Genomic DNA, 115,343 nt, shown 5'->3' with positions numbered 1-115,343 from the left:
AAGCCGCCGGGCATAACCAGGCCATCCAGCTCATCGGATGTAATCGTGGCCAGATCACGGATGTCGCCCCGCGCAATCCGGGCCGATTCGACCAAAACATTGCGGCTCTCGGGCATTTCTTCGCCCGTTAGGTGGTTGACCACATGGTGTTGGGCAATGTTAGGTGCCAGGCAAATGGCTTCGGCTCCGAGCTCAGCTAAAGCCAAAAGAGTAAATACGGCTTCCTGAATTTCCGTGCCGTCATAAACCCCGTTTCCGTGTAGTAATACGCCAATTTTCATGAGCTAATCCGATGCTTTTAATATGGTAATGTCCGCCAAAAATCGTAATTTTAAGCATTCAAAGCGTACTCGAATAAAGATTTTTCGGGAAGTAAATAAAGACTAATACATAAGTTACTATGGCACTGGAAGTAATCGGTAAACTTTTAAAAGTTCTGCCCGAACAGACGGGACAAGGGAAAAATGGCGCTTGGGTCAAGCAAAACTTTGTGGTTGAGACCATCGATCAATTTCCTAAACAAGTCTGCTTTCTGGCTTGGGGCGAAAAAGCCAATGATCTGAAACAGTTTGCAACGGGCGATACCCTGCGGGTATTGTTTAGCTTGGAATCACGTGAATACAACGATCGCTGGTATACGGATGTGCGTGCCTGGCGAATTGAATTAGCCGAAGGAGAAACGGCGTCGGCACCGGCTGCATCGGCGCCCGCTGCTCGCCCGAGTGAGTCGAAAGCACCCGCTAAGCAACAACAACCGCTGACTAGCTTTTACGAAGAAGATGGCAACGAATTGCCATTCTAATCTGTTGAGCAATACCAATAAAACCGCTTGGAGCCAAATTGGCTCCAAGCGGTTTTATTTTAGTGTTTTAAATAACTTCACCATGCTTTCTTCAATGCGTTGCTGACGCTTTTCCGGGTTATCGGGCAAGACACCTTCTACCACACCTTGCCACACCATTTCGCTTCGGGCCCGGTCTACAAGGTGAATATCGACAGTTCCCTGCTTGTAACGCCCGACTTCAACGTCCTGGGCTCGCCATGAATAACGCCGCTGGCCAATGTAATTGGGAGGGTCAGTTAGCAGACTGGTTTGCCGGGTCTGTACTTTCTCATTAACGGCCAGACCAATATTAATCAGCAAATCAGGTTGGGGGGCTACTTGCTTCAGCCCACGTGCCTCCAGCTGCCGACTGATTGCGGCTTTCAGTTGGTCAACTTGGGGACGAATCAAGCCGGTGACCGTATCGCCGGTTGTTTCTACGGAATAGAAATTATAGGTTTTATACCGCGATAAATCAAACGAGTCGGCAGCTTCGGTTTTAACCACTCTGGACGTACTGCAACTTGTCAGTAAGGCAAAAGCGGCCAGCAAAAAAATAGTCTTCATACAGCATTTGTTCGTATGCTTCTACCAACCTAGATCAAGCCAGATTGTTATTTAATAAGAGGTTTCGAGAACAAGGACAAGCGCTTCTTTGTGGAGAAACTAGTAAAAGACTTTACGGGAATAGTTGAAAAAACGAAAATCAAAAGAGGGTTTGTATCTTTCGGACGTATAATTGAACCAGCCTGAAGCGCCAAGCTTCGAATCAGAAATGAACCAATCCAGAAACTTCTTCAAGAAACGCATTCTTCGGACCGTATTGATCGTCATTATGTTAGGTGGTGCGAGCTGGTATTTTCTGCAAAAAAAACTCAACCAGAGAGAGGAAATATACACAGTTCGGTATGTGGTCATTTGTACAAATTGTGACGTTCGCTACACCAACCAGGAAGGTGGCAACGACGAGGTAAAAGGAATAATCAGTAATTGGGAAAAAGCACTGTCCTTTCGGGGGGATGCCCAGGTTCGGCTTCGGGCGCAGAACAAAGGAGATTCAGCGACCATCATTACCCAGATATACGCCAACGATGTACTGTTGGCTTCAAACACAGCCAAAGGCGCTGGTGCCGTGGTCAGTACCGGTGGAAAACCCCAGCAAATTAATACCGATTAACGGAGCCGAAGGAGCCGGAGTTGGCAGCGCAGCATTCGTCAAGCAAGGCCTTAAAAGTAAGGGAGAGATAGAAACAAGGACGTTTTACGCTTGCATTCAGGATGCGTCGCTCTGCACTTATTCAACTTTTATTTACCTTGCGCAGTAAACGGAATAACTAAATGACGGGCGACCATCGGGTGTTAGCGGACGAATTAAAAGCGGCCAACGAACGATTTGAATTATTGGCTACCGTAACACGGGATGCTATTCGGGAATGGAATCTGGAAGAAAACACAATTTGGTGGAATGATCGTTTTGCTGAGTTATTTGGCTATCCGTCGAAAGAAACGACATCAGCAACCGATGCTTGGTACGACCGCATTCATCCGAACGATCAGGACCGGGTCTGGAAAAGTTGCCAGGCCGCATTAGAAGATCAGAAGGCTTCCTGGACAGAGAGCTATTCCATGCGCCGGGCCGATGGGACTTATGTTCAGGTGCATGATCAGGCCGTGATTCAATTTCAGGAGGCAAAGGCCATTCGGCTCGTAGCGTCCTTGGTAATTTTACCCACCCAAGCTAACGCGGAAAAAAGCGAAATTCCGCTGCTACGTACGCTGGTGGATGGAAGCGCCGATTTAATGTCCATACTGGAATTAGACGGAGTGAATTCGTACCTCAATCAGGCAGGTATGGAGCTGTTGGGTTTTGATACCAAAGAGCAGGTCCTGAAATTTCCCATTTCGCAACTGCATACACCCGAAGATTTTGAGTTTGTTCGTACCAAAGTTATTCCAATAGTTTTAGAAAAAGGGCGATGGGAGGGCCAGATGAACGTCCGGCACCTGAAATCAGGGGAGGTGTTTCCTGTTTACAACAACAGCATTCGTATCGATGATCCGGTAACCGGAGAACCCTGCGCGGTAGGGGCTGTTATGCGGGATTTGCGCCCGGAGCTGGCCGCCCGGAAAGCCCTTACGGAAAGTACCGAACTTTTCCGAAATATCACCACTGCTTCTTCCGCTGCATTGTGGATTACGGATGAAAACCAGGCGATAACCTACGTCAACCAGCGTTGGATTGACTGGACAGGGGCACCATTGGTGCAACATCTAGGGAGCGGGTGGCTTCACTTTGTGCTGGAAGAAGACCGTTCGAATGCGGCTCAACTATTTCTGGCGGATTTTCAGGCTCGGCGATACCACGAAAGCCAGTTCCGAATCCAGCACCTGAACGGGCCGGTACGGTGGGTAGTTTGTACCGGAAATCCGCAATACGGCCCCAATGGCGAGTTCAGTGGCTACATTGGTGCCATTCTCGACGTGACGGAGCGAGTTCGGGCAGAACAGGAACTCCGGGCCAGTGAGGCTCGCTTTCGCGATTTGATTGACAATGCGCCCTTGCCCATTGCCGTTTATACAGGACCGGAACTGACAATTCAGGTAGCCAACGAAGCACTGCTAACCGCTTGGGGCAGAGACGAATCTGTTCTCGGAAAAACCTACCGCCAAGCCCTGCCTGAATTGGAGAACTTGCCTTATTTTCAGATTGCGGAGGAGGTATTCGCTACCGGAAAGGCGGTGCAAAACGATGAGGGACGAGCCGACTTTGTTGTTGATGGGCAGGTACATACCGCCTATTTTAACTACAGTTACAAGGCCTTACACAATGCCGAAGGAGACGTGTACGGGGTGATCAATACCGCTGTCGATATTACCAAACAGGTGGTGACTCGCAAACAACTGGAAGAGGTCGAAGTGAGCCTGCGGGGAGCCATTGAACTGGCGCAGCTAGGCACCTGGGAACTGGATCCTCAAACCTGGACTCTTTCGTATTCTGATCGAATCAGAGATTGGTTTGGGTATTCCTCTAATTCGGTGAGATTGGCAACTCTGGATCAGGCGACTAACGCCATTATTGAGGAGGATCGGGAACGCATTGTTGCGTCTCTTCTCCGGGCCACCGCACCGGGTTCGGATGGGATTTACGAAGAAGAATACACCGTCAAAAATCAGAAAAACGGCCAGGAACGCATTCTCCACGCCCAGGCGAAAGCGTTCTTCAACGAAAACGGAGAAGCCTACCTGCTGCGGGGAACGGCGCAGGATATAACGGCCCGGAAAAAAATCGAATGGGAACTAGCCTGGCAAATACAGGAGCGTACGGAAGAATTGCAGGCAATTAACGAAGAGTTAAATGCCACGAACGAAGAGCTCTCAGAAGCAAACCTGCGGCTCCAGCAAAGCAACGAAAACTTACAGCAGTTTGCCTACGCAGCCAGCCATGATTTGCAGGAACCGCTGCGAAAAATTCAGTCTTTCGGTAGTCTGTTGCAAACGCATTACGCCCAAAATTTGAGCGATGGGGGGCTGGATTTGCTTCAGCGAAGCCGCGCCGCTGCCGAACGAATGTCGTTGTTGGTCCGGGATTTATTGACGTATTCGCGCTTAACCACGCAGCCCGGGGAATATACGTCAGTGAACTTATCGGCCTTAGTAAAAGACGTTCTTTCCGATTTGGAACTCGCGATTCAGGAAAAAGAGGCCCGCATTACGATTGATCCTCTGCCGCGCGTGTTGGGAAATGCCCGCCAGCTCACCCAACTGCTTCATAATCTGCTTTCGAACGGGATAAAATTTCATCAGCCTGGAGATGCACCCATTATTCACGTCAGCAGTCATGTCGCTTCCGTGGATGAAATCTACGCCATCGCGGAATTATCCACATTGCGTACTTACATTTGTCTGGAAGTGCAGGATTCGGGCATTGGTTTCGACGAAAAATACCTGGATCGCATCTTCAACATGTTTCAGCGGCTGCATGGGCGCGAACGCTATCCGGGCACGGGGGTCGGACTGGCACTTTGCCGGAAAGTAGTCGAAAACCACCAGGGGTATATTACTGCCAAGAGCCAACCCGGACACGGGGCTACATTTCAGGTGTATTTGCCCGGTCTATCGCCGGAAAGTAATTAATGGCTGTCTGGTAAATGCTGGATTTCCTGCTGCAAAAACTGCTGAAAACGTTCCTGAAGGCCGCGGTAGTAAGTGAGGTATTTCTGTCCTTCTTCGGTCACTACCGCTCCGCCACCGTGTTCGCCGCCGGTTTGGGTAATAACCAAAGGGGCCTGGGCTTGTTTATTCATCGAATGAACCAAATCCCAGGCCCGCTTATACGACATATTCATGGCTTTCGCCGCCTGGTTGATGGAACCGGTGCGTTGAATACCTTCCAGTAACTGCATGCGTCCAATACCAAAAAAGCGCTCTTGTCCTTCGAGCCAGATTCGTCCGTTAATTTGTAAGTTGGCCATTCGCTCGTTATTTTCAAATCACTGATTCACAAATGGTAAAAATCCGCTGAAATGATTAAGACTTAGGTAAAGACGCTTGTTTTTGATCCATTAAATAGCTTATTTCCGCCCTTCAAGTCCACACTTTTTATGATTCAGTTGATCCTATACGGCATTGTAGGTCTTATTGTACTTTATTCTCTAAGCGTTATGTACCTTCTTTTCTTCGCGAAGAGAACAAAAAGCTGCCCTAAATGCCATTCAAAAGTGCATATCGAACGGACACACCGCTCTGAATTAATAAAAAATTACTTCGGATTCTTGTCGCTTAAAGCTTATCGGTGCCGGTCGTGCCTGGTTCAGTTTTACGTGCGCAAACCCAAGAAATCAGGCCAGGTGGAGGTTGCCTAATTGCCGCGAATCAGGTTCCGTTAATTGCCTACCTGGTTGTTCCAACCCCTTCAAGCTGGGCGAGCGACGCGTCAACCTGGGCAATTACTTGCTGTAAATCATCGGGACGATTGGCGTAATCCAACTCATTAACATCGATGATTAATAAATTGCCGTCGGTATATTCCTGAATAAATTCTTCATAATACCGATTTAGATTCTGCAAATAAGTTTCGCTGATTGACTGTTCAAAATCGCGCCCCCGCTTATGAATCTGGGAAACCAGTTTCGGTAGATCAGCCCGCAGGTAAATCATCAGATCGGGCGGACGAACCAGCGCCAGCATGTTATCGAAAAGGCTCCGGTACGTTTGGTAGTCCCGGCTGGAAAGCAACTCGCTGTCATAGAGGTTTTTAGCAAAAATATAGGCGTCTTCATAGATCGTTCGGTCCTGAATGACGCTTTTCCCGCTTTCCCGAATCTGAATGACCTGCTCAAAGCGACTGTTCAAGAAGTAAATTTGCAGGTTGAAAGACCAACGCCCCATGTCGGCATAAAAATCTTTGAGGTAGGGATTGTCTTCCACGGCCTCAACCAGTACGTCCCATCCGTAATGACGAGCCAAAATTCCTGACAGCGTTGTTTTTCCGGCGCCGATATTTCCAGTAATAGCAATATGCATTTCGTTATATTTGTAATCGAATTCGAATTTAGTCATTGCCACGTATGAAACCATACCGCGTCTTACTTTACTACTGCTATACACCGATTGAAAATCCAGACCAGTTTCGGGAGGAGCATCACCTTTTGTGCCTGAATTTGAATCTGTTGGGGCGGATTATCGTAGCTGCCGAGGGGTTGAATGGAACTGTTTCGGGACTTGCCGCCGATTGTGAAAAATATATGGAGATCGTAAAAGCTGATCCACGCTTTGCGACTCTGGAGTTTAAAGTGGAAGAGCACGAGGCGCACACTTTTCAGAAATTACATGTGCGCGTGAAAGCGGAAATTGTGAATTCAGACCTGCCGGTCGATCCCCGAAAACAAACGGGTAAGCACCTGGAACCCGCTGAATTCAAGCAAATGCTGAACGATGAAGACGTGGTTTTGGTCGACATGCGTTCGAATTACGAACATTCGGTGGGAAAATTCAAAGGGGCCATCACCTTCGACATGGAGAACCTCCGGGAGTTGCCCGACCACATGGACGAAATTGCGCACCTGAAGTCGAAAAAAATCATTACGTACTGCACGGGAGGTATTAAATGCGAAAAAGCCAGCGCCTACCTGCTTCAGCAAGGTTTTGAAAATGTGTACCAGTTGCACGGCGGTATCATTAAATACGGTCTGGAAGAAGGCGGCGAAGATTTTGACGGTAAATGTTATGTTTTCGACAACCGCATTGCGGTGGATGTCAATCAGGTAAATCCAGAAGTGATTTCGGGCTGTTACCGCTGTGGTCAGAAAACCGACCGGATGATTAACTGTGCCAGTCCAGCCTGCAACAACCACGTGGCGCTCTGTGAAGCCTGCGGCTGGGACCACCAGGGAACCTGCGCCGATGCCTGCAAAGCGGATCCGCAAATTCGGGCTTACGACGGCACGGGTTATTACAGCAAGAAAACGGAAAGCTATACGCCTTTGCAGGGGTATCTGAGCCGACAATCGCTGGTCAGCAACCAGGACTAGAGAAACCAGCTGAAAAAGAGCGGTCGCCAACGGGGTAGCCGCTCTTTTTTCTTGGAGGGGAGTGACGACAAACGAAACCTACAGCTTCTGTAGCGGCAATTCCATCACAAAATCATTCATCCAGTAGGGGCCAATGGGAATATCTTCTTCCCGAACAATGGCAAATCCCTGCCGAATGTAAAACTGGAGGGCAGGATTGTGGCGATTGACGTTCAGGAGCAGCCGACTTCCCTCAAGGCGTTGGCACCGCCGCACAACTTCCTCCAGGAGTTGCCGCCCCCAGCCGCGCCCCTGCACCGTGGGCAGGACATAGAGCTTATGCAGTTTATAGCTTCCGGCTTCCGCATCCTCCGAAAAAGCGGCAAAGCCAATTAATGTACTTTCAGCATAAGCCAGAACGAACGTATGATTTTTGGGGCCCATTTGCTCGGCCAGCGCGTCTGGCGAATAAATGGTGTCAAACATATACTTAATCTGATCGGGTTCCAGAATGGGGCGGTAAGTAGGTTCCCAAATCTGCTGTTGAAGCGCAATCAGGGCGGGAATATCCCGGGTAGTTGCGGTATGAAATGCAAGCGACATAAGGATGGATGTGGGGTTTGCTGCCGGCAAAGTTACAAAGTGGGATAGTTTAAGATCTACGCTGACCCCATTTTGATGCCCATTTCGTAACTTTGCTCTTTACGAAAGACAAAAGAAAACCATGCCGCAACAGAAACCGTTGATTTTAGTATCGAATGATGATGGAATTACCGCCTATGGCATTCGTACGCTGGTGCATATAATGAAAGAATTGGGCGATGTGGTAGTAGTAGCCCCCAACAGCCCGCAATCTGGTATGGGCCATGCCATTACCATTGCTTCTCCACTTCGTTTGTACAAAACAGATATATTCGACGATATTCCGGCTTATGAATGCTCTGGAACACCCGCCGACTGCGTGAAACTGGCCAAGCATTACGTATTAAAAGACCGCGCGCCGGATCTGGTGGTGAGCGGCATTAATCACGGCAGCAATACGTCCATCAGCGTGTTGTATTCGGGTACCATGTCGGCGGCCATCGAAGCGGCCATCGAAGGGATTCCAGCCATCGGGTTTTCGCTCTGTGATTTTGCCCGCGATGCCGATTTTTCGCATACGCACGACCATATTAAACGCATCGTAACTCAAGTGCTGACGAATGGCCTGAAAAAAGGGGTGGCGCTGAACGTCAACTTCCCGGCCAAGTCGAACGAGCCACTTCGGGAAATCCGGGTTTGTCGGCAAGCAGATGCCAAGTGGCAGGAAGTTTTTGATCATCGGCAGGATCCGCACGGACGGGGGTATTTCTGGATGGCGGGTAACTTTGTGAATTACGACACCGGCAAGGATACCGACGAATTTGCGTTATCAGAGAACTGCACGTCGGTGGTTCCGTGTCAGTATGACCTGACGGCTTACGAAACCATTAAAAACATGCAACAGTGGGATTTTAACCAACAGGTAGGTTAAGTCTGATTGGTAGCGTGTTATCCAAAATTCACGAATCGGAAATTTGAAAACAACGTACTAATGGCATTATTAGGTAGCTTACTTAGACGAGGAATCCGGCTTTCGAACGTTGTTCGGCGCAAAAAGCTGAATGCCCAGAAACTTCAGAAAAAGACGTTTTCCAAACTCATTGCCAAAGCCCGGAACACGCATTTTGGTCGGAAATACGGCTTTGAGGATATTCTGAGTTCGGTTTTGTTCGAAGAGGGGAAAACGTATTACCAGAAGTACTCGGAAAATGTTCCCATCTACGATTATAATAAGATTTATCAGGAATGGTGGCACCGTACACTGGCGGGTGAAAAAAGCGTTACCTGGCCCGGTCGCGTGCGCTATTTTGCCCTAAGCTCGGGTACCTCGGAAGCTACGTCCAAGTATATTCCGGTATCCAAGTCCATGTCGAAGGCGATCCAGAAAACCAGCATCCGGCAAATTCTAACGCTTGGACGGTACCAGAACCTACCGTCTACGCTATACGAAAAAGGAATGCTCATGCTGGGGGGCAGCACCAACCTTAATTTCCGGGATAACCATTTTGAAGGAGACTTGAGCGGAATTACCGCCAGCAAGATTCCGTTCTGGTTTCAGCGTTTTTACAAACCGGGCCGTGAAATTGCCAGCGAGACCGATTGGGCCGTAAAACTAGACGAAATCACCGAGCAGGCTTCCCAGTGGGACATTGGCTTTATTGTGGGGGTTCCGGCCTGGCTGCAACTGCTGATGGAGAAAATCATCGCCCATTATAAAGTCAAAACCATTCACGATATCTGGCCAAACCTGGAGGTATTTTGTCATGGCGGCGTATCATTTGAGCCGTATAAACAAGGCTTTGAAAAACTGCTGGGGCGGCCAATAACCTACATCGAGACGTATTTAGCTTCGGAAGGATTTATTGCATTTCAGACCAATCCGAACGCGGAAGGCATGCAACTGGTGCTGGATAATGGGATTTTCTTTGAATTTATTCCGTTTACCGACGAAAACTTCAGCGCTGACGGGGAATTGATCAATAAGCCCAAAACGCTGTTGATTGAGGATGTAGAAGAAGGCAGGGAATATGCCCTGCTGATTTCGACCTGTTCGGGGGCGTGGCGCTATCTCATTGGCGATACGATTCGGTTTACGTCAAAGGCAAAATCGGAAATTGTCATTACGGGCCGGACGAAGCACTTTCTGAGTCTTTGTGGGGAACACCTTTCGGTGGACAACATGAACAAAGCGATTGAGCTGATTGCGCAGGAAGAAAAAATTAATGTCCGCGAGTTTACCGTGGCGGGCATCAAGCACGATAATTTGTTTGCGCACCACTGGTACATTGGCACCGACGATCCGGCTGATGCCGCCACCTTGAGCCAGAAAATTGACGCCAAGCTAAAGGAATTAAACGATGATTATGCCGTTGAACGGCGCCACGCCCTGAAAGACGTACTGGTGACAGTATTGCCGTCCGCCACGTTTTATAAATGGATGCAATCCAAGGGCAAAATGGGAGGGCAGCATAAATTCCCCCGCGTCCTTAAAAAAGGAATGGTCACCGACTGGGAAGATTTTTTACAGACGCAAGGGATTGCCCCTGAGCGCATTCGTTAAGCAATTCGGACGGAGAAGGAAGACCAGCTCGCTGATAGACTCCTTCCTTCTCCGTCCGAATCATTACTGAAAAAAGACCGACAGCTTCGTCCAGGCCAGGTGGCAGGCAATGCCGATAAAGACAATGCCCGTTATTTTATTAAACCAAAAGGCTACTTTGGGCGTAAAGAAACGCTTGAGCTTATGCGCTGAAACAGCAATGGCCGATTCGGTCAGAAAAATGCTCAACACGCTGGCCAGTAGAAAGATAATCCGTTCGCTCAGGGAATAATGCAGGGATTTGTCGAGCCAGGCTGCCAGGGCCACCCAGGTAATGAAGTTGATAGGATTCAGCCCATTAAGCAGAAAACCCGTTGAAAAATAATAAATAAAGTCACCAAACCGGGTTTTAGGGTAAGCCAGACGCGGGGTGCCTTTCAGCAGATTGGCCAGACCCAAGGCCAACAGGAAAATGACGCCAATGGCAGTAACGTAATACTCAAAACCCTTTATTTTGGGTAAAAAAGCGGTCCCAAATAAAGCGCAGATAATCAGCACTAAATCACAGACAATTACGCCAAAGGCGATCTTCATTCCGGCCCGATACCCATTGTCGACACTGTTCTGCAACAGCGAAAAGAAAACGGTTCCAAACGTCAGGCAAAGCGGAATGCCGGTCACTAAACCGTACAGGAAGGCTTCAATCATACGAATTTCAAAGCTGTTTTAACCGAGCAACCATCAGGAGCGCGCAGACACTCAGGGCATCCGTGATTTCGCCGTTCATTACCATATTTATCGCGTCAGTTAACAGAACTCGTTTGATTTGCAGTTGTTCAGTTTCTTCGGGGGCATGGTCGCCCTGCTGAAGTTCTTCGGCAATGTAGATAAACCCTTCTTCGTCGGTAGCCGAGTTAGACGTATGGATGCGGCCAATTTTTGTCCATTTAGTGGCAATCAGACCTGTTTCTTCGGCCAGTTCGCGTTTGGCCGAATCCAACACATCGGTGCCCAGCGGGGAGCCACCTTCCGGGACCTCCCACGAATATTCTTCTAATGGGTAGCGGTATTGGCCCACCAGATACGTATACCCGTCGGCATCGAGGGGAACAACGGCTACGGCTTTATTCTTAAAGCTGACAACCCCGTAAATACCGGGGGTATCTGAAGGGGTCAGGACTTCTTCGTGCCGAATTTTGATCCAGGGATTTTCGTAGGCAACGGTTGATGAGAGCGTTTTCCAGGGGTTTTCCGTCGAATTCATACCTACAAAGGTACGGATAAATCCTATTGAGTTTTGCGCCTTTAAGTGTCAATCCTGCGCGGAGTTCGGTTTAAAGAGCCAAAGCGCCCTATAAAAGACAAAAAATTAGTGTCCCTGAAGGTCTTGCGCTTAGCTTCTGCTACGGCAGATTTAGGCATCTATTCATAAAAAAGTAAGCTTGTTTCCAGGAAGTTTTTATTGGTCATCAAGTCTTTACCTGTAAGCTGCGATGACTTCCAAATGTCACCAGATGTCTTGGATAGGTGCAACTTTCTGGATGAATCAGCGCAGCGTACTGATAAATTTTAATGCAAATTATTTCCGCAATCAGTTGGCACAATGCCATTCATTTTGTAGTTTTCAGTGATTTTTTGGTGTTTGCATCAGAAAGCTACTTAATTCAGGTTGTATTCATAATACGGTCAAAAATGCCCCTTTCTTCAAGAATAAGGGGCATTTTTCTTTTTATGAGTTCGTAAACCAAGCAAAACAGCTTATTTATCACCCACTTTCGCCGATTCTCGTCTGCTTTTGCGGATAGGATCAGCGCGGCGATGGTTCGGCCCAGTCTTTCTCTTCCAGTTCGTTGATAAAGTAGTCGGTGACTTTGACCTCGATCTTTTGGGAGCCATTTATCTGCTTCTCCCGGAAGGGCAGAAGCACGCCTTTGACGGAACGGAAATCACTGTAAGTGACTTTCAAGGTTTTGCCATCCGACGGGACTTCTTCGCCGACCACCTGGTATTTACTGTTAAGAATCATCTTGAGTCGGGCACCGTCTTGCGTGTAGGAAAGTTCATACCCGCCGTTGTCCAAAGCTTCCACATCGGCTTTTTGCAACGTAGCGATGCGTTGGGCGTGCAGACCCGAAAAACCCGCGTACCGGTTGGCCTCTTTGTCGCGGATTCGCTCCTGGGGCAACGGGTTTTTCTTGCCCTGAACCCAGGCCCAGCCCTGTTGGCCGTCCCAATATTCCGTAAACACTAGTTTACCCGCCGCCCGGACTTCTGCCAACGTCCGGGGACGTTGATAATCGGACTGGTTAAGCAACAGAAGGCCCTTCGTCTGCGAAATAACTTTTAACGTACGAATGTCGTCTAGCGCCTTTCCGCCGTGTGCTGCTTTGGCTTTCGTGATCAACTCCGAGGCGGTAGGGACTTTAGCGGGTTTAGCGGTAGCCTTTTTGCTATCTTCATCTTTGTCCTTGGTGTAAATGGATCCGTTCAGAGCAGCAATTTCTTCCCCGTCTTTCGTGAAAAAAAAACTTTGGGTCTGGGATTTGCCCGTATTGTATTTCAATGTCAGTAGGCCATCCTGATAGGTATAGGTGCCAGCATCCTCTTTGTTTGAATTGGTACCGCCGCCAATATTGTCGCCGGTTATCGATACCGTACTATTTCGGGAGTGGCTAAAGTTTCCTTTTCCATCAATATAGAGCTTGTTTTGGCTAAAGGTTCCGATATAAGGGAGGTTAGTACCTATTCCACCAGAACTAGAACCACCGGTATATTTTAAACTCAATGCCGGTAGGGTACCTTTCATTTTCAACGGCAGCAAAATGTGATTTCCGCCCGAAAGGTACCCTTTGGACGTAATTTCGTAAGTCATTTTGTCACCTTTCGTTTCCGTAAAAATCACTTCCTTTCCTTTAACTGTGTATTTTCCCTTAACGGTGGTTTTCCAATTTGGATCACTTAAGTCATCGGTAAAGGTGCCATCGGGCCGGAGATAAAGAACCACGTCATCCCGTTCCATGCCACCGCCCACCCAGGAGCTCATCTTTAATTTAACACCCCCGTAAACGCCGCTGATGGGCGATGAGTCGCAGGAGAGAATAATGAAGCAAAACAAAAAGATCGATAAGAGTGCGTTCTGTCTTTGCATAAGCTTTCCTTTTAAGTTCAAGCCCTTGACGCCTTTCAGTTTAGGCCTTCAAAAGCCTCCAATAAATTGAGTTTATGTAAAAAGAACTGAAAATAGGCTGGATTGTCTAGAAAAGAAGCCAATTAAGGGAATCTTGGTGCGCAGAAACATACATTCTTAAGCCCTAAAAACCAATCGCCCCGGCCTGATTGACCGGGGCGATTGCGTGATGTGGTGTGGCTTGATTTTCGGAATTACAGCATGGCTATTGTGCGGGTGGCTTCTACCGTTTGCTCAGCTGTTTTTAAGGTTATTTCTTTTACTTCTTTGTTGGTGCCGTCCGTGATTTCTACCTGATAAGTGCCATCCGCTAAATTGCTTACGTCGAATTTGGTGTGGGCAATCTGTTCTTTTTTCGCCAGGTTCTGAACATAAAGCGTATGGCCCTTGGCGTTAATCAGGCGAATTTTTGCCGTATATCCCTGCGACTTGTCAACAATGACGTGCAACTTATCAGCGGTAGGATTTGAAAAAACGGCTGTTTTCAGGGAAGCCTTGGCAGGGCCATTGGGTTTGGTAGTGTTATCAGCAGCAACGGAAGCAGTAGTTACAGCGAAAGCAAGCAGGAGGGAAGTGATGAGCGATTTCATAGTCGTATGTTGTTTAAGGATGTTTTTTAAGATGTGTTGTTGTTTACTGTTCTAAAAGAGTCTGGTTTGACCCGGCCAGCCATTTAGCGGCTGTTTGATGAATCAAAAGTAGTAGCCTAAATAGTACCTTGCTATGCATAGTACTTTAGCGGTCGTAACAGCGGGTGAGTGGATACCCGGATGGATGAAATGAATTGAAGCTTAAGAAAGAAGCTGCGTAAAAAGGCAAATAGGAGGCTGAAGAGCTTGAAAAGCGTAAAATGAAAAAGGCAAGCTGTGTAAAAGCTTGCCTTTTTATATGAATAAGATCAGGAAAATTCCAGTGGCTGATCCATTGAGACCTGGAGTTGGGCGGCCAGGTCGGTTAATTTGTTTTGCATTAAATTTTTTAGAGCCTGCCAGCCCGTGTTCCACCGCTGGATCACGTTCGCTTCCCGTACTTCTTCGGGTTCTTTGGGTTGGTTAGACTGCTCGTAATATTCGGGCATCCGGGCCGTCATCTGACTAACGATGGCTTCGATGGAGCCATTCAGAATCAAATCGGCATCGGCCTTTACTAACTGAATCATAGCCCGACCAATCGAGGCCGTATAGAAGGCGCAGTCAATGTCCTGGTGGCGAACAGGCACACCATCGTGCAGGCGTTGAAGTTTTACGCCGCCATCTTCCAGCAGGTTGGAGGCCGGTTCATGACCCTCAGGCTGGGGGAAAACAGCGTCAATTTTATCCTTAAACTTGTCCCACCAGGGGGGCTGGGTACCTGGTCGAAGGGTATCACAAAATATAATGCGTTGGGGCAATGCTGGTTGCTGCGGATTCGTGATGAGCAGGGCCGTCCCCAGGTGACGGTCATCCACTGCGTGGCGCCGTTGAATGACAAAACACTGCGACTGCGTATGCTCTTGATCGCCCAGTTGCTCCGTGATGGCTTTGACCCGCCGCAGCGAATCTTCCATGTACCCTTCGGTAATGACGTGGATGGGCAACTCAGAGGGAGACATGGCTTCCCAACGGAGCTGGTGAGCCAGAATAGTCAGGGCGGTGTTATCAGCCCGTCGCGTGCCAAAGTACACACCGATATCTTCGCGTTGCTGCTCGCCCGCTAGGTCGGTTAACTGAAGCGTATCGCCGTAATCGCCTTGCCGACTAAGTGGGCTGTAGCGAAAAGGAACCGCCAGATGTTCCCGGTGGGCCGCTATGTTGTAAATACGTCTTTCAAACTGAGCGAGTAGAGGTTCGTAGGCATCACCTTGAAAATAAACCTCATCGATGGGGCGAAGCAGGTGGCGGGCAATAGTTTCCTGTTCGAGAAGCCGCTCAAGAGCATCTTCGCGGTATTTAAAGAAACTGCGCAGGGCACCGTGGTTAATGAATTCTTCCGTGTCTTCGGAGCCTTCCAGGCTTTTGGTTACTGTGCTTTGCTGAATCCAAGCAAACAGAAACTGTTTTACGGCTAGATCGAAGGCATGATTGGCGGCTTCGGCCTGTTCTAAAGAATAGGTCTTACGAATTTTGTGAATGTGTACCGGGCTGTTCTGATAGAAGTACGCCCCAGTTGCCATAGTCATTTAACGGATTTCTTGGAAAAGTTTGTTAGATGGGTTTAGTTTAACAGGCAATCGTCGTATAAGTACTAGAAAAATAGTTGTTACTCATTATTTATAGCATCAATAGGCTAACAATGGATTGTGCCTTATAAGTTTCAGATTTTAAGCACCAAGATGCTGAATTTTTAAAGAAAAAACTACGAACTAGGGCTTCTGAAGGCACTTTTGAGCCTTATTTCATCTTTTTTTAATCTCCCTCTAATTTCAGACCAGAAGCAGCGCGATTTTAAGCTCGCTTTGAGCGAACTCGAAGCCTGAAAAGAACCTAGAAAAACAAGGAGTCTGCCTGAATGCAGCATCATAATTGGACCCTTAGGAAGAAGGCTTTTGACTACGCAGGACAAAGAATAAGGACAAACTGACCAGACCGCCGGCTACCAACCCAATGGTAGGAGCATTGACATACCCGAGCGCATGGCCGGTCAGGTACGACCCGGCGATGTCAGACAAATTAATGAAGGCCATGTAGGTGGTAAACTGGGAGCCTTCAACCCCCGGGCGGCAGACGGCCATGAGCAGCGGGATGGCCGCTACGCTAATCAGCGGATCCATGAAGTAGAGAGCGATTAGGCCGGTTTGGGCAATGGCGGGTTGCTGCCAGAGCGAATCAATCAAATTAAATCCAAGCAAATACGTGGCAACCAAAGCCAGGCCAATGGTGAAAAAGCGGCGGTTGCCAGTCCAGTCGGCGAGGTAACCACCCAACAAGGCCACGACGGTGGCAACCAGCATTCCGTACGTACCCGTCAAAATAGAAACGGAAGTGTCAGCCCAGCCCAGCTTTTGAATCAGGTGGTAGTTATAGGCTCGCATAAACAGGCTTACGCTCAGGTAGCCTAGCACCACAGAACCAAACAAAGCCAGGCTTCGTCTGGCAAGAATGCCTTTCGCCAAATCAAGCAGCAGCCGTCGAAAACCAGGGCTATCGGGTATGTCTAGTGGCGTATTGGTGGTGGGCGTTGCGCCAGCAGCGCGTTTAGTGAAAGGCAAGAGGCGATCTTCGGGGCGTTCCCGAACAACGAAGGTGATCAGCATAAAAACCAGCAGGCAAAGCGACTGCACCAGCGCAGCCGTGAAAAAAGTATAATGCCGAAGCAGGTAAGCGAAGACAGTTGCTCCCAGACCCGTACCCACCAGAAAGCCGCAGCGCATAAATGCGTTGACGCGCCCCCGCTCGTGATCCTTTATAACCGTTATGGCCATCGCATCGACGCTGGCATCCTGAATTGAAGCCACGACGCTGTGGGTAAAAAAAAGCCAGCCTAAGGTCTGTATCTGGGCCACCGGATTGGGAATGGTCAGCAAGCCCAGAGAGGCAACGAAAGCCAGCAGTTGCGCACCCAGCACCCAGGGCTTACGACGACCCATGGGCGAACCCTGGTAACGATCGATGAGGGTGCCCCACACAAATTGAAAAGCCCAGGGCAACCCAACCAGCGCGGTAAACGTGCCAATGAGGGCGGGTTTTACCCCCTCCGCCGTGAAGTAATTGGTCAAGGCTGTCAATGAAAAGCCCGCCGGGATGCCCTGCATGACATACAGATAAAAAAAGACCCCGTAACGCAGTGGTCTACTTTGGTTTAGGGTCAGGGCGTAGGAGGGCGCCGGTTTGGTCTTTAGCATAGAGTCATTTTGAAAAGCAGGCTTTCGTTTTCGGCTAGACGGATCTGGTTATCTAGGCCAAGCCAATAACCCATCGTGGAGACCTTGTGTTTGGACAGAATAAAACAGAAAAAGAATAGGAAGGTGCCCAAAGCGAAAGACCTCTCCAGGAAGATTCTAATGGGACTATGGGTGGTTAGCTGGACAAATTTCTTTCGTAAAGGAAGCGATGGAGTATAGAGCGGGATGCGTTACTTTGTACTTCAGCCTGAATCGGAGATAAACCAGAAGACATGGATTTTTACAACCAGATTTTTGACCAAACCTCGGCTTTGCCAGATCAATGGACCTACCACGATTTTGAACAGTGTACCTTCAAAAGGCTAGACTTAGCCAAAGCAGTACTGGAGAACGCGAGCTTTACAAATTGTCATTTCGAGCACTGCAACCTCACAATGGCGCAGTTCAAAAATGCCAAACTCGATGAGGTAACCTTCGAAAATTGCCAGCTTAGCCATGTGGATTTTGGGCTCTGCAATCCCTTTGGTTTCCGGGTCGAGTTTCAGGAGTGTCAACTCGATTATACAATATTTCTGAACCGTAACCTGAAGAAAACCCGCTTTGAATCGTGCTCGCTAAAAGAAGCTCATTTTCTAAAATGCGATCTGTCGGGAGCGGTGTTTAAAGACTGTAATTTAGAGTTGGCGAAGCTGGTCGAAAATAACCTGACCCAGGCCGATTTTTCTACGTCTTATAACCTAAGGCTCGATCCTAATGAAAACAAAGTGAAAAAGGCCCGTTTTTCGTTGTATAATCTGCCGGGACTTTTAACGAAATACGAAATTACGGTAGTCGAAAAATAGACGTGTTACTAAACGAGGGTTTGCGTTGCCGTATCAATGATTAAAATTCCTTCCTGGGAATCGTTGAGCCGACCCAGGAGGGAGCCCGTACTGTCCCAGATGGCCGACTGCCCGGCACTGACAAAATCATCGGATTCCCCGACGCTGTTAGCCATCAACACAAGCATCTTGTAATCGCGGGCAATGTCAACCGCCCTTTTGTGGGCTTTTTCAACGCCCGAAGCCGATTTGGCGACGCTGGCCAGGTAAATCCGGGCATTGTTTTGATGAGCCGCCGCCGCATGGTCGGGAACTAGGAGTTCGTAGCAAATAGCCAGCGCAATGGGGGTCTTATCAATGACCAGATTGGTCAAATTTTCTCCACTCGTAAAGAACGGCTCCTCGTCGGCGTGCAAGTATTTTTTGGAATACAGCTGCCGGGCCTGGTGGGGTTGAAAAAGAATCAGGCTGATGCCAATGCCCGCCGCGCTGGTGGTTGGCAAACCGACACCGATGATTATGCCGTGCTCATCACTCATTTTTTGCAAATCGTCGAGGCGGCGGTCTTCCAAGTGAGTGGCGAGTTGGCGGGCTAAGGTGGGTTCGTAACCCGTCAGGGAAAGCTCCGGGAAAATGATGAGGTCAGCCCCCTTTGCGACCGCCAGTTCAATCCATTTTTGGTGATTGGCAAGATTCCGTTTGATATCGCCTTTGACGGCTCGGGTCTGGGCTACGCAAATTTTCATGATTTTGTTGATGAAGTTGGTTCTGTCATTTCTCAAACAGGAAAATCAACCCTTTAGCGCTGGGGAGCAGCGCCCGCTTTAATGATGTCGTCTCCTTCCAGCACGTTTTTCGGATAGCCGTTTCGAACGACGTGGATCATAGCGTTGGCCAGCTCTTCCATGCGACAGAATCCCTTGGCATACAAAGCGCGTCCGAGCGGAAACAACCAGCTCAGGTAATTATAGTAGGCGTGCGTATGCGACAGCCCCTTGATGGGTCTAATAAAGCCGGGACGGAAGGCGTAGGCCTGCCGAAAAGGCAACTTCATGAGGTCGTTTTCCGTTTTGCCTTTTACGCGGGCCCAGCTTAGACGCCCTTTTTCGGTGCCATCGGTGCCCGCGCTGGAAACGTAGCAAAACGTCATGTCGCGATTCAATCGGCTAAGCGTTTGGGCAACGTGCATTGTCAGCGTGTAGGTAAGTTTGTAGTACTCGTCGTCCGCCATGCCGACCGACGAAACACCCAGGCAGAAAAAACAGGCGTTATAGCCCGAAAGCTGCGATTCGATAGGCGAAAAATCGAAGAAATCAGGGTGAATAATTTCTTTGAGCTTCGGATGCGCGACCCCGCCGGGCTTTCGATTGATGACCAGAACGGCTTCAACCGCCGGGTCAGCCAGGCATATGTGCAGGACTCCTTCTCCAACCATACCGGTCGCTCCAGTAATGATCACGCGTGTTGATGGTTCATTCATGGTCGTTCTTTATTTAAGTAACTAATCCAGGTGTATTTTATAACTCCAAAAAAGAATTGTAGTTTTTTGCCGATTGTGGCGCGAAAAACCGTGCTTTATGTGTACTATGGAAGCAGAACGGATAAAAACCTACATGGAGCAGGCAATTCAAGCTTACCTCGACGCCTATAACGCGAAAGACATTCCAGCGATGCTGGCCTTACTGGATGACCAGATTGTTTTCGAAAACATATCCAGTTCTTCGGGCGTAACCCAAACAAATACCAAGCTGGAATTTGAGCAACTGGCCCTTCAGTCGGTGGAGTACTTCACGGAACGAAAGCAGGTTGTTCGCTTCTCAATTTTAAGCACCGATTCAGCCGCCGTCGAAATAGACTATCAGGCTACCCTGGCGAAGGCTTTGCCAAACGGCATGAAAGCCGGGCACCAGTTGCAGCTACGGGGAGTCAGCATTTTCGAGATGAAAAAGGGTAAGTTTACCCGGATCAGCGATTATAGTTAGTAAGGCGGTATCCCAACAAAGCGCCTACTTGCCTAAAATCCGGACGACAACCCGCCGGTTTTTGGGCCTATTTTCCTCGGTATCGTTCGGGGCGGTGGGTGTATCCGGGCCTTCCCATGTAGTCGAAAGCTGGCTGGGCTGAATGCCTTTCTGTTGGAGATAGTACGCCACGACGCGAGCCCGGTATTCGGATAGAATCATATTCAGATTCCGGGCGCCCACGTTGTCGGTATGGCCGGTGACCTGCGCCACTAGTCCCCGCTGGCTGGCCAGCAGCCAGGAAATGGAGTCCAAGGTCATTTTTACCTCTTTTCGAAGCGCGTAATCGCTCTGGTCGAAGTACAAAACGGTGCTATCGAAAAATTTGGGTTTGATAAATTCCTGCTTCACGTTGGCCGCGCTGAGCGCATCCGGTTCTGGTGTTCTCCACTGAACCGCCATCAAGTTAAGCCCCGAAGCAGGCCGAAACGTTTCGTCCATCCGCACCTTTCCATCGGGCGTAGTTCCTTTTAACTGGTACTGTTCGCCCGGCTTGAAAGACATTTCCTGATGAAACGAGATCGGGAAAGAAAAAGTGGCAAAACTAGCTTGGCTCGTCAGGCTTTGAATCCTATAGTGAATTTCTTTTTTGGCAGAGCCTGATAACGCTTGTGGAGGATAAGCCAAAGCCAGCGCATTTATGGTTTTCAGTAACTTGATTTGGAGCAGTCTGGACTCTGTCCCTGACGAGCCGACGGTAAAGTGTCCACGGTAGGTTTGATAGCCTGGGCAACTTACGTCGAAAGCCACCACCTCACCCGGATTGAACCCAACGGCAGTGGGAGCCTTGGCTGAATCAACCGTGATGCAATTCGTTCGATCCGTTTTTTCGGGCGTAAAGCAGACTTTTGCCAATAATCGTCGCTGACTGTGGCCATCTCTTACCTGAAAAAAGGTGGACTGGTTCCCCGGCTTCTGGAGCGTAAACGTTCGCTCCTTCAATTCTCCGGCAGTAGGCTGGTAAAGCTGGCTAACCTGCTGCGAATCCGGGCCAATCATTCTGATTCCAATCTCAAACGGTTCGTTCTTGCCCATTTTTCCGTGAACGTGAAACGGAACCGTGGTGGACGGATAGCCCGCAACTTCAAACGTGAGCGCTGTGGCGGCGGCAGGAATCCGTACGTTGAACTGCCCGGTTGCGTTGCTTTCCCCGACTACCACCGTTTGACTATTCACCGTGGCCACGATTCGGCTTTTCAGATCAACCCCTGTCGCCACGTCCCAGCACCCACCCCGAACGGAAACGGTGTCGGCCAGAGAGGCCGCTTCGAGCCCAGTGAATGGAGCAGCCGAAAGACAAAAAAGCCAGAACAGGAGTAGCGCGCGCATCAATCAGGAGGGAGTTGATCAATCAGTAAGGCCGAAGATCGAAAATTTTACTCATTTAGCGTCCTGCAACGTCCGGTACCTGCTCGTCACGCGCTGTTAAATAACTAAAATTCTCCCTTTTGGAAACACAATGGTTATTCACTAAAGAAACAATCGGCTTGTACAAAGAGAATGAAGAAGTAAAGACCGTGATTTTTTAGGTTACACATAGAAAATAAAGCAATTACATATGTTTTCACTCAACGAAATGAACGACCAACAGCCACAGAAACCAGCATTCGCGGGAAGTTTGATGAACCGAAAAGGCTTTTTGCAGGCCGCGGGTCAGGTGGTGGCCGTAGGGGTAGCGAGCGGCGTGGCGGCCTCCTGCCAGTCGAACGGACAGGCACCCTCATACCCGGTTCCGACGGCCAGCACCTATAAAGCACCCAGCGGTCAGCAAATGGCTACGTCTCCACCGTTTTCGCCCCCGGCCAAAGTGCCAACCGATGTAGAAGCACCCATCGAACTGGAAGCCTGGAAATCGGATGCGGACCGGAAATCAGCCCCTACACCGACGCCCTTGCCACCCGATGGCCGCGTGGGGTATGCCCTGGTCGGCCTGGGCCACCTCACCCTGGAGGAGCTGTTGCCCGCTTTCGGGTCCTGCAAGAAATCAAAACCCGTGGCGCTCGTGAGCGGTAGCCCGGAAAAGCTTCAAAAAGTGGCCAAGCAGTACGGCATCAAGCCCGAAAACTGTTATAGCTACGAAAACTACGATAAGCTAAAAGACAACCCGGAGGTGCAGGTGATTTACATCGTGCTGCCTAACTCCATGCACGCCGAATACACGATCCGGGGAGCGCAAGCCGGAAAACACATTCTTTGCGAGAAGCCGATGGCCAATTCGTCGGCGGAATGTCAGGCCATGATTGATGCCTGCAAAAAAGCCAACCGGAAGCTGATGATCGCTTATCGCATTCAGTACGAGCCTTATAACCGGTACGTACGGGAGCAGATTCAGAAAAATGAGTTTGGTAAACCGAAGTTTGTGGATGCCTACAATTGCCAGTCGTCGGCGAATCCGAAGCACTGGCGGCACATCAAGGCGCTGGCGGGTGGGGGAGCCCTGCCCGATATTGGGCTATATTGCCTAAATACGACCCGCTTCATTCTGGGCGAGGAACCCACCGAAGTGTCGGCTTACGTGTATAGCGACCCTGAGAACCCGCTTTTCAAAGAAGTTGAGGAAGTTTGTTCGTGGCAGATGAAGTTCCCCAGCGGGGTCATTGCCAACTGCGCGACGCATTACAACGTGCACGATTCCCGCCAGTACCGAATCATGACCGAACGCGGTTGGTACGAATTAGCTAACGCCTACGCTTACAACGGCCAAAAGTTGATGACCTCCCGGGCCGACGGAGCCATCGTGCGGCAGGAAAACGTCAGCATCATGCCGAAAGATCAGTTTGCCACAGAAATGGATTATTTCTCGGAATGTATTCTGGAAAACAAAGAGCCTTATTCGACCGGTGAAGAAGGCTTGCAGGACCAGCGAATTATGGAGGCAATTTATCAATCGGCACGCGAAGGAAAGCCAGTAAAATTGCCACGGATTGACAAAAAAGATGCTTTCCGGGGTCCTGAACCGCAATTGCAATAAGGTTTGGTTTATAAACGAGTCGAGTTTAATTCTTCCGATACAGTTGTCGGCAGAAGTTCGCAGCGGTGTCGGGCTCATTATTTTTCAGACAAATTATGCTGATCATCGAAAGTTATTTATGGGGCGTTGCGGCTTGTTTACTGGCCATGTTATGCTGGGGAACTTGGTCGAACGCCCAAAAACTAGTCACGCAGGACGCACCCGTTGCTTATTTCTACCGGGATTATGTGTTTGGAATTGGTTTGATGGCCTTATTGCTGGCCTTCACTGCCGGTAGCCTGGGCAGCGAAGGACGCTCCTTTCTGGAAGATCTGAAACAGGCCGACGTCGGGAAATTGCTACTAGCTGTGGCGGCGGGGGTCGTCTTCAACACGGGAAACCGGCTGCTGGTGGTTGGAATTCAGTTGGCCGGCATTGCCATCGCCATGCCCGTTGGAACAGGAATCTCGCTGGTGCTGGGTCTGGTGGTCAATTACATGGCGGAGCCGGAAGGAAGCGTCGGATTGCTAGCCGCGGGCGGCGGTGTGGTGGTGCTCGCCATGGTTTTTGGGGCACTGGCGTATCAGGCGAAAGAAGAGGAGCAGGAGTTCAATAAACGCGGATTGGTCATTGTCTTATTGTCAGGTTTATTGAGTGGGTTCTTCTTTCGAATGATAACCGCTACACTGGCTTCTGATTTTGCGAAGCCCGAAGCCGGGTCGTTGACGCCGTTTACGGCTTTTGTAGCCTTTGCTTTGGGATTACTCATCAGCAATCCATTGATTGAAAAGGGAGTGCGCCGATTTATTCCCGAAGAAGAAAAAGAAGATCCAGCCGATGTGCAATATACCACCATGAGCGCCCGCCAGCACCTGTATGGTCTGTTGGGTGGTTTAGTGTGGGGAATTGGGATGGGGGCTTTGTTGCTGGCTTCAAAACCCGCCGGTAATGCCATTTCGTTCGGCCTTAGTCAGGGCGCCACCATCGTGGCCGTGTTGTGCGGCCTGTTTTTGTGGAAAGAATTTGAAGGGGCTCCCGCCGTTAGCAACCGCTGGCTTTGGCTCATGAGCGGTTGCTACGTAGCAGGAATCGTCCTTATTGTCATCGCCCGAACGTTATAAAAGCGAAAAAGCAAAGTAACTAAGACAGGATTAGCGCTAGGCATAAGCCCTGGCTAAAAGCCGAATGATATCATTCGGCTTTTTTATTTAACCCGCTCGATTAGGTACTTCTTTCAATAAAAAAATCAGTCTGAAGGAAGATTACTTTATGTTTCAGAAAAGGATTTATTGGGTTCATTGACGAGATTCAAAATTTTCAATAACTTGCCTTTGTCGCCTTTTATAAATACGCACCTGCCCTTCGTGTTGCATATAACCACCACCTTTTTTGCCTAAACACAATGAAGATTCTGGCTATCCATAATATACTTTGGGCTCATTATAAAGCCAGGATTTTTAACGGTATTTTTGCTAATTTGTCAGACAGGAATATTGATTTTTATGTGCTACAGATGGCGTATAGTGAGCGTAGTCGCTGGGGCCTGAAAACAGATTTGAGCATTCATAATTATCCCTATCAGGTCTTATTTCCAGATAAAGCCATTGAGCAGATTGGTAAAAGAGAGAAAATAAGACGGCTTTTACAGGCCGTTAGAAATTATAAACCAGACATTGTTTACCTGAATGGTTATTATGATTTAGCCTACTGGGCGGTCATTGCTTATTGCAAAATCAAGAACATACGCATTGTCCTTGATTTTGAGAGCAGTGAGATCAGTAGAAAACGATCCTGGTGGAAAGAAGCGATGAAGCGCGGTTTTCTGCAACAATGTGATGCTTTAGTTTGCCTGGGCCAGAAGGCGGCCGATTATGCCATTAAATTGAACGTAAGTCCTGAAAAAATATTAAGTACAAAAAATGTAGGGGTCGATAATGAAGCGTTATTGGCGCTATTTAACAAAGAATTTCCGCTTCGTGAGCAACGCAAAAAGGCATTGGGTCTTCCTTTATATAACTTTCTTTATGCGGGTCGATTTGTGGAGAGGAAAAATTTATACCGTTTAATAAAAGCTTTTCACAATGCGCAAAAAATTGCAAAAAATGGTAAAGATTGGGGTGTAATTCTTAGTGGCGAAGGCGATCAAAAGGAGCCTTTAATGCAGGCGATCTCGGCGTTGGGAAATACGTCTGTATTTTTTTTAGAGCCCTGCGAATGGTATGAAGTTCCGATTCGCTATACCATGGCTGACGTAGCTGTTTTACCCAGTACTTTTGAGCCGTTTGGTTTTCTCACCAACGAAGCGATGGTGTATTCCATGCCAGTGCTGGTATCGGATCGCTGCGGAAGCGCGGCTGATTTAGTCATTGATAAGTACAACGGATTTCAGTTTAATCCGTATGATGAGGAAGATCTAACCCAAAAAATGGTGCTTCTAATGAATGCGCCAGAGCAGTTTCGGACGTTGGGCGACCGTGGTAAGCAAATTATAGACCAGTGGGGGCCGGACATCATCGTCGATGAGTTGATTCAAGCTTTTTTAAAAGTGGCAAGAAATGGATAGGAAGCGCACCCAGAAAGTTTTAGTGACCGGCGGTGCTGGCTACATCGGCTCCGAACTGGTGAAAAATTTATTGCAGGAAGGTTTTCAAACGATTGCGTTTGATAATCTTTCGTTCGGTGGCGAGTCCCTGCTGGGGGTTTGGGGCCATCCGAATTTCCGGTTCATCAAGGGCGACCTGTTGAACGAAGCCGAGGTGAAAGCCGCCCTACAGGGAGTCGATTACGTATGCCATCTAGCCGCCATTGTGGGTGAGCCGCCCTGCAAAAAATACCCTGATCAGGCGCGCAAGGTCAATTGGGACGCCTCGGTGCGTTTGTATGAGCTTTGCGAAGCCGCCAAGATCGAGCGATTTGTTTTTGCGTCTACCTGTAGTAATTACGGAAAAATGGCCGCTAGAGATACATTGCTGGATGAAGAAGGCGTTCTAAATCCTATCTCGCTTTACGCGGAGACAAAGGTGAATTTTGAAAACTATCTCCTTGGCTTAAAGGATTCTACCATCTGCCGGACCATCTTGCGGTTTTCAACGGTCTATGGGGTTTCGCCTCGTCTGCGCTTCGATTTAACCGTCAATGAGTTTACCCGGGATGCCGCGCTCAATAAACCGCTTTTGATTTATGGGGAGCACTTCTGGCGCCCTTACTGCCACGTGAGCGACCTGGCTAATTCAGTAAAGATCGCCTTACTTTCCGATAAAGAGAAAGTGGCGAACCAGGCGTTCAACGTTGGAGACACGTCCCAGAATTACACGAAAAAGATGCTGATGGACGAGATAAAAAAAGTTATTCCCAACGTGCAGGTAAACTACCATCCCGTTGTAACAGACCCCCGCGATTATAAAGTAAACTGCGATAAAATTAAAAATATTTTGGGGTTTACGATTTCGAAAACGGTCCCTCAGGGAATTCGGGAAATAGCCGCTCTCGTGCAGAATAAAGTCATTAGCGAACCCTTGAGCGTTAAATATGGAAACGTTTAAGACCCTGACAAAAGCGGCTATTCCGTTGTGTGAGCCCAATCTAAGGGGCAATGAAAAGCAATATATTGTCGATGCCATCGACTCCAACTGGCTTTCCGGAGGCGCTTATTTAAATCAATTTGAAAAAAAACTGGCTGCCTTCACGGGGGCCTCTTACGTAATTGGAACCAGTAGCGGCACCACGGCCCTGCACATCTCCTTAATTCTGGCAGGTGTTGAGCCTAACGACTTGGTTATTCTGCCAAACCTAACTTTTGTAGCCACCGCCAATGCCGTAAAATACGTCCAGGCCGATCCGATTTTAATGGATATCGATTCGAAAACCTGGGTGATGGATGTAAACCTGCTGGCGGAATTTCTGGCGGAGCAAACGTATGTAAAGAATGAAACGTGCTATTACAAAAAGAATAACCGGCGCATTAAGGCCATCATTCCCGTGCATTTGCTTGGGAATATGTGCGACATGCAGCAATTACATCGGTTAGCGATTCAGTATGGTTTAACAATTGTTGAAGACGCGGCCTGTTCGTTGGGTTCGTTTCAAAAAGAAAAGCATTCAGGTACTTTTGGATTAACAGGAACGCTAAGTTTTAATAGCAATAAAATTATTACAACAGGTGGCGGGGGCGCTATATTAACAAACGATGAAAGCGTGGCTAAAAAAGCGAAGCATTTAATTACGCAAGCTAAAAGCTCAGCCACGGATTATTTTCACGATACGCTAGGCTACAACTATCGACTGGTAAATCCGTTGGCCGCCATTGGAACTGCGCAAATGGAGCTGTTGCCTCAGTTTTTGCAAATCAAACAACAAATAACGGATAATTATAAAAGGGCGTTGGAAGGTCTGCCGGTTCAATTTCAGGAAATTACTTTAGGTACTGTTTCGAATGCTTGGCATTGCGCTTTATTAACGAGAAAGCGCAGCGATCTAATTTCATTTTTAGCCAGTGAAAACATAGAAAGTAGGCCATTGTGGATTCCTATTAATGAACTGCCCATTTTTAAGAACGATGCTTATATAAATCGGAATAATAATGCCAAAAAAGTCTCCGAAAGCGGCATAATGTTACCCTGCTCTACGTCCGCGACAAACGAACAAATTGAAAGGGTTTGTGAGTCGGTTATAGCTTTCTTAACGAAATAATTTTAGGCTTTTATTAATGATAACCGATGCCACATGGAGATTATGTAAATGCCTGGCCAGTAAACGTAATTATCATGGCCGGTGGGCGGGGAACGCGCTTGCGAGCTTTAACGAAAAATACGCCTAAACCGCTCATTGAAGTAGCGGAAAAGGCAATTATTATTCGCCTGATCGAACATTTAGTTTCCTTTGGTTTTGCAACGATTTACGTATCGGTAGGCCACCTGTCCGACCAGGTGAATCAGGCCCTGGGTGACGGTCGCGGGCTGGGTGTTTCAATTAAATACATTCACGAAACCACACCGATGGGCAGTATTGGCTCGTTGGCGTTGCCCACTGACTGGGAGCATGATGATTTTCTGGTACTGAATGGAGACCTGTACACGGACTTCAAAGCCGATGAATTCATAGCGGCCTTTTTTGCCAATAGGGTAGACATGGCCGTTTTGACGTACCAAAATACCGTTGAAATTCCGTGGGGGGTAATCACCACCAATGCGGAAGGAGCCATTACCCAATTGATTGAAAAACCGAGCTATTCGGTTCAGGTAAATACCGGAATTTATCTCTTTAACCGGCGGATACTGAATCTTCTGCCTCCCCAGGGCCGAACGGAAGGTTGGGAGTTAATTGAGCTGGCCATAAACAGGCGATATAAAGTCACGGCCATCCCGTTAAAGGCCGGTTACTGGATCGATATTGGAACGACCGAGACGCTTTCAAAAGCTGAGGAAATGGCCCGTTTGCACTCCGTTCAAACACACTGACATCAGAAATAGTTTATCTGCCGAAAATGGTAATTGTCGAACTTAAACCAATTACAATCATGCCTCAGGGAGATAAATCGGCTTATACGGACAAGCAAAAACGACAAGCCGAACACATTGAAGAGAGTTACGAAGATCGCGGGGTGTCCAATGACGAAGCAGAACGCCGGGCCTGGGCAACGGTAAACAAAACGTCGGGTGGCGGGAAAAAGAGCGGCTCGGGACGTGGCCATGACGAAAACAAAGAGCCCGCCCAGAAAGGTGGCAAAAAAGGTGGAGCCGCTTCGGCCTCCCGGACACCGGAAGAACGCTCTGCTTCCGCCAAAAAAGCGGCGGCTACCCGGAAGCGAAACGCAGCTAGTAAAGCATAAAAACACGTTCCGCAAATTCCAGCGTTCAAAAAAGTGTTGGAATTTGCGGAACGCAATGAATTTGATTATACTCGCTTCGAATTAGACAAATCAAAGATAGCGTATGCTTTCGCAGGTAGTAAGCTTCGTCGCCGTATTCCTGACTCTTTACATCCTGTTCAGGGGCTTGCTGGCCAAATTGACGGAAGTGCTTTTTTCGCTCCCAAACAGAACCAGCCCATTTCTCGGCGTTTTCATTGCCCTACTGGCGTCCGGTCTGCTGGCTTACTACTTTATTGTCACCCTTCAAATTAAGACCCTTTTTCTAATCCTCAATCAAACCTGGTGGCTGACCCAGCTCAACATCTTACTGATGGCGGGTCTGGTGGCCATTGCCCTGGCTATTTTCAAGAAGCTGTCTTACAGGTCGTCTCCTAAAAACTCGTTTGACTTTCTAGAGCAGAAGATTCCCGAAATCTGCCTTATCTTCAATCTGCTTGCTATTTACTTTTACCGGTAAAAGGTTGATAGAAAAAGTCTAGTAGAAATTTTTATTCAGAAACGCAATCATTTTATCCAGTGCAGTTGGTGCGTCTTTCTGGAACGTGATGCCCAAAAATTCGTTGGAGCCTGAATCCAGAAACGCGTGGGGGCGGCCTTCGTGTACCCAGTATTCAATGTTGGTATGACCCGCCTCTTTTAGTTTGGCTATGAATTTTTCAATCGAAGCGGGCGTCGTCAGGTTGTCTTTGGAACCCACCGAAAAAAACAAGGGCGGAAGCGGGCGTTGGCTGGCCTTCGGAACCGTATAGATCGGGGAAACTTGTTTGTAAGGAGCCGGATTCGCGGTGGCGTTCATTCCGTCGCCAAAGAGTCCTCTGGGTTTGGCCTTGGCCAGGCTCCAGAAAACATTGCTCTCTTTTTCGAAATTGCCCAAGGCGCTGCCGTAGAGATCGAACGCGCCGTAGCTAATCATGGCTGCCTGTACGGCGAGCCCGTTTTCCTTGGCGACCTGCTCCGCCGTTTTGCCTTTGGGGAGGTAAGTCGGATTGAAACCAAGCGTATTGCCAGCAAAGCCGTCCGACTCCAGATTGTTTCCCTGCAAAACAACCATCGTCGCCAGATGACCACCCGCGCTGTCGCCCGTCACAATGACCTTGCCGGGATTGCCCTTGTATTTGGCAATATTATCCTTAACCCACAAAACCGCTCCAAACACATCTTCCACAATTTGATTCATCGCCACGGTGTTGTTCTGGTCGGGCAGCAGGCGGTAATTAACGTTACAGACCACGTATTCGGAGTGAGTGGCCAGGTAATCACTCATTTCGTTCATGATGCTTTTGTTATTGATGAGCCAGCCGCCCCCGTGAAAAATAACCACCACCGGGTAATTTGTTTTTCCGGTATTCGGCGTATAAACATCCAGCGTCAGGTCGAAGGCCTTACCGTCCTTGCCTTTCGGAGAGGCCCAGACAATATCACTGGTTTTGGTGTAGCGTTCCGCCTGAACAACCGTTTTCTGAGCCGGTATTATAGCTTTTCTTGGTTCAGGTTCTCCGGCTACGGTGGGCAGAGAAAGCACAGATAAGGTCAACAAAAGGGCTTTGGTTTTCATGTTGATGGTATTCCAGATAAGGTTTATTGTAAAAAAGGGGTCTTGATCAGTTCAAAAAGTGTTTTACTTTTTGCGCATTTGGGTAAACAAAAAATCCAGCGCTGCTCCGTCCGGTAGAGGCTGGGCCTGGGTTTTATCGCCAAGCTCCATCACCTGCTTGCTCTTGGTTGAATACACAGGCCAGCGGGGCAACTCATTGCCGTTTGGATTCCCGGTTTTAACAAAATTCACCCAGTAGGCCGACATCAGCCGGGCCAGTTCTGCATCGGCACGTTCCAGCGGACGAAGCTGGCGATTGACAAATTTCAGATTGTCGTACGCATAAGGAACCTCAGCCGTGTGGAAAGCCCCGTAAGGCGCGTATTCGCCGGTAGCCGGGACTTTTCGGGTGAATCGGTAAACATAAACCGGCTTACCCTGGTCGCTCTGGATGTTGGCCCAGGTGTAGTTTTGCGCGCCAAAAATCATATCCCGGGAGATTTTGCGCTGCGAGTCTGCCGCTTCGGTATCGGTTGAAGCGGGGTAAAATGTCAAAAATTGGGGAGTGTCTGCGCCGTATTGCTGCTCGATTTGCTGGCGGTAGTCACTGGCGTTTTTCAGAGGGCCAAAAAGGAGTCCTTCGTTTTCATTCCAGCCGGTTAAGAGCGTCACCTTATTTTGTTTTTCCGCCGCAAATAGGGCCGCAATCGACTCCGGCAGGACATAGCCGTCCAGAATGGGCCCGCGTAATCCCTGGGCTTTTTGCAAAATTTCCTGGGCGGATTTAGTCCTTAATTCAACCAGCGACGAGGCTCCCAATTCCTGAGCGATCTTCAGGCCGCTTTCCTCGGCTTGTTGCAAAGTTGGGTGTGGCTTGGCAAAGCTGGCACCGCTTTCGGCGATGGCTTTGTTGAACAGATTCTTCGCCAATGGACTTGCCACCAGGCAGTTGACGCTCATCGAGCCGGCTGACTGTCCGGCGATGGTCACCTGGTTGGGATCGCCACCGAATGCGGAAATATTTTTTTGCACCCACCGCAAGGCGGCAATCTGATCCATCAAACCGTAGTTGCCGGAAGCGGGTTTTTGCGGTGATTCCTGACTTAATTCCGGGTGAGCAAAGAAGCCGAACGGCCCCACCCGGTAGTTGATACTGACGAAAAGGACGCCTTTTCGGGCCGTAGCTTCTCCGTCGTAAATGGGGGCAGCACTGCCTCCGCTGGTAAAGCCACCGCCGTAAATCCACACCAGAACGGGTTGTTTTTCCTTGGCTGATTTTGCACTGCTCCACACATTGAGGTAAAGACAATCCTCGCTGATCGGCTCTTTGGGAATCAGGTATTCGGCGCTCCAGGGGCCAAACGGTGCCGGTGACGCTTGCATCGGGCTAGGACCGAAAGCCGTACAGGAACGCACGCCGGACCAGGGCTTAACGGCCTGGGGGGCTTTCCAGCGCAGGTTGCCGACGGGCGGGGCGGCAAACGGAATTCCTTTGAAAATGCGTACTTGCCCATCCTGACTCTGCCCGCCCGATACCAGTCCACCTTCGACCCGGATTGCCTCAAAATTGCTTATTTCGACCTTTAAAAAGGGCAGGAGCACCAGCAGCATGAAGGAAATAAACGCTTTCATCATCGAATTAAGGAACAATAACTTTGTTTGCTTTCAGAATTTTGGCAAAAAACAGGACCTGGTAAGGCAAGGCGTTTTCCCAGTATTCCCAGGTATGAGCGCCGGGGCGTTCGGTGTATTCGTGGGGAGTCTGGTTTTCGATCAGGCGGCGGTGCAGGTCGCGGTTCGTATCAATGAGAAAATCATCGACGCCAATGTCAAGAATCAGCGGTAACTTGTTGGTTTTGAGCTGGTCCACAAGTGTTACCAGCGTGTATCCCGGATAAGGAACATCGCCGGCTTTCGGTGGGCCTAGCAAGCGGGCTAAATTCTCGGACCGGGATTTAGCAAAGTCCGGGGCTACTTTCCAGGTTGCGGTATTAATGTTCATCACGCCGCTCATGCTCCCGGCGGCGGCGTACAGCTCCGGGTGACGACACGAAATAAACAGCGCACCGTGGCCACCCATCGACAGCCCCGCAATGACGCGGCCTTTTCGGTCGCGGACGGTACGGTAGGTGTTGTCAATTTTATCAATTAACTCCCTGGATATAAAGGTTTCAAATTGACTGCTCTTAACCAGCGGACTATCAAAATAATAGCTCGTCGGGTCGCCGTCAGGCGTGACGATAATCAGGTTGTACTGGTCAGACAGGTTCTGTAACAGGGTTTTATCCGGCGTTTTGGTAAGCCAGTCCCGGAAGCTGCCCGTGCCCCCGTGGAGCAGATACAACACCGGAAATGCCTGTTTTTTGGCTTTACGGTACCGTTCCGGCAGAACTACCCCCGCCCGCAACGTTCGGTTCATGCTGGCGCTCGAGACCTCCAGCGTATCGACCCGGGCTCCGTATGCCGACAAGGACAAAAAGAGCAGGCAACTATAGACAAACAACTGATTTATTTTCATTAGCCAATGACGTTTCTTCAGGATAAAAAGCCAGATCGTTCAGGGTGATGAAAAGGCACATTTAGTGAAATGCGGGAACAATCTGTACCTTTACGTCAAAACTACGTAAAGATGCGATACATCGGTTGGGTATCTCTCATTTTTGTGAAATTTTATGATCGAGTATAACCAAAAGGTCATTCGTTATTACCAGGAAGTCTCCGAGCTGTGCATTCATTATTTGTCCATTGATGGCGTGATCTTCGGCTTTCACCAAAACCAACTGAAGGTGCTGTTGCTGCGCTGGAAGGGTACGAATGAATGGAGTTTACCCGGTGGATTTATCAAAAAAACAGAATCCGTCGATGACGCAGCCCAGCGGATTATGCAGGAACGGACGGGTCTGTATGCACTCTACCTCCGACAATTTCACGTTTTTGGGCAAATAGAGCGCTATAACCAGGAAGAAACCTGGCGAAAGATAAACCTACCGATTCAGGGCGTGCAGTGGTCGGAGCGCACCATTTCCATGGGTTACTACGCCCTGGTAGAGCACTCCAAAGTGGTTCCTATGCCCGATCTTTTGACCGAGGAATGCCGCTGGTGGAGCCTGGATGAATTACCCGCCTTACTTTTCGACCACAACCAGATTATTGATGTGGCGCTCGGGTCATTGCGTAAGCAGCTTAGTGAACAACCGCTGGGCCATTTATTGCCGGAAGCCTTCACGATTCCCGAACTGCAACGGTTGCACGAAACCATTTTAGGCCACTCGCTGGACTCCCGCAACTTCTACCGCAAAATGATGGCCTCAACGGCTTTAGAACGGCTCGCGGAACGCCGGGTAGGTACGCCGCATAAAACACCTTATTTGTACCGGTTTAAGAAAGAGCCGGACGCCGAAAAAGGTTCGTGATTTAGTAACGTGCCCGTAATCATGACTTTATAGAAGAATACTAGTTTCGCCCGGCGTTGAAAGCAAGCCGATGAACAACATTATGCGTATTCTTTTTTTAGTGCAGGGTGAAGGTCGTGGGCATCTGACCCAGGCGCTGGCTCTTTGTCAACTGGTGGAAACGGCGGGCCATACCGTGGTGGGCGCAATGGTCGGCGTGGCAGAAAACCGACCCGTTCCCCAATTTTTCGCCGAGAAGTTTAATGCCCCGGTCATCCCTTTCACCAGTCCGGCCTTGGTGTATAATTCCGTAACAAATGCCCTGGATCCGGTTAAAACACTCTTTCGCGGCCTCAGCCAAAGTCCGGCGCTCTGGAAAAGCATGCGGGCCATCCGGGACGAAATCGAAAAACAGCAGCCAGAGGTAGTTATTAATTTTTACGAGTTGTTGGGCGGGCTGACCTACGCTTACTACCGTCCGGCAGCACCCATGATCTGCATTGCGCACCAGTACCTGTCTTTCCATCCGGTTTTTCTGTTTCCGGCGGGGAAACGGTGGCACCGCTGGTTATTCCGGCTAAATAGCCAACTAACGGCCTGGGGAGCGCACGAATTGCTGGCACTTTCCTTTGATCGGCAGCTTAATGTCCCGCGTCGGCGATTGCGGGTAGTGCCTCCGCTTTTGCGTCAGGAAGTGCTTGATCTTAAGCCTGTTTCGGGAGATTACGTACTGACTTACGTGAGCCAGTCGGCGCTGGTGACGCAATTGGTGAAAGCCCACCACCAGCGGCCGGATGTTTCCTTGCGCTGTTTTCATGCGGATGCCAAAGCCGTTGCGGAAAAAGTGGATGATACACTGAAGTACCACGCCATTAGCAGTACCCATTTTCTAAAGGCGATGCAAGGCGCTCGGGCCGTTATTACGACGGCTGGTTTTGAGGCCGTTTGTGAAGCGCTTTACCTGGGAAAACCCGTTCTGATGATACCCCAGCCCAATCATTTTGAGCAAGCCTGCAATGCGCTCGATGGGCAACGGATTGGGGCGGGAATCGCCGCTAATTCATTTGATATCAGTCGACTTATTGATTTTCTGCCGCAGTATGACCCCGTTGGGAGCGAGCGATTTAAGCAATGGCATGCGCAGGGATATTACCTTTTTTTGGGCGCGTTGAACCGGGCGAAAGAAGCTAAAAACGACCAGAGCTCACACACGCCCTGGTCGTTTATGGGAAAGTTTTTACGTCTTTCGAAATAAGCCTAGGAGGGCAAGTAGACGCTGAACGTGGCACCCTGTCCCGGCTGGCTGCGGGCGGTGATCGCCCCGCCGTGGTTGGCAACTACTTTGTTACAAATCGCCAGGCCAATTCCTGTTCCGGCATACTGGCTCTTTCCGTGCAGGCGCTGGAAAACCTGAAAGATGCGGTCGGCGTACTGCTCCTCAAAACCAATCCCATTGTCGATTACTTCCAGGCGGTGGTACGTTCCGGCCTGCCGAGTTGGCTTTACCGTGGGCGGTAAGTCCGAAGCTGCCAGGATTTCCCAGCGAATTTGAATCCGGGGTGTTAGGTTAGATTGTCTGAATTTCAGCGAATTACTTAAAAGATTTTGAAACAACTGGCCCAACTGCGATCGATCGCCCAGCACAGTTGGCAAAGGGTCGATTTCGATGATTGCCCCCGTTTCCTGAATCGTTAGTTCCAGATCCAGCAAAACGGTATTGATGATGTGGATCAGCGGCACCGTTGTCCGGACATCCTGCCGGGTAGCAATGCGCGAAAAGAGAAGCAGATCGCGGATGAGGGTGGACATACGGCTTGCGGCGGTCTGCATGCGTTCCAGGTGTTCCGCTCCTTCGCCTAACTGGTCGGCGTAGTGTCTCTTCAACAAATCGCCAAATGACTGAATTTTACGCAGGGGCTCCTGCAAGTCGTGGGAGGCAATGTAAGCAAACTGCTGCAAGTTCTCGTTGGAGCGGCGCAGGTCGGTGTTGGCGTCTTCCAGTTCCTGCGTACGCTCCTGAACGCGTATGTCCAGTTTTTCGGCCAATTGCCGGTAACGTGCTTCACTTTCTTTAATCTGGCGAGCGGCTTTCACCTGTTCGGTTACTTCGGTAATCATTTGCATGACCCCAGTGATGGTTTCGCCCTCGTAATAAGGCGTAAACGTTACGTTAAAATACCCAATTTCCTGACGCCCCGAGCGGCTCGTTGGCACTTCTTCGCCCCAGCCATAATAAGCTTCTCCGGTCTTGAAAACTTGCCGGGAGCGCTCCAGCAGCGGATTGCCCAAAAGTTCTGGCATGGCTGTTTCAAGTGGTTGGCCAATAATGCGTTCGTCGTGAGACAGCAGGTCCAACAGGGCCTGGTTGGCCAATTCAATGAGCAGATTATCCCCCTTCACCAGCAGCATGGCTACCGGAGCCTGCTTCACCAGATTTCGCAGACGTGTTTCGGCCTGGCGACGGGTTTGCGCCAGATTGACTTGCCCGCGCACTTTCGATAATAATTCCGCTCCCGAAAATGGCTTCACCAAATAATCGTCAGCACCGGCTTCCAGTCCATCAATGCGGGCTTCCTGACCAGCTCTAGCCGATAAAAAAATAAGTGGAATATGGGCCGTTGTCGGATTCATTTTAATCCGGTGAAGCAACTCTTTGCCATCCATCACCGGCATCATCATATCGCTTAGGATGAGTTGGGGTTTATGAATGGCTACTTGCTGGAGCGCGTCAGCACCGTTGGCAGCCGTTTGGATGGTAAAGTAAGGCTCCAGCAGCCGATTTAGATAGGTGCGCATGTCGGCATTATCGTCCACAATCAGGATACGGGTCGATTTATCAGCTTCGCCATCACTGAGCGTGGGTGTGTCCTGATTAGCCTCTATATCGCCCGAAAGCATGGTGCCAGCCTCTTTCAAAAAGGCGTCAGCAAGGCTGGTAATGCCGTCGTTGGCTTCGTCTTCCAGAATCTGGTTGGTCGGTAAATGGCTATTCCCCAGCGGAATGCGGACGGTAAATGTGCTTCCTGCGCCTTCCACGCTGGTTACGTCAATGGTGCCGTGGTGGAGCAGAACCAGCTCATTGACCAGCGAAAGCCCAATGCCCGTGCCTTCGTGGGTCCGGCCCCCGGCATTTTCTACCCGGTGAAAGCGCTCAAACATGTGGGGAAGCTCCGATTCCGGAATGCCCACGCCGGTATCCGAAACCCGCAGCACCGCCATTCCCTCTTCGGGCGTTAGCTGAACGTGAATACGGCCTTCCAGGGTGTATTTAAACGCGTTAGAAATAAGATTAAGGACTATTTTCTCCCACATGCTGGCATCGACGTATACCGTAGCATTCAACAGATGGCAGTCAACCACAAAGGCCAGCCCCGCCTTTTCAATCAGCGAACGGAAGCTGCTGGCCAGATCAATTGTGAGCTTGACCAGGTCAGTCGGGCGATAGAGCGCCTGCACGCGCCCCGCTTCAATGCGACTGAAATCCAGCAGGTTATTTACCAGCTTGAGCAGCCGTAACGCATTGCGGTGGGTTGTCTCAATGGGTTCCTGAAAGCCCGAGGCCGGTAAGTTTCTATCCCGCAGCAACTCTTCCAGTGGCCCTAGCATCAGAGTTAACGGAGTACGGAATTCGTGGCTGATGTTACTAAAAAAAGTTGTTTTGGCGCGGTCGATGGCCGCTAGCGCTTCGGCTCTTTTTTGCTCTTCCTGGTAGGCGTAGACATTCGAGAAGGCGGTATTGAACGTATTTCCCAGCAAAGCGTAGAAGTTCAGATAATCCATATCAAGCTCCCGCCGGGGACTCACGCCCGCAATCAGAAAACCAAAAGGCTGCTTTTTATTCGAAATATGGATGGGTAACAACACGCCCTGATTAGCGGGCTCCGGGTAAGCACCGCCCGGCAGTACGCCCAGCGTCTGGTTCAGCTCTTTTAAAATGGTCGATTGCGACAGATCCGCCAGCCACGGGGTTTTAGTGACTTCAAGCGTTTGATAATCAGGGGCGACAGGGTACTCCTCCGTAAGGCCGGTTGTCTGAACAAGCCGGGCATAGTGCCCCTCATCCTGAAGTTCATAAAATAGCAGGAAAGGAATATCCAGCGAAAAATCAGTGGTTGATTCGGCGAAGCTGGTATAAATATCGGCATTGGTTTTGGCCTGCCCGGTCAGTGCGGCCACATCGCGCAGCACTTGGGTTCGGCGGGCACTCAACATCTTATCCGTCGTTTCGGTAATGGGGTGAAAAATACCCCCGACATTGCCCGATTCATCCCGAATCGGAGCGAAGGAAAACGTCATAAAGGCCTCTTCCAGATAGCCGTATCGGTCCAGAAACATGCGCTGGTCCTTGATGTAGGTTCCTTCGCCTTCCTGCCCACGGGTAAAGGCATCGCCTACAACGGGTAGCGCCGTTTCCCAGCAAATCCTAAAGTTTTGCCCCATGGATTCGGGGTGTTTGGCGCCGCAAATGGGCCGGTAGCTATCATTATAAATCTGGATTGTTTCCGGACCCCAGGCAATCAGGATGGGAAACGTGGAGGAGAGACATAGACTAACGGAGGTGCGTAGGCTTTGGGGCCAGGAAGAAACGGGCCCCAGCGGGGTTTGCGACCAGTCCATCGACCGGATCAATTTCCCCATTTCGCCGCCACCGGCCAGAAATTGCTCCGTCGATTCTGTCTCATTCAGTAGGATCATTTAACTCGTTACTTGGCGTTTTGAAAATTCCTTTGTTCGGGTCTAGCTATCAGAGAGTAGGCTTTGGGCGAACCTTTTAAGAGTAAGGTGCTCAAGCACTTTGCTTTAATTGAATCTAAAAAAAAGCAGAATTGAGTAAATATCCTATTTCGCTCCCCCAAAATAAGAGCCAGTGGGCTCGCTAAATCATTTTTTCAGATGGCGTTAATTTCAGCGATAGAAGAAGATGTACAACGCTTGCGGGCCTCTCAGAACTTCGTTCAACAGGTTCAAAATCAATGGGAGATAGGCAAATGGCTCGGCCAGTGGGTATGAGTAAAAAAAACCAAGCGACTATCGTGCGTGGTTGATCGTGGCCACAAGGATAAGCAATTAACGGGGTTTAGGATTGTAATTTAGAAGGAGCGACGCCGTACATTTTTTTAAACGCAAACGAAAAGTGCGACAGGTCTTCGAAGCCGAGATCCAGGTAAACGTCCGACGGCATGGCTCCTTTTTCTTTAATGCGGTAGTGTGCTTCCTGCAACCGGCGCTGCTGCAACCAGCGGCCAGGCGATAGGTGAAATTGCTTCTCAAAATCCCGCTTGAACGTCGCCAGGCTGCGACCCGTCAAATAGGCAAAGCGCTTCAATTCCACGTTGAAGTGGAAATTTTTGTTCATGAACGCTTCCAGATCGATTTTGCCGGGGTCCGTGAAATCAAACAGTACTTCCTTCAATTCCGGAGCCGCTTGCAACAAGACCAGAATTGCTTCCCGCAACTTCAAGGCAAGCAGGTTTTTGTCGGTGGGTGGGTTTAGCTGCTGGTAAGGGGCCAGTGATTCCAGGTAGCTTTTCAACAACGGGTGCGGCTTTAACCTTAAAACGGCTTCTCCTTCTGATGGTTTTTCGGCTTTATACCCGTACTCCATGCTGAAGCTGCGCAGGGTTTCCTGATCCAGATAAATCGATAACGCCTTAAATTCGTCGTTTTCGGGCGGGTATTTAACGAATTTAACGAGCTGGTTGCGCTTATGAAACCGGAAATCGCCGGCCCTAAAGGTTTGTTCTTTTGTGCCGTCGTTGACAGCGATTTCCCCCGCAATCTGGTAGCTGAGAATGTGTTCGGGCACAAACTGTTCACCTTCCCGGCTGCGGGCCACGTAGCAGGAGTACAGGATTTGGGGCAGGCTTTTAGGCTCAACAAGTTCCATCTGAATCGGGCTTTGTATAGCGAAACCGGAATCGTTCCAAAACAATTCCGGTTCCAGATTCCCTCAATTTGCTCGACAGTTTATTATTTCTTTTGTCGGGTATACCACTGGCCTTCTTTAGTAGCCAGAAAGTCGATGGCATCATCGTGGTCAGTGGAAAGGCTGACGGGCAACCATTTTTCCTGTTCGGCGGAGCGGGCGGCATCCGCGCTTTGCAAAATCCCGATGGCTTCGCTTCCCAGCACCAAATGCACGGGCGGCTCGGGGTGATTTACAAGGTCGATCATGATCTTGGCGGCTTTGTCGGGGTCGCCCACGGGTACATAAGTGCCGCTTTTAATGAAATTGGCTCGTATGTCAACGGTGGTTTCGTAGCCTTCCAGACTGGGGGCATACGTCATGGAAGACCCCGCCCAATCGGTGCGAAAACCGCCCGGTTCGACGGAGGTGACGTAAATTCCCAATGGTTCTACTTCTTTGGCGAGGGCCTCGCTGAACCCACTCAGGCCAAATTTCGCCGCCTGGTAGATGGAAACGCCGGGGTTACCGACCCGACCGCCGATAGAGCTGATTTGCAAAATTCGACCGGAACGCTGCTTTCGCATCTGGGGCAACACGGCGCGCGTGATCTCGATGGGGGCGTACAAGTTCGTTTCCAACTGAGAGCGTACCTGCTCGTCGGTGAAGGCTTCGGCAGCCCCCGTGATGCCAAAACCGGCGTTGTTCACCAAGACGTCGATGCGCCCGAAATGCGATAGGGCTTTTTCAACCGCCGCATGAATTTGCTCTTGATCCGTCACATCCAGCGAAAGCGATAAAATCTGATTCGTGTATTGAGCGGTCAGCTCTTTCAATTGTTCGGGGTGGCGGGCGGTAGCCGCCACCAGGTCGCCTGTTGCCAACACGGCTTCGGTCAGGCTGCGGCCCAATCCACGGGCGCTACCGGTTATAAACCAAACTTTTGTCATGGTCATTTCTTTTAAGTTTCGACAAAGTTCGGCCAGAATTTTACGAGCTACTTTGCTGTAAAGCTCAAAGTGACTTTGTTGAAACGCTCAGACTGAAGGTGCCTATTGCTCATCAACGGGCGATCGCTACCTTTACGGATCTTGTTCCCTGTTTTCTGGTTGGGCTTGGTACGAAGTAATTCGGGTTATCCACGCTCAGCCATGAACGCCCAACCTTTAATCCTGTCTCATGAAAAAAGTGGTTTTACTTGCGCTTCTTGCTGTCGTGTTGTTGTGGGAGGGCCGCTTTTCGGCATACGCGCAATCCCGGTCAGCTAAACCCCGAACCATTATCACCACCGACGGCGAGGTGGACGACGTGGATACTTTTGTCCGTATGTTGCTCTACAGCAATGAATTTGCTATTGAAGGCCTGGTATACAGTAGCTCGCAGTGGCACTACAAAGGCGACGGGAAAGGGACCAAGTTTACCTCGGAGATGGAAAATACCGCCAAACGGTACGGGGAGCGAACCGAATTAAGGTGGCCCGGCACAACCTGGATGCAGGCATATATTGACAAATATGCCCAAGTTTATCCCAACCTTTCAAAGCACGCGACGGGGTTCCCGACACCAGACTATTTGCGGGGGCTAGTGAGGGTGGGTAACATTGATTTTGAGGGTGAAATGAGCCGAAATACCGAAGGGTCCGACTGGATCAAGAAAGTGCTGCTCGACAATAATTCCCAGCCTGTTTACCTGCAAATCTGGGGCGGAACCAATACCGTCGCCCGGGCCCTTAAGTCGATTGAAGAAGAGAATAAAGGAAAGCCCAATTGGCCGGAAATCAGGAAAAAAGTATCCGATAAAGCCATTATTTACGCCGTACTCGACCAGGACGCTACTTACCAGAAATACATTGCACCCAACTGGCCGCAGATCAAAGTGCTTTACAATTCAGATCAGTTCTGGAGTTTCGCTTATTTATGGCCCCGGGTTGTCCCCACGGAATTGCAATCGTATCTGGGTGGGAAATGGTTTACCGAAAATATCCGGTTTAAGCACGGTCCGCTTCTGGAGGACTATTACCTGTGGGGTGATGGGAAGCAGTTGCCCGGCGACCCGGAACACACGCACGGCGATTTGAAAGAAGCCCAAAAATATGGTCGCAACCAGTATGACTTTATTTCGGAAGGGGATTCGCCCGCGTTTTTCTACCTGATTGACGTAGGCCTACGGAGCGACGAAAATGTGGCTTATGGTGGCTGGGGTGGCCGCATGGTGCCGTCTCCGGCAAATCCCTACCGCTGGGAGGATGGCAAGCACGTAACGGATTATAATCCCTATACCCAAAAGCAGGATGCGGCGTATCCGCAGACGCGTTGGGTGCCGGTTTTGCAGAATGATTTTGCTGCCCGTGCCGACTGGTGCGTTAAATCCTACAAAGAGGCCAACCATCCGCCGGTCGTTAAACTTGATCACCCGCGCGACCTGCGGGTGAAACCGGGGCAGACCGTTGCACTCAGCGGGTCGGCTAAAGACCCGGATGGCGACGCGTTGCGCTATCGTTGGTGGCACTATGAGGAAGTGGATACATACAAAGGAAAAATAACCCTTCAAAAAGCCAACGAGGCCAAAGCATTCTTCACGGTGCCCAAAGACGCCGCTACGGGGCAAACCATTCACCTGATTCTGGAAGTCTCCGATACCAAAACGCCCTCATTGACGCGCTACCAACGCGTGATTGCTACGGTAGATTGAGCCTCGGCTAACTTTCGTTACCGAATGGCTTCGTAACAATAGGCATTTAGGCCCGTGTGGGCGTACACCCGCCCTTTTTGGCCGTTCTTGCCCGGCACCACCGCCACAAAGCCCCGGAAACGAGCCTCAGAGTTCTGGCGCGAATCCGGCGAATCGATTTTCCACAGCAACTTGCCCGTTTGCAGTTCCGAGGCGCACAACTTTTGGCTGGCCGTGTAGTAGACCACCCCGTTGAGCTGCACCAGGTTGCTGGTCACTACGCACTCCTGTTGCCAGCGCGTTTGCCCCGTGTTGGCATCCAGGCAGTATAAATTCCCATCGCTGATGTAGCTCAGTAGCTTGTCCTCGGTGGCTAGCTGGTAATCGCAGAGCGAGCCAAAGACGCGTTCCCAGAGTTGCTTGCCCGTCAACAGATCATGACAAACCGTGTAGCGCAACATGGAGTCATAGACCTTGCCGTTGTTGACCTGCAAACGCCCATTGACCGCTAGTAAATAACCGGCTTCTTTCATGGGTAGTCCTTCGTAGACGAACTTCTTTTGGGCCAGGTTGTAAAGCGATAGGCGGGGGGTGTACCAGTGTGCAGTGGGAGGCGTGGAATCATAATAATTGAACAGAAGATGCTCTTCTCCATTGATTTTCAGGAGCCTCATGCCATTCACCTGCCCAAAGGATTCCTTATACCCGCCCCCTTCTTTTCCCTTGTCTGCCCCGAATACTAAAGGCAATAGCCGAGTGATACTGCCGTTACTCAACACGCCCTGATTGATTTGAGGCTTGAAGGCACTCTGATTGTAGGATTCAATGGGGTTGAGGGTCAGATAAAACGTATCTGATCCAGTGGCCGTAGCTACTCTGGCCCACTGATCTGTGTACGTAGTCTTCCAGATGGTTTTTCCCGTTTGCATGTCAATGCCGTACCCCCGGTTGCCGCTGGTGTAAAGCAAAGTGCCGTTGACATCTTCCTGGCGGTTTTTGTCCATATCAAGCTGCTCGAAATTAGTCAGATAATCATTCCAGGCCCAGATGTCTTGGCCGGTATCTTTATCTTTTAAGACCAGGTAAGACCGAGCATGTTGCGGGTCACGGGGGAGAGCGGTTGCTTTGGGAAACAAAATGCCTCTTTCGGTCATGAATGCTTGCCCAATCCCGCCGGCAATGTACTTAGTCTGCTCCGAGATCGAACTTCGCCACACAGGGGATAACTGGATGGTTACCCCCTGTGAATCGATCTTATTCTCAATCTTGTCAGGATTGCAGGAGAACAGAAGAAGTACAGGTAGAAGGGCTATAAGCCTGTTTATATTCATCGTTGATCAGTTCTAAAGGCGCTCCCGAAAGCACTTTCAAAGGCGGCTTTCAGCTTATTCGGTACTAGTAGAGCAAATACTGGCTAGATAGATGAACACGGATGGCCACCAGAGAGGTCAAATGTATCTGTTATAAATGAATAAGTAAACAGGTATAAATACGTGTTTTGCTCCGGTCAAACGCATGTAAACAACTCGGAATAGTGAGAAGACTACCTACGATAACCTAGCTTTTCCGCCACAAGCGGGGATCAACGGGGAAAGGCTTGGCGCTCTCGACCGTAATCTGGGCGAATAGGGGATGAGCCGGGTGCAATAAGTAATTGAGCGATTCAGACACAACCGCTGAGGGGACGCCCACGGCCAATACGTCCGGAGCCGATAGCCAGGGAGCCAGAAACTGGTGATTTTGGGTGAACGTTGCTTCGTCCCGCCAGCCAGCAGGCAGTTCGTCGGCGGGGATGATTCGCCGGTTGTCAGGCACCGATAGCGTTAGCAGAAAGAGCCGGGGAAGGTCTTCGTAAGGCAGCGTTGGTAAGTGAACCAACTGCTCAAGCAGCGTAAGTTCGGGGGTGGATGATGTATAGAGAATGCCTCGTCCCGCCGGATGCCAGCGGCCACTGTAGAGGCGGGCGCCTTCCGTGGATAAAGGTGTATTGACGAAGCGTTCTTTAACCAGGCGGTACAGTTGTAAAGTGGGCAAAACGTCGGCCATAGCGGAGCTTAAGCGTAAATACCGTGCTCAATCCGCCCCAGTACGGTATGAACCAGCGCAAAGCCGGTGGCCGTGTCGAGCAGGTCCAGTGGAGTCTGGCGACGCAACTCAGCCAATGGAACGCGCAACCAGCGCCCCAGCACCGCCGCCCGCCCGTCGAAAACACCTAGGCCGTGGGTCAGCAGGTTTTCCAGGAGCAACAGCCGCTCGGAAGCATTGCTGTCCAGTCGGGCCTCGGGTCGCAGTCGGTGGAGCGTTCGTTCGGAGAGGTTCAGGATGCGCGCCATGTCCTTGTCGGTCAGGCTGATCGATTGGGCCACCTCATCCACCTTGGCGCGGTTGACGCCCTGCCGGGCTTGCTCCACGAGGCCAAAGCTGCTATCGTTTGATTCGGTTGTGAGTAGTAAGTCCATCGTATATGAATATTGTCACTAAGGTAGCTGCCAAATGGCAGTATTCCAATAAAATAACGTAGCTAACTAGAAAACGGTTTAGGAATAGCCAAAAAAAAGCCGGATAGAGTTCGTAACTCCATCCGGCCAGAAACAATTATTAAAAAAAAACGGCTTAGTAACCCGGATTTTGAGTCAGCACCGCGTCTTTGTTCAACTGAATTTCGTTCAGCGGAATTGGCAGCAAGAGGTTGTTTTCGTTGATGCCAACGATGGGGTTAAAGGCGTTGTTGCGGTTCAGGCGAGTGGCCCGTTGTACCAGCGTTTTAGTCCGCATGAGGGTCATCCGGCGGTTTTCTTCACCCAGCAACTCGCGAACCCGCTCGTCCAGAATAAAGTCCAACGTGATGTCCGAAGCAGCTACCTTACCAACGGCTGGATAGCCCGGGAAAGCCCGTTCGCGCAGGACGTTGATGCTTGCCGCCGCGTCTTCGAGTTTGCCCTGTTTGAATTGCGCTTCGGCCAGCAACAGGTATGTTTCGCCCAAACGCATCAGGATAAAATCTTTAACCATGGCGTATCCAAATGTATCGTTCGGGTCAAACTGGTACCACTTGGTCGTGTGCGGAGCCAGGTGGAATAAGGTGTCCGGCCCAGCGTAGGGAACGGGTTTGCCATACGTAGCTGGTTTAGTCGGATCATTGTACGTATACCGTCTCCGGAAATTATAATGCGAATTCCGAATATCACCCGGCTTGTACAGGCTATAGATAACCCAGTTGCTCAGCCGCAGACGACCCAGCGCCCGGCCTCCCGTTGAATCAGACAAAGCCATACCACTGACGTTGTGGTAAGCGGCTCCCCATACCCGCCGCTGTTGCGGGTTGTCGGTAATTCCACCAACGACTGTTGCGGGGTTTTCCTGCTCCAGTACCCAGATGGCTTCCGTATTTCCCTGAACGCGGCGTTGGTTTCCGTAGGCGAACATATCCGAGTAATAATCACCGGGAAGGCTCGCTTTGGTGCCGTACCGCGCTTTGATCAGTTTGAACCGGTTGCTGCTGATGATGGCTTTCAGTTGTTCTTCAGCCAGTTCGGGCTTACCAATGCGCAAATATGCTTCGGCTAGCAATTGCATGGCCATAAACTTGTTCGCGCGGCCATATAACCGGCCTTTGGTGTTCGACGGGACGCTTTCGATATCGGGTAGGTTCTGCGCCGCGAAAGTAAGATCACTAATAACCTGGTTGTTGATTTCTTCCAGCGGAGCCCGCACGAAATCCGTTTTCGGGGCGGTCAGCGGTTGCGTCAACAAGGGAACACCGCCAAAGAAGGTTGCCAGGTTGTTGTAGGCATACCCCCGGAAAAATTTCGCTTCCGCACTGATCCGGGCCTTACCAACCGCGCTGATTACCGTCAGGGACGGCGATTCAATGCTGCTGATAATGGTATTGGTCATGTTGATCATGACGTAATTGCGGTTCCAGGTACGGTTGGCGGCGGCGTCGGTTGGCGTCAACAACGCATAGTTGTAATAAGGTATTTCGATACCTTCCTGGTTAGCGGTGGCATTGGCGATATCCGTACCTACCTGCCATACGCTTGGCCATCCCTGCCGATCAGACCAGGAGAAATACGTACTGGTATGGTTGTATAAGCCGATCAGCGAGGCTTGAAAACCCAGTGAATCCGTTAAAGTAATCGGCGTGTAAGCGGAATAAGGCTTTTCATCCAGGAAGTCCTCCTTGCAGGAGGTTGCCAGCACGGTGGCCGACAAAGCCAGTATGGTTATGTATTTTTTCATTTTGTCTTCTTCTTTTTAGTCTGCCAGTTAGCGAAGCGATACGTTCAGGCCCAATACAAACGAGCGAGTTACGGGATAGTTAGTCTCCCAGCTTCCAGCGGAATTGCTAATTCCACGTCCGTATTGTACGGCTTCTGGATCCCAGCCAATCCAATTCGTGAACGTGTACAGGTTCCGGCCGCTTAGATACACCGTTGCGCTACCCAGTTTCACTTTTTCCAGCGTTTTCGCACCAAAGACATAGCTCAGCGTTACGTCTTTAATCCGGGTAAAGCTAGCATCTGATGCGTAACCGTAGCCGCGTGGGTTTTTGTAAGCCAGGGACGGACGGTCATTGCTCCGGTTTTCGGGCGTCCAATAACCTACGTCAACCGGCGTGTTCCGCTTGCCGGTCTCATCGGCATACGTCAAATCGGCATTATTGCGCGTAAGTCCTTGCACGGTCTGAATGAACACATTCAGGTGGAAGTTTTTATAGTGGAACGCGTTGGTCAGACCACCGGTCCATTTCGGGGCTGTTTGGCCCAGAATCATGCGGTCGCCATCCGGCGTGATTTTTCCATCGCCATTTAAGTCGGCAAATTTCAAATCACCCGCCACAGCACCCGGATCCTGCGAAGAAGCATCTTCACCTTGCTGCCATACACCCGCTAATTTGTAGTCATAAATGACGCTGATTGGCTGACCAATGAACCAACGGTTTCCAAGGTCATCTTTTTTATCCCCGTACAAATCCAGAATCTGGTTTTTGTTGGCGGCAAAAACGACCGTCGATTCCCATTTGAAATCACCTTTGGTCACATTACGGCTATTAACGGTTAGCTCGATACCCCGGTTCCGGGTCTCGCCCATGTTGTCAAACACGTTGCCGTAACCCGTAATAATCGGCAGGCTTCGTTGCAGGAGCAGACCCGTTGTGTTGTTCTGGTACAATTCAAGGCTACCCGAAATCCGGTTGGCCAGGAAACCAAAGTCTATCCCCAGGTTGCGGCTAAGTGTATTTTCCCAAAGCAGGTCGCCATTTCCTAGATTGCTGGGCCACGCGCCGATGGTGCTCACCCCGTTGAACGGCGAACGTCCCGTGTTGCTGGTTGTAATGGTGCGGTAAACACTGATGGCTTCGTTTCCTGACTTACCATACGATAACCGAAGCTTCAGGTTATTGATCGCATTCAGGTTTTTCATGAAGTCTTCGTTGGTGATGTTCCAGCCCAGGGCTACCGAAGGGAACAAACCGTATTTGCTGGTGTTGGCCCCGAATACCGACGACCCATCGCGGCGGGCTGTTACCGTAAACAGGTAGCGGCTATCGTACGAATAGTTAACCCGTCCCATCTGCGAATTCAGCGCGTACCGATCCGCATATGAGAAGCTCGACTGCGTTGCCCCGGCACCCAGGTTGAAGAAGCCTAGCTCATCGTTGACAAAACCAACGGCCCGACCTTCCGACTGAACGTATTTCCGTTGCTGGGCGCTGTAAAGACCCGTAAAATCGAAGTGGTGTTTTCCCCAATCCCGACCATAGGTCAGAATGTTTTCGATGGTGTAGCTGTTGGTTTCCGAAGCGAAGGTAGTTGCCGTTCCGTTCAGGTCATTGGCACTACGTCCCACGTACGATCCCCGGCGGGCGGGCAGGTAGGAGTAACCCACGTTCAGACGGTATTTTAGTCCTTTAACCAGACCGTCAAAATTGACTTCAGCGTACGCATTTCCGTTCAGGTTAGTGCTTCTGTCTTCGCGTTGTGTCGTCAGACCAAGCATTGGGTTGGTGTACAGCTGCTCGGGAAACATCGGGAAAATTTTGTACGTTCCATTGGGATTGTACATTTGCCCGTACGGACTCATGGCCGAAGCATTCAGCAGGTTTGTACGACCACCATCCCGGTTGTTATTGGCCATGAACAAAGACGTTCCCACTTTCAGGAAGTTGGTCACATCAACGTCCAGGTTCGACCGGAAGCTGGCACGTTTGTAATTGAACCCTCTTACAAGTCCTTTCTGATCCAGAATTTCTCCTGAAACGAAGTATTTCACGTTTTGAGTTCCGCCGGAAATGCTCAGGTTATGATCCTGTAAGATACCCGTTTGGGTGGCTTCCTTGATCCAGTCGGTGGTGATACCTGCGTTGTAGTTAGCCAACTCATCGAAGTTAGGCACTGGGTTGACCATGGTCTGGCCCGTTTGTGACAACCAGTCCTTGTATTTCTGCACGTATTCTGCCCCGTTTCGGGGCTTCAGGATATGCGAAAAATTTTCAACCCCGGCGTAGGCGTTGTACCGAATAACCGGCTTGCCCGTTGTTCCGCGTTTCGTCGTGATCAGGATAACCCCGTTCGCGCCGTTGGTCCCGTAAATGGCCACCGCCGAGGCATCTTTCAGGATTTCCATAGACTCAATATCGTTCGGGTTGATGTCGTTGAGCGACCCGCCGGTTTTGCTCAGCGGAATACCATCGACGACCACAAACGGACCTGAGTTAGCGTTGATCGAGTTCTGACCCCGAATAATGGTTGACGGTTCCGCCCCCGGAACGGACGACGACTGGGTGATGTTCACCCCGGCCACCGATCCTTGTACCGCCTGAAGCACGTTCGTAACCGGTAGTTGTGATAAGCGCTCTTTCGGAACCGAAGCAACCGACCCCGTGATGTCCGACCGTTTCTGCGTACCGTAACCCACAACGACCACTTCGTTCAGCGATTTGGCATCGCCCTTAAGCTGAATATTGAGAACGGTCTGGTTTCCGATGGCTACTTCCTGAGGAAGGTAACCGATGTAAGAAACAACGAGTGTCGGCGTGCTGGTGCCATCCGGAATGCGGAGGGTGAATTTACCGTCGGCATCGGTGTTGGTGCCTAGTGTGGTTCCCTTGATGGTAACCGTAGCACCCGGCAGGCCTTCGCCTTTCTCATCCGTGATAGTCCCTGTAACCGTCACGTCAGCAAACGCTTTATCGCGGGATACAGGCCGGTTGATGGATGCAATCAAGCCGCCTTTTTTAGAGGTGGGTAATTGGGCAAAAGCTCCCTTGTAGGTAACCAGTGCACCGAGAACAAATAACCATTTAATTTTCATAGATCGTTATTCCCATTTTGGAAATCAAACACGTTATTGACAAGCTCCAGTATATACTGAAACAAATCATTTGAATAGTACAAAGCTAACGAGGGCGTCCTCGATACAAAAGGGGGATTCTCGTCAAAAAGAGGGGGGTAATTAAGCTTAGAAGGGCATTTGGGAAGACTCCTGCCAAAAAGCAGGAACCTTCCCGGTAAAAACCAGTTTATGAACGCATTGAAGGATAAATAGTAATTATTCGGGAAGACTCCGGCAGAAAAATTTTACTTTAAATTAACACTGTGATCATGCGGAAAATCTTCACCGCTCCAGATTCGTTGGGCACTCCATTTCGCTGGGGCATCGGCCCAGAAGGGATCGGTTTCAGGCAGGCCAAGCGGCAGGAAGATGTTGGTACAGATATAGAGGCTTCCCTGGTTGTTGTAAAAGTCGGCCATGTCGGGTTGCGAGCCGTACAAACCAAGGGTCAGCCAGCCTTTGTCGTAGGTTGTAGGGCTTTCCAGTGTTTTCTTGATCACGGCGGTCAGGGCGCAGCGTACCTGGGCAGGGCTTAGCTCTTTGGGTAAGGCTTTCCGCCAGGCCATGTCGGCCAGGTGCTGAAAGGCGGCCCCCCGGTAAACCAGCGAGCGACCCGTAGCGGGGTAGGTTCCGTCCGTGTTGATCAGGCGCTCCTGGATAACGGCGTAACGCTCATTCCGCTTTTTAATTTTCGCGATCATGTCCTTATAGCCGTTGGTTTTCTGACCGATCACCTCCGTGATGGTTGCCAGAAAGGGATGAATCACGTAGCTGTTATAGTAATCAAAAGCATAGCTAACCCCATCGGAATACATCCCATCGCCAACGTACCACTGCTCCATTTGCATCAGGGCGTAATCGACCCGCATGGGATCCCACTCGTAACCATACTTGCAGAAAAAGGCTTCCGTCATGGCCGAAAAAAGCAGCCAGTTAGAGAATACCGGCTTGAACCGACGTGTCGATTTCAGGGCGGTAATCATGCGGTTTTTGTCCGTCGCACTCAAATGCTCCCACAGCCAGGGCGCCCGCACGAAGGCATAAGCAATGAAGGACGCATCCACCAACTGCTGCCCGCCAAGGTCGAAACGCATAAAGTCCTTCGCTGAGGAGTCTAACGCGTTGGAAATGCCCTGGAGCGCCCATTGCCGGTACTGGTTCCGCAGCGCGACTTCTTCGGCGCTACCGCCTTCGAGCTGCAACCAGGGGGCCACGCCACTGAGCACCCGCCCCAGCACTTCAACGTACTGGACTTCGATGCGGTGGGCTTTGTTGTCTACGCGATTGGACGTGATTTTAGGCATGGCAATGCGCAGACTATCCTGAGCCAGATTGTAAAGTACGGGCTTGACCATTTTGTCCATTTCCCGCAGCCAAACGCTACGGTCACTGGGTACGGGGGCTGGTTTAGCCGCCCGTTTTTTTTGTGCATAACTTGAACTGAGCGTCAGCACGACCACGGCAAATGCCAATAAAAGTTGACCGATTTTTTTCATGAATGCGTACTAGTAAAGCAATGAGCGAATGAGTAAATAACTAGCCGATTTTCAGCACATTGACCCTTTGAATAGCCTAGATTAGTTTTGCGTAAGTACTTCTTTAAGGGACTAGGGGTACTTGGGTGACGCGGGTTAATTGGCGGCTTTTTTCTCCAAGTGTCGGTACATTTCACAACCAGCCAGCAGAAAAGCACCCACCCCGAAATTGGACGTCGAATTGGCATTAACGACCTGACCGGGAATGGCTTTTTCGCCGATGGGCTGGACGTAACCGATTTTACCCGTTGGTTGCAGGGCAACCGTTGTGAGGTATTTCCAGCCTTTTTGAGCGGCAGGTAGGTAGGTTTTCTCGGCCAGATGCCCGTTGTTAATGCCCCAAAGCAACCCATACGTGAAAAAGGCGGTTCCGCTGGTTTCGGGGCCGGGAGCGTGTTCGGCGTCGAGCATGCTGCGCGTCCAGTACCCTTCTGCCTGCTGGGATTTTAGAATCGCTTCTGCCATGTTTTTATATTTAGTGAGGTATTCGTCCCGGTGGGGAGCATCGGCGGGGAGGTCTTTCAGTACTTTCGCCAGGGCGGCAAAAACCCAGCCATCGCCCCGCGCCCAGAAGTCTTTTTTGCCATTGACGCTCTTGTGTTTGGGGTATACGTACTTGGCATCGCGGTAGTAGAGTTTTTCCGACTCGTCGTACATGATGCTGTTGGCGTACGTAAAGTATTCGTGCAGCTTTTCCAGGTATTGCTTATTGCCCGTTACGTTATACAGTTTCGTCATCACCGGCATCACCATGTATAAGCCATCGGCCCACCACCAGTAGTCGGATTTAGGCGTACTCATCTGGTATTCCATGACTTCCCGCGCGCGGGCAATTTTCCGGGTCGCGGCTTCGCTTCGGCCCGGCTGGATGTTATACAGATCAATGTACGTCTGGAAACAGATCTGCCAGTCGCCAAAGAGCACATAGTCGTCGGTTTCGCCGTAGCTGTATTTCCAGGCTTGTTTGTCGTCCGATTTGGCTCCTTTCCACTGGTTTTGTTCGGCCCAGGCCTCCGAATAGCGCCGGTAGGCTTCGTTTCCCGTCAGAAAGTACGCTTCCATGTTGCCGGTATGGTAGGCGGCATTGTCCCAGAATGCCCTGCCGTGGGTCAGATTGGCCGATTGCCAGTAGTCATTTACTTTCTGAATCGTTGCTTTTACTTCTTTCTGCGCGGGTTGCTCCGTCCAGCCCGTCTTAAGGCTCCATTCGTCTTTCCACTCGATTACCGGCTTGTTGTTCTCAAACGTAATCGGAAGCCACAGATAGCGGCTGTCGATCAGATCGCGGGGCTTCCACTGATCGGCCACAAAAATGAAAGCATCTTTTTTGCCCTGAACCGGGAGGATATACGTAGACTGTCCACCAAACGTCTTCGCCGCCAGCTTGCCTCTCATGGGGTCGCCGAGAAACTCCCAGGGGCCAAACAGCGACTTGGCGGCGTGTAGCGTAGCCTGGTTGGGGTCCCAGCCGGTGCAGCCGCTGGTGATCATGTAGTACATGCCTTGGTGTTTAAATACGGCGGGTGCTTCGCGGTGTTTGCTGAGCAACAGCGTGTCCTGTTTGGTAGCGGTCAAATAATCGTCGGCTAGTTTCGTTATGCGAAGGTCGTAATTATCGCGGGCCGAGTAGATGTGATACGCGGAGCCATCGTCATCCACGAAAAGGGTCATGTCCCTGGACATGTGGCCGTTAGGTCGAAAGCTGCTGACGTACTGATACGGACCGGTTACTTTATCACTGATGGCTACCCCGGCGCGGGCGGCATTATAACCCTGGCCCGGCAGTTCCAGGTGAAACCACATGACAAATTTTTTCGTTTTCGGGTTATAAATGACTTTCGGACGTTCCATCAGGCCACCGTGGGCAATCTCACTTTTGGGATCGCTTGATTTAGCCAGAGCCAGTCCTTCAAATTTCCAGTTGTATAAATCTTTCGAGGAATAGACATTGACGCCTTCAGACGCCTGTTTTCCGCGTTTTTCACCAAACCAGTAATAGGTCTTATTGATGTAGAGCAACCCGCCGCCGTGAGCGTTGATGAGTTCGCCTTTGGTGTCGTACCAGCGTTGGCCGGGCTTGAAAACTGTCTGTTTGGATGGCGTATCACCTGGCGGGGCGACTGTTTTTCGCCGGGGTGGGTCAACGGATTTGGCGGCTACTAGAGCGGCAAGCAGGCCCGTCAGCAAGAGGCTAGCCGTGGCCTTTTTTACAAACGAAATGAACATGGAAGTTGAAGAGTTAAGCAGTGGATACAGCGGCCAAATCTAAAGCCCATCGGTATCATGAAAGGTTACAGGCGTTCAGAAGCCTTCAATCTATCATTTGAATAATGCAAAAATAATGTTACCTGTCCGATGATAAAGGTTAGTTTTCGTCAAAAAAAGGGGGTAAATTAGTCATAGCATATGAAGTGGTTAATTAACTGTTGTTTGAGTTTATGGATAGCCTGCTGCTTATTTACTCCCGGGTTATCACAGTCTGAATCGGATCGATTTAGGTTTGAGCACATTACCGTCAATGAGGGTCTTGCCCACAGCGATGCCATGGTTGTGGATCAGGATAAACAGGGTTTTATCTGGGTGGGCACTAACAAAGGGATCAATCGCTACGACGGCTTTGAATTAAAAAAATACGACCTCCCCATCAACGACCAGAAAGGGGCTACCAGCAACCGGATTCGGGCTTTGCATGTCACGCCAGCCGGAAGCTTGTGGGCGGGTGCCGAGCGGGCAGGTCTTTTCTGGTACGATGTCACGAAAGATCGCTTCGTCAGCATGCGGGATTGCCGGGTGCCTTCAAACTACCAGAAACTGGTTCAACTCCTCACCGAATCCACCATTTCGGCCATTACTTCCGACAACCAGGGGCAGGTCTGGGTAGGTACGCAGTGGTACGGTATCTTTGTGTTCCGTATGGACGAGCAGGGAAACCTGTCTGCCATGCGTCAGATTCATGTAAAAGAGCCGGGGGAAAAAACGCCTTCGAACCACGATCATGCCATAAGTCGCATTGTCCTCGATAAACAGAATAATCTTTGGATTGGAACCTACGAGAAGGGGCTTTGGCTTTTTCAGGGAAATAATCTTCAGCAAAAAAACGCCTCGCTGCACGCATCCCGGGTTGCCTCGTATTCGGTATCAAGCGTTCGGGCGCTGCTGCTTGACCGCCGGGGCGATTTGTGGATCGGAACCAATAGCCAGGTCTTTTGGGTGGGCAGCCAGGCCCTCACCCGGAGCCAGGATTTTCGGCCCCAACCGCTGCGCCGAACCTTCGGAGATATTGAAAGCCTCTACCTGGATTCCTTCCATCGGTTGTGGATTGGTACCAGTTTTGGGCTGTTGTTGATGAAGCCTGGCCCGGTGACGGCCCTGGCACCGCCGGTAGACGAGGCGCAAACGCATACTTTTTTGCCGCTGGATACCGATCCGTACAGCATCAATTCCGTGCGGGTGCACCAGATCCTGGAAGACCGCTTTCACAACCTGTGGTTTGCGACCTCGGCGGGAGGGTTGAATCAGGTAAAGCTAAATACCAAACCGTTCCAACAGTTGCGGCGTCAGCTTTTCGGCCAGGCTACGCCCGCCAACAATTACATCAACGCGATGTATAAAGACCGCAACAGCAACCGCTTGTGGATTGGAAGCCGGAACGGATTTGCCAGCTACGATTTTACGCAGGGAAAATACCAAAACTACCTCAATCGCGCCTTGTCGGGAAATGTGAATGGGGTGGATGTATCGACCTTCTTTCAGGCCAGCAATGGAACGCTTTGGGTGGGTACCCGCCACAACGGAATTTACCTGCTGACGGGCCAGAACACCTTGACACCTTTGCCCCCGTTGCCGACCATTGACAGTTGGCAGCAGGCCAGTATTGAAGATATTGTGGAAGACCGATTCGGCAATATCTGGGTGGCTACCTTTAACGCCGGACTGCTTCAGTTTGATCGCCAGGGCAAATTCCTGAAAACCCACAACCGGGCAAACAGTGGATTGCCCATTGACGAAGCGACAACCCTGTTGTATGCGGGGGATGAGAATGTCCTTTGGGTAAGTACCCGGGGCGAAGGGGTAATCAAGCTGCGTCTTGAGGCGAATAAGCTGTCGCTATTAAACCAGTTCCGGCACGAACCCAACAACCCGAACAGCCTGCGCGTCAATTACGCCTGGCCGCTGTTGAAAGACCGCCGGGGTACGCTGTGGATTGGCACCATCGGCGGTGGTTTGCATCGCCTGGTGAAGAACAAAGAGGGAAAAGAAGTGATTGAACGGTACAGCCAGTGGGTGCCTGAAACGGATATCGAAAGCTTGTTATCGGATGAGGCGGGAAATATCTGGATCGGAGGGGCGGGGCTATACCAGTTCAATCCGGATACCAAACGATTGTTGCATTACGATGTAACCGATGGCTTGCAAAGCAATTCCTTTAAGATTGGATCTGCCTTTCAGAGTGCCGACGGAACCCTGTTCTTTGGCGGAACAAACGGGATCACCTATTTTCACCCGAAGGCCATCCGATCCAATCCATTCCCACCGCTGATGCAGATTACGGGGCTGCGCATCATGAACCAGCCCGTTGGCGTCGGTGATACCATCAACGGGCGGGTTATGCTGACCAAACCGTTTGCTACCCCGCAGGACATACGCATCAAGGCGTCGGAAAATGATATCTTGATTGAGTTTGTCGGTATCAATTACAACAATCCCCAAAAACACCAATACGCCTACCAGTTGGTTGGGTTTAACGATGAGTGGGTTTACCCGAATCCCGGCCAGCGCACGGCCAGCTTTACCAACCTGCCCGCCGGGAACTACACTTTTTTGGTGAAGGGAAGCAATGGCGATGGGTTGTGGTCCAGCAAACCGGCTTCGGTTGACTTTACGATTTTACCGCCCTGGTGGAAAACCTGGTGGGCTTACCTGCTCTACGCACTAGGCATTATTAGCGCGATGGTGCTCTACCGACGAACGGCGCTCAAGCAGCAGGAATTGAAGAATAATCTGGCTTTTGAAAAATTCCAGAACGAAAAAGAAAAAGAGGTTACCGATCTAAAACTGCGCTTCTTTACGAATGTCTCCCACGAGCTTCGGACGCCTCTGACCTTGATTTTAGGGCCGATGGAAGAACTCGTTGCCTCGGCGGGGCAGTTGGGTAGCCTGAAAAACAAAGTATTGCTGATGCACACCCAGACGCGTAAGCTCCTGGATCTGGTGAATCAGTTGCTGGATTTTCGGAAGGTAGAAACGGGGCACGTTGCGTTGCGGGTTAGCCAGCAGGATATCAATCTGTTCCTAACCGAAATCTTTTTAATTTTTAAATTAAAAGCCGAGGAGCTTCAGTTGGACTACGCCGTGGAGGTGCCATCCGAAGCGGTTCCCCTTTACTTTGACCGCAGCAAACTAGAGGTGATTCTGACCAATCTGCTGTCTAACGCCTTTAAATATACGCCGCCGGGCGGTAAAATTCGCATTTCGGCGGAGGCGGTAGGCCGTCCGGACCAGCCCGCAACCCTAACGAACGGAAAGCTTCAGGACAACTACCTGGAAGTTCGGGTGCGGGATTGGGGGATGGGCATGAAAGCCGAGGATTTGGCGAATATTTTTGATCCCTATTACCAGGCATCGCATACCGAAACCCTGCGGATGATGGGGACGGGGATTGGCTTATCGCTGGTAAAACAGCTTGTGGAGCGCCACGCGGGCGAGATTCTGGTTCAGAGCGAAGTTGGTTTTGGGACGACTTTTACCATTCGTCTGCCATTTGGCCGGGAACACATTTCGCCCATGGATCTTTACGAAGATTCATCGCCGGGAGAAAAAGAGTATAAAGTGCCGGAAACGGATAACTTTTTAGAGCCCGTACCGGAAGAAGAGCTACCCGTGTCGTTGCCCGGTTCAACGCGCATTTTGGTTGTGGAGGACAATGACGAGGTTCGGCAATACCTGCTGCACCAGTTTGAGGCGGAATTTGAGGTGCATCTGGCCGTAGATGGGCAGGAAGGCTGGGAAAAGGCCCTGGAACTGTGCCCGGATCTGGTCATTAGCGACATTATGATGCCCCGGAGCGATGGACTGGAGCTGTGCAAACGGTTGAAATTACACCCTAAAACGCTGCACATTCCGGTCATACTGCTGACGGCGCGGGCGTCGGCCATTCACGAATTGGAAGGCTTGGAGACTGGGGCCGACGATTACATCACTAAACCCTTTAATCCCAAGATTCTGCATGCCAAAACCATGGCAATGCTCCAGAATCGGTTTAAGCTCCGAACGTATTACCAGCGTCAGATTTTGCTGAAACCGACGGAAATTGTCATTCCGGACGAGGATAAGCAGATTCTGGAAAAGGCCATGAAAGTAGTCGAGAACCGATTGCATGAGCCCGCGTTTAGTGTTCAGTCGCTAGTGCAGGAGATGGGCATGAGCCAGTCAGCCTTCTACCGCCGAATCAAGAGCATTACCGGACAAACAGTCGTCGAATTCATTCGGGATGTTCGAATGAAGCGAGCTGCCCAACTGCTTTCCAGTACCACGCAGCGCGTGTCTGAAATTGCCTTGCAGGTAGGCGTTGAAGACATTAAGCATTTCCGCCAGTCCTTTCAGAAGACCTTTAATCAATCGCCGTCGGAATACGCCCGGCAACACCGGAAAACCGAGAAAGAAAGCCCGCTGGAATACGAGAGCTAAGCCGCTATTGGCCGGGTAAGGGTAAAGGTAGATTTGATCAGTACGAGTGAATAAAAAAGATGATGAGTCCGGCAATTAGAAGTTCGATGCCGATAATAACGAACCGGTGAAATTTAAATCGTTTCGCTTCTGGTTTAGGAACCTTTTTAAGGTCTTTGTTCATTAGTCAAAAATTTATTACAATATTAATAGTTGACTCGAGGGCGGAGAGGGGGTATTCTAAGCAAAAAAGGGGGGTAGAAAAGTCTACAAGTTTCTGGTGCTTCCAAGAATCAAATATGCCCTATATCTTTAACGTTACATCGCAGGTAACATCTGAGTGGCAATCACACTGTTTTCGGAAAGGGCAGAATAAGGCGTCCGGTAAGTGGGAATGGATGCGGCAAGAGTTTTGGAGTAGGTTTCCAGCGACATGGATGTACAGCGCAAAAGCGTCTAAAGAAATTAATACTAAACTATCGTTTTTGTTATAATTTATCGACAAAGTAAACGTAATTCGTACCGGATTTTTTGAAACAGTAACCTTTAAATTTGTTAGTATGGTAAAAGTTTTCTTGAGTCTGGTTTACGTTTTCCTATTTCTAATTGGGATTTTAGAAAAACTGGGCGTCTCTGAAAAAGAGAAGAGCGCGCCCGTTGGGAAGCGTACTCCAGTAAATACTTCTCTCAATAAACCCCAGTTTAAAGCGGTCGCGCCGGAGGAAATCGTGGTTTCCAATTTTGCCGGTCCTGATTTAACGCCTAGTCCATCCTGTCTGGCTGTGGCACCAACCGGTGCCGTTTTTGTGGGCGTAGACATGATGGGTTCCCTCGGAAAAGAGCCGGGAAAAGGACACATCATCAAATTGGTAGATAGCAATAATGATGGTAAAGTAGACCAGCACACCAAATTTGCGATGGTGGATAACCCACGCGGAATTATTGCCAACGGCGATCAGGTTTTTGTGCTGCACACCACGTTCTCGAAAGAAACCGGTAAAGCCAGCGGCATGGATCTGGTTGTTTTTGAGGATCAGAACCGGGATGGTGTGGCCGATGGCCCCTCCAAACCACTGATCCAGAATATAAGCTCGCCTAAGTTTCTGCAAAACCGGGGGACTGACCACGCCACCAACGGAATCCGCATGGGTATTGATGGCTGGATTTACATTGCCGTCGGTGACTTTGGTTTCCACGACGCCGTCGATCGGACTGGTAAGAAATTGACCCAACTGGGCGGTGGAATTGTACGTGTGCGTCCGGACGGAACCGAAATGGAGGTTTTCACCCACGGTATGCGGAACATCTACGACGTAGCCATTGATCCCTACATGAATGTTTTTACGCGGGATAACACCAACGACGGGGGCGGCTGGAACATCCGGTTTAGCCACCAGATTCAGTCGGGGGAATACGGCTATCCGGTGTTGTTCAAGCATTTTACCAATGAAATCATTCCTGCCCTGGTTGACGTAGGAGGTGGTTCTGGAACCGGTTCGCTGTTCATGGATGATTCAACCTGGCCGGAAAAATACAACCGCGTGCCGATGATGGCCGACTGGGGAAGAAACCAGCTTTATATTCACCGCGTCACACCGGACGGAGCCAGCTTTACCCAAAAAGAAGAAGAGTTCATCAAGCTCCCCCAAATCACGGACGTTGATGTAGACGCCTCTGGTCGGGTTTATATGGCCGCTTGGGACGGAGCGGGTTATTCGGGGAACCCTAGCAAAGGATATGTGGTGCGGGCAGTTCCCAAAAACTGGCAGTACAAAGCGTTTCCAGACGTGAAAAAAGCCTCGGTTAAACAACTGGTTGCTATTCTTAAGTCGGAGAGCGGGGTAGCCCGGCTGGCCGCCCAGCAGGAATTGCTGACTCGTCCGAAAGATGCCGCGAAAGCATCCTGGAAAATTGCCGAAGACAAAAGCCTGCCCCTGCACATTCGCGTGGCGGGACTATTTACCTACGCGCAGGCAGCAGGAACCAACGGAATTGACAATCTAGTCAAACTGACTGCGGAAAGCGACATGCGGGAATTTGCCTTAAAGGCGCTGGCAGATCGGAAAAATAACCTTCAGAATGTGCCCCTTGAGCCGTTTATCCAGGGCTTGAAAGATCCTTCTGAACGCGTACGGGTTGCGGCAACCATTGGTCTGGGCCGTTTGGGTCGGGCTGAAGCGGCTCCGGCCCTGCTAGAGGTAAAAGTACCTGCGTCGTTCGTTGAACCGGCAAAAGGAACTGAAGGCCCACACGCTACGCCTAACTCGGCGATTATCCCGCCGCACCTGGCGGTTCGGGCGCTGGTCAGCATGAATGCGGTAGACGCCTGTGTGAACGCCATCGGTAGCGAAAATTCAGCACTGGCACTTTGGGCCTTGCGGTACATGCACGATTCCAAGGCGGTAAATGGCTTGATTGCGGCCTATACAAAGTCGAGCGACGAGAAGCTCAAGAAAGACATTGTAAACACGCTGGCCCGGTTGTACAAAAAAGAAGCCGTTTACGATGGTTCGTGGTGGTGGAGCACGCGTCCTGATACGCACGGTCCGTACTACAAAGCAGTGGTTTGGGAATCGTCTCCCGCGATCAAAGAGGTCTTGATGCAGGAGTGGAACAAAACCAACGAGGCCGGAAAGACCTTTTATGCTGATCTCAACAATCGCCTTCGGCTGGACATCACCGAATTCGGCGGCGAAGAGGTCGTAGCAGCCAAAGAGGAAATCAAGGTCGATCTGGAGAAAATTCGGAACCAGAAGGGCCAGATTGGTAAAGCGTCCATCGAAGATGTAATGCTGGCGATGGCGAAGATTCAAGGCGATCCGGTGAAAGGAAAAGCTCTTTTTGTTCAGCAGGGTTGCATTGCCTGCCATAGCCTGGCAAAAGGAGAGACCATGAAAGGACCTTTTATGGGACAGATTGGATCTATCATGACGCGGGAACAGATTGCGGAATCTATTCTTAAACCCAATGCCTCCATCTCGCAGGGCTTTGCGACGGTGCTCGTTACCGCTAAAGGCAACAAAAGTTACATGGGCTTCATTACGCAGGAGTCTGCCGATAAGTTGGTGATGCGGAACATCGCGGGCGAAGTATCGACCATTAAAACCAGCGATATTGTCAGCCGGAAGGAAATGGAAACATCCATGATGCCCGACGGACTGGCCAACGCTTTGTCCTACGAAGAGTTTGCTTCATTGATCACGTTCCTCTCGCAGCAGAAAAAGTAAGCGAAAGAGCCGAATTCAGTTTCTGACAACAAAAAAGCCGACTCTACAGTCGGCTTTTTTGTTGTATGTTCTGGCAAAAAGAATCAAGTTTCAAGCGTTTGGCGAGCCAGGATCTTCCATTTCGCTCGTACTGATCATCCAAAGCCAGACTCCGGCTAAAACCAAAAAAACAAAGCGACTGATGAGGTGCCAGTTCATTGGGTTCAAACTCCATTCCAGAAGCGCGATAAATAGATAAAGAGCAGTTGTCGCTAGGAAGCTAACGCCAACCTTGTAAGCAAAAACTGATTTCATGCATAACTAAGTGTCTACCGATGTATTTGGTAAATTTAAAGAATTTTTAGGAAAATATTTATGCCGATAACTAAGTTGTGAAGCCTAAACTTGTGACTGTGATGCGTTTAAAAGTAGGACACTATTGGTAAAAAATAAGTAGTTTTTAGGCTGTTGCTGGTGCCACTAGTATCTAGTCAGGGCTTTCGAACCGACTGGCGAAAATTTTGAATATACTCCCGGCTAATCTGACCTGCCTGGAGTTCTACCTGAAGCCGATCGATGAGTACGTCGGCGTTCTGGTAAAGTGCGGGCAACTGCCGATACTTGTTGAATTCGTCGATGGAGCCAAAGACAGCTACGATAATTTCCTCACGGGTCATAACGGGATCACTATCCGGTAGAAATAGAGCTTCAATCTGTCGCCGTTGTTCAGCCAGTTCTTCTTCGGTCGGTGGTAGGAGCGGTTGTTTTTTTCTCATGTTTCTAAATAACGAAAACACCTGGGCAAAATGGTATTTAGGTTTAAGCCAATGGGAATCGGATAACCTGAAAAAAGAAATAATAATTCCTGAGCGGGCGTTGCCGAGAAAACTGAAGTGAAGAAGTGCACGAATCGGCTGAAAAGGCCAATAAAAAAGCCCACTTCCGGATGGAGTTGGGCAGCTTTAGTAGATTATAATAATACCGAGATAAAATATTATTTTTTGGTGATCCGGCTGGGATTCGAACCCAGGACCCATACATTAAAAGTGTATTGCTCTACCAGCTGAGCTACCAGATCGGTTTTTGTTAAGAAGTTTGAAGAGGAATGAACTACTGAAACCAGCAATTAATTTGTCACTCTCAACGGGCAATCTTAACTTTACTTTTTTAACTTTTTTGGTGATCCGGCTGGGATTCGAACCCAGGACCCATACATTAAAAGTGTATTGCTCTACCAGCTGAGCTACCAGATCGACTATATTTGCGTTTCAGTTTGGGTGCGTTTCCTTCCCTGAATTGCGATGCAAAAGTAGGATTTTATGACTGTTTATGCAAGTTCTCATTTTGAAAAAATTCGCTTTTTTTTCATTTATTTTAATGCTGGTGGCACAACTGGCTGTTGCTCAACCACCAATCACATTATTACGAAAAGCAGATTCTTTGTTTGCAACGGGTCAATACGCGGCGGCTGGCAAACTTTATACCCTTTATGAGCAGCAAGACCAGCCGGTCACGGATCCCTTATTGCTGAAATTAGCCTACGTGCAGGAAAAAGAAGGAAACGTAGCGCGCTTGTTATACTACCTGCAACGCTATTTTGACCGTCGCCCCGACGAAGCGGTTCTGAAAAAAATGCACGAAGTAGCCAGCGAACACAACCTGATGGGTTACGAAACGGACGATCTGAACTATTTTTACCTGTTCTACAAGCAGTACGGTTTGTACGCCATCATGGGCTTGCTCGTCATGGGCGCTTATGTATTTGGCATTTTTTGGATGAAGCACCACAAGCAGGAGTCGATCCGGCGCCAGCACAAATGGGTAGTCTTGCTTTACCTGTTGAGTCTGCTCTTACTGGTAAATCTAACTGAGCGGTATCAATCAGGCATTGTCAACCGGGATCATGTCTTTCTGCGGCAACAACCTTCCGCCGCCGCGCCCGTAGCGTCCATTATTGGCAAAGGGCATAAAGTAAATATTCTGGGTAGTCAGGATATCTGGCTGCGGATTTACTGGAATGATGGCTTGTACTACGTGCGCCGGGATACCGTATGGGAAATTTGAATCAATGGACTCCATTGAACGGCAAATCGAAGAAACCTAAGAATAAAATAAGAAATAAAGTTAGGAACATTTGTCGGCAAATCAGTTATTTATGAAAATACAGCTCAATTAAGCATTTCTGAATTTACCTAAAGTTAGTATTATTGCGCTGCGATCATTGAAATTTCACAACTATCACCCATTATGAAAAAAAGATTTGCGTTCTTTCTACCTGCTTTATTGGCCTCTACGTTGATGCTAAGTTCTTGCACCAATGATGATGCACCTGATAAACGCGAAAACGTGGAGTTTGAAGCTACGATCAATAGCAGCCAGACCATTCCGCGGACAACTACCCCTGGAACAGGAACGTTTGCCGGCTCTTATAACAAAAACTCGAAGACCTTAACGTATACGGTGACGTATTCGGGTTTAACTCCTGCCAGAGGTGGGCTATATAGCATGGCTGATCTGACTACTCAGGTTGGACCTAGACAAGTTCCGTTCAACACGGTAGCAACTTCACCAATTCAGGGAACGGTACGATTGTCGCAACAGCAGGAAAATTACCTGTTTGACAACCAGATGTACGTGAATCTTACGACGGGTCCAGAAAATGCACCCACGGGGGCTATCCGGGGTAATATTCGGGCGAAAACATACTAAGCTTTCACCTTTGCATGAAAAAAGGACCTCTAGCGGAGGTCCTTTTTTTGTTACTGCCTGATCAAGGTGATCTGCCCTTTATACTGTCGCTTCGAATAGTCGATCAGGTAAAAATACTGGCCGGAGGAGTAGCCGGTACCATCCCAGACAAAATCGCGGTTAGTCGAAGAATAAACCACCCGGCCCCAGCGGTTGTAGATTTCTATCTTCCTGAATTGTTCGGCACAATTATCGGCTGGTAGCGCAGGTATCGAGAAAACGTCGTTTTTACCGTCGTTGTTGGGCGTAAATACATTCGGGATGGCGATGTCGTAATTCGCCGGACTATCTTTAACCACCAGCGTAACGCGCGTTGTATCGTAGCGGTCGGGGAGGCAACTGTTATCTTCGGTCAGAAAATCAAGCACGAAGGTTGCTTCAGGCTGTCCATTGAGCACCGCGCAGCCCGGTTTCCAGCTAAACGGCGAGGTCAGCGGCCCGCGTCCTGATTTATCCTCAAACTGCATTCCCATTGCTTTCCAGTCGAAGCCAAGGCCCTGCAAAGCCAGTTTCAGCAGGTCAGGGTCGGTATCGGAGGCAATGGCGTCAAATTCAACCAGCGGTGTTTGCTGCCCATCGACCGAAAGCACCATTTCAATCAGCGGATTGGTCAGGGTCGTTCGGACGCTTGGTTTGTTGTTGGTCTCAGGAATGGCCGTTAGCCGGACCGTAACCGTATCGCGTTGTTTTAAATCGCAGTAGGTATCGGTTACAATAAAATCAATGACGTATTCCTGATTGCGGACCTGGCTACACTGGGGTGTCCACTGAAACTTCTGGGTGACGGTCGCCGTGCCCGAAACCGGCGCGAAGGTCATGCCCGCCTGGGCCAGCGTAAAGCCCCGGCCTACGGCTTCCAGGCTAACAAAGCCCTTCTCGGGGTCCGTGCCGGTCACGTTGAAGGCCAGCGCCTGCCCGACTTTAACGGTGGCTTTGTTATCGGGCAAATCGGTTTGTACGTCGGGAGGCAGATTCGGATCGGCTTCCATTTGCAGCCGAATGCGGAGTGTATCTTCTAAGCCTTGGGGACACCCTTCGTCAACGGCCAGGAGGCTGATCGTTACCGTACGGCCATTGGGGGCCGCACAGGGCTCAAAACAAATCTGCGCCTTTACGGTATCGCCGGGGTTGCGGATAAGCACTTCCTGGGGCGTAATGACCATATTCTGATTATTTCCCGTTAAAGGGAGAATCCGCACGCGCTGGTTGGCATCGCGGTCGGTGATAAACAAATCCACACATTTGCTGTCTGTTTTAGAGAGCGTCACCAACGATCCCTCCGTATAAAAGCTGTTTGCGCCTTTCTGACGCATCATCAACTTCGGTGGATTGTTTACCGGACAGTCAATCACCTTGAACTGAAAATCCCGCCGAACCAGGCCAATGCGTTGGTACCTGCCGTTGATCTTGCGGTGTTCGCTCACCTCCACGCTGAATACATACAAACCAGTCTGGCTGGCCGTGACCGTCAGCAAACCGGACTGGGCATCAACCCGGAGTGGTCGGGGACCCGGAATAACCTGTGTGAGGTTGATGCCAGACGCCCAGCGCACTTCGGGGTAAGCGGAGCTAGCCGTAGCGGGTGGGCTGGGAAGTTGGGACGTACTGTAGCCATTGTAAGGCGTAACCAATTTATAGGAAAGGCTGTCGCCGTCTGGATCAGCAGCGCCAAAATCAAAGGTAAACGGCTTGTTAATGCAGATGTAATCGCCTTTTAACGGGCGAAAAACAGGGGAGGAATTAACAAACAAGTTGTTGTTTTGCACCAGCGCCGGGAATTCCAGGTAAAAGACGGAACCTGCCGCGCCCGGATTCTGGATGTTGTTGATGGTTCCGTTGCGGCAGCAGCGTTCCCAAACCATGTAGTAGCCCTGTGGATCATTAAAAGCGCCCGTATTGATCGAAACGTCCGAGGAGTAACGAATTAGCCGGGTACTGAGCGAAGAAATCGAGCAATCCGGATTCGAATAAGAAACGGCTTGCCGGTTCACCAGGGGCAAAGTAACAATGCCCATCAGGCGATTATCCGACTTGCGAAAGACGTAAACATTGGTCGTTGGGTCTTCGGCACCGGGATTCCCGTTTAGCTCGTCAAAATATAAATTTAGATTGATTCGGTAATTGGCAGAACCTTGGTTTCGAAGGTATTGTAATTCCAGTTCGCCCCCGACAATGTGCGTTGCCTGCACCCGCTCAGAAAGCCCGAGCAGGAGAAACAAACAGAGCAGAGAAAAAGAAAGAAAGTGGTAATTGTGTTTCATGCAAATGGTAATAATTGGAGTTGCGGCTAAGGCGTGCTTAATTTACGGAATTTTTGAGGAGTATGCGTAGGAAACACAATAAAACAGAAGAGCGACTAACAGGAGTTCAAATAGATGATGTAGCCGCAGAAGGGAAATGCCTGGTGCGGACGCCCGAAGGGGTTATTTTTGTTGAGACCCGTCCGGGCGGACCCGTGGCTGCCCCCGGCGATGTGGTAGACCTGCTGGTTGTCAATAAGAAAAAGCAATACCGGGAAGCCATTGTCGAGCGGATACATAATTATTCGGAGATTCGGGCAGAACCGTTTTGTCCGCACTTTGGCTTGTGTGGGGGCTGTAAATGGCAGCATATTCAATACGACGAGCAACTGCGTTTCAAGCGCCAGCAGGTGGTTGATCACCTGACGCGCATTGGTAAAGTCGAATTGCCGGAAATCCGGCCCACCATGCCGTCTCAATCGACCACGTATTACCGCAACAAACTTGAATTTACGTGCACCGAAGGCCGTTGGCTGACCGATGCCGACATTCGCTCAGGCGTGCAGTTGGAGAAGCGCGTCGTCGGTTTCCACGTGCCGAAGCGGTTTGATAAAGTATTGCCCATCGAGCATTGCTATCTGCAACCGGATCCGTCCAACGCCATCCGTCTGGCCGTGGCTGATTACGCCATTCGGAACGACTTGACGATGTATAACCTCAAAACGCACGAAGGGTATCTGCGGACGCTGATTATCCGAACGGCCTCCAACGGGCAATTGATGGTAACGGTGCAGGTGGCGTATGATAAACCCGAATGGCTCGACGGCATTCTGGCGTTTTTGATCCGGTCTTTTCCGACCATTACATCGCTGAATTACATCATCAATACCAAAAAAAATGACTCCTATCAGGACCAGCAGGTCATTACGGCTCACGGAAAGCCCTACATGGAGGAGCAGATGGAAGACAGCAGCGGGCAACCGCTGACGTTCCGCATTGGCCCCAAGTCGTTCTACCAGACCAATACCGAGCAGGCCAATCGCCTGTACGCCGTTACGCGGGAATGGGCGGGCCTGACGGGCAATGAGTTGGTGTATGACTTGTATACCGGTACCGGTACCATTGCGCTGTTCGTGGCGCGTCAGGCCAAACGGGTGCTGGGCATCGAATACGTCGAGGCCGCCGTGGAAGATGCCCGGATCAACGCCCAGGTGAACAACATCACCAACGCGGAGTTTCTGGCGGGGGACATGCAAAAACTACTCACGCCGGAATTATTCGGCAAATACGGACGCCCGGACGTGGTGATTACCGATCCGCCGCGTGCGGGCATGGACGAAGCGGTAACGCGTAACCTGTTGGTGGCTGCGCCGCAACGGATTGTGTACGTAAGCTGCAACTCGGCTACGCAGGCCCGTGATTTGGCGATTCTGGACGAGTTGTATCAGGTAAAAGACGTGCAACCGGTGGATATGTTCCCCCACACGCACCACGTAGAAAACATTGCCGTGCTGGAGAAACGAAGCTAAAGGCTTAAAAACAAAAAAGCGTGACGAACTGATTATAAAGTTCGTCACGCTTTTTTTTAGGGCTATTCTTCCTTAAAACGGAGTCGGCTGGTTCGGGTCGATGTTGCCAAAGCCACCGGAAAGATTATTGGCCTTGCTTTTGATAATGCCGCCGCCACCGCTCTCAAAATTACTCAAACCGGACGTGTTGTTGTCAAAGCCGCCAGATGGCCCGAAAGGACTGGCGGGGTTGGTCGGCGGCATGAAATACCCATCCATGTCCGCAAATTTGGTGTATTTACCGATAAACCGCAGCTGCACTGTATCCAGCGAACCACTCCGGTTTTTAGCCATAATGACTTCGCCCATGCTGGTGGTTGGGTTACCTGCTTCATCGGCCGTAATTCCATAGTATTCAGGACGGTATAAGAAGATAACCATATCGGCATCCTGCTCAATAGACCCCGATTCCCGAAGGTCAGAAAGTTGAGGTTTCTTGTCGCCACCCCGCGTTTCCACGGCCCGGCTCAACTGCGACAGGGCAATGACAGGCACGTTTAGTTCCTTCGCCAGGTTTTTGAGCGCCCGCGAAATCGAGGCGATTTCCTGCTCCCGGTTGCCAGTTCCCTTACTCGAATCGCCCGACATGAGCTGCAGGTAGTCAATAACCACCATTTGAATGTCGTGCTGGGCTTTCAGACGGCGGCACTTGGCCCGTAGCTCCAGAATGGACAGGGCTGGGGTGTCGTCAATGAAAATGGGCGCTTCCGTGAGGCGCTGAATTTTATGGTGCAACTGCGCCCATTCGTGCGGGGCCAAATTGCCTTTTTTGATTTTTTCACTGTCAATTTCCGCTTCCGCCGAAATCAACCGATTGACGAGCTGCACCGACGACATCTCTAGGGAGAAAATGGCAACGGGCTGGCCAAAGTCAACGGCGGCGTTGCGCAGGGCACTGACCACAAAGGCGGTTTTACCCATACCAGGCCGGGCAGCCAGGATGATGAGTTCGGAGCGTTGCCAGCCCGCCGTGACGCGGTCGAGGGCGCTGAATCCAGAAGGAACGCCCGTTAAGCCGTCGCGGTTGTTTTTCTTTTGTTCCAGTTCGTCCAAGGCCATCCGCATGATGCTGCCCATGTCGGCGTAGTTCTTCCGGATGTTGGACTCGGAAATCCGGAAAAGCTCTTGTTCAACCCGGTCGAGGAGGTTAAAGACATCCTGGGAGTCTTCGTACGCGTCCCGCAGAATTTCGGTAGCCGCCGAAATCAGCGCCCGTTTGATGGCTGCTTCGGCAATGACCCGGGCGTGGTATTCGATGTTGGCCGCCGACGCAATTTTGCCCGTCAGCTCAACGATGTAGCCCGCCCCGCCCGCGATCTCCAGATCACCACTTTTGGCCAGCTGGGTTTTCACCGTCAGCAGGTCAACTGGTTCTGAGTTTCCAAAAAGGGTCAGAATGGCATTATAAATCCGCTGGTGTGCTTCTTTATAAAAACTATCGGGTTTCAGAATATCAACGACTGCGGAGAGCGCATCTTTTTCAATCATCAACGCGCCCAGCACCGCTTCTTCCAGATCCAGCGCCTGTGGAGGTAGCTTGCCGAATCCGGTTGGGGCCAGGTATTGATTGGTTCCGTCGGACATTCGGCGGTCGCGAATTGAGCCGGGAGTCTTTCGGTAAGGGGAGTTATTGGGACGTCCGTTTTCCATAAGGTTAGTGCAAGTATAACCATTAAGGGCAAGAAATAGAAATGCCATTGTGCCCCGGATTCAATTCTCTTGGACGAGCAACAACGCTAACTGTCTGTATGTAAACAAACTATATTTTTAGCAAAATATTTGCGCGCAGCCGGCTATTTTTTGAGAAATACCCAAGTACTTTTATTAAATGGCTTCGTCCGCGAAAAGAGAAAACCAGCCGGCGTGGTTCAGCGTGTCCCCGGTGCGAAATTAGTTGCAATTTGCGCTACGACGTGGAAATAATTTATTGGAAAAATTGTTGTATACTTAAAGGAATTACCGGAATTTGATCCGGCAAAAACATTTGTATCACCTCAAACCTATTGAACCGATTTGGTTGAAAAAGTAATTACACTCGACAATGTGTCACTGATAGACTTTCTAGGTGTCGAGAATAACAACATCAAGGAAGTGGCGGCGGCCTTTCCGATGAGTAAAATTATTTCGCGGGGAAACGAAATCCGAATCAAAGGAACAACCCCCGAAATTACCCGCATTACGGACATCCTGGACTCGTTGCTGGAGCATTACCTGCGCTATGGCAAACTGACGAATGAGCATGTGCGCAGTTTCCTGAATCGGCCTGACGCGGCTTCGGCCCCAACGGAGCCAACCGACGATGACGTGCTGGTGTATGGAACCAAAGGAGTTATTGTGCGGGCCAAAACGGCTAATCAGCAGAAATTAGTCGATACGGCGGCCAAGTATGACCTTGTTTTTGCGGTTGGACCGGCGGGGACGGGGAAAACGTACACGGCCGTTGCGCTGGCGGTCCGGGCTTTGAAAAACAAAGAGGTTCGGAAAATCATCATTACCCGGCCAGCCGTTGAAGCGGGCGAAAACCTTGGTTTTTTGCCGGGTGATCTGAAAGAGAAAATCGATCCGTATCTGCGGCCGATTTATGACGCGCTTGATGACATGATCCCGGCGGAAAAACTCAAATTTTACATTGAGAACCGGATTATCGAAATTGCGCCGCTGGCTTACATGCGCGGACGAACGCTCAATCACGCATTTATCTTACTCGATGAGGCGCAGAATACGACGCCGATGCAGATGAAAATGTTTTTGACGCGGATGGGTCCTACCTCGAAAGCCATCATAACGGGTGACCGCTCGCAGGTTGACTTACCAAAAAACCAGCGTTCTGGTCTCATTGAAGCGGTTGAAATTTTGAAAGACATCAACGGTATAGCCTTTGTGGAGCTCGACGGACGCGACGTGGTTCGGCACCGGCTCGTGAAAGAGATCATCTCAGCGTATGAACGCTCCGAAAAATAGTGCATTTTGGACAGGACTGTGCTTTGCGTTGTCAATTCTGACGGCCAGGGCGCAGTCTTTGTCTACGGAGGCGGTCCCGCAGCGTTGCGGGACCGCCATTTATGAACAGCTTCTTCGCCAGCGTGACCCCCACCGGGTGGCCGATCAAAAGCGATTGAATGAACTGATTCAGGGCGTGCTTCGCCAGAAAGCGGCCACTAAATCAGGGGCGCGGGTAGGCGAAGTAACGTACCGGATTCCGGTGGTGGTGCACGTGGTCCACAACAACGCGGCTGGAACGGTAGGCGGTGCCAATAATCCCAACATTTCGGATGAGCAGATCATTTCCCAGATTCAGGTACTGAACGACGATTACCGCCGACGGGAAGGAACCCGTGGCTTTAACACCAACCCGGTGGGAGCGGATACCGGCATTGAGTTTGTGCTGGCGAAGCTCGATCCCAGTGGGAACACCTCGACGGGCATTACCCGGCATTATTACCCCCAGCAAAGTACGTTTGATATTTACCAGGACGATTTGTTGCTGTCGCAGATTGCCTACTGGCCCAGCGACCGTTACCTGAATCTTTGGGTTGCCCCGCTGCGAAACGATTATTTGGGCTATTCCCAGTTTCCGACGGCTCCGGCCATTCCGGGCATAAGCGGCGAACGCAATGAACTGACCGATGGCGTTATCATCGATTACAAGAACTTTGGAAATGCAACCGGGACCGTAACCAATCCCACATATCTCTACGGGCGAACGGCAACGCACGAAATAGGCCACTGGCTGGGCTTGCTGCACACCTGGGGCGATGCATATTGTGGGGAGGATTATTGCGAAGACACGCCTCCCACGGAGAGCCCGAACCAAACTACCCAATGTACCGAACGGTTTTCGACCTGCAACGGCGTGCGGACCCGGAATCAGATCGAGAATTACCTGGACTATTCACCGGACGGCTGCATGAACCTGTTTACCAAAAACCAGGCCGAACGGATGCGCGCCGTCCTGGAAGCGAGCCCCCGGCGGGCCCGGCTGATCCGGTCGGTGACGGTTTTGCCCCAACCCGAGCAGTTGACGGTGAATCTGTCGCCCAATCCCAATTCGAAAAACGAGAAGACAACGCTGGAAGTTTTGTTTTCGGGCCTGAGCACCTTCACGGTCGGCATTTTTGATCTTCTGGGGCGACAAGTTAGTGCGCAGCAATACACCGATTCCCCCAGCTCAGCCATTGATTTGCCGTTACATACGTTTAAGAATGGCGTTTATCTGGTTAAAGTAACAAAGGGCAAGGAAACAATTACGCGGCGATTGCTGATCCATTGAACCATTTAGCGGTATGATTGCAGTTACTCAGGTTACCCAGCCCGATGATTTAAAAAAGGTCTTTGCCATTCGGGAGGCTGTTTTTGTTAATGAACAGCAGGTTGCGGCGGAAGACGAATACGATGAATACGAGAACAGCAGCCGTCACTTTATGGCCTGGTGCGAGGGAGAACCCTGCGGAACGGCCCGCTGGCGTTCCACTTCCAACGGCATTAAACTGGAGCGTTTCGCAGTTCTGCGTGCATTCAGGGGCAAAGGCGTAGGCCGGGCCCTGGTCAAAGCCGTACTGGACGATGTATTTAGCCTGCAACCGGAACCCATCGAAAAAATTTACCTGCACGCCCAAATTACGGCCATGCCCCTCTACGCGTCTTTTGGCTTCAAGGCCGTGGGCGAGCAATTCGACGAGTGTGGCATCCAGCACTATAAAATGGTATTACCTTCCTCGGCTTATCCCATCTAAACATGCATCGGTGGTCTGCTTATCCGTTTGTGCGGTATGTTACCGCTTTAAGTATAGGTATTATAGTATGCTTGTACAAAAAAGACAATTTCTCGCTTGCGTTGATTCTGACGGGCGTAAGTGGCGGCAGCTTCCTAGTGACTGCCTTGTTCCAGCGAAAGGGGAGCTTTGGGCGGCTGGTGAGCGGACTGAGTGGGTTGATTTTTCTGGCTGGATTAGGCTGGTTAGTGACCTATCGGCATACCGCTTCCAACGATCCAACCAATTTGACGCACAGCCAGCAACCGATTCGGGCCTACGAAGGGGTGGTCAATACGCAGGCTGAACAGCGGGAAAAAACCTTTCGGCTGGAAGTATCGGTGCGGCGGGTGCGTACCGACAGTTCCTGGCAGACCGCGAGCGGAACGGTATTGGTGTATCTGGATAAAAACGTCGCCCAGAAACCGCGCTACGGCGATGTCTGGCTGATTAGAGGAAGTCCCAAAGCGGTGGACCCGCCTCGAAATCCCGGTCAGTTTAATTACAAACGCTTTCTGGCGCATCGGCAGATTTATCACCAGCAGTACGTGCGGCCCGCCGACCGGCAGGTGATCGGCTACGCGCCCGCTTCTCGCCTGACTGCGCTGGCGTTTACGGTGAATGCCTGGGCGGACAGTGTATTTACGCACCATGTGGGAACAGGCCAGGAGTTTGCCATCGTGAAAGCCATGATTCTGGGCGTTCGTGATTCCATCGATCCAGAGTTGCAGCAGGCGTATTCCGCCGCCGGGGCCGTGCATGTTCTTTCGGTATCGGGTCTGCATGTGGGGGTACTTTTTGCTGCCCTGACGTTTCTGCTTGGGTTTCTGAAAAACCACGACAAAGGACGATACGTCTTTTTTGCCCTGATGCTTGGCCTGCTTTGGTTTTATGCGCTGATGACGGGTTTTTCGGCCCCCGTGCTGCGTTCGGCGTTTATGTTCAGCCTCATATTGCTGGGCCAGGTATTGAACCGAAAGCACACCATGATCAACACGCTGGCGGCATCGGCGTTTCTCATTTTGTTGATTGATCCATTCGCCATTACAACGGCGGGTTTTCAACTGTCTTACCTGGCGGTAGGTGGGCTAACCTTGTGGCAGCGGCCCCTGTACCAGTCGTTAAGATTTGAAAACTACTGGGTCGACTCGCTGTGGAAAATAACCTCCGTGGCTTTGGTAGCGCAGTTGGCCACGTTTCCGCTGAGCGTCTATTATTTTCACCAGTTTCCTACGTATTTCTGGCTGGCCAACCCGCTGGTGATTCCGCTTTCGTCGCTGGTTTTAATCCTGGCGATGGCTTTGCTGGCAGTTAGCTGGATTCCGCTTCTTTCCATGTTGCTCGGCATGGGGGTTTACGCGGCTATGTGGGCGCTAAACCAAAGCATTTTACTGACCGAAAAACTGCCTTATTCCGTTCTGAAGGGTCTGGTGCTGACGCCGCTGGAGCTTGCGTTGTTGTCGGCTTTGCTGCTGTCGCTTATCGTTCTGCTTACGGAGCGAAAGAAGGCGTGGTTATGGGGAGCTTTGGGCTGTGGTAGTTTCCTGATGGCATCGGTTAGCTGGACCCACCAGGCGCAGAACCGGCAGCGGCTGACCATCGTGCACGCCGTGCCCCGCAATACGGTGGTGGCGCAGGTGCGGGGACGGTCGGCAACAATTTTCTCCGAAAAGCCGTTGACCGTTGGGAGTAAAGAATTTTCGTTTAATCTTCAGGGAACGTACGATAGCTTGGGCGTTCCGGTGGAGGCCATTACATTTATCCGTTTATCTTTGCCGTCCCATTAATTCTGCTAGTTAAGTATGGCATCATTTGATATCGTCAGTAAAGTAGATCTGCAAACGTTAGACAATGCGGTAAACGTCGCCGTCAAAGAAATCGGGACCCGATACGATTTGCGCAGCAGCAAAACCACGGTTGAACTGGACAAAAAAGCGCCAAACATCCGGATTGAGACGGATAACGAAATGAATCTGAAATCGATCGAGGATATTTTATTGACCCGAATTGTGAAACAAGGGCTGGATGGTCGCTGTCTGGATTTTAGCGTGGACGCAACGCCTGCGGGCAGCCGGCTGCGTAAAGACCTGAAAGTACGGCAGGGATTGGACAAAGACCAGCAGCGTAAAGTACTGAAAATCATTAAAGACCAGTATCCTAAAGTAACGGCTCAGGCGATGGAGGACCAGGTTCGGGTCAGCAGTAAAAAAATCGATGAGCTGCAAGCGGTCATTGCGCTGTTGCGTCGTTCGGTAGAAGAAGTTCCGCTGCAATTTGTCAACATGAAAAGCTAAACTTTTTAGTGAAACGGTACGTTTTCCTTATATGGAAAAACTGGAAAAAATCCGTAAAGCCTATACAGAATACGTGCTGGAACACGGCACCCCTCCGCCGTCCGTATACCAGTTTGCAAAAAAACAGAAAATCACTGAAGGAGAGTTCTACGAACACTATCCGTCCTTCGAAGCCATTGAAGCCGACATTTGGCTGGCGGCTTTTACGCAAGCCCGGCAGACGGTAGAAGGAGACGACGTGTACCAGACGTATTCGGTACGGGAAAAACTACTCGCCTTTTATTACACCTGGATTGAAGTCCTCAAAGGACAGCGCAGCTTCTTTGTCTTTAGCTACGGACGAATCCGGGAAACGAGTGCCCAGCGGGGATCTCCGTTAGCGGGGCGGCTGGGGCAACGCTGGATGGCCTCGTCCGTCTGGAAACCATTCAAAGAAGCCTTCTACGACTTTTCCCGGGATTTGCTGGCCGAAGGGCGCGAAAGCAAAGAGGTAGAGCCGCGTCCTTTTCTGTCCAATCGGTACGCCGATGGACTTTGGACCCAGACGCTTCTTCTGCTCGATTTCTGGATCAACGACGTTAGCAAAGGCTTCGAGAAAACCGACACGGCCATCGAAAAATCCGTGAATACCGCTTTCGATCTTATTGGCCGTTCGCCGCTGGACTCGCTTTTTGACCTGGCCAAATTCATGTACCAAAACAGGTAAAAGAGCGAAAGAGTGAAAGTGATAAAGAGTGAATTGGCTTCGCTTTTCCCCCTATATCGCATTCAGTCTTTGTCCAAGAACAAAAGCGAAAAGGCGTGGACTAGCTTCGCTCTTTCACCCTTTATCGCTTTCACTCTTTATTTTATCCGCTATGAAGACGCAAAATCATATTCCGACGACGAAGGTTGCGCGGGCCAGTCAGTTTGTGAAAGCCGGGATAAAAGTCGGTGGAAACTACATAAAGCATTACAGCAAAAAGCTGGTTCAGCCCGATTTGCCGAGGGATGAATTGCATAAAGACAATGCCGCCGATATTTACGACGCCCTCAGTGAACTGAAGGGGAGCGCGTTAAAGATGGCGCAGATGTTGAGCATGGACCGGAACATTCTGCCGCGTGCCTACGTCGATAAATTTACCATGTCGCAGTACTCGGCTCCGCCGCTGTCGGGGCCCCTGGTGGTGAAAACCTTCAAAACGGCTTTCGGCAAGACGCCCCAGCAGCTTTTTGAGCAGTTCGAGATGAATTCGGTCAATGCGGCTTCCATCGGTCAGGTACACCAGGCCTGGAAGGAAGGCAGGAAGCTGGCCGTAAAGGTGCAGTATCCGGGCGTGGCCGATTCGGTGAGTTCGGACCTGCGGATTGCCAAACCACTGGCCATTTCGCTGCTGGGCCTCAACGAGCGGGACATTGACCGGTACATGGGCGAAGTGGAATCGAAATTGCTGGAGGAAACGGATTACGAACTGGAACTGCGCCGGTCGGTGCACATCTCGGAAGCCTGCGCCCATATCGAGGGGTTGGTTTTTCCGGTTTATTACCCCGAATTGTCCAGCAAACGAATCCTGACGATGGACTGGCTGGAAGGCTTGCATTTGCGGGATTTTCTGAAAACGAATCCCTCCCAGGAAGTGCGCGATCAGCTGGGGCAATTGCTGTGGGATTTCTACGATTTTCAGATTCACCACTTGCGGCAGGTGCACGCCGATCCGCATCCGGGAAATTTTCTGATGCGGGCCGATGGTACCCTGGGCGTAATTGACTTTGGCTGCGTTAAAGAGATTCCGGAGTTTTTTTACGACAATTATTTCCGGCTCATCAATAGCGATACACTTGAGGATGAGGCGCTGACGCGAGAAATTTTCCATAACCTGGAGTTTATCGTATCGGAAGATAGTCCCCGCGAGCAGGCATTCTTTACCGATCTGTTCAAGCAAATGACCGCCATGCTGGGCGAACCCTTCAACGCCGCCACTTTTGATTTTGGCGACGATGCTTATTTTGATCGGGTGTATGCGTTTGCCGACAGCCTGTCGAAGGTAGACGAGCTGAAAAACTCGAAAGTAGCGCGGGGTTCGCAACACGGGTTGTACATTAATCGTACCTATTTTGGGCTTTATTCCATGCTGAATGAATTGAAAGCCCGGATTGTGACGAAGCGCCCGGATTGGCTGAAACCAAAAAATCTTGAGCCTGAATTGCACTGATTCAAAGATTAAGGCTGACCTTTGACTTCTGGCCTGCTTTTAAAGGCAAGGCCAGAAGCAAACCGTCTGTAGATTGAATTAATGACCACCGAAACTACTCATGCCCGGCCCCGTTTTGATGATATTTTCATGGAACTGGCCGTAAACCTCTCACGGCGTTCGCACTGCATTAAAGCGCAGGTTGGAGCCGTATTGACCAAAGAAACCCGGATTATCTCGATTGGGTATAACGGACCTCCCGCAGGAACCCATAACTGCGACGAGGAATTTCCCGGTGTCGGTTGCCCCCGCGATTCGAAAGGAAGCTGCTCCCTGGCTTTGCACGCGGAGCAAAATGCGATCTTGTACGCGGCCAAGAACGGAGCCGACATAGAGGGGGCTACGATCTACGTAACGCTCTCGCCTTGTATCTCCTGCGCCCGGATTATTTACAGCATGAAAATTGCCAAAGTGATTTTTCTGCATTCTTACGCCCGTTACAAAGGAATTCCCCTGGATGAAGGCGTTGAATTCCTGCGGAAATTTGGCGTAGAAGTAGAGGCGTACCGTCCTTCGGAAGGTTTCGAAGCGACTTTTGTGCAGCCGGTCCGCCGCGCGGGCGACCCGCATCTGTAGGGAACGATTATGAATATTTTAGCACACGCTTTTTTATCGGGAGGGGATGAACATCTGCTGATTGGCAATTTCATCGCCGACTTTATCAAAGGCGACCCGGGCCACCCGCGCCATGGACTGTCCGTGGAGGTACAGCGGGGTGTTCGGCTGCACCGGCAGATTGATTCCTTCACGGATACGCACTCTCTTGTTGAAGAATTACGGATAATTGTCAGGCCGCGCTGCCGGAAGTATGCCGGGGCCGCCATTGATGTTTTCTTCGATTATTTTCTGGCCAATCGGTTTTCGCAGCTTGCGGATGAGCCACTGGAAGGGTTTGTCCAGAACTTCTACGGGGTAATTCGCCGGAGGCAGGAAAGCTTGCCGGTGGCCGCCCACCGCATGGCCGATTACATGATTCAGCAGGATTGGCTGACGGCCTACCGCACGCTGGAAGGCATTGACCGGTCGCTAAAGGGCATGTCGCGCCGCACGGCTTTCCCCTCTAACCTGGATACCGCCGTCGACGATTTGCGGCAGCATTACGCGGCATTTGAATCGGGTTTTGCGTTGTTCTTTCCGCAATTGAAGGCCGCGGTTCGGCAGTGGCTAGTAGACAATTAGTTAACAGTGCTAGATTTTTGGTAACAAACTGTGGGTTACCGTTTTAACGAAACTGAATATTTTCAAGCATACTTCTGGAATGACACCCGCTATTGACCAATTATTGAAAGACATTAAAAAGAAACAGTTTGCTGCGGTGTATTTGCTGCACGGCGATGAATCGTATTATATTGATAAAATAGCGGATGAGTTAGAAAAAGCGGTTGTGCCGGAAGCGGAAAAAGGGTTTAATCAATTGATCGCTTTTGGAAAAGATACCGATGTCGGGGCGGTGTTAAACATGGCCAGGCGGTACCCTTTTATGGGCGACCGACAACTGGTTTTGGTCAAGGAGGCGCAGGATATTGGTGGGTTTAAAGACAAAGCGTCGCAAAACCTGCTGGAAGATTACGTGTTGAAGCCCTTGCCGTCGACGGTACTGGTGCTGTGCCACAAAGGCGCTTTCGATGAGCGAAAGTCGTTGCCCAAGGCTTTTGCCCAGAAAGGCGTTTTGTTGCAGTCGAAGCGCCTCTACGACGATAAAGTGCCCAACTGGATTGGCGATTACTGTCGGCAGCAGAACGCCAAGGTAAGTCTGAAGGCCATCCAGATGCTGTTCGATTACATTGGGAATGACCTGAAACGACTGGCCGGAGAGATTGACAAAGTATTGATTAACTTGAAACCGGGGGAGGAGATCAGTGCCGAAACGGTGGAGCGGTTGGTCGGAATTAGCAAAGAATACAATGTTTTTGAGTTGCAGAAAGCGCTGACGCAACGCGATGTGGTCAAGTCCAACCGGATTGTCGATTATTTCAGCCGAAATCCCAAAGACAATCCGCTACCGCCAATGCTGATTTTATTGTACCAGTTTTTTGCGAAAGTGTTGATGGTGCAGGCTTCCCGGGACCAATCGGAGAAAGGATTGGCTTCCTTATTGGGCGTGAATCCCTACTTTGTCAAAGATTATATGCTGGCGGCACGGGCCTATCCGTTGTGGAAAGTGGCGGCCATCATTCACGCCATCCGGCAGGCCGATGGCCTGTGTAAGGGAATCAATGCGCCGACAATCAACGAAGGTGAAATTTTGAAAGAATTGGTTTTCAATGTCTTGCATTGACTAAAAAAAAGAAAAGCCACTCTTAAGAGTGGCTTTTTCGTTGTAGCGGGGACGGGAATCGAACCCGTGACCTCAGGGTTATGAATCCTGCGCTCTAACCATCTGAGCTACCCCGCCTTGATTTTGGTGATGCAAAAGTAGGAAAAAAATAGGTTCGTGCAACAAAAATTTTGATTTGGAACAGAATTTTGACCATTTCAAAATTCTGCTACCTTTGTTTTCTGACCGTTTCTCATCGGTGCAGCAATCAATTACGGCAAGACTATGGAAAAATTTAAATTCATTACCGAATACGAATTGAGGGCATCGCCTAAGGTATTGTTTCCTTATATCAGTACGGCTTCCGGCCTTTCGCAGTGGTTTGCGACGAAAGTGAATGTGATGCCCGATCACGTCTATGACTTCTACTGGGATGGCGAAAGTCACCCCGCCCGCCAGGTGTCGCTGCGGCAGAACAAAAGTGTTCGCTTTGAATTTTTAAACGGTACGGAGCGGTCAGACAATAATTACATCGATTTTCGGGTTGATGTAAGTGAGTTGACGCAATCTACCTTCCTGCGGGTAACCGACTACTCATCCAACGCTGATATTGACGAACTTAAATCGCTTTGGAACGGTTTAATGGATAAGCTAAAAGAGATCGTAGGTAGTTAAGAAACCGGGTGTGCTGAAGAAAATCGATAAACTGGTGCTCAAGTCCTTTTGGGGACCTTTTGTGCTGACCCTTTGTGTAGTTATTTTCATCTTCCTGATGCGGTTGATGATGTTTTACGTGGACGAGTTCGTCTCCAAAGACATCGATCTGCTCACGTTTGGCAAGGTTATTTTCTTTTTCAGCCTCAACACCGTTCCCATTGCGCTTCCCCTGGCGGTCTTGCTGTCATCGCTGATGACGTTTGGGAATCTGGGCGAGTTCTTCGAATTAACGGCCTTAAAAAGCGCCGGGATCTCCATGACCCGTATTCTGCGGCCCATGCTGGTTGTCGCCCTTGGAATTAGCGTTTTTTCCTTTTGGTTTAACAACAAAGTAGCGCCGTGGGCCAACCTGAAAGGATACAGCCTGCTGTGGGACATCAAATCGGCTAAAGCCACGCTGAACCTCAAAGAAGGCATTTTCTACAACGACTTACCGGGGTACAGCATCAAGGCCGACGAAAAATCCAAGGACGGAAATACGCTGAAACGCATGGTGATCTACAAGCACCAGGACAGTGGCATGGAAACGGGGAACCGGGAGATTATTCTGGCCGATTCCGGGCGCATGTTTACCACGGCGGACAAACAATACCTGATCTTCGAGTTGTTCAACGGCAATGACTACACCGAGTATTCGGACAACTCACGGTATACGAGCTCCAATCAGATGGCCCAGTTCATGCGCAACTCCTTTAAGCATTATAAACTGGTCATCAGCCTGGAGTCGTTTGGGCTAAAACGAACCGATGAGCAGCAGTTTCAGTACCACGAATACATGAAGAACCTCAACGAGCTGGCCATCCTGACCGACTCGCTCAATAAAGAGGTGAAAGCGTCGCAGGCCAGTGTGGCGGCCACCTCGAAACAATATTATACCTATCAGTTTAAGCCGGATTTAGCCATTGCCAACGTCAAGCCGGTAAAAGCCGGTAAATGGATTGACTCCTTGCTGGCACGGCCGGTAGCGGCGAGTGTGCAGCAGGAAATTCCGGGTTTGGCGCTTTCTCAGGCGAAAAATGTCCTTTCTTACGCCGAGTCAAACCAGGTTTATCTGCGGGAAAAGAAAAAAACGCTGTTTCGCTACGAACTGGAGAGTCACCACAAATTTACCCAGGCCATTTCCTGCTTTATTATGTTCTTAATCGGCGCGCCTTTGGGGGCCATTATTAAGAAGGGCGGCTTTGGGGTGCCGGTGCTGGTGTCTATTTTATTCTTCATTCTGCTTTATGTATTGACCCTGACGGGGGATAAATACGCTAAAGAAGGCCTCGTGTGGGTGCCCATTGGTGCCTGGGCGGCCAATGCCTGCTTGTTGCCGATAGGGCTTTACCTGCTTCAGAAGGCCCGCAATGATTCGCGCCTGTTTGATAAGGACGTATATACCATATGGTGGGAAAAGACCAAAAAACGATATTTTAAGAAAAATAAAAAATTACCTGAAAAAGCGGCCTCTGTTGAGGAATTAGCCTGAAAAAGTGCTATCTTTGCAGCTGTTTTTATTTTTTATATACTTTATTTAAGCTGTCTGACGATGTATTTATCGACCGAAAAAAAGCAAGAAATCTTTGCTAACCAGGGCTTCCAAAAGAATCCGGGTGACACTGGTTCGGCAGAATCTCAGATTGCTCTGTTTACGTACCGGATTAGTCACCTGACAGAGCACCTGAAAGCCCATAAGCACGATTATAGCACCCGCCTGGGCTTGCTGAAACTAGTAGGAAAGCGGAGACGCCTGCTGAACTACCTGCAACAAAAAGATATTAGCCGCTACCGGGCTATTATTGCAGACCTGAATCTGCGGAAATAAGGTAGCGAATCTGAAATCAGGGAATCTGCAAACAGGTTCCCTGATTTCGTGTATAGTGCCAGTAAATTAAAGCGGTTAAAGCGGTAGGGAGTATCTTATTTCATTATTTATGTCACAAATCATCACCCAAACCATTTCACTTCCAGACGGACGTACTATTTCAATTGAAACCGGCAAACTGGCTCGCCAGGCTGACGGGGCCGTTGTGGTTCGCCTGGGCGATACGATGTTATTAGCCACAGTCGTATCGAGCAAGGATGCCAAAGAAGGCATTGATTTTCTTCCGTTGTCGGTTGACTATCAGGAGAAATTTGCTTCGGCTGGCCGTATTCCAGGTAGCTTCCAGCGCCGGGAAGGCAAACTCTCCGACCATGAAGTTTTGATCAGTCGTCTGGTTGACCGGGCGTTGCGCCCGATTTTTCCGGAAGATTATCATGCCGATACCCAGGTTATGATTACGCTGATTTCTGCCGATAATGAGGTGTTGCCCGATGCGCTTGCCGCTCTGGCCGCTGCTGCTGCCCTGGCCGTATCGGATATTCCGTTCAACGGACCGATTTCCGAAGTGCGCGTAGCGAAAATCGACGGTGAATATAAAATTAACCCGCTGACCTCCGAGCTGGAAAATGCAAGCCTTGACCTGATTGTTGGGGCGACGGAACGCGACATCTGCATGGTGGAAGGCGAAATGAAGGAATGTGCGGAAGCCGAAGTGGTGGAAGCCCTGAAGATTGCCCACGAAGTCATCAAAAACCAGTGCGCCGCCCTGCGGGAACTGGGTGAGAAAGTAGGTAAGACAGAGAAGCGCCTTTACAGTCACGAAACCCACGACGAAAGCCTGCGTGAATTGGTTCGCCAGAAGTGCTACGACCAAGTTTACGAAGTCGCGCGTCAGGCCAATCCCAATAAAAAAGCCCGTCGCGATGGTTTCCGGGCGGTATTCGACGCGTTTTTACCAACCTTGGTGTTCGAAGGATCGGAATTCGATACGACGAAACTGGCGTTGGCGAAGCAATATTTCCACGATCTGGAATGGGAGGCATCCCGCCGGCTGGTACTGGACGAACGGTACCGCCTGGATGGTCGTAAACTAGATCAGATTCGTCAGATCACCTGCGATGTGGATTACCTGCCCTCGGCCCACGGATCTGCCGTGTTTACCCGGGGAGAAACCCAATCGCTGACAACGGTAACACTCGGTACCAAGATGGACGAGCAAATTGTCGATCAGGCGATGTACCAGGGTTATTCTAAATTCCTGCTGCATTATAATTTCCCGGCTTTTTCAACGGGTGAGGTAAAACCGAACCGGGGACCTGGTCGCCGTGAAATTGGTCACGGAAATCTGGCGCACCGGGCCTTGAAAAAAGTAATGCCGGTCGATGCTGAAAATCCGTACACGATTCGGGTCGTTTCGGATATTCTGGAATCGAACGGGTCGTCGTCTATGGCTACCGTTTGCGCAGGAACACTGGCGCTCATGGATGCAGGGGTAAAAATCAAGGCGCCGGTTGCCGGAATTGCCATGGGTTTGATTACCGATACCGAGAGCGGTTCAACTAAATACGCCGTTTTATCCGATATTCTGGGCGATGAAGATCACCTGGGCGATATGGACTTTAAGGTGACGGGTACCGAGGCGGGGATTACGGCCTGCCAGATGGATATGAAGGTGGAAGGCCTTTCCTATGAGGTCTTGGCCGAAGCCCTGGAGCAGGCCCGCGCCGGACGTCTGCACATTCTGGGTGAAATGAAAAAAGCCCTTGAAACAACCCGCGAAGATCTGAAACCGCACGCACCTCGTGCTGTCACGATTAAAATTGACCGCGAGTTTATTGGTGCGGTTATCGGGCCAGGCGGTAAAGTGGTTCAGGAGATTCAGAAAGAATCAGGAACGACGGTGGTTATTGAAGAGCGGGATAATGCCGGCTTTGTCAGCATTTTCGCTAACAATCAGACAGGTATGGATAAGGCGGTTGCCCGCGTGAAAGGCATCGTTTCCGTACCGGAAGTCGGAGAAGTATACGAAGGAAAAGTAAAAACGATTATGCCGTTCGGAGCCTTTGTCGAGTTCCTGCCGGGTAAAGATGGTTTATTGCATATTTCCGAGATCAAGTGGGAACGGCTTGAAACGATGGAAGGCGTCCTGGAAGTAGGGGAAGAGGTTCAGGTAAAACTGATCGATGTCGATAAAAAGACTGGAAAATACCGCTTATCCCGTAAAGTATTGCTTCCCAAGCCGGTGAACAAAAATCCGTCTTGAGTTGTTACGAGTTTGTGTACAGAATCAAGAAGTGATTTCGTTAACACGTAGTAAAGCGAACCGCCGAAGCGGCAGTATCCCTACATGAGACAGCTAAAAATATCAAAACAGATTACCAACCGCGAAAGCCAATCTCTTGACAAATACTTGCAAGAGATTGGCAAAGTGGATTTATTGACGCCGGATGAGGAGGTGCAGTTGGCACAGAAAATTCGCGAAGGAGACCAATTGTCTCTGGAGCGTTTAACCAAGGCTAACCTGCGTTTCGTCGTGTCGGTAGCCAAGCAATACCAGAACCAGGGTTTGTCATTGGGTGACTTGATTAACGAGGGAAACCTTGGATTGATTAAAGCAGCTCAGCGGTTTGACGAAACCCGGGGTTTTAAATTTATTTCGTACGCCGTTTGGTGGATTCGCCAATCCATTCTTCAGGCTTTGGCCGAGCAATCCCGGATTGTTCGCCTGCCGTTGAACCGGGTTGGTTCTTTGAATAAAATTTCAAAAACGTTCTCCGATCTAGAGCAGAAATTCGAACGCGAGCCTTCGCCGGAAGAATTAGCCGCCGTATTGGATATCACCGCTGCGGAAGTAGTGGATACCCTGAAAATCTCGGGTCGTCATGTATCCATGGATGCGCCGTTTGTGCAGGGGGAAGAAAATAGTCTACTGGACGTTCTGGAAAATGACGGCGAGGACAAACCCGACTCGGGGCTGATCAACGATTCACTTCGGAAAGAAGTGCAACGGGCCTTGTCGACCCTGACCCAGCGCGAAGCAGATGTGATTACTCTTTACTTTGGTTTGAACGGTGAACACGCCATGACCCTGGAGGAAATTGGCGAGAAGTTCAACCTGACCCGGGAACGGGTGCGGCAAATTAAAGAAAAAGCCATCCGTCGGTTGCGGCACACCTCCCGCTCGAAAGCGTTGAAAACTTATTTAGGTTAATTCGGTTAAATTTATAAGGTTTTCCAAACCGCAAAGTCGCTACGAGTGACGCCAAGCACGCAACATTGCGAACTTCGCGTTTTCTTCAGCGGTTTTGCGGTTTTTGTTTTGACTCCATGATACACCAACACGTTCTGAACCTGGTCGAACTTTGTGTACAAAAGGGAATTCGGCAAGCCGTTATTTCGCCGGGCTCGCGGAGTGCTCCCCTTACCTTAGCCGTGGCGCGACACCCCAACATGCAGACCCGCGTGGTGGCGGACGAACGCTCGGCGGGTTTTATCGCGCTGGGCCTGGCGCAACAGCTCCATCAACCAGTGCTGGTGATTTGCACCTCAGGAAGCGCGGTGTACAATTTAGCCCCGGCGGTGGCCGAAGCGTATTTTCAGGAAATCCCCCTGCTTATCGTAACCGCAGACCGACCCAAAGAATGGATTCACCAGTTGGATGGCCAAACGATCTACCAAACCGATATTTTCGGGAAGCACGTCAAAAAAAGCTTCGAGTTACCCGCCGATCATGTGCACCCGGACGCCACTTGGTTTTCGGAGCGGATTGGCAACGAAGCCATCAACCACTGCCGAACTATTCCCTACGGACCGGTTCACCTCAATGTTCCCCTTCGGGAGCCGCTTTACCCAACCAGCGACGAGCAGTTTAGCTTTGGTCCTGTTCGAGTAATCGATCAGTTGACGGCGGTCCCGGCTCTACCGACTGAAACCTGGCATCGCTTGCAGCAGGAGTGGGAGGGAGCAGGGCGTAAGTTGATTGCGATTGGCCAGGGGGCTTACCAGGAAGATCTTATTCAGATCGTTACCAAAATAAGTGAAGAGTGGTCGGTGCCCATCATCGCGGATGCCATTTCCAATGTGCCCCGTAACGGACGGGTGATCTCTCAGCAAGATGTTTTTTTGGGCGGGTTCACCGACGAAATGAAGCAGGAACTACAACCAGACTTGCTCATTACCTGCGGGCAATCCTTTTTGTCAAAATCCTTCAAACAATTTTTGCGTCAATATCCGGCCAAGCGTCATTGGCACATTCAGCTGTCGGACCGCCTGGCGGATCCTTTCCAATCGCTAACCACCTTAATTCCGTACGAACCAACTGCTTTTTTTGAGAAACTATTCGAAGATCTCGATTTTCAGCATTTTCGGGAGGGGGATGATGGGGAGATGGATGATACCTACCAACAAAACTGGCAGCAGGCGGAAGGAAAGTCGCTGCGCCTGGTTGCCCAGTTTCTCCGCGACGAATCTATTTTTCACGAATGGGCAGTAGTCCACCGTTTATTGGAATCCTTACCGGTTGATAGTCAACTGCATGTAGCCAACAGCATGCCGGTTCGGTACGTGAACCTTAGCGGTCTGGAAGCGCAGCAGCGCGTAGAGGTGTTTGCGAACCGGGGCACGAGTGGCATTGATGGCTGTTTGAGCACAGCAGTCGGGGCGGCGTTGGCCAATCCGAATAAGCTCATTACGGCCTTGATCGGGGACATGGCTTTTTTCTACGACCGAAATGCGCTCTGGAATGCCTATGTGCCGACCAATCTGCGCATTGTGCTGCTGAATAATCATGGGGGGAATATCTTCCGGATGATTGATGGTCCATCCCGGCAACCCGAACTGGAACTGTACTTCGAAACGCCCCAGCCGTTGACCGCCGAGAACACGGCCCGCGATGCGGGAATAGGCTACCAACGGATAAACTCCTACGCTGGTTTGCGCGATAGCCTGGCTACTTTTTTCGAGCCAGCGAAAGCGGGCAAACTACTGGAAATCGAAACCGATCGAAAACAGAATACAGAGCAGTTTCAGCATTACAAACAATTGGTAAAGCAAGTATTCAGTTAAAGACAAAGGCTACAAACAAAACTTGGCGCGAAGTTCCTGGGCTAAGGCATCGCCGGCTGTCTGGCCCAGAGCCCAGGTTTTGCAAGCTTGAGCCAGATTTCCTGACGCCTGGTAGGCTTGACCCAAATAGCCATAGACCTGTTCTACCGACGAATCCAGCTTTTCAGCCTGAAGCAAAGCCGCCAGCGCCTTGGCCGGTTGCTGTTGGTTCAGGTAATATATACCCAGGTTGCGGTGGGCCCACCCATTTTGTTCGTCCAGACGCAATGACTTCTGAATGAAAGTCAGGGCTTCGGTCGGCTGGTTCAACTGCAAGAGCAGATACCCTTTGTTATTTAGGTAATAAGGTTGCGTGGGTTGCAGGGCCAAAGCCTGGTCGAGAAGCGGTAGCGCTTGGGCATATTTTTTTTGCTGGGTGAGCACCAGACTAAGGTTATTCAAGGCAAAATCCTGTTTGGGATTAGCGGCAATAGCCTGTCTAAAATCCTGCTCGGCCAACTGATACTGCTTTTGCTGAAAATACAGCACGCCTCGATTAGTGAGTGCATCGGCGTTGGCGGGTTGTAACTGGAGGGCTTTTTCATAGGCCGCCTGGGCCGCCGATAAATTAGCTTGTTTAACCCGAAGATCACCCAAACGGACATGATAGAAAGCCGAGTCTTGGTAGATCGTTTTTAATTTTTCCAGGTCATTTTGGGCACCTGGTAAGTCGGCGAAATCCATTCTCACTTCCGCGCGGTTGAGATAGGCCTGCCACAATTCTGGATCTAATTCCAGGGCTTTGGAATAATCGGATAAGGCCCCGTCCCGGTCCAAAATTTTGTACTTTGCCAAGCCTCGGTTATTATAAGCATCGGCAAAATCCGGTTTCTTTTCGATGGCTTCGCTGTAGAATTTAATTGCTTCGCGAAACTCATTGGTCTTATAAATGTGGTTGGCTCGCTGAAAAAAGCGGGCTGCTTCGTCTTTGTTTCCATCGCCGCAGGCAATAATTAATGCCCAAAGCGGTAAAAGGATTGCAATGGCTTTTCTAACTTGCATTCAATTAGTGAAACGTAGTTTTACCAGAACTTGCTATGTTACCGATTACGAATAATTGTTCATCTAACACTGTTAACCGGCTCTTATGCGCTATATAAAGGACATTGCCAATCCCATTTTCCGCATTGGTTTGTACGTCTGGAACGGAAAATACATCCTAAAAATCGAGGCTGGTCTGTACGAACAGACGTATAAAATCAGCGAAATGGATGTTACCTCGGAAGAAGACGTCCTAAGCTTACTGGACGAACCCTTTCTCAAACGGGTGGCGGATCGCTTTCGGCAAATGCACGAAGATTTTACAGAAAGCATGATTCGCCACGACCTGGATTTCTGATAAAGGGTCTGCATAAGAGCCAAACGCATTTACTTCGCGACGGTATAAAGCCATTTAGCGTACAATGATTTTTGTTCAGCAGTTGGATTTTGGACAGAGAGCAGTTGGTAATTAACCAACGGGTTGTTGCTTAATTTCACCTTGATTGTTTGCCTTAATCCGGTTCGGTTTACAGCCACCTCAATGGTATCGCCCGGCTTAAAGGAGGCAATCTGGGCGTTGAGATCGTTGCCAACGGGTGAGCCATTGATGCTTAGAATCTCGTCGCCTACATTGAGTCCATCGTTCCAGGCGGGGGAGTCGCGCCGGACAGCCAGGATAATCTGCCGGTTGTCGGCCCGGCGGGTCGTCGGCGTAATGGCACCCAGATACGCATCATTTTTAGCGCCGCTCATGTTGGCTAGTTCTAAACCAACAGGCCTAAAAAAGTAATTGTAATCGATGGGGGCGGTGCTAAAAACGTATTTCTGGAAGAAGTCGGTCAATTTGCGCCCGGCAATTTTCTCGGCCGCCTGCTGAAATTCATTGTCGGTAAAACCTCGTTTCTGCTTTTTAAAATACTCATCGTACATAAACCGCATCAGGTCATCCAGATTTTTTTGCCCTTTGGTGCTGGCTAGGATTTCCAGGTTTAACAAACTACCTAAAACCGATCCTTTGTCGTAATAGGAGATGGTACTATTGACCGAATTCTCGTTGGGACGATAGCCTTTGATCCAGGCATCGAAGCTTGATTCTGCGACTGACTGAACCGCAATGCCCGGCTGGTTTTCGATGTCCGTGATCTCCCGCGCGACCATTTTAACGTAGGTATCTGGTTCAATAAAGTTTGCTTTACGAAGCAGGTAGTTTTGATAAAATGACGTAATTCCTTCAGATACCCAAAGTTGGGTCGTGTAATTTTCGTTCTCGTAATCGAACGGTCCTAATGCCTTGGGACGCAGGCGTTTTACGTTCCAGAGGTGAAAATATTCGTGCGCAACCAGGCTCAGAAAATTCCGGTAGGTTCCTTCTTTTTGGTACGCATCGCGCCGCACTTGCAGGGTCGTTGAGTTGAGGTGCTCAAGGCCACCGCCGCCCGTGGGTGTGTGGTGAACCAGGAACGTATAGTCCTGACAAGGATGTTCCCCAAATACGGCCGTTGCTGTTTCACAAACCTTTTTCATGTCCGCCGCGACCTTCTTTTCGTCGTAGGTAGTCTCGCCGTACATAGCCACCGTGTGCGGAACATTCGCGGCGGTAAAAGACAACGTCCGGTGGTTGCCGATCTCGATGGGACTATCCACCAAAATATCGTAGTCGCTGGCTTCGAAGGTGTTGGCCTGATTAGGTACCTTCTTCAAACCGGTCGCAATGTTTTTCCAATCCCGATACGGATTAATCGTCACCCGGTGGGGAATTGAGCGCAGTGGATCGACATAAAGAAAAATACTAGCTCCGTTTAAGTAACCGTGAGAGTTATCCAGAAAACTCGTACGCACCGAAAGCTCGTAAGCGTATACCTTATAGAGTATAGAAATAGCTTCCTGATTCGTGTAGATGCGCCAGGTATTCTTGCGAATTTTCTCCGACCGCACGGGTTGCCCGTTGGCCGTAGCCTGAAACCCTTCCACATTCTTGGCGTACTCGCGAATCAGGTAGGAGCCAGGGGTCCAGACCGGCATTTTTACATCGACGTATCCATTCTTTTTTACATTCGTGGCGGCATCAATGCCCGACAAACGCATCTCCACTTCGAAAAAGTGGGTTTGCGGCTGGGGCATGGAAAGTGTATAGTCGATGGAAGGGCCGGGAGGAAATGCGGTTCCAGCCCAGCCTAAAATTGGAACAACCCAAATCAAGCACAAAAAGAAGAGGGCTGAAGTTTTTTTCATACGGAAAAGCACGTACTTTCGTTTTTAACGTGTTCGAATGTGACTTTATTAAGCTACTAAAGTAGGCATGTTCAAACGGAATACCAAACATGGTTGGCGTCATTCGTAGCACACCGGTTTGTCATATATATCTTAACTCATTCACTGTCAAATCATACCTATGCAATCGTCTGTCGCCCGACTTACGGTTATTCTATCCTGTTGCACCTTACCGTTGACGGTATCGGCGCAACGGACATTGAGTTATACCGAGCCTGATTACCATTACCGGAACGGAATGGAGTGGTTTGAGAAAAATAATTATGCTGCGGCCCGGGAAGAATTTTCCGAATACCTCAACTCTAAGAAAAAACTTCTCAATACCAACGACCTCAACGCTGTTACGGCGGAATACTACGTGGCCTTATCGGGGCTGTATCTGGATATGCCGGAAGCGGAGGTTCAGGTCGACCGATTTGTGAAGAACCACAGCGAACATCCGAAAGCCGCCCAACTGTACGGCGATTTGGGGGAATATTACTTCAACCGGGGGGATGTTGACAAAGCCATTACGTTTCTGGAAAAGGCGGTTCAGCAAAACCAGACTTACACCAAGCAGGCGCAGAACACGTATCTGTTGGCGATGGCGTACTACGGAAAGCAAGATTTTCAGCGGGCTTTGCCTTTGCTGAACAAAATCAAGCAGGATCCCGGTTTAGAACAGGCGGCTTCGGCTTCTTACTATGCCGGTGTCATTCATTTTCGGAATGGAAATTACCAGGAAGCCCTTTCGGATTTTCGACGTGTTGAAAAAAACGAAGCGTACCAGAACGATGTTCCGAACTGGATTGCGCAGGCTTTGTACAAAACAGGCCGGTATGACGAGCTTCTCAACTACACGCAGCCTTTGCTAGCCCGGAATCGGGGAAATGCCGCACAATTAGCGGATGTAGCTTTGTTTACCGGCGAAGTCTTTTACAACAAAGGGGATTTTGCGAAAGCGGCCCAGTATTACAAACAATACAGCAATACAAAAGGAAAGGCGGTCGCGCCGGCCATCCAGTTCCGCTACGGTGATGCGTTGTTTAAAACCGGCGACTATGCGGGATCAATCAACGCGCTCAAGACTATTTCGGCGGGGAAAGATACGGTAGCCCAGTTTGCGTCCTATCGCCTGGGCGTTAGCTACCTGCAAAGCAATAATCCGAGCTATGCCCTCAACGCCTTTGATCAGTCAGCGCGCCTGGGCTTCAACAAGACCATTCAGGAAGAGTCGGCTTTCAATCACGCCAAGCTGCAACTGGATCTGAACAAAGGAGCAGAGGCGGTGAAGGAGTTTACGGAATTCCTGAAGCGGTATCCTAACAGTTCATACGAAAACGAGTCGAACGAATTATTGAGTGAAGCCTATTTAGCTTCTAACAATTATACGGCGGCGATTGCCTACATCGAAGGCCTGCGCCGACGGACGCCTAAAATCAACGCCTCCTACCAGCGGCTTACCTATAACCAGGCGGTGAGTGATTACAACGCGGAGCGGTATCCGCAGGCGATCGCCAATTTTGACAAATCCCTGCAGCAGCCATCGGATGCGTCCTTGAAAAACGATGCGGTCTTCTGGAAAGCGGAGGCGTTTTCGGCGCAGAAGAATTACGATGGCGCCATTCCTTTGTACAATCAGGTCGCCAAGTCCGGGAATACCGAGCTGCAAAACAAAAGCCTGTATGCCCTGGGATATGCCTATTATAATAAAAAGGACTATAGCCGGGCGGGTAGCTACTTCCGGGATTACATCAGCAAAGCGGCGCGCACGGCCGATCCGCAAACCATTGAGGATGCAACGGTGCGGGTAGCTGATAGCTATTTTGCGTCCAAGAATTACAACGAAGCCATGCGTTATTACGACCAGGCCATTGCGCAGGGTCGGATTGACAAAGATTACGCAACCTACCAGAAAGGCATGATTCTGGCTTTCATGGAGCGGGATACCGAAGCCAAAGCCTTGTTTGACCAGGTGGTCACGCGGTATCCTACGTCCCGTTACGTGGATGATGCATTGTACCAGTCGGCCAATGTGGACTTTGAAAAAGGATCCTACCAGACGGCCATTCGTGGGTTTAGCCGCCTGATTACTGAAAAGCCCAAGAGCTATCTTTTGCCGGAGGTTCTGCTGAAGCGGGCCACCGCCTACAGCAACCTGCAAACCTACGAGCAGGCGGTGCAGGACTACAAACGGATTCTGGCGCAGTACGGCGGCAGCCCGGAAGCATCCAGTGCCCTGATTGGCTTACAAAATGCCCTTAGCGACGCCGGACGTTCGGAAGAGTTTAGTGCGGTATTGCGGGATTACAAACGGCAGAATCCGGGAAGTACGGATGTACAGAAGGTTGAGTTTGAGAATGCTAAGAATCTATATTTCAGCGAGAAATACACTGAAGCGGCTCAGTCACTTTTGCAATTTATCGATGATAATCCAAGTAGTCCGTTGGTGTATGAAGCGCGGTATTATCTCGCCGATGCCTATTTCCGGGCGGGTGATAAAGCCAATGCATTGCGTTATTTTTATCAGGTTATTACCGACAATAAATCGGAATTTCTGGGACGTGCTGCGTCACGGGCGGCCGAGATTGAGCGGAGCGAAAAGAACTTTCCGCGCGCCATTCGGAACTACCAGGTTATGCTAACCCAGGCGACCAATAAGAGTGACCAGATCAATGCAACGCTGGGTCTAATGGATACCTACTACGCCATGGGTCGTCAGGACAGCACCCAAATCTACGCCCGGGAAGTCATGGGGATGGGCAATGCCCTGCCTGGGGCGCAGAACCGGGCGCAGTTAATGCTGGGCAAAGTGGCTTATGCCAAAGGAGACTTTCCGAAAGCAACCGAAGAGTTTGAAAAGACCATTCGGTTGGCAAAAGATGAGTCGGGCGCCGAAGCCAATTACTGGATTGGGGATATTCAATACCGGAATAAAAAATACAAAGAGTCGATTCAGACGCTGCTCAAGTTCAACGAGGATTTTGCGGAGCAGGAATTCTGGAAGGGAAGGGCGTTTATTCTGGTCGCGGAAAATAACGTGGCGCTGAATGAAATTGCCCAGGCTAAAGCCGTGCTGAACTCTATCATTGAAAATGCAAGCAGTCCCGAAGTGGTCGCGGAGGCGAAAGAGAAACTAGCGGCCATCGAAAGTAAAAATTAATTCACTGTTTTTGTACTGGAAATTAAGCCGCAGCCGCCCTTTGGGCTGGTTGCGGTGATAAAGCTAAATTCTGAACGGCTTTTTTGTTACTGAGTATATGTTAGAGATAAAGCTTATCCTGCTTCGTTCCGCATACCTGGCCACGCTGGCCAGCACCCTGGCATTTTGTTCAACCGAAGCCCTGGCGCAGCAACCAACAACGCGGCCTACCCAACCGGCAAAAGCGGGCGAGGTGGAAAACCAGGAAATTACCTTGCAGAAAGAGCGAAATATCCGGTTACCCCAAGCCAACCGAATATTCACCAAAATACCGGCGGCCAAACCCAATACCGACCAGCGGAAATTAACCTACGAATTTACGGACCGTCCTTTGGTGGTAGGCGATCCCCGCCTATCTCCCGTTGCTTTACCCGTACAATCAGGAAAGGCTGAGGACCAGACCGCCTTTAACAATTACGTGAAGGTGGGAGCGGGTAATTACGGATCATTCTACGGGGAGGCGTTTGGAAGCGGTACGGTCAACTCCAATCTGATGTTTGACGGATCGTTCAAGCACCTTTCTTCTTCGGTGGGTCCGGTTGATGGCAGAAACTCGGCCCAAAGTGAAAACAAGCTGAAAGTAAACGGGGCTTATCTAGCGAATCAATTCAAGATTACGGCAAACCTGGGCTACAACCGGGATGGCTATTATTTCTATGGCTATGGACGGCCCCGGGAAGTCAATCGGGATACCATCCGGCAGCGGCTCAACACCTTTAATTTTCGGGTAGGTTTCGAGAACATTGATCCGGAGGCCAACATTGACTATTCGTTGAAGACGGGTATAACTACGTTAAGCGATAATTACAACGCTACGGAAACTGATTGGGCGACTAACTTCAATGGATCGGTGAAAATTACCGAGAAATTTGTGGCCCTGGTTGGTGCGGATGCGTTTGTTACCCAGCGTACAGATGGGCCCATTGACAACCGGAATCTGTTTCGGGTAAAGCCCACGTTTAAGTACACCACCTCCAAGTTCACCGTAACGGCGGGGGTCAATGCGGTCAATGAAACCGATAAGCGACTGGGTATTAATCACACCCGGGCTTTCCCGGTGCTTGACATTGATGTAGTGCCCGTGGGAAACATCCATTTCTATGGCGGGGTGGATGGCGACATTGTGCGGAATACGCTGCGTAGTTTTCTGAGCGAAAATCGCTGGTTGTCGCCTCAGGTTGTGCTGGCCAATACCGAAAAGACGCTGGATGTATACGGAGGAACCAAAGGCGAAATCAATGGCATTAATTACGAAGCCAAGGTTTCCTATGCGCAGTACCGCAACTTTTACGCCTTTAATAACACCTGGCCCGATACGTCGCGGTTTTATGTATTGTACGATAGTGGAAAGGCCAAAGTGTTGACCATTTCGGGGCAACTGGGCTATTCCGTTAAGGATTTCTTCCGGTCAACGCTAAAAGTGGACGTGTATGATTATACGACCAGTCGGCTGGAAGAAGCCTGGCACCGTCCGCGGGTAATCGGGACCTGGTCAAACTCGCTAATCATCAATAAAAAGTTGTTTGTAACGGCTGATCTATACAATTATAGCGGCATCAAAGCGAAGAACTTCGTTTCTGGCGAAGTCGTTACGTTGCAGCCTATTTGGGATGTTAACCTGAAGATTGACTACTTCCTGGGTAAGCAAGTTTCCGCATTTGTGACGTTGAATAACATTCTGGGTAAGAATTACCAGCGTTATTTGTATTATCCAAATCAAGGGCTTAACTTTCTCGGAGGCGTATCTTACTCGTTCTGATCCCACAAATAAAGCACATGGCACCTGTTTCGGATTACATAAAAAAGCTGCTGTACCAATATGATTGCCTGGTTGTTGCTGAACTAGGTGGTTTTATTCTGCACTACCTGCCGGCTTCGTATGCTGAAAAGTCGGGCCTGTACCTGCCTCCCCGAAAACGAGTGGCCTTTAATGAAGCCCTTAAATTGGATGATGGCTTGCTGATCAATTACATGATGCTGCATGAGGGGCAAAGCCGGGACGAGGTCTTGCAACGCATTCGTGCGTTTGTCGACGAGGTCAAGGCCCAAACCCGACAGGGAGGGAGTGTTTCTCTGGAAGGCATTGGTTTATTTTCGGAGAATGAAGAAGGAAGACTGCAATTCGAACCCGAATTGCGGCATAATTTCTTTGGGGAGTCCTATGGCTTTCAGCCGATTGCCATTGAGCTGGCGGAAGTGAACGCCCCGGTTGAGTTGGTTGACTTGTCGAAGGGAGTACGGGACGCCGAAGAGGTGGAAACGACGGAAATGCCAATGGTTACCTACGAGCGGCCTCTGCATCGGACGTATATCCGGTGGGCGGCGGCCGTTCTGCTGGTTGGGTCTTTGGGAATCACCAGTTATTTTACTTTTTCAAAAGTTCCTGGGCAACTGGCCAGTAGTTTAAATCCCTTTGACCTGGTCTGGACTTTCCATGCGCAACCCAGCGTAGCGGCAAGCCCGGAGCAACCAAAAGGAATCGACCAACCTACAGCCGAAAAACCGGCCCCGGTTTCAGAAGCGGTGGTGGTGAAACCGATCCGGCACGAAAGTCCTGAACCGGAAAAGGTAAGCCTACCAGCCTTGCCTGAAAAAGCCGCGGTGGTCAAACCCCAAACACCCGAGTTTCAATTCCTGGCTATCGCGGGTAGTTTTTCGAGCAAGAAGAATGCGCGAAAGCTCCAGCGTCAACTGCGCCGTAAAGGATTTAAAACGGCTTATATTGTTAATCCAACGGCCAAAGGCGAATTATACAAGGTTGCGGCGTTTGGCTTTAACGAACGTCCCGAAGCAGAGGCATCCTTTAAGAAAGTGAGCAAACTGACGGGAACGGCCGCCTGGGCCAGCCGACTGTATTAAATAAAAGGTAAAAAATAGAAAAAAGGCAGCCAGCAGGTTGCCTTTTTTTGTTGCGGAACAAGAGGAGAATGATAAACGTTATATTTTTGCCCTAGTTGATACAATAGGAGCCACCAAGTTGCTCGTTAATCAGAAAATAGTCCACCAGGTATATGCAAAATAAAGTCACTTTAGAGAACGAAAATCAATACCGTGTCACGGCCCTGGCGAGTTCGTTTGGGATTTGTGCGCTGGTGCTGACTCTTTTGTTATTCTTTACGCTCTCGCAGACCATACCGCAACCACCACCGATTGACTTTGTCGAAGTCAACTTCGGAACGGATTTGGTGGGGAGTGGCTCTATTCAGACCTATAACAAAGCCAGCGATTCGCCGAATAAAGAAGATGTGAAGCGCGAAGAGAATAAACCCAACCCCAAAGTAACCACAACCTCGCGGGTGGAAAAAACGCCTGTGGCTCCGGTGCCTAAAATCGAAGCGGCCAAGCCCAGCAAGGTCATTACGGAAAAGCCCGATATCAGCACGAAATTGGAGAGTCCGGTTTCTGTTCCCGAAAAAGCAGAGCCCAAAAAGGTGGTGACTACGGCTCCCAAGGCAACCCCAGCACCGCCAAAATCGGAGCCGGTGGCTAAACCAGAGCCTAAAGTGGATAACAATGCCCTATTTAAGCGGTCTAGCTCGTCGGGCTCCAACGGGACTGTTGGCCGTGGGGCTGGCGTGGGCGGTAATAACAACGGCGATGATGCCTCTGGCGTGGGTGATAAAGGGAACCCAGAGGGGAAAGTAGACGCCAAAGGGTTGTACGGAACGCCGGGTGGGACCGGTTCGGGGGTGTCCCTGAATATTGCGGGCTGGCGTCTGGCAAGCGCATCCATTGCCAAAGATAACTCAGGTGAAACGGGTAAAATCGTTTTTAGCATCATTGTGGATGATCGGGGCGATGTGATTAAGGTAACAACCCGGGAAACCCGCCTAAGCCCCGCCGCGACGGAATTTTACAAGCAGCAGGTTTATAAACTGAAACTTATCCCTAAATCCTCCGTGGCACCGCCTCGCTCGGAAGGAACTTACACCATTAATATTAAAGCGAATTAAGCGTGACGTATTCAGAAGCTGTTGCGTATTTATATGCGCAGCTGCCCGTTTTTCACCGGGTTGGAGCGAAAGCCATCAAGCCGGGTTTAGGCAATATCAAGAAATTATGTGCCGCTTTAGGCAACCCCCAAGACAAGCTCAAATGCATCCACGTGGGAGGAACGAACGGAAAGGGGAGTTCCTCCCATTTGTTATCCGCCGTACTCCAGGCGGCGGGGTATAAAACCGGGCTTTATACATCGCCGCATCTAAAATCATTTACCGAACGCATTCGCGTGGATGGGATTCCTATCTCAGAAAACGCGGTGGCTCATTTTGTCACTCAAAACAAGGGCCTAATCGAGGCGATAGCGCCGTCCTTCTTTGAAATAACCGTAGCCCTGGCCTTCGACGAGTTCGTGCGTCAGGAAGTAGATTTGGCGGTTATAGAGGTAGGCTTGGGCGGTAGACTGGATTCGACCAATATTATTACGCCGCTGGTTTCGTTGATCACCAACATTGGCTGGGACCATACGGATGTGCTGGGCGATTCGCTGGAAAAGATTGCTTTTGAAAAAGCGGGGATTATAAAACCAGGGGTGCCGGTGGTTATTAGTGAACGGGCCGCGGAAACCGAAGCGGTTTTTAGAGAGGTAGCAACGGCATTAGGTAGCCCGATTGCCTTTGCCTCGGATGAGTACGTGGTTGCAGGCATTTCAGATGGGTTGGAGGGACGGACCCTGGCCGTGACCCATAAGGGGGAAGCATGGGGTACCCTAACCATCGGACTACGGGGCAATTACCAGATGAAGAATACCGCCGGTGTTCTCAGGACTCTGGCTGTTTTGGAGAATGAACGGGCAATTCCCCGGAAAGCTATCGAAGAGGGCTTTAAAAAGGTGGTTGACCGAACGGGTTTGAAGGGCCGTTGGCAAATACTGGAACACGCGCCCTTGGTGGTCTGTGATACCGCGCACAACGAAGCGGGGCTTACGGATGTATTTGCGTCTCTAGAGCAGATTTCATACGCCAGCTTGCATGTTGTCGTGGGTTTTGTAAAGGATAAAGATCTTTCGCGGGTAATTCGCTTGTTGCCCAAGAACGCAAATTACTATTTTTGTGCGGCGAATATACCCCGCAGCTTACCGGTTGTCGAATTGCAAGCTTTGGCCCAAGCGCAAGGTTTATCGGGAATTTCTTATGACTCGGTGAATGATGCTGTGGCAGCAGCCAAAGTGAATGCCGCTTCTGGCGATTGTATTTTGATTACGGGAAGCACCTATATTGTAGCAGAATTAGAGAATTTATAAAGTGAGTCGTTTAAAATTAGCACGTTTCGAACAAAATCGGCAGAGTCCGAATGTCATTGAGTCAGGAAAAGAACTATTTACAACCATAAAAGGAAAGTGGCGGGAAACGTATTTCAAGAATGATCGTCCGATTGTCCTTGAATTAGCTTGTGGGAAAGGAGAGTATACGGTTGGATTGGCGCGGCATTACAAAGAGAACAATTTCATTGGTGTTGATCGTAAAGGGGATCGCATTGCCCGGGGGAGCCAGCAAGCCCTGGATGAGGGTTTGGATAACGTCGCCTTTCTACGGGTTGATATTCTGCAACTCGGCGATTTTTTTGAGCCTGGTGAAGTCGATGAAATCTGGATTACTTTTCCAGATCCGCAGCCACGGCAGAAGAAAGAGAAAAAACGCTTAACGTATCCGCGATTTCTTGAATTATACCGCCAGATTTTGAAGGAGAACGGAGTATTGCATCTTAAGACGGACAATACGGAATTCTTTGAGTATAGCCTTGAGACGTTGCCTGCTTCTGGTTTCACGGATCTTACCCATACGCATGATTTGTACGCCTCGGAGTTGAACCTGATTCACCTCGGGATAAAGACCAAATACGAAGAGCTATTTACCGAAAAGGGCTTCTCCATAAAATACCTGCAATGTAAAAATAAAAAGGCGACTGTATAGTCGCCTTTTTTGTTGGAATTGGTATTATCCGCTTTCTTACTTAATAAGTAGCGTAATAAGATCGGCAATCCGGCTAGAGTATCCGTATTCGTTGTCATACCAGCCTACAACTTTCACCAGTGTTCCGTTGGCGCTAGTCAGGGCAGAGTCAAAGATACAAGAGTGGGGATTTCCCACGATATCAGTAGAAACGATTGGATCAACTGAATATTCCAGAATGCCTTTCAGCGCACCTTCAGAGGCGGCCTTCACGGCATTGTTTACTTCTTCCGCCGTAACTTCTTTTTTCAACGTTACAGTAAGGTCAGTCAACGATCCGTCGGGTACGGGAACGCGAAGCGCATAACCATCCAGTTTACCTTTCAGCTGGGGCAATACTAAACCAACGGCTTTAGCAGCGCCGGTTGAAGTAGGGACGATAGAAAGAGCGGCAGCCCGTGCCCGACGAAGATCAGAGTGCGGGGCATCCTGCAAGTTCTGGTCCGCTGTGTAGGCATGGATGGTTGTCATATAGCCTTTCTCGATGCCAAACACATCATCCAATACTTTGGCTAACGGAGCAAGACAGTTCGTGGTACAAGAAGCGTTCGAAACGATTGTCTCGTTGCCCGTCAATGTATCTTCGTTAACCCCTAGTACGACTGTAGGAATATTGCCTTTGGCAGGAGCGGAGATAACTACCTTTTTTGCACCTGCTTCCAAATGCTGGCCAGCACCTGCTTCATCTACAAAACGTCCTGTAGATTCTAATACTACATCTACATTCAAATCAGCCCACGGTAATTTTTTAGGATCGCGTTCTGCATAAGCGTTAATGCGTACTCCATTCACCGTTAAACTTTCGTTATCTGATGTCACTGTTCCGTTGAATTTTCCGTGAACAGAATCGTATTTCAATAGGTGAGCTAGTGTAGCATTATCAGTAAGATCGTTGATAGCAACTACTTCAATGTTTTCTTTTTCTAGTAATGTGCGGAAAGAGAGACGTCCAATTCGTCCAAAACCGTTAATAGCAACTTTAATTTTGCTCATAAGGGGAAAGTTTATGTGTCGGGTGCAAAATTATCATTACCATAGAAATAAAGAAAGTATATGCATGCATAATTATTTTAATCATAGCTATATTATTTGGGAATCGATTACTAAAATACGAGGCAGGGATTACTAATATTATTATTATATTTAGTAAATTGCTAATTATATTTCTGTTATATGCTAATTTTAATAGTAATAAGTTCTTAATGTAATACTTTGTTTAGTATTTCGATAATTTGCTTAATTAACCACTCGAAAAGGAGGGATGGTCTGTTTGTAAAGGAAGAATAAGGAAGTTATATCGCGTCTTTGTGGATATAGGAGACCAAGCCTATATATATTGTTTCAATTTTTTATAGGCGACCTTATGTTTATATACTCGCCCTCATTTTACCACTTACCAAAAGATATGGAGGTTATAACATTATTAAGTTTTGCTTGTTTTAGTATATATAACCTTCCTAAGAAAGAGTGAATGGAATTTAATAGCCCTCAGCTAGAACCCATTCAAAAGCGATAGAAAGCGTGAACAGCGCTGTGAAGTTGGATATGAGGTGACTATTGCTGAGCAATTGTTTGCTGCACATCTGTTACATCAACATTTTTAATGTATTTTTACACTATTAGATGATCATTTCATCAAACATGGTTATCTCTTATTAATTTCGCACTTATGAAGTGCAGAGTTAATCAACCAGTAGGAGGTGGAAAACCTTATAAAATTAATTACACTCCGCATAGCATAATACCTACAATATCTCATCTTAGGGTTATAATTAAAATAAGCCCTATATAATTCTGCTTAATACTGTAATGTATTAACTATGAGTTCTTTATCTCATTCTGCCTCTAATTCATCTTTATAATAATTTTTGACTTTTAACAACATGGCTTACAAAGCTGAAATTGAACAAATTTGGGAAGAGCGCTCGTTGCTTAATCAAGAGAGTTCATTATCAATTATTCGTGAAACCATTGCACAGCTTGACAATGGAGAGTTACGCGTTGCGTATTATTCGGAAGAAACCCAGGATTGGATTGTTAATGACTGGGCCAAGAAAGCCATCTTACTTTATTTTGCTTCCCAAAAAATGCAGGTGAGTCAAGCTTGTATCTTTGACTATTATGACAAAATCCCTTTAAAGAAAGATTACGACAGGAGAGGAGTTCGGGTTGTTCCACCCGCGGTAGCACGCTATGGATCCTACATTGCGCCTAACGCCATTCTCATGCCTTCCTATGTTAATATAGGTGCTTACGTGGATGAGCGCACAATGGTTGATACTTGGGCAACTGTAGGAAGCTGTGCTCAAATTGGAAAAGATGTTCACCTGAGCGGGGGAGTAGGAATCGGAGGTGTGCTTGAACCGCCACAAGCTTCCCCAGTTATTGTCGAAGATGGCGCTTTTATTGGTTCTCGCTGCATTGTCGTTGAAGGAGCACGAATCGGTAAACGAGCTGTTCTAGGAGCAGGAGTGACCATTACTGGCACCTCCAAGATCATTGACGTTACAGGCACCGAACCAAAAGAATATAGAGGATATGTACCTGCGAACTCGGTCGTGATTCCGGGTAGTATTCCTAAAGAATTTTCGGCTGGTACCTTTTATGTTCCGTGCGCATTAATCATTGGCCAACGTAAAGAATCCACTGATTTAAAAACGTCATTGAACGAAGCCCTACGCGAAAACAATGTAACTGTGTAAACAGACTACGATTAATTACATTATTAAATAGTTTAACATTGGCCGACATATCACAAATGTGTCGGCTTTACTTTTGTAACAGTATTTACAAATCCCAATTATTGATCCATGTAAACTTGATATTGATTTGTAAACAGTTTACATTTGACAAAAACAGCCGCCATGAGTATTAATGACAAAATTAAATTCATACTGAAAGACAAGAATTTAACTCCGTCACACTTTGCCGATGAGATAGGTGTACAACGTTCAAGTATCTCTCACATCTTGTCTGGACGTAATCGACCAAGCTTCGACATTATCCAAAAGATCATTCGACGCTTTCCCGATTTAGGTTACGATTGGATATTGGAAGAAGAGGAGTCTGTTCCAATTGTCAATCGTAATTCACAATTTACACCTCAAACCACAGCTAAAAAACCAGTATTACAGCCCGAAATTCCGCAGGAGAAAGCACCAGCTGTAGTACCTGATCAGAATCCCATTACCAATTCTTCCGCAAAAACGATCGAGCGTATTCTGATTTTTTATTCCGATGGGACGTTTAAAGAATATAGTCCTTCCTAATAGTTATTCCTTTTAGTTATAAAGCCGGCCTGTATTGTTCGATGACAATGCGGGCCGGCTCGTTTTCGGACTTATAAGAACACCTTTACTTTCTACGAAATTGGCATAACTAATTATTACGCGACTTTGGAACAAACTTGAATCAGCAACCAGCAATCAGCTCAGTTATCGTAGCAATCTTCCGCTAGTGGTTAGTCAAATAATTTCAGTATGCAGAATCAAATAACCAAGACCTGCCTCACTCTACTGTATACCTTTTAGAATCAAGGAGAGCTATCCTTTTTTGAGAGCTATCTTGATAGTGTGATATAATAAGTATATAGTACTCTCTTAGTTTCTAATTCATATTAAACAATAGTCACTTCATAGATATAGCTTGTTTTATAATTTATATTATGTTAACTAGGTTTTTCAAAGAAAGAGGGTGATCGATTAGAACCACCCTCCACTCCATTATTTCGATTCTACACAAGCGACTTTCTTCTCTTCAAACTGCTTCAGGATATCCTGAAGGTTTTTCAGATTTTCGGTCAAGTCCGGCTCGGTATCTTTAACACTTTTTGCTTTTTCAAAATATGGCAGTGCTTGCTTGAACTTTCCGCAAACCTGACCATCCATCTCTTTACCGCGCGCCTGGTACTCTTTCATGTCCATCGCATCAACCTGGTTCTTCAATTCAACCGCTTCGTTGAAGTACGAAACGCCTAAGTTGTAGTTACCATCATAATTGTTCGGTTCGATTTGTAAAGCCTTTACGTAAAACTGTCGCGCTTTTGCCCGGCTCTCATCACGCTGTTTTGTCAGCGTTTCGAGTTTAGCTTTTGGATCCTCGCCCGCTGGTTGAGCCGCTTGCTCCTTAATGGCTTTCTCAGTAGCAGCAATATCAGCCTTTTTGTCGGCTACCATCTGGGTGACCGATGTCAGCTGGCGTTTGATTTCTGCGTTCTTTGGTTGCGCCTTTGAGCGAGTTGATAATTTAGTTAACTCTCCCTGCATCGCCGCTAACGCGTCTTTCTGCTCCGATAATTGCTTCGTCAAGCTTGGACCTTTGCGTGCATTGCCACCTAATTTGCGTATCTCAACTCCCGCATTGCTCGATGTATTATCGTAAATACCCGCCAGGTTCAGCCAGTTTGCCGCGTTGTTCGGATCCTTCTCGGCCAACGTCTGCATATCTTTCATCGCATCGTCCATACGACCTGCGTTGATCAAGATATTTACTTTAGCCGCGCTCAGGTCCTTGTTCCCTCCTAATGAAGAAATTCCCTTATCCAACGTAGCCAGTGCTTTATCAACGTCTTTGTCTTGTTGATAAAGCGTCGCCAAGGAGTAATACACGCTAGGATCTTTTCCGCCGTTGGTTACATAACGCTCGAAGTTGTTCTTAGCTACGGGCATGTCATTTGCCTGCTGCGCAAAAATACCACCGTACAAAGCAGCTGTTGTATCCTTCGGATTGATCTCACCAGCAACGGCCGTGAATTTCGACGCATCGGCGTAATTCTTAGCCTGGTACTTCATAATCCCCGAGTTCAGGAAAGCCTGAAACAGGTTCTGCCCTTTCAGCGCATCTTCCGCTTCTTTGGCCGCCTTACCCGGTTTACCATCTTTCTGATCCAGCTCTATGGTTTTCTTGTACGCTTCATACGCGGCAAAGGCTGCGTTCGAATCGAGTTTCATTGCCTGCGTTGCAATGCTTTCGTACGTCTTAGCCCGGCTCAGCCAAGTGGCTGCTTTTGCCGCGCTTTTTTCGTCCGTGATGGCTTTGTCACTCTTTTCTTTGTCCTTTTTAAATTGCTGCTCCATCACGGCATCTAGGCCTTGCTGGGCATACACTCCTGTTGTTAAGCAACTCGCCAACAGAATGAACGAGATTTTTTTCATGTGAAGAGACTTTGTTGGTTGAAAATTATAACGAACGATCAATGCGGAAAGTACCGTATATTTTACGGAAATATCAAGCTTCAGACTCAGATGCTGCTCCTTCGCCAGGGGCTAGCCCTTCGTTTTGACCTTCTTCTCCCTCCTCTTCATCGTCCTCACGGGCAATTTGAGTCACGGAAGAAATCGCATCATTGTCGCGCAAATTAATCAATTTAACGCCCTGGGTATTCCGACCACTCAGGCGAATTTCGTCAACGTGCATCCGAATCGCCGTTCCCGACTTGGTAATAATCATCAAATCATCCGAATCGGTTACTTCAATGATCGATACCAGCGCACCTACTTTTTCGGTTACTTTTAAGGTACCAACGCCTTTAGCACCCCGGTTTGTCACGCGGTACTCCTCTACTTCCGAACGTTTTCCGAATCCTTTCTCAGAAACCACCATCAATTGAGCATCCTGGCGGGCAATACAAACCATTCCGACAACTTTATCATCCGTCTCGGCCAATTCAATTCCTTTCACACCGGCAGCGGTCCGACCCATCGGACGAACCCGGCTTTCGTTAAAGCGAACCGCCTTGCCCTGGCTCGAACCAATGACAATATCGTTATCACCCGTGGTCAGACAAACGTTCAACAGCTGATCGCCCTCCTCTTCATTGATGGTAATGGCAATGATTCCGTTCTGACGCGGACGCGAGAAAGCTTCGAGCAACGTTTTCTTAATGGTTCCCAGCTCAGTACACATCACAATGTAATTATTGTTGATGTAGTCTTCATTTTTCAGATCTTTCACGTTGATCACCGCCCGTACCTTATCATCTCCTTCGATATTGATAAAGTTGGCCAGCGGGCGACCTTTCGAATCCCGGGATCCTTCGGGCAGCTCATACACCGGTAACCAGTACAGGCGACCTTTCTGCGTGAAGATCAGCAGGGTATTATGCATGGTTGCGGTAAAGATATGCTCGGTAAAGTCATCGTCTTTGGTTCTTACCGCCCGCGAACCAACTCCTCCCCGGCTCTGCGCCCGGTACTCGCCCAGTGGCGTCCGCTTGATGTAACCCTGCCGCGAAATGGTAATGAGCATTTCCTCATCGGCAATGAGCGACAAGTCACTGATGTTCCCATCGCCCAAGGCATTGATTTGCGTCCGGCGGGCATCACCGTAGCGGGCTTTAATGTCGAGTAGTTCTTCCCGAACAATACTCAGCTTACGATCTTCGCTGTCCAGAATGCCTTTAAGATCTTCAATTAATCGGGCCAGCTCTTCGTATTCAGCGATGATCTTATCGCGTTCCAGACCCGTTAGTCGTTGCAAACGCAGTTCGAGTATGGCTTTTGCCTGCACTTCGCTCAGGCTGAACTGCTCGATCAAGCCTGTCTTAGCCATCTCCGGATCGCGTGCTTTCCGAATCAACTCGATCACCGCGTCCAGATTATCCAGCGCAATCAACAGACCCTGCAAGATATGCGCCCGTTTTTCGGCTTCGCGTAATTCATACTGCGTCCGACGGGTAATTACTTCCTGGCGGTGCTCAACATAATACCGAATCATATCTCTCAGATTCAGCAACATGGGCCGGCCTTTCACCAAAGCCACGTTGTTAATCCCGAAAGAAGATTGCAGTTGGGTATATTTATAGAGGTTATTCAGCACCACGTTGGGCACCGCGTCACGCTTGAGGTCATAGACAACCCGTAGTCCGTCGCGGTCCGATTCGTCCCGAAAGGCCGAAATACCTTCAATTTTTTTCTCATTGATCAGATCCGCTGTTTTTTCCAGCATCACCGATTTGTTCACCATATAGGGAATTTCCGTAACGATGATCTGCGTTTTGCCCCGATTCTCTTCAATGGTGGCATTCGCCCGCATCACGACCCGACCCCGTCCCGTCCGGAAGGCGTTCTTCACCCCTTCCATGCCGTAGATCGTTCCGCCGGTCGGAAAATCGGGAGCGGTCACGTATTGCATCAACTCCTCAACCGTGATGTCGTGGTTATCAATGTACGCAACAATGCCGTTCACCACCTCCGTCAGGTTATGGGGTGCCATGTTGGTGGCCATCCCTACCGCAATACCCGACGAGCCATTCAAAAGCAGATTTGGCAGTTTACCCGGCATGACCGAAGGCTCCTGCAGGGAATCGTCAAAGTTTGACTGAAAATCAACGGTTTCTTTATAAATATCCGTCAGGATTTCCTCCGCTATTCGCTTCAGACGCGCCTCGGTATAACGCATGGCCGCCGGCGAATCGCCATCGATGGATCCGAAGTTTCCCTGACCATCGACGAGCGGATACCGCAACGACCAGTCCTGTGCCATCCGCACCATGGTGTCGTAAACAGACGAATCACCGTGCGGGTGGTATTTACCCAGTACCTCGCCCACAATACGGGCTGATTTCTTATGTGGCTTGTTGTAATTAACGCCTAGTTCAGCCATCCCGAACAACACCCGACGGTGTACTGGTTTCAGGCCGTCTCGAACGTCCGGAAGTGCGCGGGAGATAATAACCGACATCGAATAATCGATGTAAGCGCCGCGCATTTCATCCTCGATATTAATGGGGATAATGCTATTGCTGGTTTCCTCAGCCATATTAGGGGAATTATCTTAGAAAAATACTAATGTAGCAATGTATTAACTGGGTGAAATAGGTCACCTAATCCTACAAATATGCAAAAAAATTGCCACAAATAAAAGCATTTATCCGCTCTTCTGCCAACTAAATACTGGCTTTATAGAGCCTTGATCAGCGACCGGCAAAGGGAAACACCGCCAACCAATTATTGATGAGACCGATCCGCTTTTTGCGCGGCGGGCGAAGGGCTTTTGCGAAAGCCTGAGGTCGTAGAATGGCGAAAATGATAGCTATACAACAGCACAAGAGACAGCGACAAAGCCAGCAGAACGCTAATAAAATAGAAGGTACGCCGGAAGGAATACCAGCGTTCAAAATAAAGGCCCAAAAACCGTTTCAACCGTTTCACAAGCTTTCCTTGTTTGCCGTTGCAAGTTGCTCATGGTTCATTAAAACAAGGTTAAAAGTAAATTAACAACGGCTTAACTCTGCTCTCCTTCGTTGTTTTTTCGAACCCATACCCCGTCTTTTTACGCGCCAGAAGGTAAATGTTTTTCCGCTTAATCAAGTGTTATTTAAAGTAAAATCCCTAACTTTGGTAGGTAACTTCTTTAGGATAAAATTGCCCCTAATAGACTATGCCCAGCAAATTTAAAATATTCATGGCTGACGATGACGAAGATGACCGCTTCCTGGTCAAGTCAGTCTTTGATACAAACTGGCTCGATTGCGAAATGGTTTTCGCGGCTGATGGCGTAGAATTATTAGAGAAACTAGATCAATCAGAAGCAAAACCTGCCCTGATTCTACTTGACCTGAATATGCCCCGTATGGACGGTTTTTCGACCCTGCGGAATCTGCGCGCAAACCCGGCTTTCCGGTCAATTCCCGTTATTATGTTTACAACCTCGTCGGCACCTGAACACGTAATTCAATCGTATGAACTAGGCGCTAACTCGTTTTTGACCAAACCAGCCAGCTACGCGGAGCTCTCGCAGTTAATTCACCAAATTCGGATTTTCTGGCTTGACCTCGCCCGCGTGCCCGCCAACACCAAAGTAACACCAACACTCTGATTACGTCCAGCGGCTCATAAACTGATTGAAAGCATCCTTGTATTGATCACTCACCGGAATCTGAGCCGCTCCGATCTGAATCGTATTCCGCGACACTGTTTCGATCTTATCCAGCGCCACAATGAACGACCGGTGTACCCGCATGAACAAGCGAGCCGGCAACTTTTCTTCCAGGGCTTTTAAGCTCGTCAGAGACAGCAAAGGCTTCGAATGACTTAACAAGTGCACTTTTACGTAGTCCTTCAGCCCCTCGATGTATAAGATATCGTTAAAGGCAACGCGCACCAACTGGTATTCTACTTTCAGAAATAAGTAATCTTCCGACTCAACCGGGCGGGCGGCTTCCAACACGGGAGCTGCCGTTCCCCGCTTGACGAGGTCGAAATAATTCTTGGCTTTGTTGGCCGCTCGCAGGAATTCTTCGTAATTAAAGGGTTTCAGCAGGTAATCCAGCGCATCGACCTTGTAGCCTTCCAGCGCAAAATGATCGTAGGCCGTCGTGAAAATAATCCGGGGACCATTCCCTTCCTTCGCCCGTTCCAGGACCCGCGCCAGCTCAATGCCCGTCAGGTCCGGCATTTGAATATCCAGAAAAATCAAATCAACGGGGTTCTGGTGTAAGCCCTGAAGTGCCTCCACCGCGCTGGAATAGCGCCCTTTCAGTTCCAGAAAAGGGGTTTTCTCAATAAAAACGCAAACCAGCCCCAGAGCCAGTGGCTCATCATCAACGGCAATGCAAGTCAACGCCATAACTAAAATGCTAGGAAATCCAGAGCCAACGATCTGTCGACTCACCAAAGTTGAACGAAATTAACGACTCGTCCTAATTAACCTTTACCTGAAGGCGCACCTGGTATTCATTGTCCTCCCGGTTTTCATCCACGACCAGTACGTACCGTTCCGGATACAGCAAATCCAGCCGCCGCCTTGTGTTGGCCAGCCCAATGCCACTGCTTTTCTCCAGCGACTGGTTCTTTTCGGGGAACATCGTATTCTGCACGTCCATTTCCAGGGTTCCGTTCTGCTGGTGAATCCCCACGTAGATCCGGCTGGGGTGCGTTGCACTAACGCCGTGCTTAAACGCGTTCTCCACAAAGGGCAGCAACAGCATCGGCGCAATCGGCACGTCCCGGAGGGGGCTGGGTTGTTCGAAGGTAACGGTAACCTTATCGGTCAGTCGCAACTGCATCAACTGAATATAGTCCTGCACAAAAGCCAGCTCTTTGCTCAGCAGCGTGGTACTGGCCTGCGTTTCGTAGAGCACATAACGCATCATGCGCGAAAGCCGGTGCAGCGCCTCGCGGGCATTATCGACATCAATGAGCGTTAGGGCATAAATGTTATTCAGCGTGTTAAAGAAAAAATGCGGATTGATCTGCGCTTTCAGGAACGACAGCTCGGTGCTGACGCGCTGCTGCTCCAGGGCCAGACGGATTTCGGCGTCGTGCTGCCATTTCTCCACGGCCGTCACACTCGTGCTAATGCCCACCACCATAATCGTCACCAGAAAAACAAACGTATCGAACCAGCGTATCCCCGATTTGGGTTTGGGGTCGAGCCGCCCGTTGGGGTGAAAAGCCCGCTCCATGAGCGCAGGCAGGTTTAGCCAGTGCTCTATTCCCTTAACGGCGATCATGGTTACCACTATCGCCCCGATCACAAACAATATATACAAGCCAATATCGCCCCGCAGCAGGTAGGTTGGTGCCCACTTGCGCGCATTGATATAAAATACACAGACCAGCAAAAAGAACAAAACGCCCTGACGCACCCAGTACTGGGGCGGCAACGTAATCCGCCAGGTCAGAGGTTGTAACAAAAGCAAGATAAAGCCTAGCAAGCCCCAACCTAAGATATGAATCAGCAGCGGAACCCGATGACGTAAAGAGACAGAAGCCATTGCATTACGTTAAAAAATGAAAAACAATAATACAACCTCGTACCTAAAATCCTAGGTATAATCTTCTGATAGCCTGAATCTCCCGACTAATTGCAGTTTCCAACCGATAAATAACGCTCTAAAGTCCCTGAGAAGATTTCGAATTGGATTTATCGGTTAAAAGCGGGCTTTGGTCGGTGTTCATTCTGCTTCGGTCTATTCCATTTTGTACCGACGAAAAAGAAACGTTCTTTTGACTTAGTGATTCGGTCACACTTATGAATTATTAGTCATGAACAAATTTCTTCCTTCTATTTTTTTACTTACGGGCATGCTGGCCACACCAGCACTGGCTCAATTCCCGATGGGCGGTCCCGGCGGCTTTCCGGGCGGTGGACGCCCCGGCCAGGGGGGCCAGCGTCAACAGGAAAAAACATTCATTCCTGGAACGGCGGAAGATGATAAACCACGCGGTAACGGAAAAATTACGGGTATTTTGATGGACTCAACCACCAAGAAGCCCGTTGAATACGCCACGGTTGCGCTAATCAATACCGCAACCAACAAACCCATTGATGGAACAACTGCCGACGAAAAAGGACGTTTTTCCCTCACTAAATTAGCACCTGGCTCCTACCGCCTGCAATACTCGTTTATCGGCTACCAGGCGAAGAACTCCAACGTGATCAAGATTGAAAAAGGATCGGATATCAACGTGGGACTAGTCCAGCTCTCATCCGATGTTCGGATGCTGAAAGAAGTAACGGTGACTGGCCAGGCGGCCCTGATTGAAGAAAAGGTAGACCGGTTGGTGTATAACGCCGAAAAAGACATTACCTCCAAAGGCGGTGACGCAACCGATATCATGCGGAAAGTCCCCATGCTTTCGGTTGACCTCGACGGGAACGTGAGCTTACGCGGTAGCAGCAACGTCCGCGTGTTGATCAACAACAAGCCGTCCACCATTGTGGCGACCAGCGTGGCCGATGCCCTTAAGCAAATTCCTGCCGACATGATCAAGTCGGTCGAAGTCATTACCAGCCCTTCCGCCAAATACGACGCCGAAGGTTCTGCGGGGATCATCAACATCATTACCAAGAAAAATACGCTGCAAGGCGCTACGCTTAACATGGACCTCGGCACGGGGAACCGGGGAACCAACCTTGGTTTGAACGCCAGCTACCGCCAGGGAAAAATGGGCTTCAACCTCGGTGGCTTTGGCCGCGCCCAGTACAATGTGAAAGGCGCTTTCACCAATACGCAAAGCACATTCTCCGACCAGGGCATTACCACCACTACGCAGTCGGCCAGCACCCTGATGCAGGGCCAGTTTGGTAGCTACCAGTTGGGCTGGGATTTTGACATTAACAAAACTACCTCGCTTTCGGCCAGTGTCCGGTACGGATTCCGGAATAACATCAACACGCAGAACAACCTGCTGACGGAAACCTTTTCGTCGTTCAGACCACCCAGCATGGGCGCTCGTGACGTACGATCGAAGAACCTGTCCGGTACGTTCGACGGAAACGTCAGCTATACCAAAACGTACAAGCCCAACAAGGAGCTGAGCATTTTGGGTCTTTATAGCCGCAACAACAACACCAACAACTTTGTGGCCGATATTCTCAATGGCGTTGATATGCAAACCATCACCAGCCGCCAGCGGAACGACAACCTGAGCTACAACCAGGAGTCAACCATCCAGGTCGATTACCAGACTCCCATCAAAGCCACCCAGTTGCTGGAGTTCGGGGGCAAGGGAATTTTCCGCCATGTGAACAGTGATTTCAAGTATTTCCAGGCCTCGGGCGACACGGGTGAATTTATTCAGGACCAAACCCGTCCGGCTAACACCCTGGATTACGACCAGAACGTGGTGGCTTCTTATGTGGCCTATACCTACGCCTCGAAAAGCAAATGGACGTTTAAAGCCGGTGGCCGTTACGAATACACCATGATTAACGCCCGCTTCGCCAACACGGAGAATCAGCCCGCCGACCAGTTGGATCAAATTCCAGACTACGGCTCCTTTGTGCCAAGCTTTAACATTTCGAAAGGCATCCGGGGAGGTAAAATCATCAAAGCGGGTTACAACCGCCGGATTCAGCGGCCTGGTATCCAGTTCCTGAACCCGAACATCAACAACGCCAACCCGCTGAACATCACCGAAGGAAACCCTTACCTCCGCCCGGAGCTAACGGACAACTTCGAGCTAGGTTTGAGTGGCCAGGTGAAGAAAGTGTATTTGAACGCCACCTTGTTTGCGCGGTTTACCAACAACTCGATCCAGAGCATTCGCGACATCCAGAGCCCAGATACACTGTCGGTAACCAATCCTGTCTACCAGCAGGTTATTCGCACAACGTACCTGAACATTGGGAAGGAAAATGCCTACGGGGCTAACTTGTTCGCCAACCTGACCCTCTTCTCGATCTGGCAGCTTGGCGGTGGGGTTGACGTGTACCACGCTTACATCAGCAACAACAATTCCGATCCTATCTACGGTGCCTCTAACTCGGGCTGGGTTGTGGGCGGACGCTTGTTCACGAGCGTAACGCTGAAGAATGGCTGGGGTATCCAGGGCTTCGGTGGCGGTCGTGGCCGGCAGGTGAACCTCCAGGGCTACCAGGGCAGCTTCGCCTTCTACAACCTGGGTGTGAAGAAAGATTTCAAGAACAAACGCGGTTCCATTGGCGTATCGGCGGAAAACTTCTTCAACCATCCGTTCAAGGTACGGTCTGAATCCTCCTCTCCTATCCTCAACCAGTACAGTGTAAACAGCATGTACAACGCGGGGGTGCGGGTGAACTTCAGCTACCGCCTGGGTAAAATGAGCTTCGACGGATCGGGCTTCAGCCTTGGTCGCCGGAAAAAATCCATCAACAACGACGACGTAAAAGGCGACGGTGGCGGTGGCGATAGCGGTGTTCAGCAGCAGCAAAGCACACCAGCTCAGGGTAGCGGCGGCGGACGTCCTCGTCAATAAACCTGCGAAAATTGCTTTACGAAAGCGGCCGGATGAAGGGAACAGCAAACATTTGTTAATGATTTGTTAACTCCCATCGTTCGGCCGCTTTAATTCTATATATTTATCCTGCTTATAGGAAAGACACTTTCATTTTAACTCACCTCTGCTTTATGCTAACCAAACAACTTTTTGCCCCACTTTTAGTCCTCGCGCTGATTTCAGCCAATCCACTAGCCAACGCTGGAACTCTGGACAAAACACCTAAAAAAACCGTTGCTAAACCGGCCACTTACACGGTAGATCCGGCCCAAAGCACCCTCACCTGGAACGCCAAGAAAGTAGGCGGCGAACACACGGGAACAATCAAGCTGTCAAAAGGGGATTTAGTCCTGGATGGCAATAAACTGGTGGGAGGCACCTTTGTTGCAGACATGACCACCATTGCCGACAACGACAACAGCCAGCGTCTGGTTGGCCACCTGAAAAACGACGACTTCTTCGGGGTAGAAAAAAACCCAACCTCAACCTTTAAGATTACAAAGGTTACGCCGCTTAAAGGCAAGGCGGGCGAGCCAAACTATACGGTTACCGGTGATTTGATGATCAAAGGAAAAACCAGTCCCATCACCTTCCCCGCTACCGTGAAAGTTTCCGGCGATGGCGCAGAAGCCATGGCCAAGATTGAGGTGAACCGCGTCACGTACGATATTAAATACCGGGCAGCCGTTATCGGAACAGCCGCCGATAAAATCATCGAAGACAATTTTACGCTGGACCTGAAACTGGTCGCTAAGAAATCAGCGATGTAAGCCTTCTGACTTATCCTTAAAGCGAGCGCTGCGTGTAACCTTTGGTTAGGCGCAGCGCTTTTTAGTTGCTCAGGATAACTTCATGTTCTTTAACCGGAAGCTATTGCCGTGGTGTAACAGGTGTACCAGCAGGTTCTCCACAAAAATATCGTGTTTCCCCCGCGCCACCGTGGGGTTGGCTTCCTGAAGGGTACGTCCATCGATGATGGTGACCAGCCCCGAACCGATGGCTTCAATCTCATTTCCTCGCCGAACGATTATTCCCGTATCTTCTTCCAGGCCAATGCCAATGTGCGAGGGATACTTACAGACGGCAATGGCCAGTCGTCGAAATCGCCCCCGAACCAGAAAATGCGTATCGATAATGGCATCGTGAATCAGGCAAAGGCCCCCGTATAGCGGGACGTTCGGATTCATCCCACTGGCGGAATCGGCACCCGGATAAAGCATCAGATCAGTCATGGCCATGGCACCCGCACTCGTTCCGGCAATAACCAGGGGTTCGTTGATGTACCGCTTATGAATCAGCTCCGCAAAAGCCGTTTCATGAAATACCGAGGTCAGCTTAAACTGGTCGCCCCCCGAAAACAGAATGCACCCAGCCTGCTCAACCCGGGCCAAAACCTCAGGATCATCCGCCTCTTCCCGCGTTTTAATAGTCAACACGTTAACAGACTTATGTCCTAGTTTTCGAAAGGACCGCACATACCGGGGACCCACCTGTTCGGGAATGCTCGAAGCGGTTGTAACGATCTCAATCGGTGCTTTTGGGTCTTTTATTTCGGAAACAACGCGAAAAAGGATGCCCGACGTTACAAAATCATGGGCGGTGTCCTGCACGTGCAACGGTTTTCGACCGGTTCCTTTGTCTTCGTTTCCTCCTATAGCAATCAGTGTTCCTTTTATATTCATACTTTTTTAATAACAAGTCCCGGCACGATTCGGTTATAGGGTTGCAATATCTAATCTGAACGGCATAACAGAAAATCGAAACGCATAAATCGTACGCCCCGTCCGGCGAGAACTTTACGAACATCCCCCCTGTCGAAAAATACCTCCTGCATCTACAACAAAACCCTTATGAAACTATTGGAAATCCGTGTTCTGCAAGGCCCTAATTATTGGTCTATCCGGCATCCGAAACTCGTTGCCATGCAGCTCGATCTGGAAGATTTGGAAGAACGTCCCACGAATCTGATTGATGGTTTTTACGAACGCATCCAGGCACTGTTACCCACCCTTCACAGCCACGAATGCTCGGAGGGCCATCCCGGAGGTTTCTTTTTCCGGGTAAAAACCGGCACGTGGATGGGGCACGTCATTGAACACATTGCCCTGGAAATTCAAACCTTAGCCGGCATGGAGGTTGGTTTTGGCCGGACACGCGGCGCTGGCCCGGTAGG

The 115,343-nt window shown here is 49.8% G+C and carries 93 protein-coding genes and 3 tRNA genes (2 of these 96 only partly in view); 53 read left to right on the top strand and 43 right to left on the bottom strand.

Going from position 1 to position 115,343, the window contains the following annotated elements; translation table 11 throughout:
• Positions 1–281 carry the beginning of an isoprenoid biosynthesis glyoxalase ElbB gene (elbB, locus tag L0Y31_RS15205; RefSeq protein ID WP_234733928.1) on the bottom strand. The gene continues 421 nt to the left of window position 1, outside the view, so only the first 281 of its 702 coding nucleotides appear in the window; its start codon is at positions 279–281; the stop codon falls past the left edge of the window.
• Between the two features lie 119 nt (positions 282–400).
• Here elbB and L0Y31_RS15200 point away from each other — a divergent pair, with 119 nt between their 5' ends.
• Positions 401–802, top strand: coding sequence for a DUF3127 domain-containing protein (locus L0Y31_RS15200; RefSeq protein ID WP_234733927.1), 402 nt, complete (start codon positions 401–403; stop codon positions 800–802).
• A 54-nt stretch (positions 803–856) separates the two neighbouring features.
• Here the strand turns inward: L0Y31_RS15200 and L0Y31_RS15195 are convergent, their stop codons facing one another.
• Complete coding sequence (locus L0Y31_RS15195) at positions 857–1,390, bottom strand: DUF4136 domain-containing protein (protein ID WP_234733926.1); 534 nt, start codon at positions 1,388–1,390, stop codon at positions 857–859.
• 208 nt (positions 1,391–1,598) lie between these two features.
• Here L0Y31_RS15195 and L0Y31_RS15190 point away from each other — a divergent pair, with 208 nt between their 5' ends.
• Together L0Y31_RS15190 and L0Y31_RS15185 are read left to right on the top strand one after the other, a co-directional pair.
• Positions 1,599–2,000 (top strand): hypothetical protein, encoded by a 402-nt coding sequence (locus tag L0Y31_RS15190; protein WP_234733925.1) that lies wholly within the window; start codon positions 1,599–1,601, stop codon positions 1,998–2,000.
• Positions 2,001–2,161: 161 nt separating this feature from the next.
• Positions 2,162–4,957, top strand: coding sequence for a PAS domain S-box protein (locus L0Y31_RS15185; RefSeq protein ID WP_234733924.1), 2,796 nt, complete (start codon positions 2,162–2,164; stop codon positions 4,955–4,957).
• Here the strand turns inward: L0Y31_RS15185 and L0Y31_RS15180 are convergent.
• Both L0Y31_RS15180 and L0Y31_RS15175 read right to left on the bottom strand, forming a co-directional pair.
• Entirely contained in the window at positions 4,954–5,295 is a 342-nt protein-coding gene (locus tag L0Y31_RS15180) for a winged helix-turn-helix domain-containing protein (RefSeq protein WP_234733923.1), read from the bottom strand. The two genes, L0Y31_RS15185 and L0Y31_RS15180, sit on opposite strands and share 4 nt — an antisense overlap.
• A 418-nt stretch (positions 5,296–5,713) precedes the next feature.
• Entirely contained in the window at positions 5,714–6,346 is a 633-nt protein-coding gene (locus tag L0Y31_RS15175) for a deoxynucleoside kinase (RefSeq protein WP_234733922.1), read from the bottom strand.
• Positions 6,347–6,390: 44 nt separating this feature from the next.
• Between L0Y31_RS15175 and trhO the strand changes: the two genes are divergently transcribed.
• Complete coding sequence (trhO, locus tag L0Y31_RS15170; protein WP_234733921.1) at positions 6,391–7,353, top strand: oxygen-dependent tRNA uridine(34) hydroxylase TrhO; 963 nt, start codon at positions 6,391–6,393, stop codon at positions 7,351–7,353.
• Positions 7,354–7,431: 78 nt separating this feature from the next.
• On the opposite strand, the gene L0Y31_RS15165 is transcribed toward trhO, so the two are convergent.
• Complete coding sequence (locus tag L0Y31_RS15165) at positions 7,432–7,935, bottom strand: GNAT family N-acetyltransferase (protein ID WP_234733920.1); 504 nt, start codon at positions 7,933–7,935, stop codon at positions 7,432–7,434.
• A 121-nt stretch (positions 7,936–8,056) separates the two neighbouring features.
• Here L0Y31_RS15165 and surE point away from each other — a divergent pair, with 121 nt between their 5' ends.
• Both surE and L0Y31_RS15155 read left to right on the top strand, forming a co-directional pair.
• On the top strand, positions 8,057–8,845 hold the full coding sequence (gene surE / locus L0Y31_RS15160; RefSeq protein ID WP_234733919.1) for a 5'/3'-nucleotidase SurE: 789 nt from the start codon (positions 8,057–8,059) through the stop codon (positions 8,843–8,845).
• Between the two features lie 60 nt (positions 8,846–8,905).
• Complete coding sequence (locus L0Y31_RS15155) at positions 8,906–10,474, top strand: GH3 auxin-responsive promoter family protein (protein WP_234733918.1); 1,569 nt, start codon at positions 8,906–8,908, stop codon at positions 10,472–10,474.
• 63 nt (positions 10,475–10,537) lie between these two features.
• On the opposite strand, the gene L0Y31_RS15150 is transcribed toward L0Y31_RS15155, so the two are convergent.
• The 6 genes from L0Y31_RS15150 to L0Y31_RS15125 all read right to left on the bottom strand — a co-directional run bounded on the left by L0Y31_RS15150 (position 10,538) and on the right by L0Y31_RS15125 (position 17,460).
• Positions 10,538–11,161: a LysE family translocator gene (locus L0Y31_RS15150; protein ID WP_234733917.1), complete on the bottom strand. Its 624-nt coding sequence runs from the start codon at positions 11,159–11,161 to the stop codon at positions 10,538–10,540.
• A gap of 7 nt (positions 11,162–11,168) precedes the next feature.
• On the bottom strand, positions 11,169–11,717 hold the full coding sequence (locus L0Y31_RS15145; RefSeq protein WP_234733916.1) for an NUDIX domain-containing protein: 549 nt from the start codon (positions 11,715–11,717) through the stop codon (positions 11,169–11,171).
• Between the two features lie 543 nt (positions 11,718–12,260).
• Entirely contained in the window at positions 12,261–13,601 is a 1,341-nt protein-coding gene (locus L0Y31_RS15140; protein WP_234733915.1) for a hypothetical protein, read from the bottom strand.
• 233 nt (positions 13,602–13,834) lie between these two features.
• Positions 13,835–14,230: a T9SS type A sorting domain-containing protein gene (locus tag L0Y31_RS15135; protein WP_234733914.1), complete on the bottom strand. Its 396-nt coding sequence runs from the start codon at positions 14,228–14,230 to the stop codon at positions 13,835–13,837.
• Positions 14,231–14,538: 308 nt separating this feature from the next.
• On the bottom strand, positions 14,539–15,798 hold the full coding sequence (locus tag L0Y31_RS15130; RefSeq protein WP_234733913.1) for a hypothetical protein: 1,260 nt from the start codon (positions 15,796–15,798) through the stop codon (positions 14,539–14,541).
• Between the two features lie 351 nt (positions 15,799–16,149).
• On the bottom strand, positions 16,150–17,460 hold the full coding sequence (locus L0Y31_RS15125) for an MFS transporter (RefSeq protein ID WP_234733912.1): 1,311 nt from the start codon (positions 17,458–17,460) through the stop codon (positions 16,150–16,152).
• A gap of 272 nt (positions 17,461–17,732) precedes the next feature.
• Between L0Y31_RS15125 and L0Y31_RS15120 the strand changes: the two genes are divergently transcribed.
• Entirely contained in the window at positions 17,733–18,302 is a 570-nt protein-coding gene (locus L0Y31_RS15120; RefSeq protein WP_234733911.1) for a pentapeptide repeat-containing protein, read from the top strand.
• Between the two features lie 8 nt (positions 18,303–18,310).
• Here the strand turns inward: L0Y31_RS15120 and L0Y31_RS15115 are convergent, their stop codons facing one another.
• The gene (locus L0Y31_RS15115) at positions 18,311–19,027 is read right to left on the bottom strand and encodes a carbon-nitrogen hydrolase family protein (protein WP_234733910.1); all 717 of its coding nucleotides are present in this window, start codon (positions 19,025–19,027) and stop codon (positions 18,311–18,313) included.
• Positions 19,028–19,080: 53 nt separating this feature from the next.
• Positions 19,081–19,761 carry an NAD-dependent epimerase/dehydratase family protein gene (locus L0Y31_RS15110; protein WP_234733909.1) on the bottom strand — a complete coding sequence of 227 codons (681 nt, stop codon included), beginning with the start codon at positions 19,759–19,761 and terminating at the stop codon, positions 19,081–19,083.
• Positions 19,762–19,858: 97 nt separating this feature from the next.
• On the opposite strand from L0Y31_RS15110, the gene L0Y31_RS15105 reads away from it, so the two are divergent.
• Positions 19,859–20,263 carry a nuclear transport factor 2 family protein gene (locus tag L0Y31_RS15105; protein WP_234733908.1) on the top strand — a complete coding sequence of 135 codons (405 nt, stop codon included), beginning with the start codon at positions 19,859–19,861 and terminating at the stop codon, positions 20,261–20,263.
• 24 nt (positions 20,264–20,287) lie between these two features.
• On the opposite strand, the gene L0Y31_RS15100 is transcribed toward L0Y31_RS15105, so the two are convergent.
• Positions 20,288–21,631 carry an OmpA family protein gene (locus L0Y31_RS15100; protein ID WP_234733907.1) on the bottom strand — a complete coding sequence of 448 codons (1,344 nt, stop codon included), beginning with the start codon at positions 21,629–21,631 and terminating at the stop codon, positions 20,288–20,290.
• A 229-nt stretch (positions 21,632–21,860) separates the two neighbouring features.
• Between L0Y31_RS15100 and L0Y31_RS15095 the strand changes: the two genes are divergently transcribed.
• The 8 genes from L0Y31_RS15095 (at position 21,861) to L0Y31_RS15060 (ending at position 29,578) form a co-directional block, all read left to right on the top strand.
• Positions 21,861–23,273 carry a Gfo/Idh/MocA family protein gene (locus tag L0Y31_RS15095; RefSeq protein WP_407084037.1) on the top strand — a complete coding sequence of 471 codons (1,413 nt, stop codon included), beginning with the start codon at positions 21,861–21,863 and terminating at the stop codon, positions 23,271–23,273.
• A gap of 95 nt (positions 23,274–23,368) precedes the next feature.
• Positions 23,369–24,373 carry a GRP family sugar transporter gene (locus tag L0Y31_RS15090; RefSeq protein WP_234733906.1) on the top strand — a complete coding sequence of 335 codons (1,005 nt, stop codon included), beginning with the start codon at positions 23,369–23,371 and terminating at the stop codon, positions 24,371–24,373.
• Between the two features lie 281 nt (positions 24,374–24,654).
• Positions 24,655–25,815, top strand: a complete 1,161-nt coding sequence (locus tag L0Y31_RS15085; RefSeq protein WP_234733905.1) for a glycosyltransferase family 4 protein — start codon at positions 24,655–24,657, stop codon at positions 25,813–25,815.
• Positions 25,808–26,794 (top strand): NAD-dependent epimerase/dehydratase family protein, encoded by a 987-nt coding sequence (locus tag L0Y31_RS15080; RefSeq protein WP_234733904.1) that lies wholly within the window; start codon positions 25,808–25,810, stop codon positions 26,792–26,794. The genes L0Y31_RS15085 and L0Y31_RS15080 overlap by 8 nt, the downstream gene beginning before the upstream one ends.
• Entirely contained in the window at positions 26,781–27,941 is a 1,161-nt protein-coding gene (locus tag L0Y31_RS15075; RefSeq protein ID WP_234733903.1) for a LegC family aminotransferase, read from the top strand. The genes L0Y31_RS15080 and L0Y31_RS15075 overlap by 14 nt, the downstream gene beginning before the upstream one ends.
• Positions 27,942–27,967: 26 nt before the next feature.
• Complete coding sequence (locus L0Y31_RS15070) at positions 27,968–28,708, top strand: sugar phosphate nucleotidyltransferase (protein WP_234733902.1); 741 nt, start codon at positions 27,968–27,970, stop codon at positions 28,706–28,708.
• Positions 28,709–28,767: 59 nt separating this feature from the next.
• Positions 28,768–29,079, top strand: a complete 312-nt coding sequence (locus tag L0Y31_RS15065) for a plasmid stabilization protein (RefSeq protein ID WP_234733901.1) — start codon at positions 28,768–28,770, stop codon at positions 29,077–29,079.
• A 103-nt stretch (positions 29,080–29,182) separates the two neighbouring features.
• Entirely contained in the window at positions 29,183–29,578 is a 396-nt protein-coding gene (locus L0Y31_RS15060) for a hypothetical protein (RefSeq protein ID WP_234733900.1), read from the top strand.
• Positions 29,579–29,596: 18 nt separating this feature from the next.
• Here the strand turns inward: L0Y31_RS15060 and L0Y31_RS15055 are convergent, their stop codons facing one another.
• From L0Y31_RS15055 to L0Y31_RS15045, 3 genes are all read right to left on the bottom strand, one after another.
• Positions 29,597–30,676, bottom strand: a complete 1,080-nt coding sequence (locus L0Y31_RS15055; protein WP_234733899.1) for an alpha/beta hydrolase — start codon at positions 30,674–30,676, stop codon at positions 29,597–29,599.
• Positions 30,677–30,739: 63 nt separating this feature from the next.
• Entirely contained in the window at positions 30,740–32,290 is a 1,551-nt protein-coding gene (locus L0Y31_RS15050) for a carboxylesterase/lipase family protein (protein WP_234733898.1), read from the bottom strand.
• Positions 32,291–32,294: 4 nt separating this feature from the next.
• Positions 32,295–33,173 (bottom strand): alpha/beta hydrolase, encoded by an 879-nt coding sequence (locus L0Y31_RS15045; RefSeq protein WP_234733897.1) that lies wholly within the window; start codon positions 33,171–33,173, stop codon positions 32,295–32,297.
• A 154-nt stretch (positions 33,174–33,327) separates the two neighbouring features.
• Here L0Y31_RS15045 and L0Y31_RS15040 point away from each other — a divergent pair, with 154 nt between their 5' ends.
• Together L0Y31_RS15040 and L0Y31_RS15035 are read left to right on the top strand one after the other, a co-directional pair.
• Positions 33,328–34,068 (top strand): NUDIX hydrolase, encoded by a 741-nt coding sequence (locus L0Y31_RS15040; RefSeq protein WP_234733896.1) that lies wholly within the window; start codon positions 33,328–33,330, stop codon positions 34,066–34,068.
• 82 nt (positions 34,069–34,150) lie between these two features.
• Positions 34,151–35,302 (top strand): glycosyltransferase family protein, encoded by a 1,152-nt coding sequence (locus tag L0Y31_RS15035; RefSeq protein ID WP_234733895.1) that lies wholly within the window; start codon positions 34,151–34,153, stop codon positions 35,300–35,302.
• A 2-nt stretch (positions 35,303–35,304) separates the two neighbouring features.
• Here L0Y31_RS15035 and L0Y31_RS15030 read toward each other — a convergent pair whose 3' ends face one another.
• From L0Y31_RS15030 to L0Y31_RS15020, 3 genes are all read right to left on the bottom strand, one after another.
• Positions 35,305–38,742 carry an ATP-binding protein gene (locus L0Y31_RS15030; RefSeq protein WP_234733894.1) on the bottom strand — a complete coding sequence of 1,146 codons (3,438 nt, stop codon included), beginning with the start codon at positions 38,740–38,742 and terminating at the stop codon, positions 35,305–35,307.
• A gap of 382 nt (positions 38,743–39,124) precedes the next feature.
• Positions 39,125–39,934 (bottom strand): AraC family transcriptional regulator, encoded by an 810-nt coding sequence (locus L0Y31_RS15025; protein ID WP_234733893.1) that lies wholly within the window; start codon positions 39,932–39,934, stop codon positions 39,125–39,127.
• An 83-nt stretch (positions 39,935–40,017) separates the two neighbouring features.
• Complete coding sequence (locus L0Y31_RS15020; protein WP_234733892.1) at positions 40,018–40,902, bottom strand: oxidoreductase; 885 nt, start codon at positions 40,900–40,902, stop codon at positions 40,018–40,020.
• Between the two features lie 229 nt (positions 40,903–41,131).
• On the opposite strand from L0Y31_RS15020, the gene L0Y31_RS15015 reads away from it, so the two are divergent.
• Positions 41,132–42,643 carry a DUF1593 domain-containing protein gene (locus L0Y31_RS15015; protein WP_234733891.1) on the top strand — a complete coding sequence of 504 codons (1,512 nt, stop codon included), beginning with the start codon at positions 41,132–41,134 and terminating at the stop codon, positions 42,641–42,643.
• Between the two features lie 17 nt (positions 42,644–42,660).
• On the opposite strand, the gene L0Y31_RS15010 is transcribed toward L0Y31_RS15015, so the two are convergent.
• From L0Y31_RS15010 to L0Y31_RS14980, 7 genes are all read right to left on the bottom strand, one after another.
• Complete coding sequence (locus L0Y31_RS15010) at positions 42,661–43,953, bottom strand: outer membrane protein assembly factor BamB family protein (protein WP_234733890.1); 1,293 nt, start codon at positions 43,951–43,953, stop codon at positions 42,661–42,663.
• Between the two features lie 226 nt (positions 43,954–44,179).
• On the bottom strand, positions 44,180–44,668 hold the full coding sequence (locus L0Y31_RS15005) for an RES family NAD+ phosphorylase (RefSeq protein ID WP_234733889.1): 489 nt from the start codon (positions 44,666–44,668) through the stop codon (positions 44,180–44,182).
• 8 nt (positions 44,669–44,676) lie between these two features.
• Positions 44,677–45,081, bottom strand: coding sequence for a type II RES/Xre toxin-antitoxin system antitoxin (parS, locus tag L0Y31_RS15000; RefSeq protein WP_234733888.1), 405 nt, complete (start codon positions 45,079–45,081; stop codon positions 44,677–44,679).
• A gap of 154 nt (positions 45,082–45,235) precedes the next feature.
• Complete coding sequence (locus L0Y31_RS14995; protein ID WP_234733887.1) at positions 45,236–46,864, bottom strand: RagB/SusD family nutrient uptake outer membrane protein; 1,629 nt, start codon at positions 46,862–46,864, stop codon at positions 45,236–45,238.
• A 27-nt stretch (positions 46,865–46,891) separates the two neighbouring features.
• Positions 46,892–49,939 carry a SusC/RagA family TonB-linked outer membrane protein gene (locus tag L0Y31_RS14990; protein ID WP_234733886.1) on the bottom strand — a complete coding sequence of 1,016 codons (3,048 nt, stop codon included), beginning with the start codon at positions 49,937–49,939 and terminating at the stop codon, positions 46,892–46,894.
• Between the two features lie 266 nt (positions 49,940–50,205).
• Positions 50,206–51,456 (bottom strand): DUF2264 domain-containing protein, encoded by a 1,251-nt coding sequence (locus L0Y31_RS14985; RefSeq protein ID WP_234733885.1) that lies wholly within the window; start codon positions 51,454–51,456, stop codon positions 50,206–50,208.
• Positions 51,457–51,591: 135 nt separating this feature from the next.
• Positions 51,592–53,721: a glycoside hydrolase family 88 protein gene (locus L0Y31_RS14980; protein ID WP_234733884.1), complete on the bottom strand. Its 2,130-nt coding sequence runs from the start codon at positions 53,719–53,721 to the stop codon at positions 51,592–51,594.
• A 318-nt stretch (positions 53,722–54,039) separates the two neighbouring features.
• On the opposite strand from L0Y31_RS14980, the gene L0Y31_RS14975 reads away from it, so the two are divergent.
• Positions 54,040–58,182 carry a hybrid sensor histidine kinase/response regulator transcription factor gene (locus L0Y31_RS14975; protein ID WP_234733883.1) on the top strand — a complete coding sequence of 1,381 codons (4,143 nt, stop codon included), beginning with the start codon at positions 54,040–54,042 and terminating at the stop codon, positions 58,180–58,182.
• A 539-nt stretch (positions 58,183–58,721) separates the two neighbouring features.
• On the top strand, positions 58,722–61,388 hold the full coding sequence (locus L0Y31_RS14970; protein WP_234733882.1) for a DUF7133 domain-containing protein: 2,667 nt from the start codon (positions 58,722–58,724) through the stop codon (positions 61,386–61,388).
• 90 nt (positions 61,389–61,478) lie between these two features.
• Here the strand turns inward: L0Y31_RS14970 and L0Y31_RS14965 are convergent, their stop codons facing one another.
• The 4 genes from L0Y31_RS14965 to L0Y31_RS14950 all read right to left on the bottom strand — a co-directional run bounded on the left by L0Y31_RS14965 (position 61,479) and on the right by L0Y31_RS14950 (position 62,620).
• Positions 61,479–61,682, bottom strand: a complete 204-nt coding sequence (locus tag L0Y31_RS14965; RefSeq protein WP_234733881.1) for a hypothetical protein — start codon at positions 61,680–61,682, stop codon at positions 61,479–61,481.
• Positions 61,683–61,858: 176 nt separating this feature from the next.
• Positions 61,859–62,143, bottom strand: a complete 285-nt coding sequence (locus L0Y31_RS14960) for a hypothetical protein (protein ID WP_234733880.1) — start codon at positions 62,141–62,143, stop codon at positions 61,859–61,861.
• Positions 62,144–62,369: 226 nt separating this feature from the next.
• Positions 62,370–62,445: transfer RNA gene (locus L0Y31_RS14955), tRNA-Lys, on the bottom strand.
• 99 nt (positions 62,446–62,544) lie between these two features.
• Positions 62,545–62,620, bottom strand: a tRNA-Lys gene (locus L0Y31_RS14950).
• Positions 62,621–62,696: 76 nt separating this feature from the next.
• Between L0Y31_RS14950 and L0Y31_RS14945 the strand changes: the two genes are divergently transcribed.
• Together L0Y31_RS14945 and L0Y31_RS14940 are read left to right on the top strand one after the other, a co-directional pair.
• Positions 62,697–63,431 carry an SH3 domain-containing protein gene (locus L0Y31_RS14945; protein ID WP_234733879.1) on the top strand — a complete coding sequence of 245 codons (735 nt, stop codon included), beginning with the start codon at positions 62,697–62,699 and terminating at the stop codon, positions 63,429–63,431.
• Positions 63,432–63,614: 183 nt separating this feature from the next.
• Positions 63,615–64,076, top strand: a complete 462-nt coding sequence (locus tag L0Y31_RS14940; RefSeq protein WP_234733878.1) for a CHRD domain-containing protein — start codon at positions 63,615–63,617, stop codon at positions 64,074–64,076.
• 50 nt (positions 64,077–64,126) lie between these two features.
• On the opposite strand, the gene L0Y31_RS14935 is transcribed toward L0Y31_RS14940, so the two are convergent.
• Complete coding sequence (locus L0Y31_RS14935; RefSeq protein WP_234733877.1) at positions 64,127–66,376, bottom strand: gliding motility-associated C-terminal domain-containing protein; 2,250 nt, start codon at positions 66,374–66,376, stop codon at positions 64,127–64,129.
• Positions 66,377–66,438: 62 nt separating this feature from the next.
• Here L0Y31_RS14935 and rlmD point away from each other — a divergent pair, with 62 nt between their 5' ends.
• Entirely contained in the window at positions 66,439–67,884 is a 1,446-nt protein-coding gene (rlmD, locus tag L0Y31_RS14930) for a 23S rRNA (uracil(1939)-C(5))-methyltransferase RlmD (protein WP_234733876.1), read from the top strand.
• 72 nt (positions 67,885–67,956) lie between these two features.
• Here rlmD and dnaB read toward each other — a convergent pair whose 3' ends face one another.
• A complete protein-coding gene (gene dnaB, locus L0Y31_RS14925; protein WP_234733875.1) occupies positions 67,957–69,573 on the bottom strand; it encodes a replicative DNA helicase in 1,617 nt (538 codons plus the stop codon).
• Positions 69,574–69,936: 363 nt separating this feature from the next.
• Here dnaB and L0Y31_RS14920 point away from each other — a divergent pair, with 363 nt between their 5' ends.
• From L0Y31_RS14920 to holA, 10 genes are all read left to right on the top strand, one after another.
• A complete protein-coding gene (locus L0Y31_RS14920) occupies positions 69,937–70,884 on the top strand; it encodes a PhoH family protein (protein ID WP_234733874.1) in 948 nt (315 codons plus the stop codon).
• Positions 70,865–72,193 (top strand): M43 family zinc metalloprotease, encoded by a 1,329-nt coding sequence (locus L0Y31_RS14915; RefSeq protein WP_234733873.1) that lies wholly within the window; start codon positions 70,865–70,867, stop codon positions 72,191–72,193. The genes L0Y31_RS14920 and L0Y31_RS14915 overlap by 20 nt, the downstream gene beginning before the upstream one ends.
• Positions 72,194–72,206: 13 nt before the next feature.
• Complete coding sequence (locus tag L0Y31_RS14910) at positions 72,207–72,656, top strand: GNAT family N-acetyltransferase (RefSeq protein ID WP_234733872.1); 450 nt, start codon at positions 72,207–72,209, stop codon at positions 72,654–72,656.
• 2 nt (positions 72,657–72,658) lie between these two features.
• On the top strand, positions 72,659–74,461 hold the full coding sequence (locus tag L0Y31_RS14905; protein ID WP_234733871.1) for a ComEC/Rec2 family competence protein: 1,803 nt from the start codon (positions 72,659–72,661) through the stop codon (positions 74,459–74,461).
• A 15-nt stretch (positions 74,462–74,476) separates the two neighbouring features.
• Positions 74,477–74,968: a YajQ family cyclic di-GMP-binding protein gene (locus L0Y31_RS14900; protein WP_234733870.1), complete on the top strand. Its 492-nt coding sequence runs from the start codon at positions 74,477–74,479 to the stop codon at positions 74,966–74,968.
• Positions 74,969–74,999: 31 nt separating this feature from the next.
• Positions 75,000–75,674 carry a TetR/AcrR family transcriptional regulator gene (locus L0Y31_RS14895; RefSeq protein WP_234733869.1) on the top strand — a complete coding sequence of 225 codons (675 nt, stop codon included), beginning with the start codon at positions 75,000–75,002 and terminating at the stop codon, positions 75,672–75,674.
• 151 nt (positions 75,675–75,825) lie between these two features.
• Positions 75,826–77,160 (top strand): ABC1 kinase family protein, encoded by a 1,335-nt coding sequence (locus L0Y31_RS14890; protein WP_234733868.1) that lies wholly within the window; start codon positions 75,826–75,828, stop codon positions 77,158–77,160.
• A gap of 81 nt (positions 77,161–77,241) precedes the next feature.
• Complete coding sequence (locus tag L0Y31_RS14885) at positions 77,242–77,775, top strand: deoxycytidylate deaminase (protein WP_234733867.1); 534 nt, start codon at positions 77,242–77,244, stop codon at positions 77,773–77,775.
• A 9-nt stretch (positions 77,776–77,784) separates the two neighbouring features.
• Positions 77,785–78,378, top strand: coding sequence for an acyl carrier protein phosphodiesterase (locus tag L0Y31_RS14880; RefSeq protein ID WP_234733866.1), 594 nt, complete (start codon positions 77,785–77,787; stop codon positions 78,376–78,378).
• 79 nt (positions 78,379–78,457) lie between these two features.
• Entirely contained in the window at positions 78,458–79,477 is a 1,020-nt protein-coding gene (gene holA, locus L0Y31_RS14875; RefSeq protein ID WP_234733865.1) for a DNA polymerase III subunit delta, read from the top strand.
• 43 nt (positions 79,478–79,520) lie between these two features.
• On the opposite strand, the gene L0Y31_RS14870 is transcribed toward holA, so the two are convergent.
• Positions 79,521–79,594: transfer RNA gene (locus L0Y31_RS14870), tRNA-Met, on the bottom strand.
• Between the two features lie 147 nt (positions 79,595–79,741).
• Between L0Y31_RS14870 and L0Y31_RS14865 the strand changes: the two genes are divergently transcribed.
• The 6 genes from L0Y31_RS14865 (at position 79,742) to menD (ending at position 87,044) form a co-directional block, all read left to right on the top strand.
• Positions 79,742–80,131, top strand: a complete 390-nt coding sequence (locus L0Y31_RS14865; protein ID WP_234733864.1) for an START-like domain-containing protein — start codon at positions 79,742–79,744, stop codon at positions 80,129–80,131.
• Positions 80,132–80,144: 13 nt separating this feature from the next.
• The gene (locus tag L0Y31_RS14860; RefSeq protein WP_234737181.1) at positions 80,145–81,644 is read left to right on the top strand and encodes an LptF/LptG family permease; all 1,500 of its coding nucleotides are present in this window, start codon (positions 80,145–80,147) and stop codon (positions 81,642–81,644) included.
• Between the two features lie 60 nt (positions 81,645–81,704).
• Positions 81,705–81,980 carry a 30S ribosomal protein S15 gene (gene rpsO / locus L0Y31_RS14855; protein ID WP_234733863.1) on the top strand — a complete coding sequence of 92 codons (276 nt, stop codon included), beginning with the start codon at positions 81,705–81,707 and terminating at the stop codon, positions 81,978–81,980.
• A 109-nt stretch (positions 81,981–82,089) separates the two neighbouring features.
• The gene (gene pnp, locus L0Y31_RS14850) at positions 82,090–84,243 is read left to right on the top strand and encodes a polyribonucleotide nucleotidyltransferase (protein WP_234733862.1); all 2,154 of its coding nucleotides are present in this window, start codon (positions 82,090–82,092) and stop codon (positions 84,241–84,243) included.
• Between the two features lie 84 nt (positions 84,244–84,327).
• The gene (locus L0Y31_RS14845) at positions 84,328–85,191 is read left to right on the top strand and encodes a sigma-70 family RNA polymerase sigma factor (protein ID WP_234733861.1); all 864 of its coding nucleotides are present in this window, start codon (positions 84,328–84,330) and stop codon (positions 85,189–85,191) included.
• Positions 85,192–85,307: 116 nt separating this feature from the next.
• Positions 85,308–87,044, top strand: coding sequence for a 2-succinyl-5-enolpyruvyl-6-hydroxy-3-cyclohexene-1-carboxylic-acid synthase (gene menD / locus L0Y31_RS14840; RefSeq protein WP_234733860.1), 1,737 nt, complete (start codon positions 85,308–85,310; stop codon positions 87,042–87,044).
• A gap of 9 nt (positions 87,045–87,053) precedes the next feature.
• Here menD and L0Y31_RS14835 read toward each other — a convergent pair whose 3' ends face one another.
• Positions 87,054–88,085 carry a tetratricopeptide repeat protein gene (locus L0Y31_RS14835; protein ID WP_234733859.1) on the bottom strand — a complete coding sequence of 344 codons (1,032 nt, stop codon included), beginning with the start codon at positions 88,083–88,085 and terminating at the stop codon, positions 87,054–87,056.
• An 85-nt stretch (positions 88,086–88,170) separates the two neighbouring features.
• Between L0Y31_RS14835 and L0Y31_RS14830 the strand changes: the two genes are divergently transcribed.
• On the top strand, positions 88,171–88,422 hold the full coding sequence (locus L0Y31_RS14830) for a hypothetical protein (RefSeq protein ID WP_234733858.1): 252 nt from the start codon (positions 88,171–88,173) through the stop codon (positions 88,420–88,422).
• Between the two features lie 29 nt (positions 88,423–88,451).
• Here L0Y31_RS14830 and L0Y31_RS14825 read toward each other — a convergent pair whose 3' ends face one another.
• The gene (locus L0Y31_RS14825) at positions 88,452–90,296 is read right to left on the bottom strand and encodes a M61 family metallopeptidase (RefSeq protein ID WP_234733857.1); all 1,845 of its coding nucleotides are present in this window, start codon (positions 90,294–90,296) and stop codon (positions 88,452–88,454) included.
• A gap of 160 nt (positions 90,297–90,456) precedes the next feature.
• On the opposite strand from L0Y31_RS14825, the gene L0Y31_RS14820 reads away from it, so the two are divergent.
• From L0Y31_RS14820 to trmB, 6 genes are all read left to right on the top strand, one after another.
• The gene (locus tag L0Y31_RS14820; protein WP_234733856.1) at positions 90,457–93,477 is read left to right on the top strand and encodes a tetratricopeptide repeat protein; all 3,021 of its coding nucleotides are present in this window, start codon (positions 90,457–90,459) and stop codon (positions 93,475–93,477) included.
• Between the two features lie 97 nt (positions 93,478–93,574).
• Positions 93,575–95,275: a TonB-dependent receptor gene (locus L0Y31_RS14815; RefSeq protein ID WP_234733855.1), complete on the top strand. Its 1,701-nt coding sequence runs from the start codon at positions 93,575–93,577 to the stop codon at positions 95,273–95,275.
• 17 nt (positions 95,276–95,292) lie between these two features.
• Positions 95,293–96,375 carry an HU domain-containing protein gene (locus L0Y31_RS14810; RefSeq protein WP_234733854.1) on the top strand — a complete coding sequence of 361 codons (1,083 nt, stop codon included), beginning with the start codon at positions 95,293–95,295 and terminating at the stop codon, positions 96,373–96,375.
• 152 nt (positions 96,376–96,527) lie between these two features.
• Complete coding sequence (locus tag L0Y31_RS14805; protein ID WP_234733853.1) at positions 96,528–97,469, top strand: hypothetical protein; 942 nt, start codon at positions 96,528–96,530, stop codon at positions 97,467–97,469.
• A 2-nt stretch (positions 97,470–97,471) separates the two neighbouring features.
• On the top strand, positions 97,472–98,758 hold the full coding sequence (locus L0Y31_RS14800) for a bifunctional folylpolyglutamate synthase/dihydrofolate synthase (protein ID WP_234733852.1): 1,287 nt from the start codon (positions 97,472–97,474) through the stop codon (positions 98,756–98,758).
• 1 nt (position 98,759) lies between these two features.
• Positions 98,760–99,428 (top strand): tRNA (guanosine(46)-N7)-methyltransferase TrmB, encoded by a 669-nt coding sequence (gene trmB, locus L0Y31_RS14795; protein ID WP_234733851.1) that lies wholly within the window; start codon positions 98,760–98,762, stop codon positions 99,426–99,428.
• Between the two features lie 36 nt (positions 99,429–99,464).
• Here trmB and gap read toward each other — a convergent pair whose 3' ends face one another.
• Positions 99,465–100,460 (bottom strand): type I glyceraldehyde-3-phosphate dehydrogenase, encoded by a 996-nt coding sequence (gene gap / locus L0Y31_RS14790; protein WP_234733850.1) that lies wholly within the window; start codon positions 100,458–100,460, stop codon positions 99,465–99,467.
• A gap of 890 nt (positions 100,461–101,350) precedes the next feature.
• On the opposite strand from gap, the gene L0Y31_RS14785 reads away from it, so the two are divergent.
• The gene (locus L0Y31_RS14785; RefSeq protein ID WP_234733849.1) at positions 101,351–102,169 is read left to right on the top strand and encodes a 2,3,4,5-tetrahydropyridine-2,6-dicarboxylate N-succinyltransferase; all 819 of its coding nucleotides are present in this window, start codon (positions 101,351–101,353) and stop codon (positions 102,167–102,169) included.
• Between the two features lie 162 nt (positions 102,170–102,331).
• Entirely contained in the window at positions 102,332–102,736 is a 405-nt protein-coding gene (locus L0Y31_RS14780) for a helix-turn-helix transcriptional regulator (RefSeq protein ID WP_234733848.1), read from the top strand.
• 453 nt (positions 102,737–103,189) lie between these two features.
• Here L0Y31_RS14780 and L0Y31_RS14775 read toward each other — a convergent pair whose 3' ends face one another.
• From L0Y31_RS14775 to L0Y31_RS14765, 3 genes are all read right to left on the bottom strand, one after another.
• Positions 103,190–104,620: a tetratricopeptide repeat protein gene (locus L0Y31_RS14775; RefSeq protein WP_234733847.1), complete on the bottom strand. Its 1,431-nt coding sequence runs from the start codon at positions 104,618–104,620 to the stop codon at positions 103,190–103,192.
• A gap of 73 nt (positions 104,621–104,693) precedes the next feature.
• Positions 104,694–107,225, bottom strand: a complete 2,532-nt coding sequence (gene gyrA, locus L0Y31_RS14770) for a DNA gyrase subunit A (RefSeq protein WP_234733846.1) — start codon at positions 107,223–107,225, stop codon at positions 104,694–104,696.
• A 188-nt stretch (positions 107,226–107,413) separates the two neighbouring features.
• Positions 107,414–107,617, bottom strand: coding sequence for a hypothetical protein (locus L0Y31_RS14765; protein WP_234733845.1), 204 nt, complete (start codon positions 107,615–107,617; stop codon positions 107,414–107,416).
• A 229-nt stretch (positions 107,618–107,846) separates the two neighbouring features.
• Between L0Y31_RS14765 and L0Y31_RS14760 the strand changes: the two genes are divergently transcribed.
• Positions 107,847–108,284 carry a response regulator gene (locus tag L0Y31_RS14760; protein ID WP_234733844.1) on the top strand — a complete coding sequence of 146 codons (438 nt, stop codon included), beginning with the start codon at positions 107,847–107,849 and terminating at the stop codon, positions 108,282–108,284.
• Here the strand turns inward: L0Y31_RS14760 and L0Y31_RS14755 are convergent, their stop codons facing one another.
• Positions 108,285–109,034 (bottom strand): LytR/AlgR family response regulator transcription factor, encoded by a 750-nt coding sequence (locus L0Y31_RS14755; protein ID WP_234737180.1) that lies wholly within the window; start codon positions 109,032–109,034, stop codon positions 108,285–108,287.
• Between the two features lie 73 nt (positions 109,035–109,107).
• Entirely contained in the window at positions 109,108–110,184 is a 1,077-nt protein-coding gene (locus L0Y31_RS14750; protein ID WP_234733843.1) for a sensor histidine kinase, read from the bottom strand.
• A 271-nt stretch (positions 110,185–110,455) separates the two neighbouring features.
• Between L0Y31_RS14750 and L0Y31_RS14745 the strand changes: the two genes are divergently transcribed.
• Together L0Y31_RS14745 and L0Y31_RS14740 are read left to right on the top strand one after the other, a co-directional pair.
• Complete coding sequence (locus L0Y31_RS14745; protein WP_234733842.1) at positions 110,456–113,149, top strand: TonB-dependent receptor; 2,694 nt, start codon at positions 110,456–110,458, stop codon at positions 113,147–113,149.
• A gap of 152 nt (positions 113,150–113,301) precedes the next feature.
• Positions 113,302–113,940, top strand: a complete 639-nt coding sequence (locus L0Y31_RS14740; protein ID WP_234733841.1) for a YceI family protein — start codon at positions 113,302–113,304, stop codon at positions 113,938–113,940.
• 69 nt (positions 113,941–114,009) lie between these two features.
• Here the strand turns inward: L0Y31_RS14740 and L0Y31_RS14735 are convergent, their stop codons facing one another.
• Positions 114,010–114,852 carry a cyanophycinase gene (locus tag L0Y31_RS14735; protein ID WP_234733840.1) on the bottom strand — a complete coding sequence of 281 codons (843 nt, stop codon included), beginning with the start codon at positions 114,850–114,852 and terminating at the stop codon, positions 114,010–114,012.
• Positions 114,853–115,020: 168 nt separating this feature from the next.
• Between L0Y31_RS14735 and cphA the strand changes: the two genes are divergently transcribed.
• A protein-coding gene (gene cphA / locus L0Y31_RS14730) for a cyanophycin synthetase (protein ID WP_234733839.1) crosses the window boundary here: on the top strand, positions 115,021–115,343 show its start. It continues 2,275 nt past the right edge of the window; 323 of the gene's 2,598 nt are visible here — the first part of the coding sequence; its start codon is at positions 115,021–115,023; its stop codon lies off the right edge, out of view.

The sequence above is a fragment of the Tellurirhabdus bombi genome (assembly GCF_021484805.1).
Lineage (GTDB): Bacteria > Bacteroidota > Bacteroidia > Cytophagales > Spirosomataceae > Tellurirhabdus > Tellurirhabdus bombi.
This window is presented reverse-complemented; position numbering and strand designations above follow the sequence as displayed.

Excerpts from the sequence above, each read along its gene's own strand:
- L0Y31_RS15085 (WP_234733905.1), top strand. The coding sequence starts at position 24,655 with ATGAAGATTCTGGCTATCCATAATATACTTTGGGCTCATTATAAAGCC.
- L0Y31_RS15105 (WP_234733908.1), top strand. The coding sequence starts at position 19,859 with ATGTGTACTATGGAAGCAGAACGGATAAAAACCTACATGGAGCAGGCA.
- holA (WP_234733865.1), top strand. The coding sequence starts at position 78,458 with ATGACACCCGCTATTGACCAATTATTGAAAGACATTAAAAAGAAACAG.
- L0Y31_RS14910 (WP_234733872.1), top strand. The coding sequence starts at position 72,207 with ATGATTGCAGTTACTCAGGTTACCCAGCCCGATGATTTAAAAAAGGTC.
- gap (WP_234733850.1), bottom strand. The coding sequence starts at position 100,460 with ATGAGCAAAATTAAAGTTGCTATTAACGGTTTTGGACGAATTGGACGT.
- L0Y31_RS14750 (WP_234733843.1), bottom strand. The coding sequence starts at position 110,184 with ATGGCTTCTGTCTCTTTACGTCATCGGGTTCCGCTGCTGATTCATATC.
- L0Y31_RS15125 (WP_234733912.1), bottom strand. The coding sequence starts at position 17,460 with ATGCTAAAGACCAAACCGGCGCCCTCCTACGCCCTGACCCTAAACCAA.
- L0Y31_RS15115 (WP_234733910.1), bottom strand. The coding sequence starts at position 19,027 with ATGAAAATTTGCGTAGCCCAGACCCGAGCCGTCAAAGGCGATATCAAA.
- L0Y31_RS15005 (WP_234733889.1), bottom strand. The coding sequence starts at position 44,668 with ATGGCCGACGTTTTGCCCACTTTACAACTGTACCGCCTGGTTAAAGAA.
- L0Y31_RS15090 (WP_234733906.1), top strand. The coding sequence starts at position 23,369 with ATGCTGATCATCGAAAGTTATTTATGGGGCGTTGCGGCTTGTTTACTG.
- dnaB (WP_234733875.1), bottom strand. The coding sequence starts at position 69,573 with ATGGAAAACGGACGTCCCAATAACTCCCCTTACCGAAAGACTCCCGGC.
- trhO (WP_234733921.1), top strand. The coding sequence starts at position 6,391 with ATGAAACCATACCGCGTCTTACTTTACTACTGCTATACACCGATTGAA.
- L0Y31_RS14960 (WP_234733880.1), bottom strand. The coding sequence starts at position 62,143 with ATGAGAAAAAAACAACCGCTCCTACCACCGACCGAAGAAGAACTGGCT.
- parS (WP_234733888.1), bottom strand. The coding sequence starts at position 45,081 with ATGGACTTACTACTCACAACCGAATCAAACGATAGCAGCTTTGGCCTC.
- L0Y31_RS15155 (WP_234733918.1), top strand. The coding sequence starts at position 8,906 with ATGGCATTATTAGGTAGCTTACTTAGACGAGGAATCCGGCTTTCGAAC.
- L0Y31_RS15030 (WP_234733894.1), bottom strand. The coding sequence starts at position 38,742 with ATGATCCTACTGAATGAGACAGAATCGACGGAGCAATTTCTGGCCGGT.
- L0Y31_RS14835 (WP_234733859.1), bottom strand. The coding sequence starts at position 88,085 with ATGCAAGTTAGAAAAGCCATTGCAATCCTTTTACCGCTTTGGGCATTA.
- L0Y31_RS15070 (WP_234733902.1), top strand. The coding sequence starts at position 27,968 with ATGCCACATGGAGATTATGTAAATGCCTGGCCAGTAAACGTAATTATC.
- L0Y31_RS15015 (WP_234733891.1), top strand. The coding sequence starts at position 41,132 with ATGAAAAAAGTGGTTTTACTTGCGCTTCTTGCTGTCGTGTTGTTGTGG.
- L0Y31_RS14735 (WP_234733840.1), bottom strand. The coding sequence starts at position 114,852 with ATGAATATAAAAGGAACACTGATTGCTATAGGAGGAAACGAAGACAAA.
- L0Y31_RS14740 (WP_234733841.1), top strand. The coding sequence starts at position 113,302 with ATGCTAACCAAACAACTTTTTGCCCCACTTTTAGTCCTCGCGCTGATT.
- L0Y31_RS15110 (WP_234733909.1), bottom strand. The coding sequence starts at position 19,761 with ATGAATGAACCATCAACACGCGTGATCATTACTGGAGCGACCGGTATG.
- L0Y31_RS15135 (WP_234733914.1), bottom strand. The coding sequence starts at position 14,230 with ATGAAATCGCTCATCACTTCCCTCCTGCTTGCTTTCGCTGTAACTACT.
- L0Y31_RS14845 (WP_234733861.1), top strand. The coding sequence starts at position 84,328 with ATGAGACAGCTAAAAATATCAAAACAGATTACCAACCGCGAAAGCCAA.
- L0Y31_RS14880 (WP_234733866.1), top strand. The coding sequence starts at position 77,785 with ATGAATATTTTAGCACACGCTTTTTTATCGGGAGGGGATGAACATCTG.
- L0Y31_RS15050 (WP_234733898.1), bottom strand. The coding sequence starts at position 32,290 with ATGATGAAAGCGTTTATTTCCTTCATGCTGCTGGTGCTCCTGCCCTTT.
- L0Y31_RS14890 (WP_234733868.1), top strand. The coding sequence starts at position 75,826 with ATGAAGACGCAAAATCATATTCCGACGACGAAGGTTGCGCGGGCCAGT.
- L0Y31_RS14990 (WP_234733886.1), bottom strand. The coding sequence starts at position 49,939 with ATGAAAATTAAATGGTTATTTGTTCTCGGTGCACTGGTTACCTACAAG.
- L0Y31_RS14915 (WP_234733873.1), top strand. The coding sequence starts at position 70,865 with ATGAACGCTCCGAAAAATAGTGCATTTTGGACAGGACTGTGCTTTGCG.
- L0Y31_RS14965 (WP_234733881.1), bottom strand. The coding sequence starts at position 61,682 with ATGAAATCAGTTTTTGCTTACAAGGTTGGCGTTAGCTTCCTAGCGACA.
- L0Y31_RS15020 (WP_234733892.1), bottom strand. The coding sequence starts at position 40,902 with ATGACAAAAGTTTGGTTTATAACCGGTAGCGCCCGTGGATTGGGCCGC.
- L0Y31_RS14975 (WP_234733883.1), top strand. The coding sequence starts at position 54,040 with ATGGTTGTGGATCAGGATAAACAGGGTTTTATCTGGGTGGGCACTAAC.
- L0Y31_RS15060 (WP_234733900.1), top strand. The coding sequence starts at position 29,183 with ATGCTTTCGCAGGTAGTAAGCTTCGTCGCCGTATTCCTGACTCTTTAC.
- L0Y31_RS14895 (WP_234733869.1), top strand. The coding sequence starts at position 75,000 with ATGGAAAAACTGGAAAAAATCCGTAAAGCCTATACAGAATACGTGCTG.
- L0Y31_RS14830 (WP_234733858.1), top strand. The coding sequence starts at position 88,171 with ATGCGCTATATAAAGGACATTGCCAATCCCATTTTCCGCATTGGTTTG.
- L0Y31_RS14780 (WP_234733848.1), top strand. The coding sequence starts at position 102,332 with ATGAGTATTAATGACAAAATTAAATTCATACTGAAAGACAAGAATTTA.
- L0Y31_RS15010 (WP_234733890.1), bottom strand. The coding sequence starts at position 43,953 with ATGAATATAAACAGGCTTATAGCCCTTCTACCTGTACTTCTTCTGTTC.
- L0Y31_RS14820 (WP_234733856.1), top strand. The coding sequence starts at position 90,457 with ATGCAATCGTCTGTCGCCCGACTTACGGTTATTCTATCCTGTTGCACC.
- L0Y31_RS15175 (WP_234733922.1), bottom strand. The coding sequence starts at position 6,346 with ATGCATATTGCTATTACTGGAAATATCGGCGCCGGAAAAACAACGCTG.
- L0Y31_RS14815 (WP_234733855.1), top strand. The coding sequence starts at position 93,575 with ATGTTAGAGATAAAGCTTATCCTGCTTCGTTCCGCATACCTGGCCACG.
- L0Y31_RS15120 (WP_234733911.1), top strand. The coding sequence starts at position 17,733 with ATGGATTTTTACAACCAGATTTTTGACCAAACCTCGGCTTTGCCAGAT.
- L0Y31_RS15035 (WP_234733895.1), top strand. The coding sequence starts at position 34,151 with ATGCGTATTCTTTTTTTAGTGCAGGGTGAAGGTCGTGGGCATCTGACC.
- L0Y31_RS14755 (WP_234737180.1), bottom strand. The coding sequence starts at position 109,034 with ATGGCGTTGACTTGCATTGCCGTTGATGATGAGCCACTGGCTCTGGGG.
- L0Y31_RS15045 (WP_234733897.1), bottom strand. The coding sequence starts at position 33,173 with ATGAAAATAAATCAGTTGTTTGTCTATAGTTGCCTGCTCTTTTTGTCC.
- L0Y31_RS14825 (WP_234733857.1), bottom strand. The coding sequence starts at position 90,296 with ATGAAAAAAACTTCAGCCCTCTTCTTTTTGTGCTTGATTTGGGTTGTT.
- L0Y31_RS15145 (WP_234733916.1), bottom strand. The coding sequence starts at position 11,717 with ATGAATTCGACGGAAAACCCCTGGAAAACGCTCTCATCAACCGTTGCC.
- rlmD (WP_234733876.1), top strand. The coding sequence starts at position 66,439 with ATGCGTAGGAAACACAATAAAACAGAAGAGCGACTAACAGGAGTTCAA.
- L0Y31_RS15200 (WP_234733927.1), top strand. The coding sequence starts at position 401 with ATGGCACTGGAAGTAATCGGTAAACTTTTAAAAGTTCTGCCCGAACAG.
- L0Y31_RS15185 (WP_234733924.1), top strand. The coding sequence starts at position 2,162 with ATGACGGGCGACCATCGGGTGTTAGCGGACGAATTAAAAGCGGCCAAC.
- L0Y31_RS15180 (WP_234733923.1), bottom strand. The coding sequence starts at position 5,295 with ATGGCCAACTTACAAATTAACGGACGAATCTGGCTCGAAGGACAAGAG.
- L0Y31_RS15195 (WP_234733926.1), bottom strand. The coding sequence starts at position 1,390 with ATGAAGACTATTTTTTTGCTGGCCGCTTTTGCCTTACTGACAAGTTGC.
- L0Y31_RS14805 (WP_234733853.1), top strand. The coding sequence starts at position 96,528 with ATGCAAAATAAAGTCACTTTAGAGAACGAAAATCAATACCGTGTCACG.
- L0Y31_RS15065 (WP_234733901.1), top strand. The coding sequence starts at position 28,768 with ATGCCTCAGGGAGATAAATCGGCTTATACGGACAAGCAAAAACGACAA.
- L0Y31_RS15100 (WP_234733907.1), bottom strand. The coding sequence starts at position 21,631 with ATGCGCGCGCTACTCCTGTTCTGGCTTTTTTGTCTTTCGGCTGCTCCA.
- surE (WP_234733919.1), top strand. The coding sequence starts at position 8,057 with ATGCCGCAACAGAAACCGTTGATTTTAGTATCGAATGATGATGGAATT.
- L0Y31_RS15025 (WP_234733893.1), bottom strand. The coding sequence starts at position 39,934 with ATGGAACTTGTTGAGCCTAAAAGCCTGCCCCAAATCCTGTACTCCTGC.
- L0Y31_RS15165 (WP_234733920.1), bottom strand. The coding sequence starts at position 7,935 with ATGTCGCTTGCATTTCATACCGCAACTACCCGGGATATTCCCGCCCTG.
- L0Y31_RS15040 (WP_234733896.1), top strand. The coding sequence starts at position 33,328 with ATGATCGAGTATAACCAAAAGGTCATTCGTTATTACCAGGAAGTCTCC.
- L0Y31_RS14995 (WP_234733887.1), bottom strand. The coding sequence starts at position 46,864 with ATGAAAAAATACATAACCATACTGGCTTTGTCGGCCACCGTGCTGGCA.
- L0Y31_RS15075 (WP_234733903.1), top strand. The coding sequence starts at position 26,781 with ATGGAAACGTTTAAGACCCTGACAAAAGCGGCTATTCCGTTGTGTGAG.
- L0Y31_RS14980 (WP_234733884.1), bottom strand. The coding sequence starts at position 53,721 with ATGTTCATTTCGTTTGTAAAAAAGGCCACGGCTAGCCTCTTGCTGACG.
- L0Y31_RS14945 (WP_234733879.1), top strand. The coding sequence starts at position 62,697 with ATGCAAGTTCTCATTTTGAAAAAATTCGCTTTTTTTTCATTTATTTTA.
- L0Y31_RS15095 (WP_407084037.1), top strand. The coding sequence starts at position 21,861 with ATGTTTTCACTCAACGAAATGAACGACCAACAGCCACAGAAACCAGCA.
- L0Y31_RS14775 (WP_234733847.1), bottom strand. The coding sequence starts at position 104,620 with ATGAAAAAAATCTCGTTCATTCTGTTGGCGAGTTGCTTAACAACAGGA.
- L0Y31_RS15190 (WP_234733925.1), top strand. The coding sequence starts at position 1,599 with ATGAACCAATCCAGAAACTTCTTCAAGAAACGCATTCTTCGGACCGTA.
- L0Y31_RS15055 (WP_234733899.1), bottom strand. The coding sequence starts at position 30,676 with ATGAAAACCAAAGCCCTTTTGTTGACCTTATCTGTGCTTTCTCTGCCC.
- L0Y31_RS14940 (WP_234733878.1), top strand. The coding sequence starts at position 63,615 with ATGAAAAAAAGATTTGCGTTCTTTCTACCTGCTTTATTGGCCTCTACG.
- L0Y31_RS14785 (WP_234733849.1), top strand. The coding sequence starts at position 101,351 with ATGGCTTACAAAGCTGAAATTGAACAAATTTGGGAAGAGCGCTCGTTG.
- L0Y31_RS14935 (WP_234733877.1), bottom strand. The coding sequence starts at position 66,376 with ATGAAACACAATTACCACTTTCTTTCTTTTTCTCTGCTCTGTTTGTTT.
- L0Y31_RS15150 (WP_234733917.1), bottom strand. The coding sequence starts at position 11,161 with ATGATTGAAGCCTTCCTGTACGGTTTAGTGACCGGCATTCCGCTTTGC.
- L0Y31_RS14810 (WP_234733854.1), top strand. The coding sequence starts at position 95,293 with ATGGCACCTGTTTCGGATTACATAAAAAAGCTGCTGTACCAATATGAT.
- L0Y31_RS14745 (WP_234733842.1), top strand. The coding sequence starts at position 110,456 with ATGAACAAATTTCTTCCTTCTATTTTTTTACTTACGGGCATGCTGGCC.
- gyrA (WP_234733846.1), bottom strand. The coding sequence starts at position 107,225 with ATGGCTGAGGAAACCAGCAATAGCATTATCCCCATTAATATCGAGGAT.
- menD (WP_234733860.1), top strand. The coding sequence starts at position 85,308 with ATGATACACCAACACGTTCTGAACCTGGTCGAACTTTGTGTACAAAAG.
- L0Y31_RS14970 (WP_234733882.1), top strand. The coding sequence starts at position 58,722 with ATGGTAAAAGTTTTCTTGAGTCTGGTTTACGTTTTCCTATTTCTAATT.
- L0Y31_RS14900 (WP_234733870.1), top strand. The coding sequence starts at position 74,477 with ATGGCATCATTTGATATCGTCAGTAAAGTAGATCTGCAAACGTTAGAC.
- L0Y31_RS14885 (WP_234733867.1), top strand. The coding sequence starts at position 77,242 with ATGACCACCGAAACTACTCATGCCCGGCCCCGTTTTGATGATATTTTC.
- L0Y31_RS14985 (WP_234733885.1), bottom strand. The coding sequence starts at position 51,456 with ATGAAAAAAATCGGTCAACTTTTATTGGCATTTGCCGTGGTCGTGCTG.
- L0Y31_RS15080 (WP_234733904.1), top strand. The coding sequence starts at position 25,808 with ATGGATAGGAAGCGCACCCAGAAAGTTTTAGTGACCGGCGGTGCTGGC.
- L0Y31_RS14865 (WP_234733864.1), top strand. The coding sequence starts at position 79,742 with ATGGAAAAATTTAAATTCATTACCGAATACGAATTGAGGGCATCGCCT.
- L0Y31_RS14760 (WP_234733844.1), top strand. The coding sequence starts at position 107,847 with ATGCCCAGCAAATTTAAAATATTCATGGCTGACGATGACGAAGATGAC.
- pnp (WP_234733862.1), top strand. The coding sequence starts at position 82,090 with ATGTCACAAATCATCACCCAAACCATTTCACTTCCAGACGGACGTACT.
- rpsO (WP_234733863.1), top strand. The coding sequence starts at position 81,705 with ATGTATTTATCGACCGAAAAAAAGCAAGAAATCTTTGCTAACCAGGGC.
- L0Y31_RS14905 (WP_234733871.1), top strand. The coding sequence starts at position 72,659 with ATGCATCGGTGGTCTGCTTATCCGTTTGTGCGGTATGTTACCGCTTTA.
- L0Y31_RS15140 (WP_234733915.1), bottom strand. The coding sequence starts at position 13,601 with ATGCAAAGACAGAACGCACTCTTATCGATCTTTTTGTTTTGCTTCATT.
- L0Y31_RS15130 (WP_234733913.1), bottom strand. The coding sequence starts at position 15,798 with ATGACTATGGCAACTGGGGCGTACTTCTATCAGAACAGCCCGGTACAC.